The organism is Bradyrhizobium sp. (assembly GCF_035652035.1).
GTDB lineage: Bacteria > Pseudomonadota > Alphaproteobacteria > Rhizobiales > Xanthobacteraceae > Bradyrhizobium.
The window spans coordinates 1-81,048 of the sequence record NZ_DASREO010000079.1 but is presented as its reverse complement, the minus strand read 5'-3'; the positions used below and the strand labels follow the sequence as shown (position 1 = coordinate 81,048).

81 protein-coding genes and 1 pseudogene are annotated in these 81,048 nt (G+C 63.1%); 44 read left to right on the top strand and 38 right to left on the bottom strand.

What is annotated here, in order from left to right:
• Positions 1-544 (top strand): ribose-phosphate diphosphokinase (gene prs / locus VFB05_RS21825; protein ID WP_325016060.1); only part of this gene is annotated, 544 nt, incomplete at its 5' end.
• Positions 545-721: 177 nt separating this feature from the next.
• Here the strand turns inward: prs and VFB05_RS21820 are convergent.
• Positions 722-1,018 (bottom strand): hypothetical protein, encoded by a 297-nt coding sequence (locus tag VFB05_RS21820; protein ID WP_325016058.1) that lies wholly within the window; start codon positions 1,016-1,018, stop codon positions 722-724.
• A 285-nt stretch (positions 1,019-1,303) separates the two neighbouring features.
• Positions 1,304-1,831 carry a 6,7-dimethyl-8-ribityllumazine synthase gene (locus tag VFB05_RS21815; RefSeq protein ID WP_325016056.1) on the bottom strand — a complete coding sequence of 176 codons (528 nt, stop codon included), beginning with the start codon at positions 1,829-1,831 and terminating at the stop codon, positions 1,304-1,306.
• 433 nt (positions 1,832-2,264) lie between these two features.
• Here VFB05_RS21815 and VFB05_RS21810 point away from each other — a divergent pair, with 433 nt between their 5' ends.
• Positions 2,265-2,765, top strand: coding sequence for a YbjN domain-containing protein (locus VFB05_RS21810; protein ID WP_325016054.1), 501 nt, complete (start codon positions 2,265-2,267; stop codon positions 2,763-2,765).
• 170 nt (positions 2,766-2,935) lie between these two features.
• Positions 2,936-3,763 (top strand): pyrroline-5-carboxylate reductase, encoded by an 828-nt coding sequence (gene proC, locus VFB05_RS21805; RefSeq protein ID WP_325016052.1) that lies wholly within the window; start codon positions 2,936-2,938, stop codon positions 3,761-3,763.
• A 142-nt stretch (positions 3,764-3,905) separates the two neighbouring features.
• Here the strand turns inward: proC and VFB05_RS21800 are convergent, their stop codons facing one another.
• The 4 genes and pseudogenes from VFB05_RS21800 to VFB05_RS21785 all read right to left on the bottom strand — a co-directional run bounded on the left by VFB05_RS21800 (position 3,906) and on the right by VFB05_RS21785 (position 7,630).
• Positions 3,906-4,301, bottom strand: a complete 396-nt coding sequence (locus VFB05_RS21800; protein ID WP_325016050.1) for a thioesterase family protein — start codon at positions 4,299-4,301, stop codon at positions 3,906-3,908.
• A gap of 159 nt (positions 4,302-4,460) precedes the next feature.
• Positions 4,461-4,661, bottom strand: a pseudogene (locus VFB05_RS21795) (tautomerase family protein); the annotation flags it as partial.
• Positions 4,662-4,825: 164 nt separating this feature from the next.
• A complete protein-coding gene (gene hisS / locus VFB05_RS21790) occupies positions 4,826-6,382 on the bottom strand; it encodes a histidine--tRNA ligase (protein WP_325016048.1) in 1,557 nt (518 codons plus the stop codon).
• Positions 6,383-6,550: 168 nt separating this feature from the next.
• Positions 6,551-7,630, bottom strand: a complete 1,080-nt coding sequence (locus VFB05_RS21785) for a branched-chain amino acid aminotransferase (RefSeq protein WP_325016046.1) — start codon at positions 7,628-7,630, stop codon at positions 6,551-6,553.
• Between the two features lie 338 nt (positions 7,631-7,968).
• On the opposite strand from VFB05_RS21785, the gene VFB05_RS21780 reads away from it, so the two are divergent.
• The 3 genes from VFB05_RS21780 (at position 7,969) to VFB05_RS21770 (ending at position 10,817) form a co-directional block, all read left to right on the top strand.
• Positions 7,969-8,535 carry a MarR family transcriptional regulator gene (locus tag VFB05_RS21780; RefSeq protein WP_325016044.1) on the top strand — a complete coding sequence of 189 codons (567 nt, stop codon included), beginning with the start codon at positions 7,969-7,971 and terminating at the stop codon, positions 8,533-8,535.
• Positions 8,532-9,254, top strand: coding sequence for a response regulator transcription factor (locus VFB05_RS21775; protein WP_325016042.1), 723 nt, complete (start codon positions 8,532-8,534; stop codon positions 9,252-9,254). Before VFB05_RS21780 ends, VFB05_RS21775 begins: the two co-directional genes overlap by 4 nt.
• Positions 9,255-9,380: 126 nt before the next feature.
• Positions 9,381-10,817, top strand: a complete 1,437-nt coding sequence (locus VFB05_RS21770) for an ATP-binding protein (protein ID WP_325016040.1) — start codon at positions 9,381-9,383, stop codon at positions 10,815-10,817.
• Positions 10,818-10,823: 6 nt separating this feature from the next.
• Here VFB05_RS21770 and VFB05_RS21765 read toward each other — a convergent pair whose 3' ends face one another.
• Together VFB05_RS21765 and VFB05_RS21760 are read right to left on the bottom strand one after the other, a co-directional pair.
• Positions 10,824-11,369 (bottom strand): DUF3617 domain-containing protein, encoded by a 546-nt coding sequence (locus VFB05_RS21765; protein ID WP_325016038.1) that lies wholly within the window; start codon positions 11,367-11,369, stop codon positions 10,824-10,826.
• A gap of 51 nt (positions 11,370-11,420) precedes the next feature.
• Complete coding sequence (locus VFB05_RS21760) at positions 11,421-11,711, bottom strand: hypothetical protein (protein ID WP_325016036.1); 291 nt, start codon at positions 11,709-11,711, stop codon at positions 11,421-11,423.
• A gap of 168 nt (positions 11,712-11,879) precedes the next feature.
• On the opposite strand from VFB05_RS21760, the gene VFB05_RS21755 reads away from it, so the two are divergent.
• From VFB05_RS21755 to VFB05_RS21740, 4 genes are all read left to right on the top strand, one after another.
• Positions 11,880-12,350, top strand: coding sequence for a hypothetical protein (locus tag VFB05_RS21755; protein ID WP_325016034.1), 471 nt, complete (start codon positions 11,880-11,882; stop codon positions 12,348-12,350).
• 176 nt (positions 12,351-12,526) lie between these two features.
• On the top strand, positions 12,527-13,207 hold the full coding sequence (locus VFB05_RS21750) for a ribonuclease T2 (RefSeq protein ID WP_325016068.1): 681 nt from the start codon (positions 12,527-12,529) through the stop codon (positions 13,205-13,207).
• Between the two features lie 213 nt (positions 13,208-13,420).
• The gene (locus tag VFB05_RS21745) at positions 13,421-14,284 is read left to right on the top strand and encodes a 23S rRNA (adenine(2030)-N(6))-methyltransferase RlmJ (protein ID WP_325016032.1); all 864 of its coding nucleotides are present in this window, start codon (positions 13,421-13,423) and stop codon (positions 14,282-14,284) included.
• 272 nt (positions 14,285-14,556) lie between these two features.
• Positions 14,557-14,772: a cold-shock protein gene (locus VFB05_RS21740; RefSeq protein WP_028350729.1), complete on the top strand. Its 216-nt coding sequence runs from the start codon at positions 14,557-14,559 to the stop codon at positions 14,770-14,772.
• Between the two features lie 75 nt (positions 14,773-14,847).
• On the opposite strand, the gene VFB05_RS21735 is transcribed toward VFB05_RS21740, so the two are convergent.
• Complete coding sequence (locus VFB05_RS21735) at positions 14,848-15,468, bottom strand: outer membrane protein (RefSeq protein WP_325016026.1); 621 nt, start codon at positions 15,466-15,468, stop codon at positions 14,848-14,850.
• Between the two features lie 363 nt (positions 15,469-15,831).
• On the opposite strand from VFB05_RS21735, the gene uvrC reads away from it, so the two are divergent.
• The 8 genes from uvrC (at position 15,832) to VFB05_RS21695 (ending at position 24,305) form a co-directional block, all read left to right on the top strand.
• Positions 15,832-17,919, top strand: coding sequence for an excinuclease ABC subunit UvrC (gene uvrC / locus VFB05_RS21730; RefSeq protein WP_325016024.1), 2,088 nt, complete (start codon positions 15,832-15,834; stop codon positions 17,917-17,919).
• A gap of 87 nt (positions 17,920-18,006) precedes the next feature.
• Positions 18,007-18,624, top strand: coding sequence for a CDP-diacylglycerol--glycerol-3-phosphate 3-phosphatidyltransferase (gene pgsA, locus VFB05_RS21725; protein WP_325016023.1), 618 nt, complete (start codon positions 18,007-18,009; stop codon positions 18,622-18,624).
• The gene (gene moaD, locus VFB05_RS21720) at positions 18,621-18,872 is read left to right on the top strand and encodes a molybdopterin converting factor subunit 1 (RefSeq protein ID WP_325016021.1); all 252 of its coding nucleotides are present in this window, start codon (positions 18,621-18,623) and stop codon (positions 18,870-18,872) included. Before pgsA ends, moaD begins: the two co-directional genes overlap by 4 nt.
• A gap of 11 nt (positions 18,873-18,883) precedes the next feature.
• On the top strand, positions 18,884-19,351 hold the full coding sequence (locus tag VFB05_RS21715; RefSeq protein WP_325016019.1) for a molybdenum cofactor biosynthesis protein MoaE: 468 nt from the start codon (positions 18,884-18,886) through the stop codon (positions 19,349-19,351).
• Entirely contained in the window at positions 19,351-20,310 is a 960-nt protein-coding gene (gene prmB / locus VFB05_RS21710) for a 50S ribosomal protein L3 N(5)-glutamine methyltransferase (RefSeq protein WP_325016017.1), read from the top strand. The genes VFB05_RS21715 and prmB overlap by 1 nt, the downstream gene beginning before the upstream one ends.
• 149 nt (positions 20,311-20,459) lie before the next feature.
• Positions 20,460-21,803: an aspartate aminotransferase family protein gene (locus VFB05_RS21705; RefSeq protein WP_325016015.1), complete on the top strand. Its 1,344-nt coding sequence runs from the start codon at positions 20,460-20,462 to the stop codon at positions 21,801-21,803.
• A gap of 205 nt (positions 21,804-22,008) precedes the next feature.
• Positions 22,009-23,427, top strand: coding sequence for an EAL domain-containing protein (locus VFB05_RS21700; protein WP_325016013.1), 1,419 nt, complete (start codon positions 22,009-22,011; stop codon positions 23,425-23,427).
• A gap of 23 nt (positions 23,428-23,450) precedes the next feature.
• Positions 23,451-24,305, top strand: a complete 855-nt coding sequence (locus VFB05_RS21695; protein ID WP_325016011.1) for a TIGR01459 family HAD-type hydrolase — start codon at positions 23,451-23,453, stop codon at positions 24,303-24,305.
• A gap of 169 nt (positions 24,306-24,474) precedes the next feature.
• On the opposite strand, the gene VFB05_RS21690 is transcribed toward VFB05_RS21695, so the two are convergent.
• Positions 24,475-24,870 (bottom strand): response regulator, encoded by a 396-nt coding sequence (locus VFB05_RS21690; RefSeq protein ID WP_325016009.1) that lies wholly within the window; start codon positions 24,868-24,870, stop codon positions 24,475-24,477.
• Between the two features lie 211 nt (positions 24,871-25,081).
• On the opposite strand from VFB05_RS21690, the gene VFB05_RS21685 reads away from it, so the two are divergent.
• The 8 genes from VFB05_RS21685 to mutL all read left to right on the top strand — a co-directional run bounded on the left by VFB05_RS21685 (position 25,082) and on the right by mutL (position 35,932).
• The gene (locus tag VFB05_RS21685; RefSeq protein WP_325016007.1) at positions 25,082-26,053 is read left to right on the top strand and encodes a bifunctional riboflavin kinase/FAD synthetase; all 972 of its coding nucleotides are present in this window, start codon (positions 25,082-25,084) and stop codon (positions 26,051-26,053) included.
• A 167-nt stretch (positions 26,054-26,220) separates the two neighbouring features.
• Complete coding sequence (gene ileS / locus VFB05_RS21680; protein WP_325016005.1) at positions 26,221-29,220, top strand: isoleucine--tRNA ligase; 3,000 nt, start codon at positions 26,221-26,223, stop codon at positions 29,218-29,220.
• A complete protein-coding gene (gene lspA, locus VFB05_RS21675; protein ID WP_325016003.1) occupies positions 29,193-29,714 on the top strand; it encodes a signal peptidase II in 522 nt (173 codons plus the stop codon). The genes ileS and lspA overlap by 28 nt, the downstream gene beginning before the upstream one ends.
• 99 nt (positions 29,715-29,813) lie before the next feature.
• A complete protein-coding gene (locus VFB05_RS21670) occupies positions 29,814-30,587 on the top strand; it encodes a hypothetical protein (protein WP_325016001.1) in 774 nt (257 codons plus the stop codon).
• Positions 30,588-30,734: 147 nt separating this feature from the next.
• Positions 30,735-32,126: a pitrilysin family protein gene (locus VFB05_RS21665; RefSeq protein ID WP_325015999.1), complete on the top strand. Its 1,392-nt coding sequence runs from the start codon at positions 30,735-30,737 to the stop codon at positions 32,124-32,126.
• 59 nt (positions 32,127-32,185) lie between these two features.
• Positions 32,186-33,496, top strand: coding sequence for a pitrilysin family protein (locus tag VFB05_RS21660; protein ID WP_325016066.1), 1,311 nt, complete (start codon positions 32,186-32,188; stop codon positions 33,494-33,496).
• Between the two features lie 84 nt (positions 33,497-33,580).
• A complete protein-coding gene (arfB, locus tag VFB05_RS21655) occupies positions 33,581-34,000 on the top strand; it encodes an alternative ribosome rescue aminoacyl-tRNA hydrolase ArfB (protein ID WP_325015997.1) in 420 nt (139 codons plus the stop codon).
• A 117-nt stretch (positions 34,001-34,117) separates the two neighbouring features.
• Entirely contained in the window at positions 34,118-35,932 is a 1,815-nt protein-coding gene (gene mutL / locus VFB05_RS21650; protein WP_325015995.1) for a DNA mismatch repair endonuclease MutL, read from the top strand.
• Positions 35,933-36,023: 91 nt separating this feature from the next.
• Here mutL and rsmD read toward each other — a convergent pair whose 3' ends face one another.
• Positions 36,024-36,581, bottom strand: a complete 558-nt coding sequence (rsmD, locus tag VFB05_RS21645) for a 16S rRNA (guanine(966)-N(2))-methyltransferase RsmD (RefSeq protein ID WP_325015993.1) — start codon at positions 36,579-36,581, stop codon at positions 36,024-36,026.
• A gap of 3 nt (positions 36,582-36,584) precedes the next feature.
• The gene (locus VFB05_RS21640; protein WP_325015990.1) at positions 36,585-38,585 is read right to left on the bottom strand and encodes a pseudouridine synthase; all 2,001 of its coding nucleotides are present in this window, start codon (positions 38,583-38,585) and stop codon (positions 36,585-36,587) included.
• A 134-nt stretch (positions 38,586-38,719) separates the two neighbouring features.
• Between VFB05_RS21640 and VFB05_RS21635 the strand changes: the two genes are divergently transcribed.
• Complete coding sequence (locus VFB05_RS21635) at positions 38,720-39,163, top strand: nucleoside deaminase (RefSeq protein ID WP_325016064.1); 444 nt, start codon at positions 38,720-38,722, stop codon at positions 39,161-39,163.
• Between the two features lie 127 nt (positions 39,164-39,290).
• Here VFB05_RS21635 and VFB05_RS21630 read toward each other — a convergent pair whose 3' ends face one another.
• The 5 genes from VFB05_RS21630 to VFB05_RS21610 are packed head-to-tail and all read right to left on the bottom strand — an operon-like array spanning position 39,291 to position 43,426.
• Complete coding sequence (locus VFB05_RS21630) at positions 39,291-40,196, bottom strand: alpha/beta hydrolase (protein WP_325015988.1); 906 nt, start codon at positions 40,194-40,196, stop codon at positions 39,291-39,293.
• A gap of 33 nt (positions 40,197-40,229) precedes the next feature.
• Positions 40,230-41,513, bottom strand: a complete 1,284-nt coding sequence (gene purD / locus VFB05_RS21625) for a phosphoribosylamine--glycine ligase (protein WP_325015987.1) — start codon at positions 41,511-41,513, stop codon at positions 40,230-40,232.
• A 45-nt stretch (positions 41,514-41,558) separates the two neighbouring features.
• Entirely contained in the window at positions 41,559-41,864 is a 306-nt protein-coding gene (locus VFB05_RS21620) for a transcriptional regulator (RefSeq protein ID WP_325015985.1), read from the bottom strand.
• Between the two features lie 3 nt (positions 41,865-41,867).
• Complete coding sequence (locus VFB05_RS21615; protein WP_325015983.1) at positions 41,868-42,428, bottom strand: hypothetical protein; 561 nt, start codon at positions 42,426-42,428, stop codon at positions 41,868-41,870.
• Positions 42,425-43,426 carry an alpha/beta hydrolase gene (locus tag VFB05_RS21610; protein ID WP_325015980.1) on the bottom strand — a complete coding sequence of 334 codons (1,002 nt, stop codon included), beginning with the start codon at positions 43,424-43,426 and terminating at the stop codon, positions 42,425-42,427. Before VFB05_RS21610 ends, VFB05_RS21615 begins: the two co-directional genes overlap by 4 nt.
• A gap of 135 nt (positions 43,427-43,561) precedes the next feature.
• Here VFB05_RS21610 and xseA point away from each other — a divergent pair, with 135 nt between their 5' ends.
• Positions 43,562-45,172 carry an exodeoxyribonuclease VII large subunit gene (xseA, locus tag VFB05_RS21605; RefSeq protein WP_325015978.1) on the top strand — a complete coding sequence of 537 codons (1,611 nt, stop codon included), beginning with the start codon at positions 43,562-43,564 and terminating at the stop codon, positions 45,170-45,172.
• A 13-nt stretch (positions 45,173-45,185) separates the two neighbouring features.
• Here xseA and VFB05_RS21600 read toward each other — a convergent pair whose 3' ends face one another.
• Positions 45,186-46,031, bottom strand: coding sequence for a dienelactone hydrolase family protein (locus VFB05_RS21600; protein WP_414643234.1), 846 nt, complete (start codon positions 46,029-46,031; stop codon positions 45,186-45,188).
• A gap of 204 nt (positions 46,032-46,235) precedes the next feature.
• On the opposite strand from VFB05_RS21600, the gene VFB05_RS21595 reads away from it, so the two are divergent.
• Positions 46,236-46,457 carry a DUF2093 domain-containing protein gene (locus tag VFB05_RS21595; RefSeq protein ID WP_325015976.1) on the top strand — a complete coding sequence of 74 codons (222 nt, stop codon included), beginning with the start codon at positions 46,236-46,238 and terminating at the stop codon, positions 46,455-46,457.
• A gap of 25 nt (positions 46,458-46,482) precedes the next feature.
• Here VFB05_RS21595 and lpxK read toward each other — a convergent pair whose 3' ends face one another.
• The 6 genes from lpxK to VFB05_RS21565 form a co-directional block, all read right to left on the bottom strand.
• Positions 46,483-47,508, bottom strand: a complete 1,026-nt coding sequence (lpxK, locus tag VFB05_RS21590) for a tetraacyldisaccharide 4'-kinase (RefSeq protein WP_325015974.1) — start codon at positions 47,506-47,508, stop codon at positions 46,483-46,485.
• Positions 47,501-48,805 carry a 3-deoxy-D-manno-octulosonic acid transferase gene (locus VFB05_RS21585; protein ID WP_325015971.1) on the bottom strand — a complete coding sequence of 435 codons (1,305 nt, stop codon included), beginning with the start codon at positions 48,803-48,805 and terminating at the stop codon, positions 47,501-47,503. Before VFB05_RS21585 ends, lpxK begins: the two co-directional genes overlap by 8 nt.
• Positions 48,798-49,550, bottom strand: a complete 753-nt coding sequence (locus VFB05_RS21580) for a lysophospholipid acyltransferase family protein (RefSeq protein ID WP_325015969.1) — start codon at positions 49,548-49,550, stop codon at positions 48,798-48,800. The genes VFB05_RS21585 and VFB05_RS21580 overlap by 8 nt, the downstream gene beginning before the upstream one ends.
• A complete protein-coding gene (locus tag VFB05_RS21575) occupies positions 49,547-49,795 on the bottom strand; it encodes a DUF4170 domain-containing protein (protein WP_325015967.1) in 249 nt (82 codons plus the stop codon). The genes VFB05_RS21580 and VFB05_RS21575 overlap by 4 nt, the downstream gene beginning before the upstream one ends.
• A 62-nt stretch (positions 49,796-49,857) precedes the next feature.
• Complete coding sequence (locus VFB05_RS21570; RefSeq protein WP_325015965.1) at positions 49,858-50,679, bottom strand: 3'(2'),5'-bisphosphate nucleotidase CysQ; 822 nt, start codon at positions 50,677-50,679, stop codon at positions 49,858-49,860.
• Positions 50,666-52,066, bottom strand: a complete 1,401-nt coding sequence (locus tag VFB05_RS21565; RefSeq protein ID WP_325015962.1) for a TldD/PmbA family protein — start codon at positions 52,064-52,066, stop codon at positions 50,666-50,668. The genes VFB05_RS21570 and VFB05_RS21565 overlap by 14 nt, the downstream gene beginning before the upstream one ends.
• 298 nt (positions 52,067-52,364) lie before the next feature.
• Between VFB05_RS21565 and VFB05_RS21560 the strand changes: the two genes are divergently transcribed.
• Positions 52,365-52,886: a DUF6101 family protein gene (locus tag VFB05_RS21560; protein WP_325015959.1), complete on the top strand. Its 522-nt coding sequence runs from the start codon at positions 52,365-52,367 to the stop codon at positions 52,884-52,886.
• 12 nt (positions 52,887-52,898) lie between these two features.
• Here the strand turns inward: VFB05_RS21560 and ubiA are convergent, their stop codons facing one another.
• The gene (ubiA, locus tag VFB05_RS21555) at positions 52,899-53,864 is read right to left on the bottom strand and encodes a 4-hydroxybenzoate octaprenyltransferase (RefSeq protein ID WP_325015957.1); all 966 of its coding nucleotides are present in this window, start codon (positions 53,862-53,864) and stop codon (positions 52,899-52,901) included.
• A gap of 190 nt (positions 53,865-54,054) precedes the next feature.
• Positions 54,055-54,756 carry a hypothetical protein gene (locus VFB05_RS21550; RefSeq protein WP_325015954.1) on the bottom strand — a complete coding sequence of 234 codons (702 nt, stop codon included), beginning with the start codon at positions 54,754-54,756 and terminating at the stop codon, positions 54,055-54,057.
• A gap of 197 nt (positions 54,757-54,953) precedes the next feature.
• On the opposite strand from VFB05_RS21550, the gene VFB05_RS21545 reads away from it, so the two are divergent.
• From VFB05_RS21545 to VFB05_RS21520, 6 genes are all read left to right on the top strand, one after another.
• On the top strand, positions 54,954-55,694 hold the full coding sequence (locus VFB05_RS21545) for a 16S rRNA (uracil(1498)-N(3))-methyltransferase (RefSeq protein WP_325015952.1): 741 nt from the start codon (positions 54,954-54,956) through the stop codon (positions 55,692-55,694).
• Between the two features lie 205 nt (positions 55,695-55,899).
• Positions 55,900-57,063 carry an ATP phosphoribosyltransferase regulatory subunit gene (locus tag VFB05_RS21540; RefSeq protein ID WP_325015950.1) on the top strand — a complete coding sequence of 388 codons (1,164 nt, stop codon included), beginning with the start codon at positions 55,900-55,902 and terminating at the stop codon, positions 57,061-57,063.
• A complete protein-coding gene (gene hisG, locus VFB05_RS21535; protein ID WP_325015948.1) occupies positions 57,060-58,037 on the top strand; it encodes an ATP phosphoribosyltransferase in 978 nt (325 codons plus the stop codon). Before VFB05_RS21540 ends, hisG begins: the two co-directional genes overlap by 4 nt.
• 107 nt (positions 58,038-58,144) lie before the next feature.
• Positions 58,145-59,191, top strand: coding sequence for a glycosyltransferase family 2 protein (locus VFB05_RS21530; RefSeq protein WP_325015946.1), 1,047 nt, complete (start codon positions 58,145-58,147; stop codon positions 59,189-59,191).
• Positions 59,188-60,018: a ChbG/HpnK family deacetylase gene (locus VFB05_RS21525; protein ID WP_325015944.1), complete on the top strand. Its 831-nt coding sequence runs from the start codon at positions 59,188-59,190 to the stop codon at positions 60,016-60,018. The genes VFB05_RS21530 and VFB05_RS21525 overlap by 4 nt, the downstream gene beginning before the upstream one ends.
• 180 nt (positions 60,019-60,198) lie before the next feature.
• Entirely contained in the window at positions 60,199-61,029 is an 831-nt protein-coding gene (locus VFB05_RS21520; protein ID WP_325015941.1) for a DUF2076 domain-containing protein, read from the top strand.
• Positions 61,030-61,100: 71 nt separating this feature from the next.
• Here the strand turns inward: VFB05_RS21520 and VFB05_RS21515 are convergent, their stop codons facing one another.
• Together VFB05_RS21515 and VFB05_RS21510 are read right to left on the bottom strand one after the other, a co-directional pair.
• Positions 61,101-61,922, bottom strand: a complete 822-nt coding sequence (locus tag VFB05_RS21515) for a L,D-transpeptidase (RefSeq protein WP_325015939.1) — start codon at positions 61,920-61,922, stop codon at positions 61,101-61,103.
• Between the two features lie 207 nt (positions 61,923-62,129).
• Positions 62,130-62,285, bottom strand: coding sequence for a hypothetical protein (locus tag VFB05_RS21510; RefSeq protein WP_325015937.1), 156 nt, complete (start codon positions 62,283-62,285; stop codon positions 62,130-62,132).
• Between the two features lie 82 nt (positions 62,286-62,367).
• Here VFB05_RS21510 and VFB05_RS21505 point away from each other — a divergent pair, with 82 nt between their 5' ends.
• Complete coding sequence (locus VFB05_RS21505) at positions 62,368-63,141, top strand: protein phosphatase CheZ (protein ID WP_325015935.1); 774 nt, start codon at positions 62,368-62,370, stop codon at positions 63,139-63,141.
• 265 nt (positions 63,142-63,406) lie between these two features.
• Here VFB05_RS21505 and VFB05_RS21500 read toward each other — a convergent pair whose 3' ends face one another.
• Positions 63,407-63,922, bottom strand: coding sequence for a hypothetical protein (locus VFB05_RS21500; RefSeq protein ID WP_325015932.1), 516 nt, complete (start codon positions 63,920-63,922; stop codon positions 63,407-63,409).
• Positions 63,923-64,237: 315 nt separating this feature from the next.
• Here VFB05_RS21500 and VFB05_RS21495 point away from each other — a divergent pair, with 315 nt between their 5' ends.
• From VFB05_RS21495 to VFB05_RS21485, 3 genes are all read left to right on the top strand, one after another.
• Positions 64,238-64,534: a co-chaperone GroES gene (locus VFB05_RS21495; protein WP_325015930.1), complete on the top strand. Its 297-nt coding sequence runs from the start codon at positions 64,238-64,240 to the stop codon at positions 64,532-64,534.
• 213 nt (positions 64,535-64,747) lie between these two features.
• Positions 64,748-66,382, top strand: a complete 1,635-nt coding sequence (groL, locus tag VFB05_RS21490) for a chaperonin GroEL (RefSeq protein WP_325015928.1) — start codon at positions 64,748-64,750, stop codon at positions 66,380-66,382.
• 158 nt (positions 66,383-66,540) lie between these two features.
• A complete protein-coding gene (locus tag VFB05_RS21485) occupies positions 66,541-67,737 on the top strand; it encodes a hypothetical protein (protein ID WP_325015926.1) in 1,197 nt (398 codons plus the stop codon).
• Positions 67,738-67,934: 197 nt separating this feature from the next.
• Here the strand turns inward: VFB05_RS21485 and VFB05_RS21480 are convergent, their stop codons facing one another.
• The gene (locus VFB05_RS21480) at positions 67,935-68,342 is read right to left on the bottom strand and encodes an META domain-containing protein (RefSeq protein ID WP_325015924.1); all 408 of its coding nucleotides are present in this window, start codon (positions 68,340-68,342) and stop codon (positions 67,935-67,937) included.
• 135 nt (positions 68,343-68,477) lie between these two features.
• Positions 68,478-70,145 (bottom strand): L-lactate permease, encoded by a 1,668-nt coding sequence (locus VFB05_RS21475; RefSeq protein WP_325015921.1) that lies wholly within the window; start codon positions 70,143-70,145, stop codon positions 68,478-68,480.
• 380 nt (positions 70,146-70,525) lie between these two features.
• Here VFB05_RS21475 and VFB05_RS21470 point away from each other — a divergent pair, with 380 nt between their 5' ends.
• The gene (locus VFB05_RS21470; RefSeq protein ID WP_325015919.1) at positions 70,526-72,271 is read left to right on the top strand and encodes an ABC transporter ATP-binding protein/permease; all 1,746 of its coding nucleotides are present in this window, start codon (positions 70,526-70,528) and stop codon (positions 72,269-72,271) included.
• A gap of 29 nt (positions 72,272-72,300) precedes the next feature.
• Here VFB05_RS21470 and VFB05_RS21465 read toward each other — a convergent pair whose 3' ends face one another.
• On the bottom strand, positions 72,301-73,275 hold the full coding sequence (locus VFB05_RS21465; protein WP_325015917.1) for a TorF family putative porin: 975 nt from the start codon (positions 73,273-73,275) through the stop codon (positions 72,301-72,303).
• Positions 73,276-73,673: 398 nt separating this feature from the next.
• Between VFB05_RS21465 and VFB05_RS21460 the strand changes: the two genes are divergently transcribed.
• The gene (locus VFB05_RS21460) at positions 73,674-73,943 is read left to right on the top strand and encodes a hypothetical protein (protein ID WP_325015915.1); all 270 of its coding nucleotides are present in this window, start codon (positions 73,674-73,676) and stop codon (positions 73,941-73,943) included.
• Between the two features lie 35 nt (positions 73,944-73,978).
• Here the strand turns inward: VFB05_RS21460 and glcF are convergent, their stop codons facing one another.
• The 3 genes from glcF to VFB05_RS21445 are packed head-to-tail and all read right to left on the bottom strand — an operon-like array spanning position 73,979 to position 78,063.
• Positions 73,979-75,325: a glycolate oxidase subunit GlcF gene (glcF, locus tag VFB05_RS21455; protein WP_325015914.1), complete on the bottom strand. Its 1,347-nt coding sequence runs from the start codon at positions 75,323-75,325 to the stop codon at positions 73,979-73,981.
• The gene (locus VFB05_RS21450; protein ID WP_325015911.1) at positions 75,322-76,560 is read right to left on the bottom strand and encodes an FAD-binding protein; all 1,239 of its coding nucleotides are present in this window, start codon (positions 76,558-76,560) and stop codon (positions 75,322-75,324) included. The genes glcF and VFB05_RS21450 overlap by 4 nt, the downstream gene beginning before the upstream one ends.
• 9 nt (positions 76,561-76,569) lie before the next feature.
• The gene (locus tag VFB05_RS21445; RefSeq protein WP_325015909.1) at positions 76,570-78,063 is read right to left on the bottom strand and encodes an FAD-linked oxidase C-terminal domain-containing protein; all 1,494 of its coding nucleotides are present in this window, start codon (positions 78,061-78,063) and stop codon (positions 76,570-76,572) included.
• 213 nt (positions 78,064-78,276) lie between these two features.
• Here VFB05_RS21445 and VFB05_RS21440 point away from each other — a divergent pair, with 213 nt between their 5' ends.
• Positions 78,277-78,666 (top strand): cytochrome c family protein, encoded by a 390-nt coding sequence (locus VFB05_RS21440; protein WP_325015906.1) that lies wholly within the window; start codon positions 78,277-78,279, stop codon positions 78,664-78,666.
• A gap of 59 nt (positions 78,667-78,725) precedes the next feature.
• Here VFB05_RS21440 and VFB05_RS21435 read toward each other — a convergent pair whose 3' ends face one another.
• Complete coding sequence (locus tag VFB05_RS21435) at positions 78,726-79,694, bottom strand: alpha/beta hydrolase (RefSeq protein ID WP_325015904.1); 969 nt, start codon at positions 79,692-79,694, stop codon at positions 78,726-78,728.
• A 268-nt stretch (positions 79,695-79,962) separates the two neighbouring features.
• Between VFB05_RS21435 and VFB05_RS21430 the strand changes: the two genes are divergently transcribed.
• Positions 79,963-80,145: a hypothetical protein gene (locus VFB05_RS21430; RefSeq protein WP_325015902.1), complete on the top strand. Its 183-nt coding sequence runs from the start codon at positions 79,963-79,965 to the stop codon at positions 80,143-80,145.
• Positions 80,146-80,197: 52 nt separating this feature from the next.
• On the opposite strand, the gene VFB05_RS21425 is transcribed toward VFB05_RS21430, so the two are convergent.
• Together VFB05_RS21425 and VFB05_RS21420 are read right to left on the bottom strand one after the other, a co-directional pair.
• A complete protein-coding gene (locus VFB05_RS21425) occupies positions 80,198-80,473 on the bottom strand; it encodes a hypothetical protein (protein WP_325015900.1) in 276 nt (91 codons plus the stop codon).
• 120 nt (positions 80,474-80,593) lie between these two features.
• The coding region (locus VFB05_RS21420; RefSeq protein ID WP_325015898.1) for a tetratricopeptide repeat protein at positions 80,594-81,048 on the bottom strand (455 nt) is incomplete at its 5' end.

Here is an 81,048-nt window from a genome sequence, read left to right as displayed (position 1 = left end):
AATCCAGGGCTTTTTCGACATCCCGACCGACAACCTCTACGCCTCGCCGGTGATGGTGCGCGATATCCGCGAACGGTTCGACCTCGCCAATGTGATGGTGGTGTCGCCCGACGTCGGCGGCGTCGTGCGCGCCCGCGGGCTCGCCAAGCGCATCAACGCCCCGCTCGCCATCATAGACAAGCGCCGCGAGCGCGCCGGCGAATCCGAAGTGATGAACGTGATCGGCGATGTCGCCGGCTATACCTGCATCCTGGTCGACGACATCGTCGATTCCGGCGGCACGCTGGTGAACGCGGCCGACGCCCTGCTCGCCAACGGCGCCAAGGAAGTCTACGCCTATATCACCCACGGCGTGCTGTCGGGCGGCGCGGTGACGCGTGTCACCTCATCGCGGCTGAAGGAGCTCGTGATCACGGACTCGATCCAGCCGACCGAAGCGGTGATCAAGTCGCCCAATATCCGCACGCTGTCGATCGCCGACCTGATCGCGGAAGCGATCGGCCGCACGGCTTCGGAAGAGTCGGTGTCGAGCCTGTTCGACTGAGAGCGCTTCGGACGGGATCAGCCCGCCCGAGCTCATTGGTCCCGATTCAAATTTTATTTTGACGCGTTTTCTTCACGCGAACCGGTACCCACCCGTCTCCGCCGAGGCTTCGCCGGGCCACTGACTCACTCGGCCGCCGAAGCTAGCGAAGGCGGCTTCGCTTGAAAACGCTTTGGCCTAGTAACACCTGACGATATTGACCTGCCCCGTTCCGCCACTCGCGTTGGGAACGGTCACGGTCTCCGCGCCACAGGTGGAGACGTAGGGCCGGGCCGACGGCACGACCGCCGGCGGATAACGATGCGCCCAATCCCACGGGATATCGCTCGCATTGGAGGACCGGACCTCGCCCGGCAGCGGCGGCACGCCATCCAGCACGGCTTCGCCAGTCGGCCCGTAGAAGGGACCGTCACCCGGCCAGATGAAGGCGCCCTGCTGATTTTGGCCGCGATGATGACGGAAGTGGCCGGCCATGCGGTGAGACGCCACATGCGCCCCGCCGTGGGACCCGCCCCTCGAAGCTGCCAGCGTTTCATTGGCCGGAAGCATCAACGCAATTGCGCCGAGAGACGCAGTCAACACACCATACATTCTCGACTTCATGACACGCACCGATCTATTGGTTGGCTCCCCTTTTGCCCCCCGGCACGCTAGGCAGGCCATTCGGCGCCCGCAAACCCATAATTAATAAATAGTTAAAATGTAATCTTAATCGGGAACCTGCAGTCCCTCGACTGGTGCCGGAGTTACCCGCCCTGGTCAGCCTGTCTGCACGATCCCCGCAGCGACCTGACCGCGCAACCGCTCCAGGCTGAGCAGCGTGTTGGCGCAGGCTTCAGCGACCTCGACGCCCTTTGCAGCGAAATGCTGTCGCAGAAATTCGGCATCCGCCGTCTGCCGGAATTGCTCCGGCGTCACCACCGCCGAGAACACCGGGATCTCGGTGCGGAGCTGTACTTCCATCAACGACCTGATCACGGTCTCGGCGATGTACTCGTCGTCGATCACCAGCCCGGCCGCCACGATCGCGGTGTAGCGGCGCGTCTTGGCGAGGAGCTGAACGTGCAACGGAATCTCGAAGGCGCCCGGCACCTCGAACACGTCGATGTGGGCGCGCGCAATGTGACGCTCTTCGATCTCGGCGAGGAACGCCTCGCGGCACTCGGTCACGACGTCGCAATGCCAGGCCGACTGCACGAAGGCGACACGCTGCGGTTTTGCAAAACGCGGATGGACCGGAGCCTCGGAAGATCCGGTCTGTCCTTCGCGTTGTTCCGTTTGACTCATGACGTCCTCAATCTTCGCAGCGGGAGAAAGTATGACGGCGGGAGCGTTTGTCAGCAAGGACTCTTGACTTCCGGTCCAAATCACTGCCCGCCAATCGCCGCGCAAATGGCGGATTTTTGCTCGCGCGCCCCGCAAAAATTAACGATTTGGGCGAGCAACGAATCTGATTCCGGTTTGTTCTCCTGCAAAAGTTAACGCGCGCCTGCCGCACACGAAGAGTTGTGGACGATTTGGCCCAAGGCTGTGGATGGACTCACCACGCCGTTGCGCCGATTCCGCAAATCACATCACTTCGTCCCGGCAAGCCCTGATCCCCTCGCGAAGGATCATCGGTGAGTGCAGCTGCCGCGGCGCGACGTGAAGCGCGCAGGCCGGTGTGTTGCGTGCGTATCGCTCGTATCCGAATTTCAGCTAAAGGCAAGGTCGAGACGGCATGTCCCTCCTCGAAGGCATTATCGATTCCAGGAACAATCCTCTTGCGGTCGTCGAGGACGTTGCCGCCGATAACAACCTGTCGTTCGAGCGCTCCGGCGACGACGAAATCACCATCGTCTCCAAGGGCAACTGGACGGACTACCAGCTCTCCTTCACCTGGATGAACGAGATCGAGGCGCTGCATCTGGCCTGCGCCTTCGACATGAAGATTCCGGATCCGAAAAAAGCCGAGGTGCAACGGCTGATCGCCGCGATCAACGAGCAATTATGGGTCGGGCACTTCGATATCTGGACCCACACCGGCATGATCATGTACCGTCAGGCGCTGGTGCTGCCGGGCGGAATGGCCGCCTCCACCGCGCAATGCGAGACCATGCTGGTGAGCGCGCTGCATGCCTGCGAGCGCTATTTTCCGGCCTTCCAGTTCGTGGTCTGGGCGGGCAAGTCGGCGGGCGAAGCCATGAGCGCCGCGATGTTCGATACCGAGGGCGAGGCGTAAGGCGTCTCACAACGGCTGCAGATATACTCGATGTCGTCCCGGCGAACGCCGGGACCCATACGGCGCGGCGGCAATTGTTGCTGCGCGACGCTTGTTGCCAATATCCCCATCCATTAAGAACACTGGGCTCCTGCTTTCGCAGGGGCGACAACTCATGTTTTGGTGACAGCGTGAGCAACACGAACACCTTGAAAAACATCTCCGGCTCCATCGTCCTCGCCGGCGCGGGGAAGATGGGCGGCGCGATGCTGTCGGGCTGGCTCGCGCAAGGCATCGAGCCGAAGCGCGTCGCCGTGATCGAACCGCGGCCGTCCGAGGAAATTCGCGCGCATATCGCCAAGGGCGTCCGCCTCAACCCATCGCCGCAGGACACGGGACCCGCCGCGGCCTTTCTGGTGGCGCTGAAGCCACAGGCGTTTCGCGAGGCAGGGCCGAAGCTGAAACCCTATGTCGATGCGACGACGCTGCTGGTGTCGATCATGGCGGGCATGACGATCGCCTCGCTTCACGAAGTGCTGGGCGGCCGCATCGTGCGCGCCATGCCGAACACGCCGGCCGCGATCGGCCGCGGCATCACGGTTGCGGTCGCGGCAAAGGATGTCAGCGCCGCGCAGCGCGAGGTCGCCGACGGCCTGCTCCGCGCCACCGGTTCGGTCGAGTGGGTCACCGACGAAGGCCTGATGGATGCGGTGACCGCGGTCTCCGGCTCGGGGCCGGCCTATGTGTTCCTGCTTGCCGAGGAACTGGCGCGCGCCGGCGTCGCGGCGGGATTGCCCGAGCAGCTTGCAATCAAGCTTGCGCGCGAAACCGTCGCAGGCTCCGGCGAGCTGTTGCACCGTTCGGATCTCGAAGCCGCCACGCTGCGCCAGAACGTCACCTCGCCCGGCGGAACCACGGCCGCTGCGCTCGAAGTGCTGATGGGACAAGACGGCCTGCAATCGCTGATGACGGATGCGGTCGCCGCCGCAACGCGCCGTTCGAAGGAACTGGCGAAGTGACGCGAAAACGTCATTCCGGGATGCGCCGTCAGGCGCAGGCCCGGAATCCATGGCGCCGCTCGAATGGTTAGAGAAATGGATTCTCAGGTGCGCAATTGCGCACCATAGCTCACGCTTCGCGTGCCCCGGAATGACGGCTGACTTAAGTCCCGCCGAACTGCTTGGTAAACGCCTCGACATTGACGAGGCCACGCGCGTGGCGGCCCTCGCCGATCCGGCGCTTGTCGTCGAACGCTTCGACTTCGAACCGGATGATCCGCCGCTCGACCGCGATCACCCGCGAAATCGTCCGCACGGTCGCGCCGACCGGCGTCGCGGCGAGATGGCGGATATCGACCTCGGTGCCGACCGTGACCCAGCCGGGTTCGAGGCAGGCCTTGATCGCATCGGCGGAGGCGAGCTCCATCTCCAAAATCATCATCGGCGTCGCGTAGACCATCGGCATATCAGGCACGAAATGCCCGACCGTGCGCTCGACCGGCACGATCAGGCTTCGTTCGGCGCTCATGCCGATCTTGATGACGTCGCGTGCGTCCATGGAATTTCTCCATCGTCGTCCCGGCCAGGCGAAGCGCGAGCCCGGGACCCATAGCCACTGCTGCCGATGTTGAACTGACGTGGCGCCGCAGCTATCCGAAACCGCAGACGCCTGTGGTTATGGGTCCCCGCTTTCGCGGGGACGACACAAGAGCGGAAATTATTTCTTCGCGAAACGATCGACGAAGCTGACGCCGCCCTTCATCTTGTGAACCAGCGGCGCCTCGTTGATCTGGATGACGACAGCCTCGGCATCGACGCCGAGGTTCTTCACCAGCGCCTGCGTGATGTCGCGCATCATGCCGACCTTCTGTTCGTCGGTGCGGCCGGCGGCCATGCTGATGGTAATTTCGGGCATTTCTTTCTCCTTCTGCTTTGCACACTCTTTTTTCCGTCATGGCCGGGCATAGCCGTCTGAAGGACGGCGTCGCTTCCGCTCGCCTATGTCCCGGCCATCTACGTCTTCTGTATCAAACAAGACGTGGATGCCCGGCACAAGGCCGGGCATGACGCCCGAATGATTGGCTAGCCCCACGTCACGGCATGCCGTGCCAATATTTTGCGCACGGCGGTCACGAGATCGTTTTCATCGACCTCCGTTTGCGCCTCGGCCTGCTTCTTCAAATATTCGTCCCGGTCTTCGGTCGTGGTGAGACCGGCGCCGAGGATGAGATCCTTGACCTGAACCTTGCCCTTCGCCTTTTCGTCCGACCCCTGGATGATCACGCACGGCGCGTTGCGGCGATCGGCATATTTGAGCTGGTTGCCCATGTTCTTGGGATTGCCGAGATAGAGCTCGGCGCGGATGCCGGCATTGCGCAGTTGCGCGACCATTCTCTGATAGTCGGCGACGCGGTCGCGGTCGAACACGGTGACGACGACCGGGCCGGTTTCCGCCCGCGTGTCCAGTTTGCCGAGCATCGTCAGCGCGGCCTGCAGGCGCGACACGCCGATCGAAAATCCGGTAGCCGGGACCACCTCGCCGCGAAAGCGCGAGACGAGCCCATCATAGCGTCCGCCGCCGCCGACCGAACCGAAGCGCACGGGCCGACCCTTCTCGTCCTTGGTCTCGAGCAGCAGTTCAACCTCGTACACGGGACCGGTGTAATATTCGAGGCCGCGGACGATTGTTTGATCGATTTTTACGCGATCACTTGCGTATCCTGCGCTCTCACAGAGCTTCTTTATGTCAAGAAGCTCTCCACCACCCTCCCTAAACTTGGCATTGGTAGCCAGTTCGTCCCAATGCTTCGGCATGGTGAAAAGAATATCGCCGGATGGATTTAGGGTAGGTTCTGACGGTGCAACAAACTCCAAGAGCCGATCTGCGAAGATGGAATCGAGCCCCGCTCCCTTTGTAAAATCGCCCTTCCCCTCTTCGCCACCATCCCATCGTCCGGCGCCGAGCAGTTTCCGTACTTCGTCTGCCGGAAATTTATCGAGCTTGTCGATCGCACGCATAACGGTAAGTCGCCGCGCGGTATTATCGTCGCCACCGAGCCCGATGCTCTCCATCACCCCATCGAGCACCTTGCGGTTATTCACTTTCACCACATAGGAGCCGCGGGGAATGCCGAGCGATTCCATCGTGTCGGCGGCCATCATGCACATTTCGGCATCGGCCGCTGCGCTCGATTGCCCACCCGCTGCGGTGCCGATCGTGTCGGCATCGAACTGCATGAACTGGCGGAAGCGGCCGGGACCCGGCTTTTCGTTACGATAGACGTAACCGAAGCGATAACTGCGATAGGGCAGCACGAGGTTTTCGGTGCCGTAGCGCTCGGCGACATAGCGCGCGAGCGGCGCGGTCAAATCATAACGCAGCGAAATCCACTGCTCGTCGTCGTCCTGGAACGAGAACACGCCCTCATTCGGCCGATCCTGGTCGGGCAGGAATTTTCCCAGCGCGTCGGTGTATTCGAACGCTGGCGTCTCCACCGGCTCGAACCCGTAACGCTCATAGACGACGCGGATTTTTTCCACCATCTGCCGCGTCGCGTTGATCGCGGACGGGCCACGATCTTCCAGCCCGCGCGGCAGGCGCGCCTTCAGTTTTTGCGGCTTTTTCGGTTTGTCGGACATGCGCGCGTTGGTATCAGCGCTGGAGGTGTGCGGCAAGCGTTCCCCGGATGCTGCGCAGCGCGCCGCTTGGCGTGGTGCGCTGCTGATCCGGTGTCCATCTATTTGGCTTTTAGGTCCCGGATCTGCGGAGCAGCGCTTTCGCGCCGCACCGCGTCCGGGACACGAAAGCTAAAACACCTTCCTGATCCAGTTGTGCGGATCGTTGGTGCGACCGTACTGAATGTCGACCAGCGTCTTGCGCAGCCCCATGGCCACCGGACCGGCGGCGCCGCCGCTGATGACGAAATCGCCACTTCCCGAGCACACTTTGCCGATCGGCGAAATGACGGCGGCGGTGCCGCAGGCAAACGCTTCCTTCAGCTTTCCGCTCGCCGCATCCTTGCGCCACTGGTCGATCGTGTAGGGCTCCTCGCGCACGGTCGTGCCCTTGTCGCGCAGCAGGGTGATGATGGAATCGCGGGTGATCCCCGGCAGGATGGTGCCGAGTGGCGGCGTCGACAGCGAGCCGTCCTCGAACACGAAGAAGATGTTCATGCCGCCGAGCTCTTCGATATAGCGGCGCTCGACCGCATCGAGGAACACGACCTGGTCGCAGCCGTGATCGATCGCTTCGGCCTGCGCGCGCAGGCTTGCTGCGTAATTGCCGCCGCATTTGACGGCGCCGGTACCGCCGATCGCCGCGCGCGTGTAATTTTCCGACACCCAGATCGAGACCGGCGCCGGTCCGCCCTTGAAATAGGAGCCGACCGGCGAAGCGATGACGGAGAAGATGTATTCGGCCGACGGCTTCACGCCGAGGAAGACCTCGCTTGCGATCATGAAGGGGCGCAAATAGAGACTGCCCTCGCCGCCCGGGATCCAGGCGCGATCGATACGCACGAGCTGCTCGACCGCTTCGATGAAGACATCCTCGGGCAGTGGCGCCATCGCCATCCGCTCCGCCGAATTCTGGAACCGCTTCGCATTGGCGTCGGGGCGGAACAGGTTCACGCCGCCATCGTCGCGCTTGTAGGCCTTGAGGCCTTCGAAAATCTCCTGCGCGTAATGCAGCACCGCGCCTGCCGGATCGAGCGGGAAATTCGCCCGCGATTCGACGCGCGCGCCGTACCAGCCCTCGCCTTGCTTGTAGCGGACGATGGCCATGTGATCGCTGAACACCCGGCCGAAGCCGGGATTTTCGAGCTTTGCCTCACGGTCCTTGTCGGGCGTCGGATTGGCCGTTGGCCGGATGTCGAATTTCAAACTCATTTTCTTCTTTCCCGCCCTTGTTCCCTGTTGGCGAAAACCGGCGCTGATATCAGCGCTGGCATCTCTGCTCCGGGGCTATTGGCCAAAATGGTCCGGCCTCGACCACCGGCCTACCGCCGGTCTTCCCACACGCACGCCATCAGGACATGCTTTTGTGGAGGGCTGAAGTCCAGTATGGTCGCCGAGATGCCGCTCGACAATCGCACGGTCAAACCCATTCGCGCGCCTGCCGTCAAATACCCGGTGTCCAAGGCAGCTAGCGACACGAAACGCACGAAACGATCTAATATTTCGTCGCGATGGGTCGTTTTGTAACATTGAACCTCAGATATGTCAATATGCCTGACGTAATCTTATCGAGCACATCCGCCGCGGCCGGCTCCAAGCCCGGCGAGGGGCGCGGGGCGAGCACGGCCTCGTCGGGCCTGCGCTGGGACATCATCGAGCTCCTGTTTTTCGCCTACCGCGACTTCGTCGGCGATGCGGATCACGAGCTGGAAGCGTTCGGCTTCGGACGCGCGCACCACCGGGTGCTGCACTTCGTTCACCGCTACCCCGGCCTGAAGGTCGCCGACCTGCTCGACGTCTTGCGCATCACCAAGCAATCGCTCGGGCGCGTTCTGAAACAGCTGCTCGACGAAGGCTACATCGTACAGAAGGCGGGCAACAACGATCGCCGCCAGCGCCTTCTTTTCGCCACCGCCAAAGGCGAGGCGCTGATCGGCAAGCTTGCCGGGCTGCAAACCGAGCGGCTCAACCGCGCGCTGCGCGGCATCGAGCCGGCGGGCCAGGAGACCGTCCGGCAATTCCTGCGCGCGATGATCGACCGCGACGATCCCGACAAGGTGCTGGAAGCCATTTTCGGCCTCCCGCCCTCCGGCGCCAAGGCAAAGGAACAGACGTGATCGAGGCTGCAGCCATCGCACGAACTCCGTCGCAGCCGGCCGACGACGCGCCGCATCTGCTGCTCGTCGACGACGATCGCCGCATCCGCGATCTGTTGTCGCGTTTCCTCTGCGGCGAAGGCTACCGCGTCACCACGGCGATGAGCGCGAAGGATGCCCGCGCCAAGCTCAACGGGCTGCATTTCGATCTGTTGATCCTGGATGTGATGATGCCGGGAGAGACCGGCTTTGATCTGGCGCGCTTTATCCGAAGCTCCTCGTCCGTGCCGATCGTCATGCTGACGGCGCGCCACGAGGCGGAGAGCCGGATCGAGGGCCTGCAGATCGGCGCCGACGACTATGTCGCCAAGCCATTCGAGCCGCGCGAGTTGTCATTGCGGATCGCCAATATCCTCAAGCGCACCGCGCCGCCGCCGGTCGAGACGCTGGAGCAGATCGCCTTCGGTCCATACGTCTATCACCTGGAGCGCGGGGAGTTGCGGCAGGGCGAGGAAATCATCCGCCTCACCGACCGCGAGCGCGACATGCTGCGGATTCTGGCGCAGGCGCGCGGCGAAACCGTGCCGCGCAACGCGCTGACCGGCGGCGACACCGTGAACGAGCGCGCCGTCGACGTGCAGATCAACCGCCTGCGGCGCAAGATCGAGCGCGACCCCGCCAATCCGCTGTTCCTGCAAGCGGTGCGCGGCATCGGATATCGCCTGGTCGCCTCCCCCTAAAGCGATTGTCATGAGCACGTCTAGCGCCCACTTTCCGAAGTTCGCACCCCGCCGGTGGATCCACTTTTGCGAACTTCGGAAAGATATGGGCGCTAGCAGATATTATTTGCGAGTGGAGCTTTGGATTTGACGTTCGCTTCTGACAATCGCGGCAAGTGGCGGGCGAACGTCAAATCCGCTCGGCTCGATACCGGCCTGACCTTCATCCGCACCGCCGCAGGGGGGGTTTCCGCGGCCAATGACTGGATGGGCAACGCGTTCAAGAGCTGGATGCCCACCGGACTGTTTGCCCGCGCGCTCCTGATCGTGATCGTGCCGATGGTCGCGCTGCAAACCGTCGTGGCCTTCGTATTCATGGAAAGGCACTGGAACACGGTGACGCGGCATCTGTCGGCCGCCGTCGTCTCGGACATTGCCGCGCTGATCGACGTCTACAAGAGCTACCCGCAAGACAAGGACCACGCGCTGCTCCAGCGCATCGCCCGGCAGCGGCTGGGGCTGGTCGTGGATTTCCTTCCTCCCGGCGACATGCCGCCGCCCGGACCAAAACCGTTCTTCTCGCTGCTCGACCAGACGCTGTCGGTGCAGCTTTCGCGGCAAATCTCGAGACCGTTCTGGATCGACACCGTCGGCCGCTCCAACCTGGTCGAAATCCGCGTCCAGCTCGATGACAGCGTGATGCGCGTGTTTGCCCAGCGCAGCGCGGCGTACGCCTCGAACTCGGAGATTTTCCTGTTCTGGATGGTCGGCACCTCCTCGATCCTGTTGATCGTCGCCGTGGTGTTCCTGCGCAACCAGATCCGCCCCATCCTGCGGCTCGCGGACGCCGCCGAGAGCTTCGGCAAGGGCCGTGAGGCGCCGAACTTCCGCCCGCGGGGCGCGCGCGAGGTGCGCCGCGCCGCGCATGCCTTCCTCGAGATGAAAGCGCGCATCGAGCGCACAATCGAACAACGCACCGCGATGCTCGCCGGCGTGTCGCACGACCTGCGCACGATCCTGACCCGCTTCAAGCTCGAACTCGCGCTGATCGGCGACAGCCCCGAAGTCGACGCCATGCGCAAGGACATCGACGAAATGTCGGGCATGCTGGAGGACTATCTGGCGTTCGCGCGCGGCGACAGCGGCGAGGTGGCGCAGCCGACCGACATGACGCTGGCGCTGGAAGAATTACGCAGCGATGCCGAACGCAACGGCCATACCGCAACCGTGGCCTTCCAGGGTCTTCCGGTGGTGACGGTGAAGCCGGCCGCCTTCAAGCGTTGCCTCGCCAATCTGGTGTCGAACGCCGCGCGGCACGCCAACGCGATTTCGATCAACGGTCAGCGCGATCACCGCTATCTGACGGTGACCGTCGACGACGATGGCCCCGGCATTCCGCTTGCGATGCGCGAGGAAGTGTTCAAGCCGTTCCTGCGGCTCGATGACGCGCGCAATCAGGATGAAGGTGGTACGGGACTGGGACTTGCGATCGCCCGCGACATCGCCCGCTCGCATGGCGGCGACATCACGCTTGGCGACAGCCCGATGGGCGGCTTGCGCGCGACGGTGCGGATTCCGGTTTGACCGGCGCTACTGCTTGGCGCCCGGCAACAGGTTTTGCAGCTTCACGGCGTCCTTGACGTTGAGCTTGAAGCCGCCGCCGGGCATCACGATGTCGCCGGGCTTCTGGTCAGCCTTGCAGGCGCCGAGCCATTTCGCCTCGATCTTGATCACCGTGTCGTGCGGCGCGGCTTTGGCACCGAGGTCGCTGTGCGAGGTGGTCGTCACGGTATAGGCGGAATTGAAGTCGCCCACGATCTCCGAATGCGAGGAGACCGAAACACCGGCGACGCTACAGACGGAATCGCCGACATAGCCGTTTGCCGTCTTCCGGAGATCCTGCTTGGCGCAGATTTGCTTGGCCATCGGCGAGGCAAGATTGTTCATGTCCTTGTCGACGGTCTCGTCGGTGCAATGCTGCATCGTCATCGACGGCAGCGGCGAGCCGGCATTGACCAGCTTGATTTCCCACAAGCCAGCCTTGCGGGTCGGCAGATCGTCGGCCCGGACGAGATTTGCCGGCAGCGCCAGCAGCAGACCCAAACCCAGCCCCCAGGCAGCGAGTTCACGTGTCATCGGTCACGCTCCGGCATCGCCAAAGATGAAGAAAGCTATTGTGGTGGGCGCTCAGTAGAGCGTGCGTAGCGGCCGCTGGTTGGCGCCATACGGCACCCAGCGGCAGGCAAAGGAGACATAGCCGCCATATTGCGCGTCGACCGCCAGAAACTTCGCGACCTTGCCATAGGAAGCGCAGTGTTCGACCGCGAGCTGACGGCCGTCGGCGCGCTGGGCCAGCTCATAAGCGATGATGCCGCCGGTATCGTTGCCCTTGAACGGCGGCACCCAATCGGCCCGCGCCGGCGCCAACGACAAGAGAGCGCCCGAAGCAAGCAGCGCGGCGGCCTTGATGATTCGCATATACCACTCCGTCGATTTCGGAGGCACATTAGAGCGCATCGTGAGCCAAGAAAAGCAAAAGAGCCCGGTATTAAGCGGAGTTATTGGCAGGTGTTGCCGCGCTGCACTTGACCTCAGGCAGCCTTCGCGGCACGGTTCGCCCCGCTCAAATGATCGGGTGGGCCGAAGATGCGTGACCTTTTTTCATCTGCCAGAAAGACAGGCTTTGGCGTGGCGCTTGGAGCCGCGTTCGGCCTGCTCGCGTTCGGTCAATCCGCCCAGGCGGCCAATCCGCTTGAACTGAACTTCTGGCTGACCGGCCCGAAATACGAGGGGCGGCTGCGAACCTGCGAAGCGGCGCTCGGGACCATTACTGCCGAATTCCAGGAAAAAGAGAGCACCTACTGGAATTCCAGGCTGACGATCACCGCTTACGGCAAGATCCACGAAATCGCCTATCGGCCCTGGCAGTCCGACAATATTCCGCGCCGCTATTGCGCCGGCGACGTGATGCTGAGCGACGGCAAGGTTCGCCCGGTCTATTTCTCGCTCATCGAGGACGGCAGCTTCGCCGGCTACGATCAGGGGATCGAGTGGTGCGTGAAGGGACTTGACCGCAACTGGGCCTACAACCCGTCCTGCACCGGCGCCAGGCCCTGACTTCAGCCCGATCTCAAGACCCTTTCGCAAACATTCCAAAGCCGCGGCCGTCGGCGTCGCGCGGCGGTGCCTATTTTTGTTCTTGAAATGTTCCACCCCCATGCTACGGTTTCCACCCGGGATTGCGGTATGAGGGCTTCATCATGGTTCAGCTTGGCTCAGTTGCGACGGCGCGGATGTTGGTACGCCTCGGCGCTCTCGTTTTCACGGCGCTGATCGGCGCTAGCGCGACGACCGGCGCATCCGCGCAGGACCGGCGGCAAAACACGCCCGGCGAGTTTGACTTCTACGTGCTGTCGCTGTCCTGGTCGCCGTCCTTCTGCGAGGATGCGGCCGAGCGCGGCAATGGCGGGCGTTCGCAGCAGGCGCAATGCGGCGGCAGCAGGCCGTTTTCGTTCGTGGTCCACGGCCTGTGGCCGCAATACGACCACGGCTTTCCCGAATATTGCGATCGGGATTCCTGGCTGGACCGCAACGTCATGACCTCGATGCTCGATCTGATGCCGGCGCCGGGGCTGATTTTCAACGAATGGAAAAAGCACGGCACCTGCTCCGGCCTCGGCCCCCGCGGTTATTTCGAAACCATCCGCAAGGCGCGCGCGGCGGTGAAGATCCCGCCCGAGTTCATCGACCTCGCCGATCCCAAAACCGTCTCGCCTGATGATGTCGAGAATGCTTTCATCAAGGCCAATCCGGGGCTTCCGGCCAACGCCATCGCGGTGACCTGCAACCGCACGCGTTTGAGCGAAGTGCGCATCTGCATGGGCAAGGATTTGCATTTCCGCGGCTGCGACGAGATCGATCGCCGCGCCTGCCAGCGCGACCAGGTGACGATGCCGCCGGTCAGGGGTGGATAAATCGAAACGCCGTCATTCCGGGGCGCGAGTGAAACGAGCGAGCTATGGTGCGCAATTGCGCACCTGAGAATCTATTTCTCATCACGTTCGGCGGCACCATGGATTCCGGGCCTGCGTCTTGCGGCGCATCTCCGATGTGCGATTGCAGATCGGAGAATGACGAAGAGGCCGTATTGCTTCGCTCCGCTCGCAATGACGTGGTAACTGCTATCCATGAACTATCGCCACGCCTTTCACGCCGGCAACTTTGCCGACGTCATCAAGCACATCGTGCTGGTGCGCATCCTGCTTCACTTGCAGGAAAAGAACGCGGCGTTTCGCGTGGTCGACACCCACGCCGGAGCGGGGATCTATGATCTCACCGGCGAAGAGGCTAAGCGCAGCGGCGAATGGCTCACCGGGATTGCGCGCGTCATGCAGTCACGTTTCTCCGAAAGCGCGCTGCCGCTGATTGCGCCCTATCTCGACATCGTCCGCGCCTTCAATCCGCATCCCGCCACGCTCGAGCGCTACCCCGGATCGCCGCTGATCACGCGCGCGCTGCTGCGACCGCAGGACCGGCTGACCGCCTGCGAGGTCGAATCCGGGGCGCGAAAGACGCTGATCGATGCCCTGCGTCGCGATGCCCAGGCCCGCGTGGTCGATCTCGACGGCTGGACGGCGCTGCCCGCCTTCGTGCCGCCGAATGAGCGGCGGGGCCTCGTGCTGATCGATCCGCCTTACGAACAGAAGGACGAGTTCGAACGGCTGGCCGAGGGTTTTACGGCGGCCTTTGCGAAATGGCCGACCGGCAGCTACCTGTTGTGGTACCCGGCCAAGAGCCGGCGCGCCACCGACGAGCTGGCGCGGCAAGTCGTGCAAGCCGCCGACAAGGCCAAACCGCCCGGCAAATGCCTGCGCGTCGAGTTCAGCGTCGCCCCGCAAACCGAAGGCAGCGCCCTCACCTCGACCGGCCTTCTGATCGTCAATCCGCCATGGACACTCGGCGCCGAGCTCGGGACGGTCCTGCCCGAACTGGAAAAGCCGCTCGGCCAGGGCGGCGCCGCACGCTTCCGCCTGGAGGTACCCAAACCGTAGTAGGGCTCACACGCCCCGATGCCCGTAAAAGTCCGATATGCAATAGGTGGGGAACCGTATTATGCTCGTCATTATTGGGATCGGCTTTACGTTCCGCTTCCGCGAATGGTAGCGGCGGAGTGACAAGGCCTCTTCTGATTTTAGGGCGGTCCGACATCACCGGCTCGCCTGGATGGCCAAAGCTGTTCTGGCGGGGGGTTTCCGCAGCGAAGGTCCGGTCGGCCACGGCGCTAAAGAGCGTCGCGGCGGAGCAATGCGGGGGAGGTTTCCCGATGGCCATGACCGGGACAGTCAAGTTCTTCAACGGAGAACGCGGCTACGGCTTCATCAAGCCCGATGACGGCGGCCGCGATGTGTTCGTTCACATCACAGCCGTGGAGCGCGCGGGCTTGAAAGATTTGACCGAAGGACAGCGCATCACATTCGAGGTCGAACCGGACAAGAAGGGCAAAGGGCCCAAGGCGGTCAACCTCGTGATTTCTTCGTAGGTCTCTATTTCAAGACGAAAAAAATCCCGGCCGCCGCCGCGGCCGGGAGTGGGTATTGTCCGGTATTTTCTTGTCTTAGAAGTGATAGTTCACGCCGGCGCGCAGCAGGCCGAAGCGGTAGCCGTTCTGATTGCCGGTGATCACGAAGTTGCTGTCGTTCAGATCGACATAGAGATATTCGACCTTGGCGCTCCAGTTCCGCGAAAGACCCACCTCGGCGCCCACGCCCAGGGTCCAGCCGGCATTGGTGTGGCTCTCTGACAGGCCGCCGAAGGTCTGGCCGGTCAACTCGCCGAAAGCGAGACCGCCGGTTCCGTAGAACAGAACGTTGTTGAGCGCGTAGCCCGCGCGGCCACGGATGGTGCCAAACCACGGGTTGGAGAATTTCCACGGCGCAAACGTATCGGAAGCGCCGGTGCCCTGAATATCGCCTTCGAGACCGAACACCCAGGGGCCGCTCTGGAAATTGTAGCCGGCTTGCGCGCCGCCGACGAAGCCCGACGGCTTGGTCGGATTGTTATCGACCGAGCCCCAATCCCAACCGATATTGCCGCCGAGATAGGGTCCGGCCCAGCTGTACATATTGAGCGGTTGATTGACGGTGTACGGCTGGCCGTAACCCAGATCGGCCGCCTCCACTGACGATGTCCAAACCACGGCGAGTAAGGCCGCAGCGACCAAGGCAATCCTGCTCATCACGCAACTCCACACAGAAAGTGCTTTGGACCCTTGGCCATCGGCATGGTTACGGATTTGCACTTTTTACTGTGCGGATTTATCGAGAGTTTTAAGTTAAAGGGTTGTTAAGACCTGAGATTCGCCGCTTCTTACTCTTAAGAGAGTGTTACCGGCCGCGCTGGCAGGCGGCGCGGCTAGTGCCCACTTTCCGAAGTTCGTGTTCCATCGCAGCACCCACCGTTCACGAACTTCGGAAAGTCATGGGCACTAGCAAAACTATGATTCTAGTGCCGCTTTTCTATTTGAAGTTCCTGGATCGAATTTGCCGCTTGTTGTGCAGGAACTTCAAATGGGCGGCACTAACACCTAAATTCCAGTTTCATGGCTCGCGAATCGATCAATCAGGCAAACGGCGCCGGAAAGGAACCGACCTCTTCCCGGCCCGGCGAGAGGCAACCGGAGCAGGCGCAGAACCCCGCCGCCGGCGACATCGATCCTGCGACCGTCACCGTTGACGACGAGGACGAGGCGCGGCTTCCGGAGACCGAAGTCAGCGACGAGAGCAATGAGGCCATTGCCGAAGGCACGCTTGCGGTCGGACATGCCGCGATCGAAAACGCGGTCAAGCTGGCGCCGACGTCGCCCGGCGTCTATCGCATGCTCAGTGCCGCCCACGACGTGCTCTACGTCGGCAAGGCCAAGAACGTCCGCAAGCGGCTGTCGTCCTACGCGCGCGCCTCTTCGCCGCTGCCGGCGCGCATCCTGCGCATGATCGCGGCGACCGTTGCGGTCGAGATCATCTCAACTTCTACCGAAACCGAAGCGCTGTTGCTCGAGGCCAACCTGATCAAGCAGTTGCGCCCGCGCTTTAACGTGCAACTGCGCGACGACAAGTCGTTTCCGTATATTCTGATCACGGGCGATCACTGGGCGCCGCAAATTCTCAAGCATCGCGGCGCGCAGACGAGGCCCGGACAGTATTTCGGGCCGTTCGCGTCAGCCGGCGCGGTCAATCGCACCATCACCGCGCTTCAGCGCGCCTTTTTGATCCGCTCCTGCACGGATGCGTTTTTCGAGAGCCGCACCCGCCCCTGCCTGCTCTACCAGATCAAGCGCTGCGCCGGACCCTGCACCCGCGAGATCGATTTCCCCGGCTATTCCGAACTCGTGCGCGAGGCAAAGGATTTCCTGTCCGGCAAGAGCCAGGCCGTGAAGCAACTGCTCGCGGCCGAGATGGAAAAGGCATCCGGCGAGCTCGAATTCGAGAGCGCCGCGCTCTACCGCGATCGGCTCGCGGCGTTGTCGGCAATCCAGTCGCAGCAGGGCATCAATCCGCGCACGGTCGAGGAAGCCGACCTGTTCGCCATCCACCAGGAGGGGGGATATTCCTGCGTGGAAGTGTTCTTCTTCCGCACCGGCCAGAACTGGGGCAACCGCGCCTATTTTCCCAAGGCCGAGAAATCGTTCACGCCGGAGGAAGTGCTGGCTTCGTTCCTGGCGCAATTCTACGACGACAAGCCGCCGCCGAAACTCATCCTGCTGTCGCATGCGATCGAGGAAGCCGAGTTGATGGCAAGCGCTCTGTCGATCAAGGCCGGCTTCAAGGTCGAAGTCAGCGTGCCCCAGCGCGGCGAGAAGAAGGAACTGATCACGCATGCGCTGACCAATGCGAAGGAGGCGTTGGGGCGCAAGCTCGCCGATACCGCGACCCAAAGCCGGCTGTTGACGGGACTCGTCACCACGCTCGGTCTGCCGCATCCGCCGCGCCGCATCGAGGTGTACGACAACAGCCACATCCAGGGCACCAATGCGGTCGGCGCCTTTATCGTCGCGGGGCCAGATGGTTTCGTCAAAAACCAGTACCGCAAGTTCAACATCAAGTCCGAAGGCCTCACCCCGGGCGACGACTACGCGATGATGCGCGAGGTGCTGCAGCGGCGCTTCAAGCGGCTGCTGGCGGCCGCCAGCGACGCCGACACCGCGCCCGCCAAAGCGGAGGACGATGGCGTGCCGCAATGGCCCGATCTCGTCATCATCGATGGTGGGCGTGGCCAGCTCAACGCCGCAAAGGACATCTTCGACCAGCTCGGCCTCGCACAGGTTTCGCTGCTCTCGGTCGCGAAGGGACCCGACCGCGATGCCGGTCGCGAGACCCTGTTCATGCCGGACCGCGAGGCGATCAAGCTCGAGCCGCGCGACCCTGTGCTCTACTTCATCCAGCGGCTGCGCGACGAGGCGCACCGGTTCGTGATCGGATCGCACCGCAAGCTGCGCAAGAAGGATATTCGCGAGGCCGGATTGCAGGAAATCCCCGGCATCGGCCCCTCGCGCAAACGGGCGCTGCTGCATCATTTCGGGACCCTGAAGGAGATCGAGCGCGCGTCGATCGCCGATCTCGGCAAGGTCCCGGGCGTCAGCGCCGAAAGCGCCCGCAAGATTTTTGAGTTTTTCCACACCCAGCCGGGGTAGGCCACGCCCGGCAGGGTTAAGAATGTCATCTGAAGGTCATATGTGTCGCATGGTTGACCTTGAGGCGGCGGCGGTATTGGTAGGCGCATGAACATCGCAACCACCAGGGGACTGGCGAAAGGCTCGTTGTCCCTGCCCAATATTCTGACCTTCGCGCGGATTGCCGCCATTCCGATCGTGGTCGGCTGCATCTATGCGCAGGCCATTCTAGACTGGCCGTTGTGGCTGCGATGGGTTGCGCTTGCCGTGTTCATCGCCGCCGCCGTGACTGATTTTCTCGATGGCTACTATGCGCGGATGTGGGATCAGCAGTCGGCCCTGGGCCGCATGCTGGATCCGATCGCCGACAAGCTCTTGGTCGCCTCCTGCCTGCTGATGCTGGCGGCCGACGGCATCATCCACGGCTGGACACTGTGGGCCGCGATCGTGATCCTGTGCCGCGAAATTCTGGTGTCGGGCCTGCGCGAATATCTGGCCGGTTTGCGCGTCAGTGTTCCCGTCACCAAGCTCGCCAAATGGAAGACGACGGCGCAACTCGTCGCGATCGGATTCCTGCTCGCCGGCGAAGCCGGCGACCGGGTCATCCCCCACACCACCGAAATCGGACTGCTCTTGCTGTGGATTTCCGCGATCGTGACCATCTACACCGGCTGGGACTATTTCCGCGCCGGCATCCATCACCTCATCAAGGAGGACGAGGGATGAAGGTCAAATATTTCGCCTGGGTGCGCGAGCGGATCGGCAAATCGGAAGAGACGATCGAGCCGCCCTCCGCCGTCAAAACCGTCGAACAACTGATCGCCTGGCTTGCCGCGCGCGGCGAAACCTACGCCTACGCCTTCGAAAAGCCGCGCGTGATCCGCGCCGCGATCGACCATGCCCACGTCAAACAGGACGCGGCGATCCAGGGCGCCCGCGAGATCGCCTTCTTCCCGCCGATGACCGGCGGTTAGGGCATGCCGCCATGAGCGACAACCTCACGATCCGCATCCAGGAATCCGATTTCGACGTTGCGCGCGAAATATCGGCGCTGACGGCAGGCCGCAGCGATATCGGCGCAGTCGTCTCGTTCACCGGCATTTGCCGGGGCAGCGAGGACGGCGCCGATATCGCCGCGCTGACGCTCGAGCATTATCCGGGCATGGCCGAAGAGGAGATCGCGCGTCACGCCTCCACAGCGATGTCGCGCTGGCCAGTTACTGGAATAAGGGTGGTCCACCGCGTCGGCCGGATCACGCCGGGCCAAAACATCGTACTCGTCGTGACGGGATCGAAGCATCGTCAGGCCGCGTTCGAAGCCGCCGAATTCATGATGGATTATCTGAAGGCGAACGCGCCGTTCTGGAAACGCGTGGAAGCGCCGAGCGGGGCGAAGTGGGTCGAAGCGCACGATCATGACGATGCCGCCGCCGCGCGCTGGACCAAATCCTGATGGGCAAACGCGCCAAAGCCGCAGCCAGTCGTTCCAGCGTCGCACCAAAACCTCCCAAGGTTTCCCCGGGCGAGTTGGTGACGCTGCTCGATTTCGTCCGCTACGCCGTCAGCCGCTTTCATGAGGCGAAGCTCACCTTCGCTCATGGCACCACCGATCCGGTCGCAGAAGCGGCGTTCCTGGTGTGCGAAACGCTGCACCTTCATCCCGATCAGTTCGAAAGTTTCGCGACCGCGCGCATCACGGCGCATGAGGCGCGCGCGATCCTTGACGTGGTTTCCCGCCGGGTCAGTTCCGGAAAGCCGGCCGCTTATCTCGTCAACAAGATCTACATGCGCGGCCTGCCGTTTTATGTCGACGAGCGCGTGATCGTGCCGCGCTCCTTCATCGGCGAACTGCTGGATTCGCATTTCGGCAGCGACGAAGGCGAGCCGTCGCTGATCGACGATGCAGGCGCGGTGGACAACGTGCTCGAACTCTGCACCGGGTCCGGCTGCCTCGCAGTCCTCGCCGCGCGCGCATTCCCGAATGCGCAGATCGATGCGGTCGATATTTCGAAGGACGCGCTGGCCGTCGCGGCGCGCAATGTCGGAGATCATGGCCTTCAGGAGCGCGTCATGCTGCACCGCGGCGACCTTTACGCGCCGGTTGCCGACAGGCGCTACGACCTGATCATTGCCAACCCGCCCTATGTCGATGCGGAGGGCATGGCAGGCTTGCCACGCGAGTGCCGCGCCGAGCCGAAGCTCGCCTTCGATGGCGGCGCTGACGGGCTCGATGTGGTCAGGCGCATTCTGGATCAGGCAAGCCGCCACCTTTCGGCCGACGGCGGGCTGTTATGCGAGATCGGCCGTTGCCGCAGCGCCCTGGAAGCCGCCTATCCGCAGACCCCCTTCCTGTGGCTGGACACCGAAGATTCGGAAGGCGAGGTGTTCTGGCTTGGCGCCGCCGACATGTAAGACGCCGTAAAGCTGCAAAAACGGCATGGCCTCTTCCGAGAAACGCTCGATCCCTGCGAAAATAGCAGACCTCCCGGCGTTTCGGTCCGCGGCCGAAACTGCTACCTTATTTGCCAACCGCTTCACCGAAAAACTCAAAGAGGCCCGCCATGCTGGACAAGAGCCCGCGCTCCACCGTCAACGTTCCCAATGACCTTGCGGCGCACTGGATGCCGTTTACCGCCAACCGCGCCTTCAAGAAGGCGCCGCGGCTGCTCGCCGGCGCCAAGGACATGCACTACATCACCGTCGACGGCCGCAAGATCCTCGACGGCGCTGCCGGCATGTGGTGCAGCAATGCCGGCCATGGCCGCAGCCAGATCGCGCAGGCGATCGCCAAGCAGGCCGAGACGCTCGACTATTCGCCGCCGTTCCAGTTCGGCATTCCGCAGGCCTTTGAGCTTGCAAGCCGCATCTCCGACCTTGCCCCGAAGGGCCTCGACCACGTGTTCTTCTGCAATTCCGGATCGGAAGCAGCCGACACTGCACTCAAGATGGCGCTCGCCTATCACCAGATTTCCGGACAGGGCGGCCGCGTCCGCCTGATCGGCCGCGAGCGCGGCTATCACGGCGTCGGCTTCGGCGGCACCTCGGTCGGCGGCATGGGCAATAACCGCAAGATGTTCGGATCGCTGCTGTCGGGCGTCGATCATCTGCCGACCACCTATGACCGTGAGAAGCAGGCGTTCTCGCGCGGCGAGCCGGAATACGGCGCCCATTTTGCCGACGCGCTGGAGAACCTGGTCAACCTGCACGGCGCCAACAGCATTGCCGCCGTCATCGTCGAGCCGATGGCGGGATCGACCGGCGTGCTGCCCTCGCCGAAGGGCTATCTCAAGCGGCTGCGCGAGATCACCCAGAAGCATGGCATCCTCTTGATCTTCGACGAGGTCATCACCGGCTTCGGACGGCTGGGCTACGCCTTTGCCGCCGAGCGTTATGGCGTGCTGCCGGACATGATCACCTTTGCCAAGGGCGTCACCAATGGTGCGGCTCCCATGGGCGGCGTGATCGTGCGCGACACCATCCACGATGCCTTCATGAGCGGCCCCGAACACATCATCGAGCTGGCCCACGGCTACACCTATTCGGCCCATCCGCTGGCCTGTGCCGCCGGGCTTGCCACGCTCGACATCTATCGCGACGAAAAGCTGTTCGAGCACGCCCGCGCGCTGGAGCCGAAGTGGACCGATGCGATCATGTCGCTGAGGAACGAGCCGAACGTCGTCGACATCCGCACCGTCGGCCTGACGGCAGGCATCGACCTCACCTCGCGGCCGGACCAGCCGGGCAAGCGCGGGTTCGACGCACTGAACAGCGCCTTCTTCGACAACGACCTGATGATGCGCATCGCAGGCGACACCCTGGCGCTGACCCCGCCCTTGATCGTCAGCGAAAGCCAGGTCGGCGAAATCGTCGAGAAGGTCGCCAAGGTCATTCGCGCGGTGGCCTAGGCTACGCCAGCCCTCCCCGTACAACCACGGACCGCGGCTCCTCGACGAGGGGCCGCGGTTCCGTTTTGACGACGCCAAGAAGTCTCCCCTTTCGAATCAACATTAGTGCTACTGTCGCGGGGCTTGGGGTAGCCGAACCAGGACGGCGCAACCGTCTCTCCCCGGGTGAGGATTGCCACGGGGGCTGAGGGCTTAGGCGCGCAACATGATCCGCATTTCCACGATCTTCATCGCCATTTGCATGGTGCTGGTCGCCGCCTCGTTCGGCCTCATTCTCTACTCGGTTGCAGGAATCAGCGGCATCGAATCGGCAATCGCCGCCCTCACCGCCCTGACCTTCCTGATCCTCTACAATGCGGTGTCGATGCGGCTGCGCGACCGCACCGATGTCGGCGGCCAGATCGCCGACCTGTCGCGCGGCACCGCCGACCTCGCCCGCCAGGTCGCGGAGTTCGGCCGCCGACTGACCTCGGTCGAAGGCAAGCTTAACTCGCTCAACCATGCCGGCGCCGACCGCATCCAGGCGGTGGTTGGCGAAATCAACGAACTTGGCGGGCTGGTGAAGCAGCTCGCCGCGTCGGTCGCGAGCCACGAGGACATGCTGTCCGCCAATGCGACTGCCGTGGCGCAGCCCGCGGTCGAGCCGGAAAAGGCACAATTCCAGGAGCCAACCTTCGCAATCGAGCCCTCGAAACGCATCGTGGCTCCGCCCCCTTTCGCCGTCGTCCATCCTGAACCACCAGCCGCCCCGCGCGGCGAGATGCAAACCTTCGCCGCCGTGAAAACGGCGATCGAGGAGAACCGGCTCGACATCTACCTGCAACCGATGGTGACGCTGCCGCAGCGCAAGGTCCGCTTCTACGAAGCCGTCACGCGCATCCGCGACGAGCATGATCGCGTGCTCGCGGCCGAGGAGTTCATGCCGTTCGTGGAGGCCACCGGCCTGATCGGGAAGGTCGATCACACCGTTCTGCTGCGTTGCGTGCAGGTGCTGCGCCGCCTGATGGTCCGCAACAAGGAGATCGGGGTGTTCTGCAACATGGCCGGCGCCACCCTGCGCGATCCCACGACATTTGCGCCCTGCCTCGATTTCCTTGAAGCCAACCGCGCGCTCGCGCCTTCGCTGGTGATCGAATTCAAGCAGGCGACGTTCCGCAATCTCGGCACCGGTGAGAGCGAACATCTGGCGGCGATGGCGCAGCGAGGATTTCGCTTCTCGATCGATCACGTCACCGACTTGCGGATCGAGCCGCGCGAGCTTGCCGACCGCGGGGTCCGCTTCATCAAGGTGCCGGCCGCGCTGCTGCTCGACCCAAAGGCGTCGTCGACGTCGGATATTCACCCGTCCGATCTCTCCGACCTGCTTGGCCGCTTTGGCATCGACCTCATCGCCGAACGGATCGAGGGCGAGCGCGCCGTCGTCGACCTCCTGGATTTCGATGTGCGATTTGGGCAGGGCTTCCTGTTTGCGCCGCCACGGCCGTTGCGGCCTGAGGGCGCACCGGCTTCGGACGGCGCATCGGCGAACGGAGCCGCCAGGCCCGAAGCGCCTATCGTCGAACCACCCCCGGCGCGGGTCACCGGCAATGCCGCACTGGCGCGGCGTGCGGTCGGTCCGAATTAGTGCCCGATTCCGCAGTTCGTAACATGACGACACTACAATTCGTTGAAAGGCTGCACGACCTCGTCGGCGGCGTGGATGTGCTGCTCAGCGACATCTGGGGTGTCGTGCATAACGGTCTGGTCGCGTTTCCCGAGGCCTGCGACGCTCTCAAGAATTTTCGCGACCAGGGCGGCACCGTCATCCTGATCACCAATGCGCCGCGGCCGGCTGATTCAGTGCAACGGCAGTTACGCAAGCTCCACGTCCCCGACGAGACCTACGATGCCATCGTCAGCTCGGGCGACCTCACGCGCAATTTCATCGCCGATCACCCCGGCCGGAAGATCCATTGGATCGGCCCCGATCGTGACAGCTCGATCCATCGCGGTCTCGATGCCGAGATCGTTGCGCTGGAAGCGGCTGACTACATCATCTGCACCGGCCTGTTCGACGACGAAACGGAAACGGCGGAAAATTACCGTGGGATGTTGCTGAAAGCGCGCGAACGCAAGCTGCCGCTGATCTGCGCCAATCCCGATATCGTGGTCGAGCGCGGTGACCGGCTGATCTACTGCGCCGGCGCGATTGCAGAGCTTTACCGCGAACTCGGCGGCGAGGTGATCTTCTACGGCAAGCCGCACCGGCCGATCTATGAACGCGCCATGGCGCTGGCGGCCGAGCGGCGCGGCCAGGCTGTTCCGCTTGCCTGCGTGCTGGCGATCGGGGATTCGGTGCGAACCGACCTTGCCGGCGCCCACGGTTTTGGAATCGACTGCCTGTTCGTGACGCGCGGCATTCACTCCGAAGAGTTCGAAGGCATCGATCAACTCGACCCCGCTTCAGTCAGGGAATTGTTCGGCCACCCGCCGAAGGCGCTGATGCGGGATTTGAGGTGGTAGCTACCGCAGCCACCTTCCCGTCGTCCCGGCCAAGCGAAGCGCGCGCCGGGACCCATAGCCGCCGACCGGCCGAAATGAGCAGGCTTTAGCACCTTCGGCGTAACAGCGAGTACCTGCGATTATGGGTCCCTGCGTTCGCAGGGACGACCACCGATGGATGGGCGGAAACCTACGCGCTCGCCATATCCGGGAAGACCGCCTCGATCTTGGTCTTCAGCGTGGCGGCATTGAACGGCTTGACGATGTAGTTGTTCACGCCGGCCTTCTTGGCCGCGATCACGTTTTCGGTCTTGGATTCAGCCGTGATCATGATGAACGGCGTGGTGGCGAGATTGGGGTCGGCGCGAACTTCGCGCAGCAGGTCGTAGCCGGTCATCGGCTCCATGTTCCAGTCGGAGATGACGAGGCCATATTTCTTGGCGCGCATCTTGTTGAGGGCAGCCGATCCATCGCTGGCGTCGTCGATATTCTCGAATCCGAGCTGCTTGAGGAGATTTCTGATGATGCGAATCATGGTGCTGTAGTCGTCAACCACCAGAACCGACATCGAAAGATCTACAGCCATCTTGAAATCCCCTGGGCAACATAAGAACGCTGGCTGGGCCAAATGCACCCCGCACTCCGTCCCAACGACTACCATCAGCCGTTAAACAGCCCGTTAACCGGTGCCTTGACCTTCAGCTCCACCGCCTCGAAAAAGGTGCGCCAGACCCCGCTTGACTTCGCCCTCGCCCCCAAGCCACGGTCCGCCGCCCCCATCAGTCAAGACTTTGGTAATGGCTTCTGATTTTACCGTGATCCGCGACAATGCCCCCGCGGCCTCTATCCCCAAGGGAATGGTGGTTGCGATGGGGAATTTCGACGGCGTTCATCTCGGCCATCGCGCCGTCATCGACGCGGCCTTGCGCATGGGTCAGGCCCACGGCAGACCGGCCTTCGCGGTGACTTTCGAACCCCACCCGCGGAGCTATTTCAGTCCGAACACGCCGCAGTTCCGCCTCACGGACGAGGCCGCAAAGCTCAGACTTTTGGCGGCCACCGGCCTTTCGGGCGCGGTGGTGATGACCTTCGACCGGCGGCGCGCCGAGACGACCGCGCAAGACTTTATTCACCATGACCTGATCGAACGTCTCGGCATCAGCGGGATTGCAGTCGGCTACGACTTTCACTTCGGCAAGGGTCGCGTGGGCTCGCCGGGCCTGTTGGTCTCTGAGGCGCCGCGGCTCGGCATCGAGGTCGATGTCCAGGCGCACGTCGACATTGCCGAACGGCCGGTCTCCTCCAGCGCGATCCGCATGGCGCTTGCGGAGGGGCAGATCGACGAAGCCACCGCAATGCTGGGCGGTCCCTGGTTCATCAGCGGCGAAGTCATTCACGGCGAAAAGCGTGGCCGCGACCTCGGTTTTCCGACCGCCAACATCAGGCTCGACAAGAATTGCGGACTCAAGCACGGCATATATGCGGTGCGCGTCGGCCTTGGCGGCCAGCGCCTCGACGGCGTTGCGAGTTTTGGCCGTCGCCCGACCTTCGACAATGGCGCACCGCTGCTCGAGATCTATCTGTTCGATTTCAAGGGCGACCTCTATGGTAGCCGCCTGGATGTTGCCTTCATCGCCTTCCTTCGCGAGGAATTGAAATTTGACGGCGTCCATGCGTTGATCCGCCAGATGAACGACGATTCCGGACGCGCCCGCGAGCACTTGGCGGCTTCGCCTGATGCCTTCCCCAAATTAGGGGCCATCGGCTGATTTTTGAGGCCTTTGCGATTTCATAAAGCCCCTGCTATGGAAAGCCCATGTTGACGCGGCGCACCATCGGCATTAGCGGCCCGGCTTCCGCCTGAGCTCAAGAGCTCGGCGCAAGACCGGGATTTGTCGTTCATCCGCCCGCCCTTCGATTGCGCACCAGAGCCGCTATGTCCGAAAAGCCCCAAAAGTCAGCCAGCACCGACTATTCGAAGACCCTGTTCCTGCCGCAGACGGAATTTCCGATGCGCGCCGGCCTGCCCCAGCGCGAGCCGGAAATCCTCAAAAGCTGGAACGCAATAGGCCTCTACGAGCGCCTGCGCGAAACGTCGAAAGGGCGAGCGAAATTCGTCCTCCACGACGGGCCGCCCTATGCCAACGGCAACATCCATATCGGCACGGCGCTGAACAAGATCCTCAAGGACCTTGTGACCAAAAGTCAGCAGATGCTCGGCTTCGATTCCAACTACGTGCCAGGCTGGGATTGTCACGGCTTGCCGATCGAATGGAAGGTCGAGGAAGAAAACTACCGTTCCAAGGGCAAGTCCAAACCCGATTTCCGCGATTCCACCGCGATGGTGGCATTCCGGCGCGAATGCCGGGCCTATGCCACGCATTGGCTCAACGTGCAGCGCGAGGAATTCAAGCGGCTCGGCGTCATCGGCGACTGGGATCATCCCTACGCCACCATGACCTATCCGGCCGAAGCGCAGATCGCGCGCGAGCTGATGAAGTTTGCCAGTAATGGCACGCTCTATCGCGGCTCCAAGCCGGTGATGTGGAGCGTCGTCGAGAAAACCGCGCTCGCCGAAGCCGAAGTCGAATACGAGGACTACACCTCGGACACCGTGTGGGTGAAATTTCCGGTGACCTCGCCGGCCCACGGCGCGCTGGCCGGCGCAAGCATCGTGATCTGGACCACCACGCCGTGGACGCTGCCGGGCAATCGGGCGATCAGCTTCTCACCGAAGATCGCCTATGGCCTCTACAAAGTCACCGACGCGGCCGCCGACAACTGGGCCAAGAATGGCGATCTTTTGATCCTGGCCGACGCGCTCGCCGAGAGCGTCTTCAAGCAGGCGCGCGTCACGTCATACGAGAAGGTGCGCGACATCCCGGGCGATACGCTGGATGCCGTGGAATGCGCGCATCCCTTGAAGGGCCTCGACCGCGGGTATCAATTTGTCGTTCCGCTGCTGTCGGGCGATCACGTCACTGACGACGCCGGTACTGGTTTCGTGCACACGGCACCGGGTCATGGCCGCGAGGACTTCGACGTCTGGATGGCGAATGCGCGCGAACTTGAAGCGCGCGGAATCAACACGACGATACCCTATACCGTCGACGAGAACGGCGCCTTCACCGACCACGCGCCGGGCTTTACCGGCAAGCGCGTCATCAACGACAAGGGCGAGAAGGGCGATGCCAACGAGGCGGTGATCAAGGCGCTGATCGAGCGCGGCATGCTTTTGGCGCGTGGGCGGCTCAAGCATCAATACCCGCATTCCTGGCGCTCCAAGAAGCCGGTGATCTTCCGCAACACGCCGCAATGGTTCATCGCGATGGACAAGGATATCGCGGTCAACGGCAGGACCAAGCCAGGCGATACCTTGCGCGCCCGCGCGCTGCACGCGATCTCGGTGACCCAATGGGTGCCGCCTTCGGGCCAGAACCGCATCACCGGCATGATCGAAGCACGTCCCGACTGGGTGATCTCACGTCAGCGTGCCTGGGGCGTGCCGATCGCGGTGTTTGTGCGCGAGAAGAGCGATGGCTCGGCCGAAATCCTGATGGACGAGGCCGTCAACACACGCATTGCCGACGCTTTCGAAAAAGAAGGCGCGGACGCCTGGTATGCCGAAGGCGCGCGCGCGCGCTTCCTTGGCAACCGCAGCAACGAAGATTGGAAGAAGGTCGACGACATCCTGGACGTCTGGTTCGATTCAGGTTCGACGCACGCTTTCGTGCTGGAAGACCCCAAGCATTTTCCTGGGCTCGCCGGCATCAAGCGTGAGGCCGATGGCGGCGAGGATACCGTGATGTATCTGGAGGGAAGTGACCAGCATCGCGGCTGGTTCCACTCCTCGCTGTTGGAAAGCTGCGGCACGCGCGGCCGCGCGCCCTATGACGTCGTGCTGACGCACGGCTTCACCCAGGACGAGCACGGCCGCAAGATGTCGAAGTCGCTCGGGAACACGATCGAGCCACAGGCCGTCATCAAGCAATCGGGCGCCGATATTTTGAGACTCTGGGTCGCTGCCTGCGACTACACCGACGACCAGCGCATCGGCCCCGAGATCCTCAAGAACACGGTCGAGACCTATCGCAAGCTGCGCAACACCGTCCGCTGGATGCTTGGCACGCTGCATCATTTCAAGCCGGATGACGCGATCGCACCTGCGCAGATGCCCGAGCTCGAGCGGCTGATGCTGCATCGCCTGAGCGAGATCGATGCCGTCGTGCGCGACGCCTATGCCGCCTTCGACTACAAGACGGTCGTTGCCTCGCTGACCCATTTCATGAACACCGACCTGTCGGCGTTCTATTTCGATATTCGCAAAGATGCCCTTTATTGCGATCCGCCGTCGTCGACGACGCGCAAGGCGGCGCTGACGACGGTCGATATTCTCTGCGACGCGATCCTGAAGTGGCTGGCGCCGATCACAAGCTTCACTGCTGACGAAGCCTGGTTCATGTACAAGCCGAATGGCGCGCCCTCGGTGCATCTCGCCACTTTCCCGGACAACCTTGCTGGATTCCGCGACGAGCGGCTCGCCGCGAAGTGGGAAACCATTCGCGACGTGCGCCGCGTGGTGACCGGCGCGCTGGAGCTCGAGCGAGCTGCGAAGAATATCGGCTCGTCGCTGGAAGCTTCGCCGGTGATCTATGTCTCGGATCGGCCGACGCTGGCGACGCTGTTCGATGTCGATCTCGCCGAAGTCTGCATCACGTCGAACTATGAGGTCCGCGAGGGTGATGCGCCAGCGACCGCATTCCGCCTCGACGCGGTGCCGGGCGTCGCCGTCGTGGTCGAAAAGGCGATCGGGCGAAAGTGCGCGCGGTCGTGGAAGATTCTCCCGACCGTCGGCGAAGACGCCGAATACCCCGACGTCTCGCCGCGCGATGCGGTTGCCCTGCGCGAATGGAAGGCGATGGGAGTAACGCCTTGAGCTATCACTTGCGCCTCGGGGTGATCGCGGCCGTCGCCACGCTCGTGCTCGATCAGGCGTCGAAATTCTGGCTGGTCCGGGTGTTCGACATTGCCCATCGCGGCACGGTCAGGCTCACCCCGTTTTTCGATCTGGTCCTGGCCTGGAATCAGGGCATCAGCTTTGGCTGGTTTCAAAACGACGGCTTCATCGCCCAGATCGTGCTGATGGCGATCAAGGCGATCGCGGTCGTGGTGCTGGCGGTCTGGATGGCGCGGTCGCGCACGCCGCTGGCGACGCTCGCGCTGGGGCTGATCATCGGGGGGGCGATCGGCAACGGTATCGACCGTTTTGCCTACGGGGCGGTGGTCGATTTTGCCCTGTTCCACATCAAAATCGGCGAAACGACCTTCAATTGGTACGTATTTAACCTGGCTGATGTAGCCATTGTTGCCGGAGTCGGGGCCCTGTTGTATGACTCGTTCTGGGGGTTACCCGCCGCAAAAGCGCCCTGATCCGGCAGATAGTAGCCGTCGAGGGCTTTAAGGCTTTGCAGGCCCCGATCAGGCCTCAAGGGTCTGGACAATAACGCGATTTTAAGACGGGAAAACGCGATGCGCAGAATTGAAGCCAGCGGTTTGATCGGACGGACCCTCGGTCTTGCGGTCCTCTCCGTGGGTCTCGCTCTCGTTGTCACCACTGGCGCGGCCCGCGCCGAGGACAACGACGGCAGGACCATGTCGGAGAAGATCAAGGACGGCTTCTACGGCATGATCCGCGGTACCAACATGGACAACCGCGGCATCGACTACCGCGAACGCTCGCCCCTGGTGGTGCCGCCGACGCTTGATTTGCCACCGCCGTCCTCCGCCGCCAGCCAAGGCCAGATCGCAAACTGGCCAAAGGATCCCGACGAGCGTCAGCGTAGGGCCGTCATCGCCGCCAAGAAGAAGGATGCGCCGCCTCCGGCGCGCGTCCGCGTGACCAATGGCGCCGATCCGGCGCAGGCGCCCCAGCCCATCAACATCGCGCCTCCCGTGGAGGAAGCGCCCATTCCCGGCACCACGCGTCCCGCATATGCGAGCGATCGCAACGGCACGGCTCTGACCGACCCGATCTATGACAAGCCGGGCGATCTGTTCACCGGCGGTGCCGCGGCGCTGACTGACTGGACCGGTGTCAACCTCTTCGGCAGCAAGAAGACGATGCCGGTCGAACCGGGCACGGAGCCGGCACGTACGGCTTTGACCCAGCCGCCAGCCGGGTACCAGACGCCGGCGGCCGGCTATGACTATGGCGAAGAAAAGAAGGGCTGGCTCGACGGTCAGTCCAACCCGGATCGCAACCCGCTCGCGCAGCGGTCGAGCGCATCGAGCGTCGTCCACTAACGGCATAGGGTCGGCCTGATGTGCCGATCCTGACAGGAAAGCGTCCGCACCAGAACCAGATGCGGCGCTTTCGTTTTGAGCGAAAGGATTCGCGGTGGAGTTTTGGAAATTCGCCTGCAACGCCCTCGCCGGTCTTTCAGACCGCGCATGATGTCACCCCGGCGATTTCGCACCTCCCTGATTGCCGGCTTGTTTGCCGGCCTCATCGTCTCCTCAACGGTTGCGCTGGCAGAGACCACGGTCGCTGCATCGCCGCCGGCCACCTTCACCCTCGCCAACGGACTGCAGGTCGTGGTGATCCCGGATCACCGCACGCCGGTCGTCACGCAGATGATCTGGTACAAGGTCGGCTCCGCCGACGAAACGCCGGGCAAGTCAGGGCTTGCGCATTTTCTTGAGCATCTGATGTTCAAGGGCACAGCCAAGCACCCGGCCGGCGAATTTTCCCAAGTCGTGCAACGGATCGGCGGCAACGAGAACGCCTTCACATCAGCCGATTACACCGGCTACTTCCAGCGCGTGCCGCGCGAAGAGCTCGGCAAAATGATGGAGTTCGAGGCCGATCGCATGACCGGCCTCGTCCTCAAGGACGAAAACGTATTGCCCGAGCGCGACGTCGTGCTCGAAGAATTCAACATGCGGGTGGCCAATAACCCCGAGGCGCGGCTCACCGAACAGATCATGGCGGCGCTTTACCTCAACCATCCCTATGGCCGGCCCGTGATTGGCTGGCATCAGGAAATCGAGAAGCTCAATCGCGAAGACGCGCTGGCCTTCTACAAGCGTTTTTATGCACCGAACAACGCCATCCTTGTGGTTGCCGGCGACGTCGATGCGGATGACGTGCGCCCGATGGCGGAGCGGACATTTGGTGTCGTAGCGCCGCGGCCGGCGATACCGGCGCAGCGAATTCGTCCGCAGGAGCCGGAGCCGGCCGCGCCGCGCACGGTGACCCTGTCCGATCCACGCGTCGAACAGCCGGGTCTGCGGCGTTACTATCTGGTGCCGTCCGCCACCACCGCCGCAGCCGGCGAGAGCGCCGCGCTGGACGTGCTGGCGCAGCTGATGGGCGGCGGCAGCAATTCCTATCTCTATCGACGCCTCGTGGTCGACAAGCCGCTCGCCGTGAGCGCCAGCGCCGCCTATCAGGGCATCTCGCTCGACGCGACGCAGTTCTCGATCTCGGCCTCGCCGCGGCCCGGCGTGACGTTCGCTCAGGTCGAACAGGCGATCGACGACGTGATCGCCGATATCGGCGAGAACGGCATCCGTTCCGAGGATCTCGAGCGCGTCAAGACGCAGCTCATCGCCGAAACCGTCTACGCCCAGGACAACCAGGCGACCCTTGCCCGCTGGTACGGCGGTGCGATGACGACCGGACTGAGCATCGACGACATCAGGAAGTGGCCCGAGCGCATTCGCGCCGTCACCGCCGACCAGGTGCGCGCGGCCGTGCAAAAATGGCTCGACAAGAAGCGTTCGGTTACCGGCTATCTCATCAAGGACGAAACGCCCAAACACACGGAGAAGCGATCGTGACCTTCCTCAAGATCGGCGCGGCGCGAAAGGGGCTTGTGTTTGGCGTGTGGCTGGCCGCGATGGTGGTCCTGCCGGCGTCTTCGCACGCCGCCGCGAAAATCCAGCACCTGATTTCACCGGGAGGGATCGAGGCCTGGTTCGTGCAGGATGCCACCGTGCCGCTCGTCGCCATGGAATTTGCCATGTATGGCGGCGCCGCGCAGGACCCGGACGGCAAGGCCGGCCTCGCCAATATGGTGGCCGACCTCATTGATGAGGGTTCGGGGGACCTCGATTCCCGCAGCTTCCACGAACATCTCGACCGGCGCGCCATTGAGCTCGGCTTCAGCGTCACGCGGGACTATTTCCGCGGCTCGTTGCGCATGCTCAAGGACAACAAGGACGAAGCCTTCGATCTCCTGCGGACCTCGCTGACCTCGCCGCACTTCGACGGCACCGATGTCGAGCGCATTCGCGCACAGCTCATCTCCGGCCTGAGGCGCGAGACGACCAACCCGGGCTCGCTCGCCACCCGCAAGTTCCTGGAAACCGCCTATGGCGATCATCCCTACGGCCATCAGTCCGGAGGCACGCTGGAAACCGTTCCCGCGATCACCATCGCCGACATGAAGGACTATGTCGCTCGGGTACTCACAAAAGAACATCTGAAGGTTGCCGTGGTCGGCGACATCGACGCCGCTTCGCTCGGCGCGCTGCTGGACCGCACATTCGGGGCCTTGCCTGCGAAGTCGAAGCTCACGGCGGTCGCGGACGTCGTGGCCGGCAAGCCGCCGCAGCGCGAATTCATCCCGCTCGACGTGCCGCAGACCGTGGTGACCTTCGGCGACCCCGGGATCAAGCGCAACGATCCCGATTTCATGGCGGCCTACGTCGTTACTCACATTCTCGGCGGCGGATCGGGATCGCGGCTCTACCGCGAAGTGCGCGAGAAACGCGGCCTTGCCTATTCGGTCTCAGGCTCGCTGGCGTGGATGGACCATTCCGCGCTGTTCGTAGGATCGACCGGGACACGGGCCGACCGAGCCAGCGAAACGGTCGATGCGATCACAAGCGTCGTGCGGCACATGGCTGAGAATGGCCCGACCGAGCAGGAGCTGGATGAGGCGAAATCCTACCTGAAGGGCTCGCGGCTGCTCTCGCTCGATACGTCGGCAAAGCTCGCCTCGGCCTTGCTGCAATACCAGCTCGATAACCTTCCGATCGATTATCTGGAGCGGCGCAATGCCATGGTCGATGCGGTCACAATCGACCAGGCCAGGCAGGTTGCGCGCAGGCTGTGGGGCGATGGTCTTTTGACCGTCATCGTCGGCCGGGCATTGCAGGCGACGGCCCAGCCGGTCGCAGCCACGATCCCGGCGAAGGCGAATTAGGTCCTTCGAGCAATTCGCGCGTAAAACCGCTATTCTCCGGAACCAAACGCGATTCCATCGTGGAATCGCCTCTCCGGTGACGCCATGCTGCGGATTGCCCGCGACCTTTGGATCGACGAAAACGATCTCGATATTTCCTTTGTTCGCGCTTCCGGACCCGGCGGACAGAACGTCAACAAGCTCTCGACCGCCGTGCAATTGCGGTTCGATACCCGACGGATCGTGCTGCCCGAGGATGCGGCTTTGCGGCTGGTGCGGCTCGCCGGCCAGCGCATGACCAAGGATGGCGTGATCGTCATTCACGCCCAGCGCTTCCGCACCCAGGAGCGCAATCGAAGCGACGCGATCGAGCGGCTCGTCGAGCTGTTGCGCGAGGCGATGATACGTCCCACGCCCCGGCGCGCGACGCGCCCGACGCTCGCGTCGAAGCATCGCCGGCTCGAGGGCAAAAAACGCCGCGGCGACATCAAGGCAAGGCGCGGCTCAAGGGGTTTTGACGATTAAAGCAGTGGGGATGTCTTGACGATGTCTTGGCGATGTCTTGGGGACGCCTTGGGCATCGCCCTCCCCGAAAGCTGAAAAAGCCCCTAAATTAGCCGGTCTCTGCTGCGAGTGAGCCGAATGCCCGTCCGCCAATTGCCCGAACAGGTCGTTAACCGCATCGCCGCGGGCGAGGTGGTGGAGCGTCCGGCGAGCGTGGTCAAGGAACTGGTCGAGAACGCGATCGATGCCGGTGCGAGCCGGATCGATATCTTCACCGACGGCGGCGGCCGGCGAAAAATCGCCATCACCGACGACGGCGGCGGCATGACCCATGCCGATCTCGCTTTGTCGGTGGAACGCCACGCCACCTCCAAGCTCGACGACGAGGATTTGTTACGCATCCGCACGCTCGGCTTTCGCGGCGAGGCGCTGCCCTCGATCGGAGCGGTGGCGAAACTCAACATCGCGACTCGCCACGCCAGCGAGCCGCACGCATGGTCGCTGTCGGTGGAAGGTGGAGCAAAATCGGCGATTGCACCGGCCGCTTTGTCGCAAGGCACCCGCGTCGAGGTCAGCGACCTCTTTTATGCGACGCCGGCGCGGCTGAAATTTCTCAAGACCGATCGCACCGAAGCGGAGGCAATCCGTGAAGTGGTGCGGCGGCTTGCGATGGCGCGGCCCGACATCGCCTTCACACTCGCCGGCGAGGAACGCAGCCCCGTCACTTGGGCGGCGGCTTTGCCTGGCGCGCCCGGCCAGCTGACGCGGCTCGGCGACATTCTCGGCGCGGATTTTCGAAGCTGCGCTATCGACGTCCGCGCCGAACGCGAGGGCGTCATCGTCGAGGGATTTGCCGCCAGTCCCTCTCTGACGAGGGCGAACGCGCTCGGCCAATATCTCTTCGTCAACGGCAGACCAGTCCGCGACAAGCTCATTCTTGGCGCGGTGCGCGCGGCCTACGCGGATTATCTGCCACGCGACCGTCATCCCGTCGTGGCGCTGTTCGTGACGCTCGATGCCCGGGAAGTCGATGCCAATGTTCATCCGGCCAAGACCGAGGTGCGCTTTCGCAATGCCGGGCTTGTGCGCGCCCTGATCGTGCATGCGCTTAAAGAGGGACTCGCGCGTGAGGGCAAACGCACGGCCGCCAACAGCGGTGGCGCGGTCATCGAGACGCTTCGTCCCTCTTTCGCTCCGCCACGAGCAGCGAATTGGGATTGGCGCCGCTCACCGGCCTTTCCAGTCGGCACGTCGCCGGGGTTTCAAACTGCCGCAGCCGCCGCGCTCGCCGAACCCGGTCAGGCCGCCTTCGATGTCGGCGCGCCGACGGCGGACGTGAGATTTCAGGATAAGCCCTCGGCTGATTTGCTCGATAGCCCGCTGGGCGCAGCGCGGACGCAGATTCACGAGACCTATATCGTTGCGCAGACCCGTGACGGGCTCATTGTCGTCGACCAGCACGCCGCGCACGAGCGCATCGTCTACGAGAAATTGAAAGCATCGCTCGCGAAAAACGGCGTGCAACGGCAGATCCTGCTGATTCCGGAAATCGTCGAAATGGACGAGGCAACGGTCGAGCGGCTGCTGGGACGAGCTGAGGAACTCGCCTCGTTCGGGCTTGCGATCGAATCCTTTGGCCCGGGCGCCGTCGCCGTGCGCGAGACACCGTCGCTGCTCGGCAAGACCAATGCCGGCGGACTATTGCGCGATCTCGCCGAACACATGGCCGAATGGGACGAGGCGCTGCCGCTGGAGCGGCGCTTGATGCATGTCGCAGCCACCATGGCCTGCCACGGCTCGGTGCGCGCCGGACGCCGTCTCAAGCCGGAAGAGATGAACGCGCTGCTCCGCGAGATGGAAGACACGCCCAATTCCGGTCAGTGCAACCACGGCCGTCCGACTTATGTCGAACTGAAGCTCGCCGATATCGAAAAGCTGTTCGGACGGCGCTGAAGTCAGCCTCATCCTGAGGAGCGTGTTCTTCACGCGCGTCTCGAAGGATGAGGCGGCCCACCCTTCGAGACGCGGACCTTCGCTCCGCTCCTCAGGGTGAGGCCTTGAGAAACACGAACTCCGTGTCGTCGTAAGCGCGCCGTTCAAGTTCTGAAAAGCCTTCCGGTCCTTTGAAGGCAGCGGCCTTCGCTTCCTCGACCACCAGCAAAGCCCCCGGCGTCAGCCAGCCGCCGTCACGCAGGGAAGCGAGCGCCTGATCGGCAAGTCCCTTGCCATAGGGCGGATCGAGGAACACCAGCGAGAACGGCTCGACCGGATGCGCAGGTCCAAGGTTGGTCGCGTCGCGGCGATAGACTTTGGTCACGCCACCGAGGCCGAGCGCCTCGACATTGTTGCGCATCAAGGCGCGCGCCTCGGCACCGTTGTCGACGAACAGCGCAAATTTTGCGCCCCGCGACACCGCCTCGATGCCGAGCGCGCCAGTGCCAGCAAACAGGTCGAGCACGCGCGCGTCCGAGATCGGATCGTCGTAGGCATGGATCAGGATATTGAAGAGCGACTCGCGCAGGCGGTCCGCGGTCGGCCTGACATCGCGCGAGGCAGGCGAAGCGAGATTGCGGCCCTTCAGCCTGCCGCCGACGACGCGCACGACCTATTCATCCCGCGGCTTGAGATCGCGCTTGCCGTGATAGCCGCGCTTGGGGCGGCGCGGCGGACCATAGCCGTTGGCCTCCTCCTCGTTGCGCGCCCGCGCCTCCTCACTGCCGGTACGGCGCACCAGCACGCGGCGGCCCTTGCTGTCGGCGATCAAGGCGCTCTTGCCGGCCGGCTTGAACGGCTTCTTGCCGCGCGGCGTGTCGCTCTCTTCTTTCGGCGATGCGCTTGCGCGCTCGCTCGGCAGGCCGAAGTCCGCGCCCGCCAGCGCCGCGACCTTCTCGCCGAGTTGCTCGCGCAGCACCCGTGTTTTCACCTCCTCGACCGCACCTTCGGCCAGTTCCTGCAACTGGAAAGGACCGTAGGAGGTGCGGATCAGGCGGTTCACCTCAAGGCCGAGATGCGCCATCACGTTGCGCACCTCGCGGTTCTTGCCTTCGCGGATCGCAAACACCAGCCAGACATTGGCGCCCTGGTCGCGCTCCAGCGTCGCCTCGATCGGTCCATATTTGACGCCGTCGACCTCGATGCCTTCCCTCAGCGCGTCGAGCTGGGCTTGCGTCACTTCGCCGTGGGCGCGGACGCGGTAGCGCCGCAGCCAGCCGGTGTCAGGCAATTCGAGCGCGCGCGCCAGCCCGCCGTCATTGGTGAGCAGCAACAGGCCTTCGGTGTTGAAGTCGAGCCGGCCGACGCTGATCAGCCGTGGCAGGCCTTCCGGCAGATTATCGAATACCGTCGGCCTCCCTTCCGGATCGGCATGGGTCGTCATCAGGCCGCGCGGCTTGTGATAGAGAAACAGCCGCGTACGTTCGCGCGGCGGCAACGGTGCGCCGTCGACGGTGACGACGTCGTTGGTTGTGATATCGAGCGCCGGTGAATTGATGATGCGGCCGTTCACGGCAACGCGGCCCTGCGTCACCATCTCCTCGGCATCGCGGCGCGACGCAAGACCGGCGCGCGCCAGCACTTTGGCGATGCGCTCACCGGATTTCTTCGGCTTTGGTTCCTCGCGCGGGGCGCGCTTGTCGAAATCAGGCCTGCGTTCGCGATAGGCGCCGCGGCCGCCAAAGGCGGGGCGCTTGGCAAAGACCTTGCTGTCGTCCTCGTTGTCGCGGCGCGGGCGGTCGTCGTCTCTGCGGAAGGAGCGGCCCTCGCTGCGCGGATGCTCCTGCCAATCCATGCGCCCCTCGGGACGCTCGCGGCGAGGCCTGTCGCGGCGATCGTCGCCCTCGCGCTTCTCCCAGCGCGGCCGGTTGAATTTCGGCCGATCGGATGGCTCGCGATCGTCGCGCGGTCTGCCCTCCCGCTTCTGCCAGGGCTTCATCTCGCCGCGGTCAGGTCCTTCGAAATCGCGAGGGCGTCTATCACCACGGTCTGCAAAATCGCGGCGCGGCTTGCGGTCAGAATCGCCACGGCTGAATTTGCGATCCTCAAAGGCGCGTTCGGAGCGATCGCGACGCGGCGGGCGATCATTGCGGTCAAAATCTTTCCGTTCACCGCGCGGCTTGACGGGGCGCTTGCCGCGATCGCCTGTACCGCGATCCTCGCGGTCGAAACGCGGCCGGCCCGAAAAGTCACGGCGCGGCTTGCGGTCGTCGTCGCCGCGCGAAAATTTGCGATCGTCGAAGCTGCGTTCGGAACGCTCACGGCGGGGCGGCCGGTCGTTGCGGTCAAAGTCTTTCCGCTCGCCGCGCGGCCTGAACGGCCGGCTGCCGCTATCTTCGCCGCGGCCTTCGCGATCGAAGCGCGGACGTTCTGAAAAGCTGCGACGCGGCCTGTCACCGTCCTCATGGCGGCGAGATGGCCGGTCGTCGCGGCGCGGCGGGCGATCGTCACGGTTGCCGGCATAGGGCCGCCGTTCGCCTTCCGTCTTGCCGCCGAAGCCGCGCTTGGCAAACTTCTTCTCGGGCCCCCGAGGAACGCCGGATCGGCCCTTGCCGGGGGGCTTGCGGTCGCGCCGCCCGCGGGAATCGTTGTTTTTGTCGTTGTCGCGGGGCATGAAGGGGCTCGTTTCGGAGGCTAAAGAACAATCGAATGGTGCGCAGGATCGAGGCGCACTCTCACGCAAAACCGGTATCGGCATGTGCTGAAGGCGCACCTCTTAGCAGGTTTATTTTGAGGATACGAGGCAAGATGACGCCCTCTTTCATGGATTTGGCGCTGAAAGCGGCCGAAACGGCTGGAAAATCGGGTGAAGTCCCTATCGGCTGCGTGATCGTCCGCGGCGACGAGGTGATCGCGACGGCCGGCAACCGGACCCTCACCGACCGCGATCCGACGGCGCACGCCGAGATCCTGGCGATCCGCAAGGCCGCGGAGATCACCGGCAGCGAGCGGCTGACCGATTGCGATCTCTACGTCACCCTCGAACCCTGCACCATGTGTGCGGGAGCGATTTCGTTTGCAAGAATCCGACGACTCTATTTCGGCGCGGCCGACCCCAAAGGCGGCGCGGTGGAGTCCGGCGTGCGTTTCTTTGCGCAAGCAACCTGCCACCACGCGCCTGAAGTCTATTCGGCGGTCGGCGAGCAGGAAGCGGCGACATTACTGCGGGATTTTTTCAGGGCGCGGAGGTGATTCTTCTCCGCCGTCATTGCGAGCATTAGCGATGCAATCCAGAAAAATAAGCTGGATTGCTTCGCCGCTCCAGCGCAAAATTGCTCTGCAATTTTGTCGCGGGCTCCTCGCAATGACGAAACTGAACTCACCCCGCCAGGAAAAACTCCCGCAACAATCTCGCCGTTACGTCAGGATTTTCCTCCGTGAGGAAATGCCCGGAATCGACCGGCGAGCCCGAAACGTTGGTCGCCCAGTTCTTCCAGGTGTCGAGCGGCGTCGCAGCCGCGCGCGCAACGCCGACATCGCCCCACAGCGCCAGCATCGGGATCGTGATCTTCCTGCCCGCTTCGCGATCGGCCTTGTCGATTTCATAGTCGGCATAGGCGCCGGCGCGATAATCCTCGCACATCGCGTGCACGCGCGACGGATCGCGGAACGCCGCGAGATAATGTTCGAGCGCGCGAGGATCGATCGCGTCGAGGTTCTTCGACTTGGTCTGGCTCGCCATCTTGAAGCGCAGGAAGAAATCCGGATTGCCGCCAATCAGCGTTTCCGGCAGCGGATAGGCCTGCGCCAGGAACGTCCAGTGGTAGATCTTCAGCGCATAGGGGCGATTGATGCGCTCCCAGTAATCATAGGTCGGCAGAATATCGAGCACCGCGAGCCGCGACAGCCGCCCGGGATGATCGAGCGCAAGACGATAGGCAACGCGGCCGCCACGGTCGTGACCGGCGAGCGCAAAGTGAACATGGCCGAGTTGCTCCATCGCCTCGACGATAGTTTGCGCCATCGCGCGCTTGGTATAGGGCGTGTGGTCCTTGTCGCTCTCCGGCATGTCCGACCAGCCATAACCCGGCAGATCGGCGATGATAAGCGTGAAGCGGTCGGCCAATTGCGGCGCGACGCGGTGCCACATCACATGGGTTTCCGAAAAGCCGTGCAGCAATAGCAGCGGTGGACCCTTGCCGCCGACGCGGGCGAAGATGCGGCCGGATTTGGTGTTGATCCACTCCGCGCGATAGCCGGGAAAGAGATCAGCCAGATCGGACATCGTCGATCACTCCACGCTTGGTCTATCCGCAGATTATTTCTGCGCCTGTTCCTGCTCGACCGCCTGCCAGCCGATATCGCGGCGGCAGAATCCTTCCGGCCATTTGATGCGGTCGATTGCGGCGTAAGCGCGCTCGCGTGCCTCGACGACCGTCTTGCCGGAAGCGCAGACATTGAGCACGCGGCCACCATTGGCGAGAAGGACGCCGTCCTTGGCGATCGTGCCTGCCTGGAAGATTTCGACGCCCTCGATTTGCGCGGCTTCGTCCAGCCCCTCGATGCGACCTCCCTTGACATAGTCGCCGGGATAACCCTTCGCGGCCATCACCACCGTCAAGGCCGGTTCAGCGTACCAGCGCAGGTCGAAATGCCTGAGCTCGCCGTCGCAGGCGGCGAGCATCGCCGGCACAAGGTCCGACATCATCCGCAACATCAGCACCTGGCATTCGGGATCGCCGAAGCGCACATTGTATTCAAACAGTTTCGGCCCGGCGGCGGTGAGCATCACGCCGGCATAGAGCACGCCACGAAACGGCGTGCCGCGCTTCTTCATGCCGGCGACTGTCGGCAGGATGATCCTGGCCATGATCTGGTCGTGAATGGCAGGCGTGACGAAGGGCGTCGGCGAATAGGCGCCCATGCCGCCGGTGTTCGGTCCGTGATCGTGATCGAACACCCGCTTGTGGTCCTGCGCGGATGCCAATGGAATAGCGGTCTCGCCGTCGCACAGCGCGAAAAAGCTGATCTCGCGCCCTTCGAGATATTCCTCGATCACGACCTCGGCGCCGGCCGCGCCGAACGCGCCGTCGAACATCATGGCGATTGCCGCTTCTGCTTCGCGCTGCGTCATCGCCACCACAACGCCCTTGCCCGCGGCAAGCCCGTCCGCTTTCACCACGATCGGCGCACCTTGCTGGCGCACATAGCGAAGCGCATCGGCGGCATTGTCGAAGCGGCGGTAGGCGCCGGTCGGAATATCGAACTCGGTGCAGAGGTCCTTGGTGAACCCTTTGGAGCCCTCGAGCCGCGCCGCCGCCTTGCTCGGCCCGAACGCCTTGACGCCGGCTCGCGAGAGATCGTCGACGATGCCGGCCGCGAGCGGCGTTTCCGGCCCGACCACGACCAGATCGATCTGCTGGCGCCGGCAAAAGGCGATCACTGCCGCGTGGTCGGCAACGTCGAGCGCAATACATTCGGCTTCGCGGGCGATGCCGGCATTGCCGGGCGCGCACCAGAGTTTTGTCAGCAGGGGCGAGGCCGCGATCTTCCACGCCAGAGCATGTTCGCGGCCGCCGGAACCGAGCAAAAGGATTTTCATTTCAACGTCGGTCGCACAAAACTCCGCATCCCCGCAAGAGGACTCTCAACCGTTTCCCCCGGATGCCGCGATGATCTGCTGCAGCGAGGCGACATGACGGGCGAAGGCGCCGCGGCCGGCGGCGGTCGCCGTGACGGTCGTTTGCGGCCGCTTGCCGACAAAGGCCTTTTCGACGCCGACGTAGCCGGCCTTGGCGAGCGTTTCGATATGGGCGCCGAGATTGCCGTCGGTCGCACCTGTCAGTTTTTTCAGACGGGAGAATTCAAGCCCTGCGCCTGAAGGCAATGCATTGAGCGCCGCCATGATCCGCAAGCGAAGCGGCTGATGAATGATGTCGTCGAGCTCGGCCACGGATCAGATCCTGCGCATCCAGAGACCGGCGAGGATCAGCCCGCCGCCATTGACGGCGGCCATCCACAACAGGAATGCAGCTCCCTCGACGAAGAAGTAGCCGACCAGCGTCAGCACGATGATGGAAAGCCCCATCGCGATGAAGGCGCGGCCGAACCAGAGCCCGGCCAAACAATAAAACAGCATGAAATAGATCGACCAGAACGCGCCGAGTTCGCGCGGACCGAAATGGCCGAGCACGTCGCAGCACAACAGGCCGAAGGCGTAGAACATCAAGAACCCGGCAAGCACCCGGAAGTCGAAGGCCTGCACGCCGGTCCTGCTGCCGCCCATGGTCGAGAGCGCGGCCGCGACCGCCACGTTCAGCACATTGACGCTGATCCAGATGACGGCGGCGTAGCGGGGAACCAGGAAATTCGCGACATTGCCGGCCAGCACCAGGACGCCCGCCGCGATCAGGATCTGGCTTGAGATGTCGTAGATGTGAGACTGGCGCAGGCGCTCAACGATATCCTTGATATCGCTCAGCGCCTGCTCGGCTTCCCTGGGACCGAAATCGGTCATGATCCTGTCCGTACATTCGCGACGTAATCGGCGACAGCCGTGACGCCTTGCGGACTACAGACAATGCCCATGTGGTCGACGCCGTCAATCAGCTTGACCTCGACCGAGGGGGCAACTGCGTGCACGGCATCCGCATATTTGTCGGCAAACATCAATTCATCGGCCGCACCCGCAATCAGCGCGACCGGATGGCGCGTGGCGGCAAGATCGCGACGATAATCGCGGGTCGCGAAATTGCGCATCAGGCGGTAGGAATAGGTCCGATTGACGTTGCGCTCCGAGTTTGCCGGGACCGCGAAGGTCAGCGTCTCCAGGGATCCGCAGCAGTCGATGCCGAGCCTGTCGAGCACCGCAAGGCCGAGGAAGCGTGGAATGTCGGCGCGCGCCCAGCCGCCGGAGTCGGCGCGGGTCGAAGGCGCGTCATAGCCGAGATAGGGCGCGAGCAGAATTGTGCGCGCAAACAGATCCTGGATCGGCGAACCGGCTACCCGCAGCGCAAAGCCGCCGCCTGCGGAGTGGCCGAGCAGTGTCAGAGGCGCAGTTGGCGAGGTCTGGCGCACGAGCGCGACAAGATCTTCCATGTCGTCCTCAAGCTGCCCAATGAAGCCAACGTCGCCGCGGCTGCCGGAACCGCCATGACCACGTAGATCGGGCGCGTAGGTTTCCACCCCGCGCGCGGCAAGCGCGTCCGCCAGCGCATGCACGGCGGCGCTCGAGCCGGCGGAGCCGTGGACGAGAATGGCGATCTTGCCGGTCGACGGCCCGCGGGACGGATAATGCCGGAAGGCGAGTTCAGTGCCGTCACGGGCCGAGAATCGCGACAGCGGCGGCATGGTGCTGCGGTCGACTGCGCGCACGGTCTGGGAGATCGAGGTCAGCTCAGGCAGGCGCCCCAGTGGCGTTGCGATCATCGCCGTCAGCGTCAGCGCGGCAAACCCCACGAGGCCCAGGGCCCAGCTCAGGACTTTAAAGGGAAACCTGACAATCCATTTCGACATGAACCAGCTCCTTTGGCTTGAATCTAGAGAACTCTATAATACAGAGTAATCTATAATGCAAGTCCGGAGTTGGCGGTCCGCAGCGAAACTCCTTACCTTCGGGTAAACCCCAATCCCCCGAATCGATTGTTCGAGATGGCTGCGACTGAAGCCCTGATCAACGCACCCGAATTCACGGTGACCGAATTGTCGTCCGCGCTGCGGCGGACGGTGGAAGATGCCTACGGCCATGTCCGCGTCCGCGGCGAGATCACCGGCTTTCGCGGGGCCCACGCCTCCGGCCACTGTTATTTCGCGCTGAAGGACGACGGCGCCAAGATCGAGGCGGTGATCTGGAAGGGCACGCACTACCGGATGCGCTTCAAGCCGCAGGAAGGGCTCGAGGTCATCGCCACCGGCAGGCTCACCACCTATCCCGGCTCGTCGAAATACCAGATCGTGATCGAGGCACTCGAGCCTGCCGGCATTGGCGCGCTGATGGCGCTGATGGAAGAGCGCAAGAAGAAGCTTGCCGCCGAGGGCCTGTTCGACGAGGCGCGCAAGCAGCTGTTGCCGTGGCTGCCGGAGGTGATCGGCGTGGTAACCTCGCCGACCGGCGCCGTCATCCGCGACATCCTGCATCGGCTGGAAGACCGCTTTCCGCGCCGCGTGCTGGTGTGGCCGGTGCGCGTGCAGGGCGACGGCTCGGCCGAACAGGTCGCGGCCGCCATCCGCGGTTTCAACGCGCTGCCCGAAGGCGGCAGGATTCCGCGGCCTGATCTTCTGATCGTGGCCCGCGGCGGCGGCTCGCTGGAAGATCTATGGTCGTTCAACGAAGAGATCGTGGTTCGCGCCGCGGCCGCCAGCATGATCCCGCTGATCTCGGCGGTCGGCCATGAGACCGATATCACGCTGATCGATTTTGCCGCCGACAAGCGCGCGCCAACGCCGACCGCGGCGGCCGAGATGGCCGTTCCCGTGCGAAGCGAATTGATGGCGGAGGTGGCCTCGCTCGCGCGGCGGACGATGATGTGCTGGCGGCGCGGCCAGGAAATGCGCCGCAACGAACTGCGCGCGGCAGCGCGCGCGCTGCCGAGTTTGAGCGAACTGCTCGCGATTCCGCGGCAACGGCTCGACGGCGCAACCTCCACCCTGCCCCGCGCCCTGAAGGCCAATACACACGCGCACTTCCGGCATTTTGCCAGCGTCAGTGGACGACTGACGATGCGCGTGCTCCGCGCGCAGCTCGCGCAGGCGCGGCAACGGCTCACCGCATCAAGCGAACGGATCACGCATTCGGCCAAAAGCCTGCTGCGAAACCGCAATGACCGCTTCGCGGGACTTGCGGTCCGCCTGAAGGCTTCGAAATTGTCGAACGCGCAGGCGCAGCGTCAGGCCATCGCACGCGATCGCGAGCGCGTGCTTCGCCTGACGGAACGCGCCCGCCGCGCGCTTGCAACCTCGACGCAACGGCTTGCCGCGCGCGTGGCCCACAGCGGACAGCTATTGAACGCGCTGTCCTATCGCGGCGTGCTGGCGCGCGGCTACGCCCTGGTACGCGACGAAGCCGGCCATCCCATGCATGCCGCCGCCGATGTCGCCTCAGGTGCGCGCATGAGCATCGAGTTCGCCGATGGACGCGTCGGCGTGACGGCGGACGGAGACCGGACGGCGCCGACACCGTCACAGCAGCCGGCGGCGCGCGACGTAAAGCCCGCAGCTCCCAAGCGCGCGGCAAAGCCGGTCGATCAGGGCAGCCTCTTTTAAGGTTCCAGAGGAATCACCGCGCCAGCCATTCCGCGACGCGCTTTTGCGAGTCGGCGCGCGCATCCGCGTCGGTGCCGACATGGCCCTTGTCCGGATCGGCGACGTCGGTGTTCTGATCGGTCGCATGAAGCGGCAGATTGGGGCGATCGAAATCGTGATATGCGCTGGGATAGACCACAATCCGTGTCAGCGCGCTGCGGCCATGGGCGCCTTCGACCATCTGACGGCAGGCCGGCGGTGAAGAGACGTCATCGTTGGCGCCGATCAGAACCAGAGTCGGGATACGCGCGCTCCAGCCGAGTCGCGACGACAAACGGCAGTCGGGATAGAAGGCGACGGCCGAGCGGAAATCCGGCTCCGCCCGATGCAGCAGCAATTGCGGACGAACCGCCCATAGCAGCGCACTGGCGCCGTTGGCCCAGCCGAGCAGGCTGATGCGGTCGCGCGCGACCCAGCTTTGCTGCATCAACCATTGCCGCGACGCCAGGATGTCCGACACGCGCTCGCGGCGGGCGGTGATTTTGCGCTCCCTGAGATGGCATTGCGGGCCGAGTTCACGGGAACCATAGCTGTCCGGAAACAAGACGGCCTTGCCGTCCTTGAGCAATTGCTCGGCCCAGTCGCGATAACGCGGCAGCACCGGCTCCGAGCGACTACTCAACCCGCCGCAGCCATGCAGCGCGATCACCACCGGAAACGGGCCGCCGCCTTCCGGCTTGAAAAGCTGCGCGTGGAGCACCGCGGATCCGGAGGGAATCTCGATCGCTTGCGGCAGCGGCGCCGCGCGCGCGGTCAGGGGCGCGGCAAGACCGCTCATGGCAAGAAATGCGAAGGCAATGACGATCGATGAAAGACGCATGGCTTGGCCGGACCGGGACGGGTTAGTGGTCCCTTCTAACTTGCGCTTCCCGTTTCAGCGACACCCCAAAAGGCTAACATGCACGATGCGCCAGATTCATCACAAATCAGTGGGTTTAACAGGCGGACACCCCACCCTATTTGTGTTAACAGGTTCATGCCGTTTGAACGGCGAAACAGACGGAAACGTTCGGAGAACTTATCGGTGCTCAATAAATCCGGCCCGCCTGGTCATGGCGAAGCGCAGCTGCAATATCTGGATGGTGACTTCCGCGTCATCTCGCCGGGAACCTATGTGCGCTGCGCGGTGAGCGACGTGCGAATCCCGCTCGACGAATTGAAATACTGGAGCGTCGATTTGCAGGAGGCTTACGCGCAGCCGACCGCCGTGCTGCAGCGGCATTTTCCGAACGCCCTGAAATCCTAGTCCTCACTTTCCGAAGTTCGAAGGATCAGTCTTTCCGGAATTTCCTGTTCCGTGCGCGAGACAGGCGGTCGGATACGAAGGCGCAGAAGGTTCGCGCGTCTTCGAGTTCAAGCCTCACCGGAAACGGAACGATGCCTTGCGCCCATGCCGGCATTTTTGCGCCGACGCCGAGCCGCACCAGATCTTTTTCCGTCGTCACCACCGTCAATCTGTCGCGTCCCGCTTCCGCCAGCAGCGGTTCGATCTCGCCTTGCGTGAATGGATGGTGATCCGCAAACGCGTGCTCGCGCACAACGTCGATGCCGCAGGCACGTAGCGTCCGGAAAAAGCGGGCGGGATCGCCGATCCCGGCGAATGCCAAAACGCGCTGGTCCCGCAACCACGACACCGCTCCGTCATCGGCCTTCAATTGCGCACTCAGCACCGGCTTGTCCTGTGCTCTCACCATGGCGGAGACGGCCTCTGCGGCGGTGCCCTCACCGATCACGATCAACGCGTCGGTGCGATCGATTTGCGGCGGCAACGGCGCACGCAGGGGGCCTGCGGGAAAGATTTTTGTGTTGCCGAGCCCGCGGTTGGCATCGATCACGATGAACGAGACATCCTTGGCGACAACCGGATTCTGAAAGCCGTCGTCCATCACGACAACGGTTGCGCCTTGCGATTTTGCGAGCGCCAGTCCGTCGAGGCGCTCGCGCGCGACCGCGACCGGAACGGTCCGCGCCAGCATCAGCGGTTCATCGCCGACATCACCTGCAATGTGACGTGCCGGATCGACCATGACAGGTCCGCGCAGCCGGCCCCCATAGCCGCGGCTGAGAACGACCGGCGTCTCGCCGAGATCGCCAAGCAGACCCACGAGAGCCAGCACGGTCGGCGTCTTGCCCGCGCCACCGGTGTGATAGTTGCCGACACAAATGACGGGAATGCCGGCGTCAAAACCCTTGCGCTGCAAGCGATGGCCGGCGACGGCGCCATAGGCGGCGCCGAGCGGCGACAACAGCAGCGACATCAGGGATGGTGGCCGGTACCAAAAGGCCGGCTCATGCATCCGCCGCTCCCATTTCAAGGCGCAGCTGCAGTAGATAGGGCTCGAGCGCCGCAAGTGTACGGTCGAGTGCGCCGCCGAGTTGCGAAACCACCCGTTCGGCCGCGCCGACAACGAAATCGCGCGCTTTGGGATCGGCGAGCAATTGGCCGAGTTGCTTCACCAGCGCCTCGCGCGTCGCAATGAGCCTCGCGCCGCCCGCGGCATCGAGCGCTTCGTAGACGTCGGCGAAATTGAACACATGTGGCCCGTGAACGAGCGACGCACCGAGCTTGATCGCCTCGATCGGATTTTGCCCGCCATGCTTGACCAGCGATCCGCCGATGAACACGACCGGCGATAGCCGATAGAACAGTCCGAGTTCCCCCATGGTGTCCGCGACATAGATATCGGTGGCCGCAGTCGGCAAGTCCTCGTGCGAACGCAGGCTCGCATGCAGGCCGGACGCCTCGATCATCTGCGCGATCGCCTCGCCGCGGGGCGGATGCCGCGGGATGATCACGGTCAGCAGCGACGGAAAAAAGCCTGCCAGGGTCCGATGCGCCTCGATCAGGATTTCTTCTTCACCCTGATGCGTCGATGCGGCGACGATAATGGGACGGCCGCGCGTCACCGACATCAGCCTCTCGAGCTTGCTGAAGTCGGCCGGAGGCGCCGGAACGTCGAGCTTCAGATTGCCGGTGACCACGACGTTGCGGCTGCCAAGCGCCGAAAAGCGCTCCGCATCGACGCGGGATTGTGCAAGACAAACATCGAACCGGCCGAGCAGCGCCGAGATGGTGCTGCTGACGCGCCGCCAGCGCGGAAACGAACGGTGCGACATCCGCCCGTTGATCAGCACCATCGGCAGGCGTCGTGCCGCGCTCGACAGAATGAGATTCGGCCACAGATCGGATTCGATGAACAGCGCGAGAGAAGGCCGCCAGTGATCGAGAAAACGGGCGACATAACGCGGCGAGTCGTACGGAACGTATTGATGGATGACGTCGGGAGGAAAACGCTTGGCGACGATCGCCGCCGACGTGACGGTGCCGGACGTCAGGAGGATCCGGATATTGAGCGCCCGCAACTGCTCGATCAGTGCGGCTGCCGCCAGCACCTCGCCGACGCTCGCGCCATGAATCCACACCAGCGGTCCGTGCGGCCTTGCGTCTGCGCTCATGCCCCGCCTCTCGCCAACGCGCGCGGGGTCCTCCTTGCCCTGCTTCAATCGCCGCTTGATGAGCGCGGGCGCGAGCGGCACTGCCACCGAAGACAGCCGCTGATAGACCCGCAGCGTCATCGGCAAGGCGTTAGCCATGCGGCGTTCCTTGAGGTCTTGCTTGAGGTGTTCCTTGGGGCGTCCCTTCGGGACGACCCACTTGCGCATAGGCGCGCACCAGAGCGTCGTTGAGGGTCGCCTCCAGCCGCGCGCGCGCCTCTTCCATCATCTGCGCGTCGGCGTCGGGTGGAACCATGATGATCTCGCCTCCCACCAACGCCCCTCGCCCGAACGGCAGATTGATCGTAGTCCGGTCCCAGTTGTTCAAACGCCAATAGCGGCTCGTGACCATTGCAAACGGCATGATCGGCCGTCCGGATTCGCGCGCCAGCATGATAATGCCAAGCCCGGCTATTCGCGCGCGCTTCGGCACATCGGCAGTCAGGGCAACATTATACCCTTGTTCGAGCGCGCGTACCATCTCCTTGAACGCGCCGACGCCGCCCTTGCGATGAAACGCCGAACCGTGATCGCCGGAACCCCTGATGGTGCCGATCCCGAGACGCTCGACGGCGATGGCGTTGTATTCGCCGTCGCGGTGCCGCGAGATCAGGACCTTGGCCCGATGACTGTCCTTGGTCTTGACGAAGGCGCTCATGAAATGCTGGCCGTGCCAGAACGCAAAGATCGCCGGCATCTGCGGCTCGACGATCTCGTAGACGTTCGGCGGATCGAAGCTGAAGCGATTGGTACGCCAGACCAGCCGCAGGAATGCGGCCGCAAGCGAACCCACAGCTTGCTGAAACCAGTTGCTGCGCAGGAGATCGCGAACCAGCTTTTTCAATGGCCGGTCTTCGCGTCTTGTTCGGGATCAAGCAGGCGATGAAGATGAACGATGAAATATCTCATCTGGGCGTTGTCCACGGTCTGCTGCGCTCGCGCCTTCCAGGCCACGTACGCACTCGCGTAATTGGGGAACAGGCCGACGATCTCCACCTGCGAAAGATCCTTGAACGTGTTGTGCTCGAGGTTGTGCAATTCGCCGCCAAGGACGAGATGCAGCAACTGCTGTGGGGGACTATCCGACATGACTTCCTGATCCTAAAGCTGCGCCCGGCACGAGAATGTTTCCAGACGTGTCTGGGTATCCCTCACGGCAAGGGGTGATTTCGAAACCGCTCGACAATGCTTGCATGACGATCGTGCCCCGCAGCCACCAGAATCCCGTGTGTCACCTCGCGGCGATTATACTGGATGGCGTCCCCCGACAGCGCAGTCATGCTACCATTCGCTTCCTGCACGATCAAATTCGCCGCCGCAAGATCCCAGTCGTGGCTTTGACCGCCCGCAAAAGCGGCATCGAGCTTGCCGTCGGCGACCCGGCACAGGCGGAGCGCCAGCGATCCGATCCGTGGATACAGCGAAATTTCGCCGCCGGAGCGATTAAGACGCTGAACCAGTGGCTTTGGGCCGGCGATCCTAGAAAAATCGAGCCCCGTACCGGACGTCGCATGGACAGCGGCGCCATTGAGCCACGATCCTCGCCCGGCTTGCGCGAAAAAGAACTCATCGGTTGCCGGCGCAAACACCGCGCCAAGCACCGGCCTTGCGTCTTCGACCAGCGCGACGCTGACGCACCAGTCTTCGCGGCCGGCGAGATAAGCGCGGGTGCCGTCGATCGGATCGACAATCCAGGCCGCAGCCTTGCCGACGCGCGCCTCATCGTCGGCGCTTTCCTCCGACAACCAGCCATAATCCGGCGTTGCCGACCGCAAGCGGCTCGCGATCAGCTCGTTGACCGCGATATCGGCCTCCGACACCGGCGACGAGGCGCCCTTGATCCAGTTCTTCAGGTCGGTCCGGAACAGTGACAAGGCCAGAGCGCCTGCCTGTCGCACCGTGTCGGTCAGAAGGGCGGCGTCACGCGCCAGATTTTCCGGATACAGATCGTTTCCGGCGTCACCGTCCGCCAAGGGTCAGTCCCTCGATTCGCAGCGTCGGCGCGTTGACGCCATAACGAAACACCAGATCGTTCGCCGGCGTCAGCGATTTGAACATATCGAGCAAGTGACCCGCGATCGTCACTTCGCTCACCGGATAGGTGATCTTGCCGTTCTCGATCCAGAAGCCGGAGGCGCCGCGGCTGTAGTCGCCGGTCACGCCATTGACGCCCGAGCCGATCAGGTCGGTGACATAAAAGCCCTGGCGAATGTCGGAGATGAGGTCTTCCGGCGTCACCTCACCGGCCTCGAGATGCAGGTTATACGATCCCGGCGAGGGTGAGGACGAGACGCCGCGATGGGCGTGGCCGGTGGTCGTGAGCTTGAGCTCGCGCGCGGTCGCGCAATCCAGAAGCCACGAGGTCAGCACGCCCTCGTCGATGATCGCAAGCTGCTTGACGCGGACGCCCTCCGCATCGAACGGCTGCGAGCGCAAGCCGCGCCGGCGCAGCGGATCGTCGATGATACGGATGTTGCCGGAAAAGAGTTGCTGGCCGAGGCGGTCCTTCAAAAAGCTGGTCTTGCGCGCGATCGAGGCGCCGTTGATCGCGCCGACGAGATGGCCGACCAGCGAGCCGGACACGCGCGGATCGTATACGACCGGCACCTTGCAGGTTTCGACCTTGCGCGGATTGGCGCGCGCGACCGTGCGCTCGCCCGCGTTGCGGCCGACGCTTTCCGGCGTGGCGAGATCTTCTGCATGCGGCGCCGACGAAAAATCGTAGTCGCGCTCCATGGACGTCCCGTCACCGGAGATCGCCGTCACCGAGATGCCCTGGCTCGAGCGCAAGTAAGCGCCGTGGAAACCGGTGCTGGTCACCAGCACCATGCCGCCGATGCCGGTCGAGGCCGACGCACCGCCCGACTTAGTGACGCCCTTGACCGCAAGCGCCGCCGCCTCCGCCTCGCAGGCGCGGCGTTCGAGTTCGGCCGTGCTCGGCACCTGCGGGTCGAGCAGGTCGAGATCGGAGAGGTCGCGCGCAAGCAGTGAGGGATCGGCAAGGCCGATGAAGTCGTCGTCGGGCGCCACGCGCGCCATCGCGACCGCGCGCTCGGCGAGCCTGGCCACACCGTCGCCGCCGATATCGTTGGTCGAAACCACCGCCTGGCGTTTGCCCACGATCACACGCAGGCCGACGTCGTCGCCTTCCGAGCGCTCGGACTCCTCGACGCGCCCGTCGCGAACCTCAACCCCTTGCGAAATGCCGCGCACCGCAACAGCGTCGGCCGCATCGGCGCCGGCGCGCTTTGCGGCCTCGACGAGGCGCTCTGCCAGCGTCGTCAGCGCTGATTGGTCGAACAACTTGGCGGTGGCGGCGTCAGCCGAAAGCGCGGATGCGCTCGATGGTGAAGAGATCACGAACAAAATTCCCGCAGATTTACGGAAGGACGAGCGGCGGTCGAAAGCAAATCACAGACTGCATGAAATGTGCCTGATTCACCTGGATTTCAAGCGTTTTCACGCTGCCAAAACATGGGAATTTCGGCAACATGGCAAGGTCTCGTCAATCATGCGGGCCAAGGTGTTGTCAATCATGCGAAGCGAAGAGGGGCCGGTGACGGCAATTTAACCAGCCTTTTTAAGCCAATTCGCCACGTCATCTGGCATGCTCTCACGCAACGACCGGGAACATAATTCCGGCGGGGAGACCAAAGCCGTGAGGCGTCAAACAGCAACAAGCGGGGTCAATCCCGCGGGGTCGAGCCGCGTTTTGCGGCTCGACCCTCTCTCTCTTCCCGTGAGCTTCGATGCGCAGGATGCCCGCGCCGACAACGGCGTGCGCCGCGTCGAACTGCACCGTGAACGTGTCGTGCTTCGGCGCGCCGTCCATGGCATGCGGATGGCCATCAACCTTCGTGTCAGCGATTTCCGCGGCATCGCACTGCGCGGCATCGACGATGCCCAGATGCTGGTGCTGGCTCATCGCGATCCATCACTGAACATTCCGCTGTGCGTCAGCTCCGATCGCGACGAGATCGCGTCGGCCTGGCAAATCTGGAGCGATATCTTCGCCCTGCCGCAACTGGAGGAATCGCCGTTTGAGCCGGCGCCCCGGCGGCGGCGGCGCAACGCGATCCGCGCGCGGCGTCCGAAATTCCTGGTGCGGCGGCGTGGCGGCGGACCGCTCGATGCAACCCGCGTCCATCGCGACGAGCGCGAGATCATCGCGAGAAACTGAGAGCCCGCTCTTCTAGGCCGTCCTGATCAGGGCGTCCACGACCAGGCCCGCAAACAGCAACAGTCCCGCATCGCGGTTGGACTTGAACACGCGCAAACACAGCGCGGGGTCGCCGATGTCGAGCCGCGCGATCTGCCAGCCAAGATGGACGGCGAACGCCGCAAGGCCGACCCATCCGACCGGACCCGTGCCTGAAAGCCAGATCGCCAAACCAATCAGGATCACCGCAAGGCTGTAGAAAACGACCAGCGCCTGATGCGTCTTCGCGCCGAACAGCCGCGCGGTCGATTTGACGCCGATCAGCGCGTCGTCTTCGGTGTCTTGATGGGCGTAGATTGTGTCATAGCCGATCACCCAGGCGATCGATCCGGCGTAGAGAATGATCGCGGGCAACCCGAGCCGGCCCTCGATCACCGCAAATCCCATCAGCGCGCCCCACGAGAAGGCAAGCCCGAGGACGACCTGCGGCCACCAGGTGATGCGCTTCATGAAGGGATAGATCGCAACGATCGCGAGCGAAGCGATACCGGTCATGACTGCAAAGCGGTTGAACTGAAGCAAGACCGCCAGCCCAATCAGGGCCTGCGCGACCAGAAACACGAGTGCCTGGCGCACGGTCACCTGCCCGGCCGGAATCGGGCGTGAGCGCGTGCGTTCGACCCTGGCGTCGAGATCGCGGTCGGTGATGTCGTTCCAGGTGCACCCCGCCCCGCGCATGGCAAAGGCGCCTACAAAGAACAATGCAACGGTGACCGGCAATCGGCTGACGTCGTGGGCCAAGCTTGAGGCGATCGCGACCGACCACCAGCACGGCAGCAGCAACAGCCAGGATCCGATCGGCCGATCGAACCGGGCAAGCCGCAGGTAGGGCCGCGACCAGAGCGGCGCAAGCGTATCGACCCAGTTTCCGGTCGCATCCGCAACGCGGGCTAGTGCGGTGGATTTGACATTCGCTTCAGTATCGCTGCGGGTCCTCATAGCGAATGTCAAATCCAAACCGCACTCGAATTTATGTTGCTGGTGTCCCTTGGGTTCTGACATTTGCAAACGGGCCTCGCCGAGACATGATGCGAATCAGAACCGGGACACCATCGCTTCGGTCATAACGACCCGAGACTCTCGTTTTTGAATGTCGTCTTTTTGAACGCGTCGCGTTCGACAACGCGTATCAATTCCGCGTCAGCGCGTTGCCGCTCAGCGTGTCGAATGTCGTACCGCCGCTCTTCTTGGCGGTCACCTCTGGAACTGCCGTCGCCGAACCCAGCATGTCGCTCAAGCTTGGACCGGCTGGGGCCTGGTTTTTCATGTTGGCCGCGGCATTACAGATTTTCTCCTGCATTGCCTCGGAGCTCTTGTGGCCCTTCTTCAACTGCTCGGCAATCTGCGGCGGGATGCCGCAACGAGACGCATTGGTCTCGACGTATTTCATCATCTTGATTTCGGCCTGGATGAAGTTGTTGATCAGCTTGCAGGCGACTTCCGGGCCCTGACGCTTGTCGCTGGCTTCTTTCAGCATGTGGCCGCGCTTTTCGGCTTCCGCGCGCAGCGGCAGGAACTCCTTCATGCAATTGTCAGGCGGCCCCGCTTGCGTCGGGGGCGCCGCGAAGGGCGACGCGCCAGCCCCCGGGAAAGATGCCGGCGCTGCGCCGAAGGAGGAGGAAGGCACCGGCGCATTGCCGAAGGCGGACGATGCTGGTGCTCTGTTGACGGCGGTCGCCGGCGCGCCGTTCACAGGGGGAAAAGCCGGATCGGTCGCCGACCCCGCTTGGCCCGGCAATGGCGCGGGAAACGCGCCTTGCGCCGAAACCTGCCCGGCATGAAATGTTACGGCGGCCACGATGGCGAGCGGCGCAATCAACTGGCGGATCATCAATGCTATTCCTTCAGGCCCGCAAACGTCTTCCCGACAGGAGCGCGACTCCGTTATCGGCATTTTACGATTGCTGCCAGTGGTTAACAACCCGTTGAATTGGGCAAGAGCGCGGCGCAACGTCGCCGTTAACCCGTAATAATCACGCAATTTCTAATCCTTTTGGGGCTAAAACGCCCGAAGATTGGACGTAACTAATGCCCTCGCATGATTTCCGCAAACCCCGCCTGTTCGTGGACGCGCCGCTCGAAGGCGGCGCGACCGTCATGCTGGCGCGGGACCAGAGCAACTATCTCGGTAATGTGCTGAGGCTTTCGGCGGGCGACGGCATTCTCGTTTTCAACGGGCGCGACGGCGAATGGCAGGCCTCGATCACCGGACGCAAGCGGCCCGACGGTCTTGAGGTGCAAAGCCGGACCCGGCCGCAAGATCGCCCGGGCGATCTCGCTTACGTGTTCGCGCCGCTCAAGCACGCGCGGCTCGACTACATGGTGCAAAAAGCCGTGGAGATGGGCGTCTCCTCACTTCAGCCTGTCCTGACGCGTTTCACGCAGGTCTCGAGGGTCAACAGCGAACGGATGCGGGCCAATGTCATCGAGGCCGCCGAGCAATGCGGCATTCTCGGCATCGCCGACGTCGCGGAACCCATCGCTTTCGATCGCTTCCTTGATCGCCGGACGGCCGAGCGGCTTCTCGTCTTTTGCGACGAGGCTGCCGACATCGCCAATCCATGGAGTGCGCTGTCGCGCGAAAAGGCCGGCCACGGCGTCGATGTGCTGATCGGGCCGGAAGGCGGGTTTGCCGAGGAGGAGCGCGCCGCTCTGCTGCGTCAGCCCAATACGTTGCGGCTCTCGCTCGGACCGCGAATCCTGCGGGCGGATACCGCAGGCGTCGCGGCGCTGGCGTTGGTGCAGGCCGCGCTCGGCGATTGGACCTAAGGCGGCCGGCCGGTAAGCGGCCTCGTCAAGCCACCTTGGTCGTTAAGACATTTGGCCGATCCCGGTCGAAACCGCTGGCAGGCCATGCTAAAGGCAGCGCCAACGGCGCGCCGGCCGGAGCGTGGCAGGCAACCGTTTCTCAACAAAATTACGCTATCTCAACGACTTAGATACCTGACCGGCTTCGGGAAATCTGGACACGACCATGATCGCAACCGCCGCTCCTCGTGCGACCGGATCCGCCCAATGGGCGGACGCGCTGCTGCGATCATTTGCGGAAGCCGGCTATGGCCTGGCCGAACCTGGCGTCTTGCAGCCCTCCGAGCCCTTTCTGGACCTCTCCGGCGAAGACATCCGAAAGAGCCTGTACCTGACGACGGATGCGACCGGCGAGGAACTTTGCCTTCGCCCGGATTTGACGATTCCGGTGGCGCGCGAATATCTCGCCTCCGCCAACGCGGGAAAGCCGGCCGGCTACAGTTATCTCGGTCCCGTCTTCCGCTATCGCGAAGGTCGCGCGAGCGAATTCCTTCAGGCCGGCATCGAATCCTTCGGCCGGCTCGATCGCCCAGCCGCGGATGCCGAGATGCTCGCGCTGGCTCTGCAGGCAACGCAGGCCTTCGGCGTCAGCGATGTCGAGATCCGCACCGGCGACGTCGCGCTCTTTACGTCGCTGATCGATGCACTCGGACTTTATCCGGTGTGGCGACGCCGGCTGATCAAGGATTTCAACCGCAAGATCAACCTCGAGCAGGATATCGAGCAGCTGACGCTCGCAAGCGCAACGCCGCGCAACGAATATGAGGGCGTGCTGGCCGCACTCGCCGGTTCCGATCGCAAGGCGGCGCTCGCGCTTGTCACCGATTTGATGTCGATCGCCGGCACCAGCAATGTCGGCGGCCGCACGGTGGCCGAGATTGCCGACCGCTTTCTCGAACAATCGACCTTGAAGGCCGGCGCGCTGCCGCGCGACGCGCTCAAGATCATCAAGCGGTTTCTCGCCATCTCGGGGGAGCCGCGCGATGCGATCGCGCAGTTGCGCGCCCTGGCAAAAGACTCCAAGCTTGATATCGGCGCGGTCATCGACGCGCTCGAAAGCCGGATCGGCTCCATGACCGGACACGGCATCGACGTTGCAAAGGTGCGGTTCTCGACCTCCTTCGGACGCGGGCTGGATTATTACACCGGTTTCGAATTCGAGCTTCACGCCAGAAACAACGGCGTCGAACCTCTGGTCGCCGGCGGCCGATATGACGGATTGTTGCAACGGCTTGGCTCGACGGCTGCCATTCCCGCGGTCGGATTTTCGGTGTGGGTCGAAGCGCTCGCCAACATCGGCAATCCTGCTGCCACCGGGAGGCCGTCGTGACCACGCCCTTTGTTCTCGCCGTTCCTTCAAAGGGCCGCTTGCAGGAAAACGCCGAAGCGTTTTTCACCAGCGCCGGTCTCGCTCTGGCGAAGCCGCGCGGCGCCCGCGAATATCGCGGCACCATCATGGGCCTCGACAATGTCGAGATTGCCTATCTGTCGGCGAGCGAAATCGCCTCGCAGCTCGCGCGCGGCGCGGTTCACCTCGGCGTCACCGGCGAGGATCTCGTGCGCGAGAGCATCGTCGACGCCGACAAGCGCGTGCTTCTGATCGACAGCCTCGGCTTCGGCAGCGCCAATGTCGTGGTGGCCGTGCCGCAGGCCTGGATCGACGTGCGAACCATGGCCGATCTCGACGACGTTACGTCAGGCTTTCGCGAACAGCATAACCGGCGGATGCGGGTCGCAACCAAGTACATCAACCTCACCCGCGCGTTCTTCGCCTCCCACGGCATCGTCGACTACCGCATCGTCGAGAGCGCCGGCGCGACCGAAGGCGCGCCCGCAGTCGGCACCGCCGAAATGATCGTCGATATCACCACGACCGGCGCGACCCTTGCAGCAAACGGCCTCAAGGTGCTCGACGACGGCGTGATCCTGAAGAGCCAGGCCAATCTCGTCGCCTCGCGCGAAGCCGACTGGTCGAGCGGGGCGCGCGAGGCCGCGCGCGTGATCCTCGATCACATCGCCTCCCGCGCGCGCGCCAAAAAATACCGCGAGGTCCGCACTCGTTTCACCGCCTGCAACGCCGCGCTCTTGGCCGAGGCCGAGGCGCGCTTCGGTGTGGTCTCGCCGTTTGGCGGGCCGACGTCCTCCGGAATGGTGACGCTGCACTGCCCGCCGGGTGAGCTCTACGCGCTCGGCAGCTTCCTGCGCAATCATGGCGCGGACACGGTTTCGGTGGCCTCGCTCGACTATGTGCTGGATCGCGAAAATCCCCTGTTCGCCCGGCTCGAGACCTTCCTCGGACAATAGACCGCAGGCCGATCCGTGGCGACAATCCATCGCGACTGCCATATGCTGTTGTATCGGAACGTGCTTTCAGGCGACGTTGGACCTGTGGTGAGACTGGAAACTGATCGATGATGCTGGGTACGGACGTATCGAGCTTGTCAACGACCGCAGCCACCGCTGCGGCGCAAGGCCTGTCGATCGTGGTGCCGCTGTACAACGAGGCGGCCGGCCTCGCATCGCTTCACCAGCGGCTTTGCGACCTTGCGAGGCGCCTTGGCGATCGCTATCGGCTGCGCTGCGAAGTGGTCTATGTCGATGACGGAAGTTCCGACGCCACGCTCGTCATCGCGCGCCAGCTGAAGGCTGACTGCATCGACGTCCAGGTCGTCTCGCTGTCGCGCAATTTCGGCAAGGAAGCGGCGCTGATGGCCGGCCTCGATCACGCGCGGCGCGGCGCTGTCATGTTCATGGACGGCGACGGCCAGCATCCGCCGGATCTGGTCGAAAAGCTCGTCGGTCACTGGATCGATGACGGATACGATGTGGTCTACACGGCGAAAGCCCATCGCGACAATGAATCGCTGCTGCGGCGGCTGTCGGTGCGCGGCTTCTACGCCCTGATCAACTGGGGCGCGCGGCAGAAGATTCCGGAAGACGCCGGCGATTTCCGCCTGTTGTCACCGCGCGCAGCCGCCGCCTTGCGGCAGCTCCCGGAGCGCAACCGGTTCTTCAAGGGGCTGGCGAGCTGGATCGGCTTTCGTCAGATTCGCGTCGACTACGAGCCGGCCGCGCGCGAGCACGGCATGACGACATTCAGCGCCGGGCGGCTGGTCGGGCTTTCGATCGAAGGATTGACCTCGTTCTCGGTCGCGCCCCTGCGCGTGGCGAGCCTGCTCGGCATCCTGCTCGCGTCCGTCGCTTTCCTGTTCGGCCTTTCGATTCTCTGGGAAACACTGATCGATGGAAAATCCGTGCCCGGCTATCCCTCGCTCATCGTGGGCCTGATGACGATCGGCGGCGTGCAGCTGATCATGATCGGCATTGTCGGCGAATATATCGGCAAGATCCTTTCGGAGCTGAAGGCGCGTCCAATCTATTTCGTCGCCGAGCATTCCGAAAAGCGCGCCGATGCGGACATCGACAGTGAGGCCAGCAAAAGGACCGCTGCAGAATGAGCCGGCGCATCTGGCTGTGTGCCGACGATTACGGCATCAGCCCCGGCGTCAACCGCGCCATCCGCGACCTGATCGAGAACGGCCGCCTCAACGCGACATCCGTCATGACGGTGGGGCCGGCGATCGGTCGCGACGACGTCAATGCCTTGCAGGCGGCCGCGAAAGCCAATCCGCACTGCGCGATCGGTCTGCACGTGACCCTGACCGGGCGGTTTCGTCCTTTGACCCTGCATTTCAGGCCGGTCGACGGCGGTCTGTTCTTGCCTCACGCCAAGCTCTTCCGTCGGGGTCTGACGGGACGGCTTGATCTTGAGCTGATGCGGACCGAAGTCCTGGAGCAACTGTCGGCCTTCGCCGACCTGTTCGGCCGCTCACCCGATTTCGTCGACGGCCACCAGCATGTTCAACTCTTTCCCGGCGTGCGCGCGGCTTTCCTGGCAGCGGTGAAGGAAGCAGCACCCAAGGCGTGGATCAGGCAATGTGGCCGCAGCCAGCCATGGAGCCAACGCCTGGGCTCGCCGAAGGCGCTTGTGCTCGACGTGCTCAGCGCGCAATTCCGAACACGCGCTGCGCGCACTGAGCTTGCCTTCAATTCGGCTTTTGCCGGCGCCTACGATTTTTCCAAAGAGCAGGAGTTCGGCGCCCTGATGCAACAATTCCTGCAAGGGATGCCCGACGGCGGCGTTGTCATGTGTCATCCCGGCGTCGTGGACGAGGTGCTGATCAGCCTCGATCCGTTCACCGTCCAGCGTGAACGCGAATACGAATTCCTTCGCAGCGAAGGATTCGCGCCGCTGCTGGCTGCCAACAACGTTACGCTCGGCTGACTTCCAGCCGGCAAGTTGGCGCGGCTGCGGCAATTGGGCTGCCTCCCGGATTCCTGACCCGAATCAATAGCTTGAGGGCGAGCAAGCGGCCTACCTAAATTTAATTTCCATCCGCACTACCTGCGACATGAAGCTCGCCTACATCTCCTTTCACGCTTTGAGAAGCGATGGAGAGCCCTGATGACACCGCAAGAACGCCAGTTGGTTGATGATCTATTTGGTCGGCTGTCCAGGATGGAGGGCGCGCCACGCGACTCCGACGCGACGGCAGCGATTGCCCAGGGCCTGCGGAGCGCGCCGAACGCAATCTACCCACTGGTGCAAACGGTGCTGTTGCAAGATGAAGCGCTCCGCCGCGCCAACGACCGCATCCAGGAACTCGAGAACCAGAGCGCGCCCCAGCAAAATCAGGGCGGCGGCTTCCTCGACACGATGCGCGGCGCCCTGTTCGGGCAAGGCCAGTCGCAAGGCGGGCAATCACAGGGTTCCGTGCCGAACGTGCGGCCGCCGGAAGCCGGCAGCCGTCCGGTCTGGAACAGCGGTCAGGTCCTGCAGCAGGCCGGCCACTATGATCAGGGCGGATATGGCCAACGTGATCAGGGCGGCTACGGCCAGCCTTATGGCGGCCCGCAAGCGCCCGGCGGGGGCATGATGGGTGGCATGGGTGGCGGAGGCGGTAGTTCATTTCTCGGAACCGCGGCGGCCTCGGCCGCCGGTGTGATCGGTGGCTCGCTTCTGCTCAACAGCATCCGCGGGATGATGGGCGGCGGCCATCAGGCCGCCTTCGGCGGTACATCGAGCCAAAGTCCCTGGACCGACCAGTCCGGCAGCAGTCTGGCGCGTGACGCCGGCGTCAACGACATCTCCTCGCGAGATCTCGCCGCGCAGGATCGCGCCCAGGATCTCGCTCAGGATCAAGAGGACGATTTGCGCGCACAGGATGAGCGCGACGACATGGAAGCTGACGCCAACGACGATTTCGGCGGCAACGACGACAGCGACTTCGCCTGACTTCATCAACATGTGAGCAAAAACGGCCACTCCATTGGAGTGGCCGTTTCATTTTCCTTTGGTGCAAAGCGTCAGATCACGACGACCTTGGTGCCGACGTTGACGCGGCCGTAGAGATCGATCACGTCCTCATTGCGCATCCGGATGCAACCGGACGACACGTTGGTGCCGATCGTCCAGGGCTCGTTGGAGCCGTGGATGCGATAGAGCGTCGAACCGAGATACATCGCACGCGCCCCGAGCGGATTTTGCGGACCGCCTTCCATGTGGCGCGGCAAGTCGGGCCGGCGCGCCAGCATCTCCGAGGGCGGCGTCCAGTCCGGCCACTCTTTCTTTGCCGAGATCGTCTTCACGCCGGACCAGGTGAAACCCGGGCGGCCAACACCGATGCCGTAGCGCAGCGCCTTGCCGCTGCCCTGGACCAGATAGAGGAACTTGTTCGGCGTATCGACCACGATCGTGCCGGCGCCTTCCTTGCCCTCATATTCGACGAGTTGCTTCTCGTATTTCGGATCGAACGAGGGGCGCGCGGGCTCGCTCATCATCGGCTGGCCCATGGCCTGCGGCGGCATCATCGGCGCCTGGTAAACCATTGGCTGCTGCCCGTACGGAGCCTGCTGCTGGTAGGCGGGCTGCTGCCGATAGACCTGGCCTTCCTGCCCTTGCCTGTCACCGAACAGAAACTCGATAAAGCCTCCGCCCATGCTGGGGCGATCGGCTGAAGCCAGGCGCACCGGCGCGGGAGCCGGCGGCGTTGCGGAACGATCGGGATGGAGCGCAACCGGATCGGTGACGAACTCGGCCTCGTTCGCGGCCGCTTGCGGAAATCCGAAGCCAAGCCAGCAAGCGCTGGCGAGCAGCGCGAAATACATTTTCTTCATCGACGTACTCATACCAGTGCCCACTTTCCGAAGTTCGTGTTCCACCTCAGCACCCACTTTCACGAACTTCGGAAAGTCATGGGCGCTAGCAGACATCGATTCTAGTGCCGCTTTCCATTTGAAGCTCCCGGATCGAATTCGCCGCTTGTGGCGCGCGAGCTTCAAATGGGCGGCGCTAGTTCGTCGTCGAGTGCGCCGGAGCGGCGCCTCTGCACGTGGTTAGCTAAAAGCAAAAACCGCATCGGTTTGGTAAACAGAACCGACGTTTTGATTCACCACGTCGTCAAACCAGCGCGGATTTGTCCGGTAGCGTTTATTTTCGGTGAACACGACGTGCGCATGGTTAATCGTCAGTGTGCGCACGCGTTCGCGCATTGCGTGCAAGTTCTGGCGTGAACCTCGTGTTAAATCAGGTCTGCTTTAAAGCACGGCGGTGCAAGGGGTCAGGGAATTTGCCATGGCGGTTCATCGTAGACGTTTTCGTGTCGAGGAAGCTATCTCCGGGGATATTCAGATGCCGCCGGAAGTTAAAACCGAGGTCGGTCCCATGCACCGCGAGATCATGAACGAATTGCGCGCCATCAAGGCACAGATGGCTACGTCGCGTCCCAACGGCGCGACAGCAGAGACGATCGGCGAAGCCGCGGCACGAGAAGTGGCCGAAGCGAATGCGCTGCTTGAAACCTATCGTGCGCAGATCGAGCAATGCGAGAAGCTGAAGGTCGAGCTCGACCTGATCTATGACGCCATTACCCGTACCAAGCGCGAAATCGCCGTGCTGCACGGCAAGAGTTTCAACGGCGAAGAGATGGCCAAGGTCAATGGCGAGCTCGGCGCCGTGGTCGGCGGCACCGAAGAGGCCACCCAGCAGATCCTGGAAGCGGCTGAATCGATCGACAATGCGGCGACCGCACTCAGCAAGGTCAACTCGCCCGATCAGCAGAAGCTGCTCAGCGAGGAAATCCAGGAACGCGTTGTCTCGATCTTCGAGGCCTGCAACTTCCAGGACCTGACCGGCCAGCGCATCAAAAAGGTGATGAACACGATGAAGTTCATCGAAAATCACATCACCGTCATGATGGAGATCTGGGGCGGCGTCGACGCCATCAAGGCGCACGCGCCGGCGATCGTCGACACCCGCGAAGGTGACGCCAGGCTGCTGAACGGCCCGAAGCTCGAAGGCGACGTCGGCCACGCCTCGCAGGACGATATCGACGCGCTGTTCGACTGATTGAGGATTTTCAATGCAAGAAAAACGCCGGCCTTTCAGGCCGGCGTTTTTGTTTTCTTCGTCGTCATGCCCCGCGTAGGCGGGGCATCCAGCATTCCAGAGGCTTCTCGGCTCAAGCACGGGCGTCTCTGGAATACTGGATCGTCCGGCATAGGCGAAGCGGAAGCGACGCCGTTCTTCGAACGGCTATGCCGGACGATGACAGCGGAGCATGCCTCAGCTCCGCCCATTTTGCTCGCAGTGATGGAAGGTTTGCGAGTCGCGCTCACGCGCGCGGCGCGCAGCGGACATAGACCATGTTGCCGTAACGGGTCGCCGCATCCTTGTCGATGAAGCGGGTGATCAGCACGCGCCCGTCAAAGGAGACGATCTCGCGGTCCTGCTCGCCGCCCGCAGGTCCGGGCGGACCAATATAGTTCTTGCCGCTCGGGCTGCCCTTGAGCCGCAGTTCCTGCGGCGTCGCCTGATCGGCCAGATGCATGATGACGCCGCCACTGCTGCCGGCGCCGATCACATAGGGCTGCTTGCACTGCGCCTTCGCGGCCGCTTCGGTGCGCGCGCGATCATTGGGATTCTGGTACGAGGCCAATCCCCATTTGCCGACGATTTCGTCGGGACGGATCGTTGCGGGCATTTCCGGTGCCGGCGCCGGCTCGGGCGCCACAGACGGCGACGACGAGAATGAGGGCAGGCTCATGCTGCTGCATGCGCCGAGAAACACCGCCAGCACCGAGGCGATCCCCAGATTGGCAGCCGTCCGCGCGCCACCTGAAACGATCATGTTATCCCCCAAGCAAATCCGCGGTCGCGTCCGTCCGGCAGCGAACCGCAAAAACCCTGACTCGGCAACGACGTCCCAAATACGTCGGCGTAGCGATGTGGTTTTCCAAAGCATCCTATATCAGCCTCACCAAGCCATTAACCGCGTTTGCTTGACAGGATCGCCGCAAGGCCATATCCCCCAGTCGCACCATTGGCACTCTAAGTGCCCGATTGCCAAGAACTACGATAGGCTGCCCTCGGCCGGACCGGCCCCGTATTCCCCGTCAATTTCGGCAGCAAATCGACCAGCGAACCAGGCTCCAAAGGAACCGTCATGGCTAAAACCACATTTCGCCCACTGCATGACCGTGTCGTGGTCAAGCGCATCGATGCTGAACAGAAGTCCAAGGGCGGCATCATTATCCCCGACACCGCCAAGGAAAAGCCCTCGCAGGGCGAAATCACGGCGGTCGGCCCCGGCGGCCGGGACGAAGCCGGCAAGTTGATCCCGATCGATCTCAAGGTCGGCGACCGCGTCCTGTTCGGCAAATGGTCGGGCACCGAGGTCAAGATCGACGGCGAGGAACTCTTGATCATGAAGGAAAGCGACATCATGGGCGTGCTCGTTTAAGCACGACCTCCATTCGCACGTAACCCCCGCCGCGAACGTTCAACTTGAGCCGTCATGATCCGGATCTGATCCGGAACATCCACCCCCGACAAAACTGGATCGCCGGGCAACAGGCGAGCGAAAGCGACCCCGTCCTTCGAACGGCTATGCCCGGCAGTGACGAGTGAGCGACGCGGCAAGAACACAAACCTTCGAATTTGAGGAGTAAGGACAATGGCTGCCAAGGATGTCAAATTTTCCGGAGACGCGCGCGAGCGGATGCTGCGCGGCGTCGATGTTCTCGCCAACGCCGTCAAGGTGACGCTCGGTCCCAAGGGCCGCAACGTCGTCATTGAAAAGAGCTTTGGCGCCCCGCGCATCACCAAGGACGGCGTGACCGTCGCCAAGGAGATCGAACTGGACGACAAGTTCGAGAACATGGGCGCGCAGATGCTGCGCGAGGTTGCCTCCAAGACCAACGACACCGCCGGTGACGGCACCACCACCGCGACCGTGCTGGCGCAGGCGATCGTGCGCGAAGGCGCCAAGGCGGTTGCCGCCGGCATGAATCCGATGGACCTCAAACGCGGCATCGAAGTCGCCGTGAACGCGGTCGTGAAGGATATCGAGAAGCGCGCGAAGCCGGTCGCCTCCTCCTCCGAGGTCGCCCAGGTCGGCACGATTTCCGCCAATGGCGATGCCGCGATCGGCAAGATGATCGCGCAAGCGATGCAGAAGGTCGGCAACGAGGGCGTCATCACGGTCGAAGAGAACAAGTCGCTCGAGACCGAGGTCGATATCGTCGAAGGCATGAAGTTCGACCGCGGCTATCTGTCGCCCTATTTCGTCACCAACGGCGAGAAGATGACGGCGGAACTCGAAGACGTCTACGTGCTGCTGCACGAGAAGAAGCTGTCCGGCCTGCAGGCGATGCTGCCGGTGCTGGAGGCCGTGGTGCAGTCCGGCAAACCGCTTCTGATTATTGCCGAGGATGTCGAGGGCGAGGCGTTGGCGACGCTCGTCGTCAACCGCCTGCGCGGCGGCTTGAAGGTCGCCGCCGTCAAGGCGCCGGGCTTCGGCGATCGCCGCAAGGCGATGCTGGAAGACATCGCGATCCTCACCGGCGGCCAGCTGATTTCCGACGAACTCGGCATGAAGCTCGAAAGCGTGACGGTCAACATGCTCGGCCGCGCCGGCAAGGTGGTGATCGATAAGGAGAACACCACGATCGTCAAGGGCGCCGGCAAGAAGAAGGACATCGAGGCGCGCGTTGGCCAGATCAAGGCGCAGATCGAGGAGACCACCTCGGACTACGACCGCGAGAAGCTTCAGGAGCGTCTGGCCAAGCTCGCCGGCGGCGTCGCGGTGATCCGCGTCGGCGGTGCGACCGAGATCGAGGTCAAGGAGAAGAAGGATCGCGTCGAGGACGCGCTCAACGCCACGCGGGCCGCTGTGCAGGAAGGCATCGTGCCGGGCGGCGGCGTTGCTCTGTTGCGCGCCAGGAAGGCTGTGGGGCGCATCCACAACGATAATTCCGACGTGCAGGCCGGCATCAACATCGTGCTCAAGGCGCTGGAAGCTCCGATCCGCCAGATCTCGGAGAATGCCGGCGTCGAAGGTTCGATCGTTGTCGGCAAGATCCTGGAAGACAAGTCGGAAACGTACGGCTTCGATGCCCAGACCGAAGAGTATGTCGACATGGTCGCCAAGGGCATCATCGACCCGGCCAAGGTGGTGCGCACCGCCCTGCAAGACGCATCCTCCGTTGCCGGCCTGCTGGTGACGACCGAAGCGATGGTTGCGGAACTGCCGAAGGAGCCCGCGCCGGCAGCGGGTGGCGGTCACGGCCACGGCGGCATGGGCTTCTAAATCACGCCGATTTGGCAACATACGAAATCACGAAGGCCGCCATGCGCGGCCTTCTTTTTTTGTTCTTTGGCGATTTGCCGAAAGCTTTGCTAGGAAGGGCCGCCCCGGCCCGATCGAACCGCGGCCGGGCGATCTCAAGTCTCTCCAAGGAAGTGCAGATGCGCGCGCCCTTATTTTTCCTGACCGTTCTTGTCGCGGCTTCAACGACCGTAGCCCACGGGCAAATGAAGCTCTCGACCAAGCCCGCCCCCGGCGCCAACGAAGTCAGGTATTTCACCGCCATCGACGGACTGATGGATGGCAATGCCGATGTGATCCTGAAGGAAACACGCCAAGGCAAAACCCTGACCGCGGCCACGCTCGATGTGTGTTATCCCGCCGCCAAAGGCTCCGACCGCAAGGACCGCTTCGTCGCCAATCTTGCGATCAACGGCCAAACCCTCACTGGAACAACCCAGAGCGTCGGCAGCAAGTTGCCGGTGACGATCAAGCTGACGCGAAAGCCGACCGGCGACAATTTTGAGTTCAAGGGCCAGATCAGCATCGGGCAGACCGTCACCGAAGTGAACTCGACTGACAATTCCGATCTCAGCGAGCGCGAGTTTCAGGAGAGCCAGTCCAGCGACGACAGCATCACCCCGGCGCCGAAGGATTTCACCGAAGTATCGCCGGAAGCGATCGCCGTGCGCGTCAAGCTGGATGCGGTCGCCGATTTTCTCAAAAGCCTGAAGGGACAGGACGTCGAGGTTTCCTTAAGCAGCCTCGCCGTCACTTGCGACGTGCTGCGCGCCGGCGAACAGACGATTTCGCTCAGCGCCGATCCCGATCGCGCCGCAGGGTTGATCACGAAATTCAAGTCCGTACCCGGTGTGGTCGCAGCCGGATGGACCTCAGGCATCATCGAAATGGACCGCACCATCCGCTTTTCGGCTGCGCCCTGGCGTGACGGCGAGAAGCTCAACAAGGACAAGTTGGCATCGACCATCGCCAATGTCCTGGCCGCAGCGCTGTCGGCCAAGCCTGCAACGTCCGTCTGGAACTCCGCCAACGGCAAGCTGAAACTGACATTCAAGCGCCCTAACGCCCTTTATCCTTCGCTTGATCTCACCGACACCATCGAGGTGCCGGCGCTGGTCGCTTCCGAAAAGCCCGGCGCATCGGACCGGCTGATCCTTTGGATTGGCAGTCCGGCGATCACCACCGCCGACGAGACCTCGGGCCCCGCACTGGTCCTCGCCAACGATGTCAGTGGTGACGAAGAAGGCGCCCAGAAGGACGACAATGGTCCCGTTGACGCCCTCACCAAAGAATTCAAGGGTCAGCGCTGGGACGCGGACAAATCAGTCTGGAAGTAACGAGGCGCGGCCGCGCCGCACGAACCGACTTGCTGGTGGAGCGGATTTGACATTCGCTACTAACCCTGGCCGCGAACTCGCATAGCGAATGTCAAATCCCGAACTCCACCAAAAGCATATTTTTGCTAGTGGTCGTTTGATTCTAACATTCGCAAATGCGCCCGTTGAGAAGGGATGCGAATGTTAGAATCCGACCGCTAGTTCGTGTTGAGGTGAAACTTCAAGGGCCTGGTTCCCACAAAGGACACCTGATCGCCCCGCCGCCGCCAGGTGGTGGCTTCGCTGAGCGCGGCAACCAGATCGTCGTCCGCCTGCGCCCGTGCCGGCGGACAGCCCTGATCCTGCAGCTGACCGGGAACGAAGATCACCGTATTGCCGGCGACCGAAAATTGCCCCGTCCCTCTCTTGCACCACAAATCGAGTTTGGCCTCGCCGTTGTCGCCGATCTCGAGCGTCGGTATCCGCTTCGATCCAGGCTGCGGCAATGTATCCAGCGTCATTTCGAATCCGAACGGAAACCCATCGTCCGCACGGACCGGACTGGCCGGCAAAACGACAGCCGTGAACGCAGCGACAACCGCCGCAAGACCTCGCGCTGAAAACATTGGAATTCCTTCCGGGACATTCGAAAAGCGTGCGCGGTTGTAGTCGGCCAAGGCCCTATTGACCAGATCGATTGCGCCAAAAAAATCCCCGCGTCCAACAGGACGCGGGGATGCTTGATCAGCTCTTGCCAAGGTTTACTTCAGGACCATGGCCGTGAACGGATAGACATAGGCCTGCAACATCACGAACAGGCCGACCAGACAGGCCAGCGCAATCGAGTGCTTGAACACAAAGCGCAGGATCGAGCCCTCATGCCCGTACCAGTTGGTCGCGGTGGAGGCGACGACGATCGACTGCGCGTCGATCATCTTGCCCATGACGCCGCCCGAGGAGTTCGCGGCTGCCATCAATATTGGCGACATACCCAACTGCTCGGAGGTGATCCTTTGCAGGTTGCCGAACAGGATGTTCGAGGCGGTATCCGATCCGGTCAACGCAACGCCCAACCAGCCAAGCAGCGTGCCGAAGAACGGGTAGAGGACACCTGTTGCCGCAAAGGCAAGACCCAGCGTCGCGTCGATGCCGGAGAGGCGGGTCAACGTGCCGATCGCCAGCATCGCCGAGATCGTGATCAGCGAAATCGCGCAAAGACGGATGGTGCGGCCATACTCGGCGATCATCTTGGCGGGCGAGAAGCCTGCCAGGAAGCCGGCGATGATCGCCGCGATCAACATGCCTGTCCCGGTGAACGACAGATAAGTGAACCCGAACACCGCACCTTCCGGCGTCGGCTTCGCGGCAACCGGCGGCACCTTGTTGATCATCTGGTGCAACTCAGGAACCGGATAGTTCCAGGTGAAGATCGAATTCGCCCACGTCTTGAACGCTCCGTTGCCCCAGATCAGCATCACGATGCAGACGACGATCCACGGCAACAATGCACTGAACAGCTGAGCCGACGTCAGCGGCGTCTTGTCCAGCGGTTTTGCCGGCGTCATCGTAGCCATGGATTCATCGTTGCCGCGCAGTGCCGGCGACAGCCAGATTTTCTTCGGCTGCCAGACCTTCAGGAACAAGATGAGTGCGCCCATCGAAATCAGCGACGCGCCGATGTCGACGATCCAGGGATTGATGAAGTTGGAGATGACAAATTGCGGCACGGCGAACGAGATGCCGGTGACCAGGATGGCCGGCCAGATCTCCTTCATGCCTTTCCAGCCGGCGAAAGCCCAAACCACCCAGAACGGCACGATCAGCGAGAACACCGGTAGCTGACGGCCGACCATCGCGCCCAGGATATAAGGGTCAAGGCCCGTCACCTGCGAGAGCCCCTGGATCGGCGTACCGAGCGCACCGTAGGCAACGGGCGCCGTGTTGGCGATCAGCGACAGTCCGGAAGCCGCGAGCGGCGAGAAACCGAGACCGATCAGAACCGCGCCGGTGACCGCGACCGGCGTGCCGAAACCGGATGCGCCCTCGAAGAAAGCGCCGAACGAAAATGCGATCAAAAGCAATTGCAGCCGGCGATCTTCGGTGACGCCACCGACGGCGCGCTTGAGCAACTCAAATTGGCCGGTTGCGACCGTGAGCTGGTAGAGAAAGATAACGTTCAGCACGATCCAGCCGATCGGGAAGAAACCTGCCACGACGCCGAGCAGCGAAGCGCGGATCGACATGTTCGCCGGCATGGTGAAGACGAAGATCGCGATCAGGTTGGTCAGGATCACCGCAACGATGGCGGCGATGTGCGCCTTGACCTTGCCGCTTGCGATCAAGACGAGCAGCGTGACGACGGGCACCGCGGCTGCGATCGTCGACAGCACGGCGTTGTTGAAAGGATTATAGACTTGATCCCAGTGCATTACGTTTTCTCCCCAAGTACTTTTTGGCGCTGCCGGCCCGCGTGGACGGCCGGCGCGCTGGCGTCAATTTTCGAGGGCCTTTGGCAAAGTGCGACGTCAAACGCGAATTCGGCTCCGCCAAATCCGCTCACAAACGCGCGAAATGAGATGGCCCCCTGCCACCCGCCATTGACCGCATGCTAGGGTTGACTCGGAGGTGGCGACAAGCGAACCCATACCATCAAGTTTACAACTTTAGTCTAGTTCCGGAGACGGACATTCGCTTAAGCTTCCGCGGTTCCCGAAAACGCGACGCCAGCTAACCCTAGCGAATGTCAAATCACCTTCCCTAGCCGGGCCAACACCTAGCCCGTGCAACTATTCCCCGGAGACCACGATCAGTGAAGAAAATCGGCTCGATGCTGAAGATCGTATGGCGGATCGCCATTCCCTATTTTCGTTCCGAAGACAAACGGGCTGGCCTCTGGTTGCTCGCTGCGGTGATTGCCATTGAACTCGCCTCGGTCGCTGACGACGTCCTGCTCAACCAATGGCGCAACCGCTTCTACAACGCGTTGCAGGAAAAGGACTTGAACGGCTTTGTGCGGGAGATGTTCGTCTTCTGCGCACTCGCCGCCGTCGCGGTTTTTCTTTCCGTCTATCAACTCTACCTCGGTCAATGGCTGCAAATTCGCTGGCGGAACTGGATGACCAGGCGATATCTCGATGGCTGGTTGCCTGGCGCAAATCACTACCGCATGGCGCTGCGCGGCGACGCGGCTGACAACCCCGACCAGCGCCTCGCCGACGACATCAAATTGTTCGTCGCCCAGACGCTGGGCATCGGCACTGCACTATTGAACTCGATCGTCAGCCTCGCCTCGTTCGTCGTCATCCTCTGGGGCCTGTCCGAGGCGGCGCCGCTGCACCTGTTTAGCAGCGACTTCGCAATCCCCGGCTATCTCGTCTGGGGCGCGCTGATCTACGCCCTTCTAGGAACCGCACTCACGCAATGGATCGGCTCGCCGCTGATCCGTCTCAACTTCGAGCAGCAACACTTTGAAGCCAATTACCGTTTCGACCTGGTCCGCGTGCGCGAGAACACTGAACAGATCGCGCTGCTCAAGGGAGAGAACGCGGAACAGCAGCGCTTGCTCGGCCGGTTCGGTTTGATCGTCGACAACTGGTACGCGATCATGAAGCGAACCAGGCGATTGACAGCCTGGACGCAGAGCTACGCCCAGGCGGCGGTGGTCATTCCATACATCCTCGTGGCGCCGGCCTACTTCGCCGACAAGATCCTGCTTGGCGCGCTGATGCAAACCGCCGAGGCCTTCGGCAAGGTGCAGGACGCGCTGTCCTTCTTCGTTTCGGCCTATCGCTCCCTGGCTGAATGGCGCGCGGTCATCGACCGTCTCGACGGCTTTGAGACCTCGATCGAGGAAGCAACCCATCTGGCTACGACACCGCCGAAGATCGACGTCGTTGCTGCAGGCGCTGGCGCGATCGATATCGCAGGCCTCCTGGTCAAATTGCCCAACGGTGCGCCGCTGGTTGCGGCCGATAGCCTGCGCTTTCAAGGCGGCGACCAAGTTCTCGTCACCGGTCCGTCTGGCGCCGGCAAGTCGACGCTGTTTCGCGCGATTGCCGGCGTCTGGCCGTTCGGTAACGGTGAGATTACGATTCCCGCCAAGGCTACGCTGATGATGTTGCCGCAGCGGCCGTATTTTCCGATCGGAACGTTAAAGGCGGCGATCGTCTATCCTTCGAGTCCGGATGCTTTCAGTTCGTCATTCGTTGAGGAGACGCTGACTACCGTGGGCCTGCCGCAGCTCGCAACGAGGCTTGAGGAGGACGCCCACTGGAACCGGATGCTGTCACTCGGCGAGCAGCAGCGGCTTGGGATCGCCCGCGCGCTGCTGCACAAACCGCAATATCTTTTCCTCGACGAGGCGACCGCCTCGCTCGACGAAGCCGCGGAAGCCGCCCTCTATCGCCTGCTCGCCGAAAGACTCAAAGCAACGACAACCGTCTCGATCGGACATCGCAGCACGCTCAAGGCCTTCCACGACGGCCGCATCGTGCTTGAACGCGAGGGCGAGCTGTTTGCCGCGCATCAACGGCAAGAGCAGCCGAGCCCGTCATAGTAACGGCCACGGCAACGGCTCGTAGAGAATTACTTCAGATTGCTCATCGCGGTGAGGTCGGCCGACAGCTTGGCAATGCCGACCGCGCCACACCAGTTAGAGCCGAAGCCATTGGGGTTGATGGCCGTCAGGTTGCCGGGAATGTTGGCGTTGAAGGCGCTCGTCAGCGCCGCGCAATCGCCCTTGCTCAGGCTGGTGTCGGAATAGCGCAGGTCCAGCGTGAACACCTTGTAGGTGAAGGCGACGCCGATATTCCAGGTGTTGTAGCTTGGATAGGGAATGCCGATCGGCGCGGCCGCGATGCGATAGAACGCATCCGTCGTGCCGTACCATTGCCGCCCGACTTCAGCGGACACATAGGCTCCGATGCCAGTCGACCCGAACCACGCGCTCGGCGCCGTCGCTTTCGTCGTGATCGAAGAGTAGTTGCCCCAGGCGCCCGAATTCAAAAAGTTCGGCGTGTAGTATTCGTTGGCGCCGAGCGCGAAGCTGTCGTTGATGGTCCAGTTGACCTTGCCATAGCCCTCGTAAAAGCTGAGATTCTGCTTGATCTGCGTGAAATCCGGGCCGAGCGCGAGCGGCGAGCCCGGTGGACAAACCGCAACGCCGCCCGGAAAACTTTCCTGACACTGCCCGCCCGGATAGAGGTAGCCCCAGATGCCGAAGTCGAATGCGAAAGCACCGAACGTCGGCCGAATGCCGCCGTAGATATCAACTTCGGCCGCCGCATGATTGGCAAAGGAAATGCTCTCGGCGGAGGTGCCGACATAGAGTTGCAAATCCTTGTTGATGTTGTAACGCGGCTCGAAATAAGCGGCGACCGACGGTTGGTGATTGGACTGCGTGATGCCGCGAAAGACGTAGTCGCTCATCACGGCGCCGCCGAAGGCGACGTCCCAGGGATTGAACGGCGCCGGCGTCTTCGTGGCCTTCGCCGGCAAATCCGCGGCCGAAGCGGGTCCTGACATTGCCAGTAACACAGCAGCCAGAAGGCGTTTTTTCATCGAGGACCCTTCCAACGATTGCGGAGCTGGCGGCGCAACAAAGCGCAGGCGCGTAAAGCAATCTCGTATAGGGTGGCCATAACATGAAGATTAAAACGTGATCATATGCATATTTTTTATTCAGACTTGCGAACGGTCGAGATATAGCTGCAAGCTGTTGTAATCTGACCACAAATTCCCGAAGAGGCCGAGCCGGATTTGCCACGTCTGCTCGCGGCGATTACGGACCTGCAAAAGAAAAAGGCCGCAGCGATTCGACGCTGCGGCCTCCTGATATTGCTTGGTCGTGGCTGAGCTGGCCCTAGTTGCCTTCTTCACTACCCGACGAATGGTGATCGGAGTGGTGCTCCCATGACGGCGCGGGAGCAGGCTCCTCGTGAGCAGGCGTCGCCCAGCTGTTGGAGGGGGCCGCTGTCTCGTGCGAAGCGGTATGTTCCACCGCTGCGGGAGCTGCCTTCTTTGCCGCCCTCTTCTTCGGTGCGGATTTCTTCGCAGCTTTCTTCGCAGCCTTCTTGGCCGATTTCTTCACCGCCTTCTTCGCGGACTTCTTTGCAGACTTCTTCGCGGATTTTTTTGCCGCCTTCTTGGCGGATTTCTTCTTCGAAGCGACAAGCTTTTTAGCCTTCTTCGCCTTCTTGCCCTTCTTCTTTTTCGCCTTAGCCATGTAGTCCTCCTGTTGCGCTGAGCCGTATCTATCGGACGTTCAGGCCCTCGCTCCTGCTACGCGCCTGTCGGGTTCGCTCGATCCCGGCTGCGGGCCGCCCGTCGCCCAATCGAGAAGCTCAATCGTGTGCACCACAGGAACTGACGTACCGCTGGCAATCTGCACCATGCATCCAATGTTGCCCGCGGCAATCATGTCCGGCTTGACCATCGCAATATTGGCGACCTTTCGATCACGCAACTTGTTCGCAATGTCAGGCTGGAGGATGTTGTAGGTCCCAGCCGAACCGCAACACAAATGGCTCTCGGCTACATCTTTCACCACGAATCCATTCTTGGAAAGCAATTCTTTCGGTAGTTGCGTGATTTTCTGCCCATGCTGTAGCGAACAAGCCGCGTGATAGGCGACGACGATGTCGTCATGGCGCGCCACGGCTGCGAGATTCAGAGCGCTGATATACTCGGTGATGTCCTTGGCGAGCGCTGAAACCCTGGCTGCGGACGCAGCGAAATCACGGTCCTGGCGCAGCAGGAAGCCGTAGTCCTTGATGACAGTGCCACAGCCCGACGTCGTCACCAGAATGGCGTCGAGGCCGCCGCGATCGGCCTCCGCAACCCATGCCGCGATGTTGGCACGGGCAAAGGTCAGCGCCTCGGCCTCCCGGCCCATATGGTGGGTCAGCGCGCCGCAGCATTGCTCGTCCTTGACGAGGACGACCTCGATGCCGTGACGGGTCAACAAGTTGATGGCAGCCTGATTGATCCGCGGCGCCAGCACCTGCTGCGCACATCCCTGAAGCAAGGCGACCCGCCCGCGCCGCTCGCCGATTGCCGGAAAAACGCTGCCGGGCAGCGGTCCCGCCTTGGGCAGGCTGCCCGGCGATAGCGCCAGCATCGCCTTGATTCGCTTGAGTAAAGTCGGCCGCGCCGACGCGCCGCCGGAAGGCAAAAGGCCGGCGAAGGGACGCGCGAGCCGCGCCATCACCATGCTGGCGCGAAACAGTTTTGGCCTCGGCAATACGAGCGCAAGCACCGCGCGCAACAGCCGTTCGATCAGGGGTCGTTTGTAGTCGCGCTCGATCCGCACCCGCGCCTGATCGACCAGATGCATGTAGTTCACGCCCGACGGGCAGGTGGTCATGCAGGCAAGACAGGAGAGGCAACGGTCGATGTGCTTGACGACCTCCGCCGTCGGCGGACGGTCTTTCTCCAGCATCTCCTTGATCAGGTAAATGCGGCCGCGCGGGCTATCGAGTTCGTCACCGAGCAGGACATAGGTCGGACAGGTCGCGGTGCAAAAGCCGCAATGCACGCATTTGCGCAGGATCGTGTCGGCTTCCGCGATATCGGGATTGGCTAGCTGAGCGGCGCTAAATTCAGTCTTCATGTGGTTGTCTTCCGGACCATCCGGCCGCGATTGAGAATGCCCCTGGGGTCGAAGCTCTGCCGGACGCGTTCGCTTAAAGCGGCGACGCCCTCGGCTGCCGGCTGGAACACGTCGACCTGCCGCCGCACCTCGTCGGACGCACGCAGCAGCGTGGCGTGACCGCCGGCGGCGGCAGCGCGCTGCCGTACCAGAGCCGCCTGCGCATCCGCCTTTGGCGGCATCGCCGCCCAGATCAGGCCTCCGCCCCAGTCGTAAAGCACGTCACCCCCGGTCTCGCGGGCAAGGAGCTCGCCCAAAGCCCCACCGGATGCCGGCGGACAGACGATACGCCACACCGGCCAGGCGCCGAGCGGGCCCTTGGCCGCAAAGGGTTCCACATCGCGCACGCGCTCCCACACCGCCGCCGAGCGGTCATCTTCGATCGTCTCAGCGGTTCCGAACCGCGCGAGGAGCTTGGCAAGCGAGGCTGCACGGTGCGTGACCGAGGCGGTGATGCCCTCCAGCCGAACCAGCGTCAGGGCGTCGCGGGGCGATCCGAGGCTGCCAAGTGCGCCCGCCGCATCGCGCAGTGCGGATTTCGGCACATGCGCCGCACCGGACACGTCGAACGGAGAGCCGAGCGCCGCGGTCATCGCCTGATTGGCGGTGACATCGTCGAGCCCGCGCAGCAGCAGCGTGCGCTCGCTCTCCGGCCTTGGCATCACCTTCAGCGTCACCTCGGTCACGACCGCCAGCGTGCCCCAGGAGCCCGCCAGCAATTTACAGAGGTCATATCCCGTGACGTTCTTCACGACCTTGCCGCCGGCCTTGAACGTGTCGCCAAAGCCCGAAATGGCCTGCGCGCCGAGCAGATGGTCACGCGCCCCGCCCGCCTGGATCCGGCGCGGGCCCGCGAGCCCGGCACCGAGCATGCCGCCGATTGTCCCTCGCTCAGGCGTCCCGAGCAGCGGCGCGGTGTTCATGGGCTCAAAGGCAAAGCGCTGGCTTTTCGAATCGATCAGCGACTTGACGTCGGCCAGTGGCGCGCCCGCCTCCACCGTGATGATCAACTCATTCGGCTCGTAGGATTTCACCGCGCTGAGCGCCGACAGATCGAGCAGCGCGTTGGTCGCCATCACCTGGCCGACCATCCGCTTGGTGCCATGGCCGATGATCTCGAGCGGCTGATCGTTCGCGATCGCCGCGCGCACGGCCTGTTCGACATCCTTGGCGTCTCGTACTTTCAGAGTATCCACGCGTCACGCTCAAAATCGGGGAATGTCAGGAAAGGCGAGCTTGCCGGCATGCACGTGCATGCGGCCAAGCTCGGCGCAGCGGTGCAGGGTCGGAAACACCTTGCCCGGATTGAGAAGGCCCTGCGCGTCGAAGGCGCATTTGAGCCGCTGCTGCTGGTTGAGGTCGATATCGGAAAACATTTCGCCCATGAGATCACGCTTCTCGATGCCGACGCCGTGCTCGCCGGTCAAGACGCCGCCGAGCTCGACGCAGCAGCGCAGGATGTCGGCGCCGAAGGCTTCGGCGCGTTCGATCTCGCCGGGCTGGTTGGCATCGTAGAGAATGAGCGGATGCAGATTGCCGTCACCGGCATGAAACACGTTGGCGCAGCGCAGTCCGTATTTCCCGGAGAGCTCGCGGATACGGGCGAGCGCCTTGGGCAGCGCGCCGCGCGGAATGGTGCCGTCCATGCAGAGATAATCGGGCGAGATCCGCCCGACGGCCGGAAACGCTGCCTTGCGCCCGGCCCAGAACAGGTTGCGCTCGGCTTCCGAATTGGAGATCAGGCAGACCGTCGAGCCGCAGCCTTGCGAGATTTTCTCGACCCGCTTGATCAATTCGTCGACCTCGACGCTCGGGCCATCGAGTTCGATGATCAACAACGCTTCGACATCGAGCGGATAGCCGGCGTGGACGAAGGCCTCCGCCGCATGGATCGCAGGCTTGTCCATCATTTCCATGCCGCCCGGAATGATGCCATTGCCGATGATCTCTGCCACGCATTCGCCGGCGGCTTCGACTTCCGCAAAGCCGACCATCATGGCGCGCGCGGTTTCCGGCTTTTGCAGGATCCGCACCGTGATTTCGGTGATGACGCCGAGCAGGCCTTCGGACCCCGTGATGATCCCCATCAGATCGTAGCCTGAACTCTCGGCGGTCTTGCCGCCGATGCGCAGCACTTCGCCTGTCATCAGCACGATCTCGCAGCCGAGCACGTTGTTGGTGGTCATGCCGTACTTCAGGCAATGCACGCCGCCGGAATTTTCCGCGACATTGCCGCCGATCGAGCAGGCGATCTGCGACGACGGGTCCGGCGCATAATAGAAGCCCTCATGCGCGACCGCCTGGCTGATCGCAAGATTGGTGACGCCGGGCTCGGTGACGACCACGCGGTTGTCGAAATCGATCTCGCGGATGCGCTTGAACTTGCCGAGGCCCAGCAGCACGCCATCGGCGAGCGGCAGCGCGCCGCCGGAGAGCGAGGTGCCGCTGCCGCGCGGCACCACCTTGATGTTGTGCGCGTGGCAGTATTTCAGAACCTGCGAGACCTGCTCGGTGGTGTCGGGCAGCACCACGACCATCGGCGGCTGGCGATAGGCGGTCAGCCCATCGGATTCATAGGCGCGCATCTCGGCCGGCGTGTCGATCACGCCCTCGCCCGGCACGATCGCGCGCAAGCGAGCCACGATTTCCGCGCGCCGCGCCAGGGTGGCGCGATCGGCCTCGGGCATCATGATGGCCATGGCTGTCTCTCCGGCTCTTGCTGCGTGTCGCGACGAGGAAAGCACGGCGCGACCTGCTTGGGTAGGTCCTCCACGGCCGTTTGACCCGCCAGGCGTTCGAGCGAGACAAGCGGTCGATTTTGAAACCTGTCAAGGTTTCGTGGCTTGTTCCTCGCAAGCCCGCCATGGCAAAAGCTGCCCAACCCTCCTTCGATCCCAGCCAAAGAGCATCCCATGAAGAACTTGAGCCTGAGCGTCATCGTCCTTGTTTCCGCCGTGGCCGCGACGGGCGCGCGGGCGCAGGACGTCGCGGCCGGTGAAACCGCCTTCCACATCTGCATGGCCTGTCATGCGATCGGCGAAGGCGCCAAGAACAAGGTCGGGCCAGAGCTGAACGGGCTCGACGGCCGCAAGTCCGGCACCGCGGAAGGCTATTCCTATTCCGAGGCCAACAAGAATTCCGGCATCACCTGGAGCAAGGAGCAGTTCCTCGACTACATCAAGGACCCCAAGGCCAAGATCCCCGGTACCAAGATGGCCTTTGCCGGCATCAAGAACGAGAAGCAGGCGAATGACCTTTGGGCTTACCTTTCGCAATTCGACAAGGACGGAAAGAAGAAGTAGCGGCGCGTAGCGCTGCGAACGAAAAGGCCCCGGCTCGCCGGGGCTTTTTGCTGGTCCATCTAATTCGCGACAGCGGCCGCCGGCGCGCCTTGAGCGATCTTGCCGATCATCGCCTCCACTTCCGACACCACCAGATCAGGCGCGGCATTCTGGATCATGTGCCCGACGCCGGGCAGCACGATCAGCTTCGCGTTCGGCACAGCGGCCGCGAACGGGCGGGCGTGAATGTTGGTCGAGACGGTCTTGTCGACATCGCCGGCGATCACGGTGACCGGCATGCTGATCTCGCCATAGCGCGCCGCCTGCGCGATGACCGCCTGCTTCAACGTCACGAGATCCCAGGCGTTGGCGATGAACTCGCGCGGACGCAGCAACAAGGGCGTCGCCGTGTCCTTCACGAAACCGTCGGGCACCTCCTGCGGCGCGAACACGTTGCGCGAGGCGGACTGCGCCAGCAACAAGCCGAGCGGCAAGGTGACGGTATGGGCGAGCAGCCTGCCGATTACTGGCGTGGTGATGGCGCGATTGTACCAGCCGACGCCGCCGCGCCAGGGGTGGGTCACCGGCGCGAGCAGCACGAGGCCTGCGACGCGGTCGGGATGATCCAGCGCCAGCCGCGTGCCGAGCGCGCCTGCGAGCGAATGCGCGACCACGATGACGGGACCGGTGCCCATCTCCTCGAGCGCCTCCGCAATCATCGCCGCGTGGCTCTCGGGCACCGAGTCGGTCTCACGCTCGCGCACGCTCCAGCCGTGCCCGGGCCGGTCGATCAGGATCACGCGATGGCGTTTGGCGAGCAGCTCTCCGAGCGGCCGCCGCATCGCCCGGAGATTGCAGCTGGCGCCATGCAAGAGCAGGACTGGAGGACCCGCGGCATCTTCCGGACCGAGTTCGGTCACACTCAAGGACGCGCCTTTGACGGCGATAGTTTTCCCCAGCGGTGGATAAATCCGGCCGATTATGAAACCGCACATTTGTGTGGCGAGCGCAAATAGTGCGACAATCGCGACTACGATAATTGGAATCATTGAGATTTTCCGGACGGCAGGGTTCATTCGTCAAATTGCGTCGTCGCGACATACCGGTTTCGCGACAAAATTGTGGAGATTTCCCGTATTATTGCGGGACCCTGTCATACGGGCGTCGTCGGCCATTTTATAACCATGGTCAGCACTTTTTCTGCTGGCCGGGCGTACGTGACTAATCGGAAAACGTCGTCCGGCCTATCCATGTCTTCCACAGGAACGGCTCGGACCTCGAAAAAATTAGTCCGCAGGGAAAGTTAGGAGAAGATCGATGACTATCGGACCGACTGAAGCCGTCATCGACGAGATTGTGGCGAGCTGCAATGGTGACCTTCGCGGCGCGCTGAAAGCGCTCCTGATGGTCAACGAGCATCTCGAAGCCGAGATTGCGCAACTCTACGCGGCGGCCGCCCATTACGGCTTGGCCGAGCGCGGCAGCAACGTCCTGCACTAGTCATCAAGGCTGGTGCCGCCGCTCTGAAGCCTAATCTCATCGCGGTCTGTCGTCACTTCTCATTGTCGGACGTGTCCTGCTCGTCGTCGTTCTTGGGACAGGCGCTGATGGTCGAGCGGGCGAGCTTCGCATCATCGCGCGATCGGTACGGACCGTCGCCGAACCAGTAGCCACCGCCATTGTCTGCGGCAATCCCGCCAATGACGGGGTTGCTGGTGACGATGTCGCATCGCTGGGTGGCGTTGTTGCCGACCACCCAGTACTGCCCGTCGGCGCTGACGGGAGCGGCCGTCAGCATCAAGGCACCTGCCAACATCAGGCGTTTCATGGCCTTGCCTCCTGCCGCCAGATATACGCGGTCAAGAGCGGGCCCAGGAGGCGCGTTCCGCCCCGGCAGCGCAGGCTTTTAAGTCCTGGTTAACCCTGGATTGAGAGGGCTGCTCGGGTTCTAGATATCGCGGCCTTCGACCTTCTCGCTCAAGGTCTTCACCAGCTCCGGCACCCTCTCCAGATGCGGGTTGATGGCGAGCGCCTTGCGGAAGGCGTCCAGCGCCCGCTTGTCGTCGCCGAGTTCCTGCATGATCATGCCGAGCCCGGCGAGCGCGCCGAAATGCCGGGGCTCGCGCGCCAGCACCTGCTGGATATCGGCCAGTGAGCGGCCGTAATCGTTCTGCACATAGTAGAGCGTCGCCCGCCGGTTCCAGGCCTCGATATAGTCCGGGCGCAGCTTGATGACGGCGTCGAGCAGTTTCAGCGCGACATTCATCTCATGGGCATCCATCGCCGCCTTGGCGCGCGTCATCAAGAGCGCTGCGGTATCGCTCGGCGTCTGCAGCCAGATCGCCCAGATCCGGGCTTCGACATGCTTGGCGCTGGCATCATCGGGCGCCGCCTTCAGCGCGC

Bases quoted from the DNA above. Each gene is read 5' to 3' on its own strand.
- VFB05_RS21820 (WP_325016058.1), bottom strand. From the start codon at position 1,018: ATGGCCGGCCACTTCCGTCATCATCGCGGCCAAAATCAGCAGGGCGCC.
- VFB05_RS21815 (WP_325016056.1), bottom strand. From the start codon at position 1,831: ATGAGTCAAACGGAACAACGCGAAGGACAGACCGGATCTTCCGAGGCT.
- VFB05_RS21810 (WP_325016054.1), top strand. From the start codon at position 2,265: ATGTCCCTCCTCGAAGGCATTATCGATTCCAGGAACAATCCTCTTGCG.
- VFB05_RS21800 (WP_325016050.1), bottom strand. From the start codon at position 4,301: ATGGACGCACGCGACGTCATCAAGATCGGCATGAGCGCCGAACGAAGC.
- hisS (WP_325016048.1), bottom strand. From the start codon at position 6,382: ATGTCCGACAAACCGAAAAAGCCGCAAAAACTGAAGGCGCGCCTGCCG.
- VFB05_RS21785 (WP_325016046.1), bottom strand. From the start codon at position 7,630: ATGAGTTTGAAATTCGACATCCGGCCAACGGCCAATCCGACGCCCGAC.
- VFB05_RS21780 (WP_325016044.1), top strand. From the start codon at position 7,969: ATGCCTGACGTAATCTTATCGAGCACATCCGCCGCGGCCGGCTCCAAG.
- VFB05_RS21765 (WP_325016038.1), bottom strand. From the start codon at position 11,369: ATGACACGTGAACTCGCTGCCTGGGGGCTGGGTTTGGGTCTGCTGCTG.
- VFB05_RS21760 (WP_325016036.1), bottom strand. From the start codon at position 11,711: ATGCGAATCATCAAGGCCGCCGCGCTGCTTGCTTCGGGCGCTCTCTTG.
- VFB05_RS21755 (WP_325016034.1), top strand. From the start codon at position 11,880: ATGCGTGACCTTTTTTCATCTGCCAGAAAGACAGGCTTTGGCGTGGCG.
- VFB05_RS21750 (WP_325016068.1), top strand. From the start codon at position 12,527: ATGTTGGTACGCCTCGGCGCTCTCGTTTTCACGGCGCTGATCGGCGCT.
- VFB05_RS21745 (WP_325016032.1), top strand. From the start codon at position 13,421: ATGAACTATCGCCACGCCTTTCACGCCGGCAACTTTGCCGACGTCATC.
- VFB05_RS21740 (WP_028350729.1), top strand. From the start codon at position 14,557: ATGGCCATGACCGGGACAGTCAAGTTCTTCAACGGAGAACGCGGCTAC.
- VFB05_RS21735 (WP_325016026.1), bottom strand. From the start codon at position 15,468: ATGAGCAGGATTGCCTTGGTCGCTGCGGCCTTACTCGCCGTGGTTTGG.
- uvrC (WP_325016024.1), top strand. From the start codon at position 15,832: ATGGCTCGCGAATCGATCAATCAGGCAAACGGCGCCGGAAAGGAACCG.
- pgsA (WP_325016023.1), top strand. From the start codon at position 18,007: ATGAACATCGCAACCACCAGGGGACTGGCGAAAGGCTCGTTGTCCCTG.
- moaD (WP_325016021.1), top strand. From the start codon at position 18,621: ATGAAGGTCAAATATTTCGCCTGGGTGCGCGAGCGGATCGGCAAATCG.
- VFB05_RS21715 (WP_325016019.1), top strand. From the start codon at position 18,884: ATGAGCGACAACCTCACGATCCGCATCCAGGAATCCGATTTCGACGTT.
- prmB (WP_325016017.1), top strand. From the start codon at position 19,351: ATGGGCAAACGCGCCAAAGCCGCAGCCAGTCGTTCCAGCGTCGCACCA.
- VFB05_RS21705 (WP_325016015.1), top strand. From the start codon at position 20,460: ATGCTGGACAAGAGCCCGCGCTCCACCGTCAACGTTCCCAATGACCTT.
- VFB05_RS21700 (WP_325016013.1), top strand. From the start codon at position 22,009: ATGATCCGCATTTCCACGATCTTCATCGCCATTTGCATGGTGCTGGTC.
- VFB05_RS21695 (WP_325016011.1), top strand. From the start codon at position 23,451: ATGACGACACTACAATTCGTTGAAAGGCTGCACGACCTCGTCGGCGGC.
- VFB05_RS21690 (WP_325016009.1), bottom strand. From the start codon at position 24,870: ATGGCTGTAGATCTTTCGATGTCGGTTCTGGTGGTTGACGACTACAGC.
- VFB05_RS21685 (WP_325016007.1), top strand. From the start codon at position 25,082: ATGGCTTCTGATTTTACCGTGATCCGCGACAATGCCCCCGCGGCCTCT.
- ileS (WP_325016005.1), top strand. From the start codon at position 26,221: ATGTCCGAAAAGCCCCAAAAGTCAGCCAGCACCGACTATTCGAAGACC.
- lspA (WP_325016003.1), top strand. From the start codon at position 29,193: ATGGAAGGCGATGGGAGTAACGCCTTGAGCTATCACTTGCGCCTCGGG.
- VFB05_RS21670 (WP_325016001.1), top strand. From the start codon at position 29,814: ATGCGCAGAATTGAAGCCAGCGGTTTGATCGGACGGACCCTCGGTCTT.
- VFB05_RS21665 (WP_325015999.1), top strand. From the start codon at position 30,735: ATGATGTCACCCCGGCGATTTCGCACCTCCCTGATTGCCGGCTTGTTT.
- VFB05_RS21660 (WP_325016066.1), top strand. From the start codon at position 32,186: ATGGTGGTCCTGCCGGCGTCTTCGCACGCCGCCGCGAAAATCCAGCAC.
- arfB (WP_325015997.1), top strand. From the start codon at position 33,581: ATGCTGCGGATTGCCCGCGACCTTTGGATCGACGAAAACGATCTCGAT.
- mutL (WP_325015995.1), top strand. From the start codon at position 34,118: ATGCCCGTCCGCCAATTGCCCGAACAGGTCGTTAACCGCATCGCCGCG.
- VFB05_RS21640 (WP_325015990.1), bottom strand. From the start codon at position 38,585: ATGCCCCGCGACAACGACAAAAACAACGATTCCCGCGGGCGGCGCGAC.
- VFB05_RS21635 (WP_325016064.1), top strand. From the start codon at position 38,720: ATGACGCCCTCTTTCATGGATTTGGCGCTGAAAGCGGCCGAAACGGCT.
- VFB05_RS21630 (WP_325015988.1), bottom strand. From the start codon at position 40,196: ATGTCCGATCTGGCTGATCTCTTTCCCGGCTATCGCGCGGAGTGGATC.
- purD (WP_325015987.1), bottom strand. From the start codon at position 41,513: ATGAAAATCCTTTTGCTCGGTTCCGGCGGCCGCGAACATGCTCTGGCG.
- VFB05_RS21615 (WP_325015983.1), bottom strand. From the start codon at position 42,428: ATGACCGATTTCGGTCCCAGGGAAGCCGAGCAGGCGCTGAGCGATATC.
- VFB05_RS21610 (WP_325015980.1), bottom strand. From the start codon at position 43,426: ATGTCGAAATGGATTGTCAGGTTTCCCTTTAAAGTCCTGAGCTGGGCC.
- xseA (WP_325015978.1), top strand. From the start codon at position 43,562: ATGGCTGCGACTGAAGCCCTGATCAACGCACCCGAATTCACGGTGACC.
- VFB05_RS21600 (WP_414643234.1), bottom strand. From the start codon at position 46,031: ATGCGTCTTTCATCGATCGTCATTGCCTTCGCATTTCTTGCCATGAGC.
- lpxK (WP_325015974.1), bottom strand. From the start codon at position 47,508: ATGCATGAGCCGGCCTTTTGGTACCGGCCACCATCCCTGATGTCGCTG.
- VFB05_RS21585 (WP_325015971.1), bottom strand. From the start codon at position 48,805: ATGGCTAACGCCTTGCCGATGACGCTGCGGGTCTATCAGCGGCTGTCT.
- VFB05_RS21575 (WP_325015967.1), bottom strand. From the start codon at position 49,795: ATGTCGGATAGTCCCCCACAGCAGTTGCTGCATCTCGTCCTTGGCGGC.
- ubiA (WP_325015957.1), bottom strand. From the start codon at position 53,864: ATGAGGACCCGCAGCGATACTGAAGCGAATGTCAAATCCACCGCACTA.
- VFB05_RS21550 (WP_325015954.1), bottom strand. From the start codon at position 54,756: ATGATCCGCCAGTTGATTGCGCCGCTCGCCATCGTGGCCGCCGTAACA.
- VFB05_RS21545 (WP_325015952.1), top strand. From the start codon at position 54,954: ATGCCCTCGCATGATTTCCGCAAACCCCGCCTGTTCGTGGACGCGCCG.
- VFB05_RS21540 (WP_325015950.1), top strand. From the start codon at position 55,900: ATGATCGCAACCGCCGCTCCTCGTGCGACCGGATCCGCCCAATGGGCG.
- VFB05_RS21530 (WP_325015946.1), top strand. From the start codon at position 58,145: ATGATGCTGGGTACGGACGTATCGAGCTTGTCAACGACCGCAGCCACC.
- VFB05_RS21525 (WP_325015944.1), top strand. From the start codon at position 59,188: ATGAGCCGGCGCATCTGGCTGTGTGCCGACGATTACGGCATCAGCCCC.
- VFB05_RS21520 (WP_325015941.1), top strand. From the start codon at position 60,199: ATGACACCGCAAGAACGCCAGTTGGTTGATGATCTATTTGGTCGGCTG.
- VFB05_RS21515 (WP_325015939.1), bottom strand. From the start codon at position 61,922: ATGAGTACGTCGATGAAGAAAATGTATTTCGCGCTGCTCGCCAGCGCT.
- VFB05_RS21510 (WP_325015937.1), bottom strand. From the start codon at position 62,285: ATGCGCGAACGCGTGCGCACACTGACGATTAACCATGCGCACGTCGTG.
- VFB05_RS21505 (WP_325015935.1), top strand. From the start codon at position 62,368: ATGGCGGTTCATCGTAGACGTTTTCGTGTCGAGGAAGCTATCTCCGGG.
- VFB05_RS21500 (WP_325015932.1), bottom strand. From the start codon at position 63,922: ATGATCGTTTCAGGTGGCGCGCGGACGGCTGCCAATCTGGGGATCGCC.
- VFB05_RS21495 (WP_325015930.1), top strand. From the start codon at position 64,238: ATGGCTAAAACCACATTTCGCCCACTGCATGACCGTGTCGTGGTCAAG.
- groL (WP_325015928.1), top strand. From the start codon at position 64,748: ATGGCTGCCAAGGATGTCAAATTTTCCGGAGACGCGCGCGAGCGGATG.
- VFB05_RS21485 (WP_325015926.1), top strand. From the start codon at position 66,541: ATGCGCGCGCCCTTATTTTTCCTGACCGTTCTTGTCGCGGCTTCAACG.
- VFB05_RS21480 (WP_325015924.1), bottom strand. From the start codon at position 68,342: ATGTTTTCAGCGCGAGGTCTTGCGGCGGTTGTCGCTGCGTTCACGGCT.
- VFB05_RS21475 (WP_325015921.1), bottom strand. From the start codon at position 70,145: ATGCACTGGGATCAAGTCTATAATCCTTTCAACAACGCCGTGCTGTCG.
- VFB05_RS21465 (WP_325015917.1), bottom strand. From the start codon at position 73,275: ATGAAAAAACGCCTTCTGGCTGCTGTGTTACTGGCAATGTCAGGACCC.
- glcF (WP_325015914.1), bottom strand. From the start codon at position 75,325: ATGAAGACTGAATTTAGCGCCGCTCAGCTAGCCAATCCCGATATCGCG.
- VFB05_RS21445 (WP_325015909.1), bottom strand. From the start codon at position 78,063: ATGGCCATCATGATGCCCGAGGCCGATCGCGCCACCCTGGCGCGGCGC.
- VFB05_RS21440 (WP_325015906.1), top strand. From the start codon at position 78,277: ATGAAGAACTTGAGCCTGAGCGTCATCGTCCTTGTTTCCGCCGTGGCC.
- VFB05_RS21435 (WP_325015904.1), bottom strand. From the start codon at position 79,694: ATGATTCCAATTATCGTAGTCGCGATTGTCGCACTATTTGCGCTCGCC.
- VFB05_RS21430 (WP_325015902.1), top strand. From the start codon at position 79,963: ATGACTATCGGACCGACTGAAGCCGTCATCGACGAGATTGTGGCGAGC.
- VFB05_RS21425 (WP_325015900.1), bottom strand. From the start codon at position 80,473: ATGAAACGCCTGATGTTGGCAGGTGCCTTGATGCTGACGGCCGCTCCC.